The sequence below is a fragment of the Pseudoalteromonas sp. APC 3355 genome (assembly GCF_030407615.1).
GTDB lineage: Bacteria > Pseudomonadota > Gammaproteobacteria > Enterobacterales > Alteromonadaceae > Pseudoalteromonas > Pseudoalteromonas distincta.
Genome location: NZ_JASDDB010000007.1, coordinates 1,486 through 89,863, shown reverse-complemented (window position 1 = coordinate 89,863; position 88,378 = coordinate 1,486). Strand labels below are relative to the sequence as shown.

The 88,378-nt window shown below is 38.9% G+C and carries 67 protein-coding genes, 3 tRNA genes and 1 pseudogene; 26 read left to right on the top strand and 45 right to left on the bottom strand.

Annotated elements, in window-relative coordinates; translation table 11 throughout:
• Nucleotides 1–94: 94 nt before the first annotated feature.
• On the bottom strand, nucleotides 95–793 hold the full coding sequence (locus tag QMA08_RS11355; RefSeq protein ID WP_290174542.1) for a SprT family zinc-dependent metalloprotease: 699 nt from the start codon (nucleotides 791–793) through the stop codon (nucleotides 95–97).
• Between the two features lie 316 nt (nucleotides 794–1,109).
• Here QMA08_RS11355 and QMA08_RS11350 point away from each other — a divergent pair, with 316 nt between their 5' ends.
• Both QMA08_RS11350 and QMA08_RS11345 read left to right on the top strand, forming a co-directional pair.
• Nucleotides 1,110–4,442: an MHYT domain-containing protein gene (locus QMA08_RS11350; RefSeq protein WP_290174541.1), complete on the top strand. Its 3,333-nt coding sequence runs from the start codon at nucleotides 1,110–1,112 to the stop codon at nucleotides 4,440–4,442.
• A 3-nt stretch (nucleotides 4,443–4,445) separates the two neighbouring features.
• Complete coding sequence (locus tag QMA08_RS11345) at nucleotides 4,446–5,438, top strand: two-component system response regulator (protein ID WP_002961438.1); 993 nt, start codon at nucleotides 4,446–4,448, stop codon at nucleotides 5,436–5,438.
• Here the strand turns inward: QMA08_RS11345 and QMA08_RS11340 are convergent.
• The gene (locus QMA08_RS11340; RefSeq protein ID WP_290174539.1) at nucleotides 5,435–5,875 is read right to left on the bottom strand and encodes a VOC family protein; all 441 of its coding nucleotides are present in this window, start codon (nucleotides 5,873–5,875) and stop codon (nucleotides 5,435–5,437) included. The genes QMA08_RS11345 and QMA08_RS11340 overlap by 4 nt on opposite strands.
• Before the next feature lies 1 nt (nucleotide 5,876).
• The gene (locus tag QMA08_RS11335) at nucleotides 5,877–6,533 is read right to left on the bottom strand and encodes an HD domain-containing protein (protein ID WP_039487345.1); all 657 of its coding nucleotides are present in this window, start codon (nucleotides 6,531–6,533) and stop codon (nucleotides 5,877–5,879) included.
• A gap of 140 nt (nucleotides 6,534–6,673) precedes the next feature.
• Between QMA08_RS11335 and QMA08_RS11330 the strand changes: the two genes are divergently transcribed.
• Entirely contained in the window at nucleotides 6,674–7,864 is a 1,191-nt protein-coding gene (locus QMA08_RS11330) for a class I SAM-dependent methyltransferase (RefSeq protein WP_002961441.1), read from the top strand.
• Nucleotides 7,865–7,894: 30 nt separating this feature from the next.
• Here QMA08_RS11330 and QMA08_RS11325 read toward each other — a convergent pair whose 3' ends face one another.
• The 11 genes from QMA08_RS11325 to QMA08_RS11275 all read right to left on the bottom strand — a co-directional run bounded on the left by QMA08_RS11325 (nucleotide 7,895) and on the right by QMA08_RS11275 (nucleotide 23,120).
• Nucleotides 7,895–8,191, bottom strand: a complete 297-nt coding sequence (locus QMA08_RS11325; protein WP_149602406.1) for a PilZ domain-containing protein — start codon at nucleotides 8,189–8,191, stop codon at nucleotides 7,895–7,897.
• A gap of 9 nt (nucleotides 8,192–8,200) precedes the next feature.
• Nucleotides 8,201–8,581: a response regulator gene (locus tag QMA08_RS11320; RefSeq protein ID WP_024597850.1), complete on the bottom strand. Its 381-nt coding sequence runs from the start codon at nucleotides 8,579–8,581 to the stop codon at nucleotides 8,201–8,203.
• Between the two features lie 75 nt (nucleotides 8,582–8,656).
• Entirely contained in the window at nucleotides 8,657–12,544 is a 3,888-nt protein-coding gene (gene hrpA, locus QMA08_RS11315) for an ATP-dependent RNA helicase HrpA (protein ID WP_290174538.1), read from the bottom strand.
• A gap of 194 nt (nucleotides 12,545–12,738) precedes the next feature.
• Nucleotides 12,739–13,770, bottom strand: a complete 1,032-nt coding sequence (locus QMA08_RS11310; RefSeq protein ID WP_290174537.1) for an isoaspartyl peptidase/L-asparaginase — start codon at nucleotides 13,768–13,770, stop codon at nucleotides 12,739–12,741.
• A 127-nt stretch (nucleotides 13,771–13,897) separates the two neighbouring features.
• The gene (locus tag QMA08_RS11305; protein WP_024597622.1) at nucleotides 13,898–14,602 is read right to left on the bottom strand and encodes a SapC family protein; all 705 of its coding nucleotides are present in this window, start codon (nucleotides 14,600–14,602) and stop codon (nucleotides 13,898–13,900) included.
• Between the two features lie 336 nt (nucleotides 14,603–14,938).
• Nucleotides 14,939–15,649: a 6-phosphogluconolactonase gene (gene pgl, locus QMA08_RS11300; protein WP_149602404.1), complete on the bottom strand. Its 711-nt coding sequence runs from the start codon at nucleotides 15,647–15,649 to the stop codon at nucleotides 14,939–14,941.
• A gap of 2 nt (nucleotides 15,650–15,651) precedes the next feature.
• On the bottom strand, nucleotides 15,652–17,124 hold the full coding sequence (zwf, locus tag QMA08_RS11295; protein ID WP_024597624.1) for a glucose-6-phosphate dehydrogenase: 1,473 nt from the start codon (nucleotides 17,122–17,124) through the stop codon (nucleotides 15,652–15,654).
• A 270-nt stretch (nucleotides 17,125–17,394) separates the two neighbouring features.
• Nucleotides 17,395–19,041 (bottom strand): glucose-6-phosphate isomerase, encoded by a 1,647-nt coding sequence (gene pgi, locus QMA08_RS11290; protein ID WP_290174536.1) that lies wholly within the window; start codon nucleotides 19,039–19,041, stop codon nucleotides 17,395–17,397.
• Nucleotides 19,042–19,441: 400 nt separating this feature from the next.
• A complete protein-coding gene (locus QMA08_RS11285) occupies nucleotides 19,442–21,697 on the bottom strand; it encodes an aminotransferase class V-fold PLP-dependent enzyme (protein ID WP_290174535.1) in 2,256 nt (751 codons plus the stop codon).
• Nucleotides 21,698–21,832: 135 nt separating this feature from the next.
• On the bottom strand, nucleotides 21,833–22,909 hold the full coding sequence (locus tag QMA08_RS11280; protein WP_182682122.1) for an AI-2E family transporter: 1,077 nt from the start codon (nucleotides 22,907–22,909) through the stop codon (nucleotides 21,833–21,835).
• A complete protein-coding gene (locus QMA08_RS11275) occupies nucleotides 22,902–23,120 on the bottom strand; it encodes a hypothetical protein (RefSeq protein WP_290174534.1) in 219 nt (72 codons plus the stop codon). The genes QMA08_RS11280 and QMA08_RS11275 overlap by 8 nt, the downstream gene beginning before the upstream one ends.
• A 145-nt stretch (nucleotides 23,121–23,265) precedes the next feature.
• On the opposite strand from QMA08_RS11275, the gene QMA08_RS11270 reads away from it, so the two are divergent.
• From QMA08_RS11270 to QMA08_RS11250, 5 genes are read left to right on the top strand one after another with little or no spacing between them, the layout of a single operon-like run.
• Nucleotides 23,266–23,931, top strand: coding sequence for a hypothetical protein (locus QMA08_RS11270; RefSeq protein WP_024597628.1), 666 nt, complete (start codon nucleotides 23,266–23,268; stop codon nucleotides 23,929–23,931).
• A gap of 1 nt (nucleotide 23,932) precedes the next feature.
• On the top strand, nucleotides 23,933–25,390 hold the full coding sequence (locus QMA08_RS11265) for a M48 family metalloprotease (protein ID WP_290174533.1): 1,458 nt from the start codon (nucleotides 23,933–23,935) through the stop codon (nucleotides 25,388–25,390).
• Between the two features lie 53 nt (nucleotides 25,391–25,443).
• A complete protein-coding gene (arsC, locus tag QMA08_RS11260; RefSeq protein ID WP_024595681.1) occupies nucleotides 25,444–25,791 on the top strand; it encodes an arsenate reductase (glutaredoxin) in 348 nt (115 codons plus the stop codon).
• Nucleotides 25,791–26,345, top strand: a complete 555-nt coding sequence (gene wrbA, locus QMA08_RS11255) for an NAD(P)H:quinone oxidoreductase (protein ID WP_024595680.1) — start codon at nucleotides 25,791–25,793, stop codon at nucleotides 26,343–26,345. The genes arsC and wrbA overlap by 1 nt, the downstream gene beginning before the upstream one ends.
• Nucleotides 26,342–26,785 (top strand): DUF2069 domain-containing protein, encoded by a 444-nt coding sequence (locus QMA08_RS11250; protein ID WP_290174532.1) that lies wholly within the window; start codon nucleotides 26,342–26,344, stop codon nucleotides 26,783–26,785. The genes wrbA and QMA08_RS11250 overlap by 4 nt, the downstream gene beginning before the upstream one ends.
• Nucleotides 26,786–26,869: 84 nt before the next feature.
• Here QMA08_RS11250 and QMA08_RS11245 read toward each other — a convergent pair whose 3' ends face one another.
• Nucleotides 26,870–28,207 (bottom strand): ankyrin repeat domain-containing protein, encoded by a 1,338-nt coding sequence (locus QMA08_RS11245; protein ID WP_182672817.1) that lies wholly within the window; start codon nucleotides 28,205–28,207, stop codon nucleotides 26,870–26,872.
• A 357-nt stretch (nucleotides 28,208–28,564) separates the two neighbouring features.
• Nucleotides 28,565–29,158 carry an ABC transporter substrate-binding protein gene (locus QMA08_RS11240; protein WP_024595677.1) on the bottom strand — a complete coding sequence of 198 codons (594 nt, stop codon included), beginning with the start codon at nucleotides 29,156–29,158 and terminating at the stop codon, nucleotides 28,565–28,567.
• Nucleotides 29,159–29,403: 245 nt separating this feature from the next.
• Between QMA08_RS11240 and QMA08_RS11235 the strand changes: the two genes are divergently transcribed.
• Together QMA08_RS11235 and QMA08_RS11230 are read left to right on the top strand one after the other, a co-directional pair.
• Nucleotides 29,404–29,940: an acyloxyacyl hydrolase gene (locus tag QMA08_RS11235; protein WP_138489347.1), complete on the top strand. Its 537-nt coding sequence runs from the start codon at nucleotides 29,404–29,406 to the stop codon at nucleotides 29,938–29,940.
• A gap of 88 nt (nucleotides 29,941–30,028) precedes the next feature.
• A complete protein-coding gene (locus QMA08_RS11230; protein ID WP_076914920.1) occupies nucleotides 30,029–30,175 on the top strand; it encodes a DUF2897 family protein in 147 nt (48 codons plus the stop codon).
• A gap of 52 nt (nucleotides 30,176–30,227) precedes the next feature.
• Here the strand turns inward: QMA08_RS11230 and QMA08_RS11225 are convergent, their stop codons facing one another.
• Together QMA08_RS11225 and bamC are read right to left on the bottom strand one after the other, a co-directional pair.
• A complete protein-coding gene (locus QMA08_RS11225; RefSeq protein WP_290174531.1) occupies nucleotides 30,228–31,598 on the bottom strand; it encodes a YjiH family protein in 1,371 nt (456 codons plus the stop codon).
• A gap of 66 nt (nucleotides 31,599–31,664) precedes the next feature.
• Nucleotides 31,665–32,726, bottom strand: coding sequence for an outer membrane protein assembly factor BamC (gene bamC / locus QMA08_RS11220; RefSeq protein WP_039487313.1), 1,062 nt, complete (start codon nucleotides 32,724–32,726; stop codon nucleotides 31,665–31,667).
• Between the two features lie 358 nt (nucleotides 32,727–33,084).
• On the opposite strand from bamC, the gene QMA08_RS11215 reads away from it, so the two are divergent.
• Together QMA08_RS11215 and bcp are read left to right on the top strand one after the other, a co-directional pair.
• Nucleotides 33,085–33,618 carry an ACT domain-containing protein gene (locus QMA08_RS11215; protein WP_149591933.1) on the top strand — a complete coding sequence of 178 codons (534 nt, stop codon included), beginning with the start codon at nucleotides 33,085–33,087 and terminating at the stop codon, nucleotides 33,616–33,618.
• Between the two features lie 11 nt (nucleotides 33,619–33,629).
• Nucleotides 33,630–34,109 (top strand): thioredoxin-dependent thiol peroxidase, encoded by a 480-nt coding sequence (gene bcp / locus QMA08_RS11210; protein ID WP_002963124.1) that lies wholly within the window; start codon nucleotides 33,630–33,632, stop codon nucleotides 34,107–34,109.
• A 512-nt stretch (nucleotides 34,110–34,621) separates the two neighbouring features.
• On the opposite strand, the gene QMA08_RS11205 is transcribed toward bcp, so the two are convergent.
• The 5 genes and pseudogenes from QMA08_RS11205 to queE all read right to left on the bottom strand — a co-directional run bounded on the left by QMA08_RS11205 (nucleotide 34,622) and on the right by queE (nucleotide 39,612).
• Entirely contained in the window at nucleotides 34,622–36,202 is a 1,581-nt protein-coding gene (locus tag QMA08_RS11205) for a DUF4041 domain-containing protein (protein ID WP_169045016.1), read from the bottom strand.
• A gap of 249 nt (nucleotides 36,203–36,451) precedes the next feature.
• Nucleotides 36,452–37,195, bottom strand: a complete 744-nt coding sequence (locus QMA08_RS11200) for a class I SAM-dependent methyltransferase (protein ID WP_290174530.1) — start codon at nucleotides 37,193–37,195, stop codon at nucleotides 36,452–36,454.
• Between the two features lie 226 nt (nucleotides 37,196–37,421).
• Nucleotides 37,422–37,763: pseudogene (locus QMA08_RS11195) on the bottom strand (7-carboxy-7-deazaguanine synthase QueE); the annotation flags it as partial.
• 223 nt (nucleotides 37,764–37,986) lie between these two features.
• Nucleotides 37,987–38,730 (bottom strand): class I SAM-dependent methyltransferase, encoded by a 744-nt coding sequence (locus QMA08_RS11190; protein ID WP_290174529.1) that lies wholly within the window; start codon nucleotides 38,728–38,730, stop codon nucleotides 37,987–37,989.
• 216 nt (nucleotides 38,731–38,946) lie between these two features.
• Nucleotides 38,947–39,612 carry a 7-carboxy-7-deazaguanine synthase QueE gene (queE, locus tag QMA08_RS11185; protein ID WP_024591014.1) on the bottom strand — a complete coding sequence of 222 codons (666 nt, stop codon included), beginning with the start codon at nucleotides 39,610–39,612 and terminating at the stop codon, nucleotides 38,947–38,949.
• 145 nt (nucleotides 39,613–39,757) lie between these two features.
• Here queE and queC point away from each other — a divergent pair, with 145 nt between their 5' ends.
• Nucleotides 39,758–40,414 (top strand): 7-cyano-7-deazaguanine synthase QueC, encoded by a 657-nt coding sequence (gene queC / locus QMA08_RS11180; protein ID WP_002960416.1) that lies wholly within the window; start codon nucleotides 39,758–39,760, stop codon nucleotides 40,412–40,414.
• 94 nt (nucleotides 40,415–40,508) lie between these two features.
• Here queC and QMA08_RS11175 read toward each other — a convergent pair whose 3' ends face one another.
• Entirely contained in the window at nucleotides 40,509–40,958 is a 450-nt protein-coding gene (locus QMA08_RS11175) for an isoprenylcysteine carboxylmethyltransferase family protein (protein ID WP_290174528.1), read from the bottom strand.
• Nucleotides 40,959–41,165: 207 nt separating this feature from the next.
• Between QMA08_RS11175 and QMA08_RS11170 the strand changes: the two genes are divergently transcribed.
• Nucleotides 41,166–41,408 (top strand): hypothetical protein, encoded by a 243-nt coding sequence (locus QMA08_RS11170; protein WP_010553668.1) that lies wholly within the window; start codon nucleotides 41,166–41,168, stop codon nucleotides 41,406–41,408.
• A 4-nt stretch (nucleotides 41,409–41,412) separates the two neighbouring features.
• On the opposite strand, the gene QMA08_RS11165 is transcribed toward QMA08_RS11170, so the two are convergent.
• From QMA08_RS11165 to QMA08_RS11145, 5 genes are all read right to left on the bottom strand, one after another.
• Nucleotides 41,413–42,435: a hypothetical protein gene (locus QMA08_RS11165; RefSeq protein ID WP_182752787.1), complete on the bottom strand. Its 1,023-nt coding sequence runs from the start codon at nucleotides 42,433–42,435 to the stop codon at nucleotides 41,413–41,415.
• A 101-nt stretch (nucleotides 42,436–42,536) separates the two neighbouring features.
• Nucleotides 42,537–43,217: a tRNA (adenine(22)-N(1))-methyltransferase TrmK gene (locus tag QMA08_RS11160; RefSeq protein WP_290174527.1), complete on the bottom strand. Its 681-nt coding sequence runs from the start codon at nucleotides 43,215–43,217 to the stop codon at nucleotides 42,537–42,539.
• Complete coding sequence (locus QMA08_RS11155) at nucleotides 43,218–44,156, bottom strand: class I SAM-dependent methyltransferase (protein ID WP_290174526.1); 939 nt, start codon at nucleotides 44,154–44,156, stop codon at nucleotides 43,218–43,220.
• Between the two features lie 2 nt (nucleotides 44,157–44,158).
• The gene (gene uvrB, locus QMA08_RS11150; RefSeq protein WP_039487290.1) at nucleotides 44,159–46,153 is read right to left on the bottom strand and encodes an excinuclease ABC subunit UvrB; all 1,995 of its coding nucleotides are present in this window, start codon (nucleotides 46,151–46,153) and stop codon (nucleotides 44,159–44,161) included.
• Nucleotides 46,150–47,529, bottom strand: coding sequence for an MATE family efflux transporter (locus tag QMA08_RS11145; protein ID WP_290174525.1), 1,380 nt, complete (start codon nucleotides 47,527–47,529; stop codon nucleotides 46,150–46,152). Before QMA08_RS11145 ends, uvrB begins: the two co-directional genes overlap by 4 nt.
• A gap of 1,052 nt (nucleotides 47,530–48,581) precedes the next feature.
• On the opposite strand from QMA08_RS11145, the gene QMA08_RS11140 reads away from it, so the two are divergent.
• The 10 genes from QMA08_RS11140 to nth all read left to right on the top strand — a co-directional run bounded on the left by QMA08_RS11140 (nucleotide 48,582) and on the right by nth (nucleotide 58,470).
• Nucleotides 48,582–48,658 (top strand) — tRNA-Asn (locus tag QMA08_RS11140).
• 148 nt (nucleotides 48,659–48,806) lie between these two features.
• A complete protein-coding gene (locus QMA08_RS11135; protein ID WP_039487283.1) occupies nucleotides 48,807–50,750 on the top strand; it encodes a GGDEF domain-containing protein in 1,944 nt (647 codons plus the stop codon).
• 15 nt (nucleotides 50,751–50,765) lie between these two features.
• Nucleotides 50,766–51,584, top strand: coding sequence for a transporter substrate-binding domain-containing protein (locus tag QMA08_RS11130; RefSeq protein WP_290174524.1), 819 nt, complete (start codon nucleotides 50,766–50,768; stop codon nucleotides 51,582–51,584).
• Between the two features lie 81 nt (nucleotides 51,585–51,665).
• Entirely contained in the window at nucleotides 51,666–52,247 is a 582-nt protein-coding gene (rsxA, locus tag QMA08_RS11125; RefSeq protein WP_008172491.1) for an electron transport complex subunit RsxA, read from the top strand.
• Nucleotide 52,248: 1 nt separating this feature from the next.
• Nucleotides 52,249–52,803, top strand: a complete 555-nt coding sequence (gene rsxB, locus QMA08_RS11120; protein ID WP_007585357.1) for an electron transport complex subunit RsxB — start codon at nucleotides 52,249–52,251, stop codon at nucleotides 52,801–52,803.
• A gap of 8 nt (nucleotides 52,804–52,811) precedes the next feature.
• Nucleotides 52,812–55,397 (top strand): electron transport complex subunit RsxC, encoded by a 2,586-nt coding sequence (rsxC, locus tag QMA08_RS11115; RefSeq protein WP_290174523.1) that lies wholly within the window; start codon nucleotides 52,812–52,814, stop codon nucleotides 55,395–55,397.
• Complete coding sequence (gene rsxD, locus QMA08_RS11110) at nucleotides 55,394–56,452, top strand: electron transport complex subunit RsxD (RefSeq protein WP_182734218.1); 1,059 nt, start codon at nucleotides 55,394–55,396, stop codon at nucleotides 56,450–56,452. The genes rsxC and rsxD overlap by 4 nt, the downstream gene beginning before the upstream one ends.
• Nucleotides 56,449–57,090, top strand: coding sequence for an electron transport complex subunit RsxG (gene rsxG / locus QMA08_RS11105; RefSeq protein ID WP_149602385.1), 642 nt, complete (start codon nucleotides 56,449–56,451; stop codon nucleotides 57,088–57,090). Before rsxD ends, rsxG begins: the two co-directional genes overlap by 4 nt.
• Nucleotides 57,087–57,785, top strand: a complete 699-nt coding sequence (locus tag QMA08_RS11100; protein ID WP_039487268.1) for an electron transport complex subunit E — start codon at nucleotides 57,087–57,089, stop codon at nucleotides 57,783–57,785. Before rsxG ends, QMA08_RS11100 begins: the two co-directional genes overlap by 4 nt.
• A 49-nt stretch (nucleotides 57,786–57,834) precedes the next feature.
• Nucleotides 57,835–58,470, top strand: a complete 636-nt coding sequence (nth, locus tag QMA08_RS11095) for an endonuclease III (RefSeq protein WP_290174522.1) — start codon at nucleotides 57,835–57,837, stop codon at nucleotides 58,468–58,470.
• Between the two features lie 71 nt (nucleotides 58,471–58,541).
• On the opposite strand, the gene QMA08_RS11090 is transcribed toward nth, so the two are convergent.
• The gene (locus tag QMA08_RS11090; RefSeq protein WP_290174521.1) at nucleotides 58,542–62,354 is read right to left on the bottom strand and encodes an SIR2 family protein; all 3,813 of its coding nucleotides are present in this window, start codon (nucleotides 62,352–62,354) and stop codon (nucleotides 58,542–58,544) included.
• A 419-nt stretch (nucleotides 62,355–62,773) separates the two neighbouring features.
• Between QMA08_RS11090 and QMA08_RS11085 the strand changes: the two genes are divergently transcribed.
• Entirely contained in the window at nucleotides 62,774–64,684 is a 1,911-nt protein-coding gene (locus QMA08_RS11085) for an aminotransferase class V-fold PLP-dependent enzyme (protein ID WP_033021837.1), read from the top strand.
• 320 nt (nucleotides 64,685–65,004) lie between these two features.
• On the opposite strand, the gene QMA08_RS11080 is transcribed toward QMA08_RS11085, so the two are convergent.
• The 11 genes from QMA08_RS11080 to QMA08_RS11030 form a co-directional block, all read right to left on the bottom strand.
• Entirely contained in the window at nucleotides 65,005–68,037 is a 3,033-nt protein-coding gene (locus QMA08_RS11080; protein WP_290174520.1) for a TonB-dependent receptor, read from the bottom strand.
• 324 nt (nucleotides 68,038–68,361) lie between these two features.
• Nucleotides 68,362–71,094 carry a poly(beta-D-mannuronate) lyase gene (locus QMA08_RS11075; protein WP_290174519.1) on the bottom strand — a complete coding sequence of 911 codons (2,733 nt, stop codon included), beginning with the start codon at nucleotides 71,092–71,094 and terminating at the stop codon, nucleotides 68,362–68,364.
• Between the two features lie 448 nt (nucleotides 71,095–71,542).
• A complete protein-coding gene (locus tag QMA08_RS11070; protein ID WP_002962277.1) occupies nucleotides 71,543–72,505 on the bottom strand; it encodes a class 1 fructose-bisphosphatase in 963 nt (320 codons plus the stop codon).
• Nucleotides 72,502–73,584: a class II fructose-bisphosphate aldolase gene (fbaA, locus tag QMA08_RS11065; protein WP_290174518.1), complete on the bottom strand. Its 1,083-nt coding sequence runs from the start codon at nucleotides 73,582–73,584 to the stop codon at nucleotides 72,502–72,504. The genes QMA08_RS11070 and fbaA overlap by 4 nt, the downstream gene beginning before the upstream one ends.
• 14 nt (nucleotides 73,585–73,598) lie before the next feature.
• Nucleotides 73,599–74,216 (bottom strand): bifunctional 4-hydroxy-2-oxoglutarate aldolase/2-dehydro-3-deoxy-phosphogluconate aldolase, encoded by a 618-nt coding sequence (gene eda / locus QMA08_RS11060; RefSeq protein WP_182756262.1) that lies wholly within the window; start codon nucleotides 74,214–74,216, stop codon nucleotides 73,599–73,601.
• Between the two features lie 428 nt (nucleotides 74,217–74,644).
• Nucleotides 74,645–75,577, bottom strand: coding sequence for a sugar kinase (locus QMA08_RS11055; RefSeq protein WP_290174517.1), 933 nt, complete (start codon nucleotides 75,575–75,577; stop codon nucleotides 74,645–74,647).
• Between the two features lie 74 nt (nucleotides 75,578–75,651).
• Nucleotides 75,652–76,959, bottom strand: a complete 1,308-nt coding sequence (locus tag QMA08_RS11050) for an MFS transporter (protein ID WP_002962964.1) — start codon at nucleotides 76,957–76,959, stop codon at nucleotides 75,652–75,654.
• Nucleotides 76,960–76,961: 2 nt separating this feature from the next.
• On the bottom strand, nucleotides 76,962–77,306 hold the full coding sequence (locus QMA08_RS11045) for a cupin domain-containing protein (protein ID WP_002962963.1): 345 nt from the start codon (nucleotides 77,304–77,306) through the stop codon (nucleotides 76,962–76,964).
• A gap of 5 nt (nucleotides 77,307–77,311) precedes the next feature.
• On the bottom strand, nucleotides 77,312–79,528 hold the full coding sequence (locus QMA08_RS11040) for a heparinase II/III family protein (protein ID WP_290174516.1): 2,217 nt from the start codon (nucleotides 79,526–79,528) through the stop codon (nucleotides 77,312–77,314).
• A 5-nt stretch (nucleotides 79,529–79,533) separates the two neighbouring features.
• Nucleotides 79,534–81,792: a polysaccharide lyase 6 family protein gene (locus tag QMA08_RS11035; protein WP_290174515.1), complete on the bottom strand. Its 2,259-nt coding sequence runs from the start codon at nucleotides 81,790–81,792 to the stop codon at nucleotides 79,534–79,536.
• Between the two features lie 147 nt (nucleotides 81,793–81,939).
• Complete coding sequence (locus QMA08_RS11030) at nucleotides 81,940–82,818, bottom strand: NAD(P)-dependent oxidoreductase (protein ID WP_290174514.1); 879 nt, start codon at nucleotides 82,816–82,818, stop codon at nucleotides 81,940–81,942.
• Between the two features lie 625 nt (nucleotides 82,819–83,443).
• On the opposite strand from QMA08_RS11030, the gene gloA reads away from it, so the two are divergent.
• Entirely contained in the window at nucleotides 83,444–83,845 is a 402-nt protein-coding gene (gloA, locus tag QMA08_RS11025; protein WP_024594782.1) for a lactoylglutathione lyase, read from the top strand.
• A 285-nt stretch (nucleotides 83,846–84,130) separates the two neighbouring features.
• Here the strand turns inward: gloA and QMA08_RS11020 are convergent, their stop codons facing one another.
• The 4 genes from QMA08_RS11020 to QMA08_RS11005 all read right to left on the bottom strand — a co-directional run bounded on the left by QMA08_RS11020 (nucleotide 84,131) and on the right by QMA08_RS11005 (nucleotide 88,124).
• Nucleotides 84,131–84,397 (bottom strand): DksA/TraR family C4-type zinc finger protein, encoded by a 267-nt coding sequence (locus tag QMA08_RS11020; protein ID WP_024591534.1) that lies wholly within the window; start codon nucleotides 84,395–84,397, stop codon nucleotides 84,131–84,133.
• Between the two features lie 243 nt (nucleotides 84,398–84,640).
• Nucleotides 84,641–87,508 (bottom strand): pitrilysin family protein, encoded by a 2,868-nt coding sequence (locus QMA08_RS11015; RefSeq protein ID WP_290174513.1) that lies wholly within the window; start codon nucleotides 87,506–87,508, stop codon nucleotides 84,641–84,643.
• A gap of 283 nt (nucleotides 87,509–87,791) precedes the next feature.
• A tRNA-Glu gene (locus QMA08_RS11010) sits at nucleotides 87,792–87,867 on the bottom strand.
• Between the two features lie 181 nt (nucleotides 87,868–88,048).
• Nucleotides 88,049–88,124 (bottom strand) — tRNA-Glu (locus tag QMA08_RS11005).
• Between the last annotated feature and the right edge of the window lie 254 nt (nucleotides 88,125–88,378).

Here is an 88,378-nt window from a genome sequence, read left to right as displayed (position 1 = left end):
TATTCCTATATTCCTATATTCCTATATTCCTATATTCCTATATTCCTATATTCCTATATTCCTATATTCCTATATTCCTATATTCAGGTTGACTTCAAAACACCCATTGTAAACTCATACTGTTTTTCTTTAGCCATGTTGATGATGCTTTATAATTAGGAAAAAAATGCTCAACGTGTTGCCAAAAAGCTTTGCTGTGGTTTAAGTGACGTAAATGCGCTAACTCGTGGACAATCACATAATCAATAGCATGATAAGGCGCTCCGATTAAATGCAAATTAAATGTTAGCTCTCGCTTACTATTACAACTTCCCCACTTTCGCTTATAAATAGCTACTTTTAGACTCGTAGGTAATTCTTCACCCATTTGTGCGCAGAAGTACGCTAAACGCATTTCTATATATGCAGTTAGTTGCTCTTTTAAATATTCTTCAAGAAGTTGCTGATATTTTTGCGAAGTATTTTTAACGCGCGAAGAGTGCGTAATAAGCAAGCTGTCGTTACAGTTTAGTACTTCGGACTTAGTACTTTGCTTAAATTCTATGTTTACAATGCTATCAAAGATTAAAATTTGTTTGTCTTTGAGCGGGTTCTGTCTGCTATCAGCAATATTGTGCTGTTTAGTTAATTGAGCATTTACCCACACCTGCTTATCAAAAAGCCATTCTTGGATGTGTTTATTACTAACAAACTGAGGGGCATATACAGTCACCTTCTTGTTATGTACTTTAATGGCAACCGTTTTACGTTTTATACTTTTCTTTAACTGATATTCAAACACTTTCATACTCATTAATGATATTGCTACGAGAAAATTCACCAGCAATTAATAAAACCAAATAAAGTGTAATTTTCGCTTAGTTAAGCCAATTCATTAGTTTTCTTAAGGTTACTCGATAGAAACTTAAATATGACCATATAAATCTAACTTAGTCCTGTGACAGGCAATACATTAGAATAAAAAACACCAACTAAAAAACTAATCCCTGATAAATAAAAGAAAACTAAAAGTAATAAATTCGTTATTTTATTCACTTCATTGAATTAACGGTTTATTTATTAATTAATTAGATTAGACTTGATAAATAAAGATTATATTTTGAGCCATTATGTTATCAGCTTTTTTTATCACAGACCAAGATCCTAGCTTAATCATTAATGGCGTTTACGATCCTCTATTAGTTTCAATGTCATTGCTAATTGCTATTTTTGCAGCCTTTTTCACCATTCGACTTATAGATCTCGCAAAAGAAACTCAATTTCCCAGCTACCAACGTTTAGCAAATGTGACCGCTGCTACTGTTTTTTCGGCTGGTATTTGGAGTATGCACTTTATTGGTATGCTTGCCTTTTCACTGTGTACTAATATTGATTATGATCCAACAATCACTCTCCTTTCTTTTATACCAGCATTTATAGCATGTCAGTACGCTGTATCAATGCTAGTAAATAGTAAAGGGAATCTAAAAGTATTGTCGATTTGCTCTGTGTTACTAGGAGCCGGCATTGGCACTATGCATTATAGCGGCATGGCTGCAATGGACCTTGCTCCTTTACTTAGATATGATCCATTGATTTTTGCGTTATCAATCATTGTTGCTGTAGCCCTCTCCTTTATAGCCCTTTACAGTCGCTTTAATCTTGAGCGTTTTTTACCCTCTTTATCACCTCTTCAAAATAACTCAATTAGCGCTGTTATTTTAGGGTGTGCTGTTGCTGGTATGCACTACATGGGTATGGCCGCTACACGTTTTGTAGCTACATCGCCACTAATCTATGATGATGCTAATGCAACCGCAGGACTAACTTTTATCGCCATTGCAGTCGCCACAGCAACTATCGCGATTACAAGCGTGGTTGGTGTAATAAATGGTATGGTTCGCTATCGCATGCTACTTGAGGAGAAGTCGGCAAAAGAATCCCGTCTAAATGCTATTTTAGGTACCGCTATAGATGGCATTGTTACCATTGACCATGCTGGTATTATTTTAAGTTTTAATGAAGCCGCAAGTAAAATTTTTGGCTGGCAAGAAAACCAAGTTCAAGGCAAAAACGTAAAAATGCTAATGGACGATAACATTGCCAAGCACCACGACGAATACCTCTTAAATGCTCACAATGTTGATCTAGGTAAAATAATAGGCATAAACCGTGATGTATATGCAAAACACATGAACGGACATGTTTTTCCTATTCGCTTAGGTATAGGCGAAGTAAATCAGCCGGGCCATAACCCTTTATATGTTGGCTTTATCACCGACTTGACCGAACAACGCGCTTTGCAGCAAAGTTTAGAAGAGAAAGAACAAAAATACCGCTCTCTTATCGATAACATGCCCGGAGTCGCGTTTAGATGCAAGTTTGATGACAACTGGACTATGTTATTTATTAGTCCAAATATAATTGAGCTTACAGGGTATAACCCAAATGAGTTTACAGAGCATTGTATCGAGTTTAATGACTTGGTCTTGAAATCAGATCAAAAACAAATAGTTGATGAAGTCACTAAAGCTGTTGATGCAAAGTCTCAATATTCTATTGAATACCGAATTAGACATAGAAATGGCAAAATTTTGTGGTTGTTAGATAAAGGGAGTATCGACTTTGATGCTCAAGGCAACCCAAAGTGGATTGATGGTGTTTTAGTCGATATTACTGAACGCAAAGAATATGAAGAAAAACTTGAGCAAGCTAAATTTAAAGCTGAAGAAGCTGCTCATGCAAAGCAATCTTTTATGGCTAATATGAGCCATGAAATACGCACCCCAATGAATTCTATAATAGGTTTTAGCGATCTATTAATGGACACCCCACTTGATCAAGAACAACAAAAGCACTTGGTTACCGTAAATAATGCAGCGCGTTCATTACTAAGATTGTTAAATGAAATTCTTGACTCTGCAAAACTAGAACGCGGTAAGCTCACCATTGAGCCAGTCCACTTTAGCTTAAAACCAGTGATAGACAGTATTATTTCTACTTTTTGGCTAGAAGCTAAAAAGAAAGATTTAGAACTTAAACTCCATATTAAAGAATCAGTAAGTTCTACGTACTACGGCGACCCAGATCGACTCAGACAAGTACTCACTAATCTAATTGGTAACGCGATTAAGTTCACCGAAGAAGGCTCTGTTACGGTCACCGTTGGCATGACACAAAATCAGCATCTGTTTTTTGAAGTGCAAGATACCGGAATTGGTATTGCAAAAGATCGTATTCAAGCTGTATTTCAACCTTTTGAACAAGCCGATGGCACTACTACTCGCCGCTTTGGTGGTACAGGCCTTGGTACAACCATAAGTAAACAACTTGTAGAGCTTATGGGCGGAACAATAAACTTAGTAAGTGAGCTAGGTAAAGGCACCTGTTTTTACTTTTCATTGCCGCTTACTTTAGGTGACGAATCTAAAATAGATTATTTTGATGGTCTACACACCCAACTGCCTGCACTTAGAGTGCTAGTAGTTGATGATATAGAGCAAAATACAGAACTACTGTCTTTGCTTCTATCACGCGATCAGCATTCAGTTACCAAAGCGTCAAACGGACTTGAAGCGATTAAAGTATTTGAAGAGCAAGACTTTGATGTCATATTAATGGATATACATATGCCATTGTGTGATGGCATACAAGCAGCACAAAAAATAAGAGCAATAGAAAACCAAAGGCAGCTTAAGTACACGCCAATTATCGCGCTCACAGCAAGCGTATTACAGCAAGATAAGCTTACGGCTAAAAAAGCAGGCATGAATGGCTTTGCCAATAAACCCGTCGATATAAATCAGCTTAACCAAGAAATAGCGCAAGTGCTGGGGCTTGGTATTGCAAAAGAAATGGTTATATCGCAAAGCGATCCTAAAGCGCAGCATATAGATTTTGAAAAAGGATTAGCACTTTGGGGTTCTAAGTGTAAGCAACTTACAGAGATTACTAAGTTTGTTAGTGATAGTGATAAGCGGTTTGAGAGATTATTTAATGATAAATTATCAAACATAAAAGATGTCGATAGCCTCATTCACACACTCAAAGGTGTTGCTGGTAACTTAGGGCTAACAACGTTAATGAAGTTATTAACCGATTTAGAGCACAAGCAAAGTGATGCTAAAGTTATTAGTCTTTTAGACGATATCAAAAACGAACTACTTATTATAACGCAACTGCTGTCATCAAATACTTGCGATGAGCCAAATAGCAAGCCTGAAGATGATGGCTCAGATACTCTATCAATAGATGAGATTAAGCAATTGTGTGAAACACTTCATCAAGATGCGCAAAACGCAGAATTAAATGATGAACTACTCGCAAAGTTGCAACGCGGCGCACCTTCTACCTTTCAAAATGAAGTTGATGATATAGCCGAAGCCTTTGATGAATTTGATTTTGATAAAGCACACGTAATACTAGAAACCTTACTTGAAAAACTAACAAACAATGAGTATTAATTAATGGATTTTACGACAGATAGGCCACGGGTATTAATTGTTGACGATGAGCCTGCAAATCTAAAAGTAATGCGCGAAGTGTTAGGTAATCAATATCGTATGTCGTTTGCCAAATCGGGTGATGCCGCACTAGCACTACTTGAAAAAGAGCTACCAAAGCTAATTTTGCTCGACATAATGATGCCAGATATGAATGGCTTTGAAGTATGCCAAATAGTTAAGAGAAATCCTAAAACATCACACATCCCAATTATTTTTGTAACTGCGCTTGGCGATGAAAGCGATGAATACAAAGGTTTTGAGTTAGGTGCAGTAGATTATATTACTAAACCAATAAGCCCTGCCATTGTAAGGGCAAGGGTTAATACTCACTTGTCGCTAGTACAAGCAGAGCAATTAAAGCAAGCTCATGTAGATTTAGTAGAACGTCTAGGCCGTGCAGCGGAATATAAAGACACCGACACGGGTGAACATATAGTGCGCATGAGCCAATACAGTAAAGTATTAGCGTTAGCACTAGGTATGGACGAGCAACGAGCAGAACTTTTACGTCAAGCTGCCCCAATGCACGATGTAGGAAAAATAGGTATTCCTGACGCTATCCTACTCAAACCTGGAAAGTTAACCTCTGAAGAGTTTGATCATATGAAAGAGCACGCCACCATTGGCGCGCAAATTTTAGCAAACTCATCATCTCCTTTACTACAACTTGCGCATACACTTGCAATTGAACACCACGAAAAATGGGATGGCTCAGGCTACCCTAACGGGATCAAAGGCGAAGAAATATCAGTTGAAGGTAGAATTGTTGCTATAGCTGACGTATTTGATGCACTTACCTCAAAACGCCCTTACAAAGAGGCTTGGAGCGTAGAGAAAACAGTTTTGCATATGCAAGAGCAAGCAGGAACTCATTTCGATCCCGCTCTAATCGAGCTATTAGTAAAAAACTTAGACGATATTATTGCTATAAAAAATGCAAATCAAGAAAGCTAATTCTTTTTAGCACTGTGAGAGCCAAGCTCAACATTTGGGTAACAAGATTTTATATAAAGATAGTCATGTGAGGTAATTTCATGGCTATTGCCACTTTCATCTTTAAAGTACATAGAAAACGTTAAACCATGATCTGCTAAAACTACTTTTATATTTAAACTCTCAAGATGAATACGCCATTGAATAAATTGATCCCCTGAGGCTAAAAATGCAATCCCTTTACTGCGCCCCTCTCCTTCAAACAATGCTAAACGAGTGGTTGAACAAGCATCTTCAAGCGTTAAAGGGCCTCGCCCATCCTCATCCCAAAAGGCAAGCTCTGGCACTACGCTAAAACCTAAAACCCGCTCATACCACTTAACGGCATTAGCTAAGTTATCAACATTTAAATGGCAATGATCAATGCCTGATAATTTCGGTATGCTTGTATTATTCACGTTACTCACCAATTTCTGACTTTAATTGCTCTAAAAACTCATGCATATACCTTGTTCGTCTATTCGCCTCTGCTTTAGCTGATGGGGTATTCATACTATCGGCAATATGTAATAACTTTATGAAAAAATGATCAAGCGTGTATGTTTTATCATCAGCCTCACGTTCAACACAAAAAGGGTCATTTGGGTTATATAATAACCGAGAAATTGAGCCACCAACCTTCATGCATCGGCTAACGCCAATAGCGCCCAATGCATCCATTCTGTCGGCATCTTGTACTATTTGCGCTTCAACTGTTTTAATTTTTATATTTGCGCTGAAGCTATGTGCTGCAATTGCATGATGAATCTCATCAAAAAGTGACTCGTCATAATTAATCGATTTTAAAAATTCCAATGCCTTATCAGCTGCCATAGTAGAGGCTTTTGCACGATCAGGGTGGTTTTTAGCCACCGCCACACAGTCGTGCATCCACGCTGCAGGTAATACTACTGACATGTTTGCCTGCTCCGCATTACATAACTGTATTGCAACGCGCACCACTCGCTCTATATGAGTAATGTCATGAGCAACATCGGCATGCACTAAAGAGGCGATAAACCCTCTACATTGTGAGTTAAGTATTTCTAAATCAGGGCTTAAAGCGACGTCAGACAAAGTTAGGTTCCAAAAAGCTAATTAATCAATGAATTATCCGTACTTTACCGTGCTTTATGCCCCCCTTGCAAAACATTCATTGTATGTTGCTCCTCGCTTGACTAAAATACAGCGCTTATTTATTACTACTGAGAAGCCTTATGTCATCTGCCGTTTACCTACAAGCTGGTCGCGATAAATCATTAAAAAGAAAACACCCTTGGTTATTTTCAAAAGCCATCAAAAAAATTAAAGGTAAACCTGGATTAGGCGACACAGTAACGATTCACGACAGCGAAGGTAAGTTTTTAGCAACTGCTGCATATAGCCCTCACTCACAAATTCGTGCACGTGTTTGGAGCTTTGACGAAAAAGAAGTCATCGATCAACACTTTTTTGAACGCCGTTTACGTCGCTCATTAGAAGCCCGTAGCCAAGTTATTGAAGAAGGCGGATTAACAGGGTTTCGCTTATGCGCTGCTGAGTCTGATTACTTACCAGGCGTTACAATAGATAAATTTGACAACGTATTAGTGTGCCAGCTATTAAGCGCCGGTGCCGAGCGCCATAAAGGCGAGATTGTAGGCGCCTTGATGTCTATTTTCCCCGGCTCTAGCATATATGAACGTTCTGACGTAGATGTACGTACTAAAGAAGGCTTAGAACCAATTAAAGGCGCACTTTGGGGCAATGAACCAAAAGAGCCTGTGCTTATTGAAGAAAACGGCTTAAAAATCGAAGTTGATATAATTGAAGGTCACAAAACAGGATTTTACTTAGATCAGCGTGACAGCCGTGCTGCACTTGAGCGCTTCTCAAAAGGTAAAACTGTCCTTAACTGCTTTAGTTACACAGGTACATTCTCGTTGTATGCCCTGCGTGGTGGATGTGAGCATGTAACTAACGTAGATGTATCGCAACCCGCTTTAGATACAGCAAAGCGTAATGTTGAGCATAATAACTTAGATTTAAACAAAGTGAGCTTTGTTAAGCAGGATGTATTTAAATTATTACGCCAATACCGCGACGAAGGTAGACAGTTTGATACCATCGTAATGGACCCACCAAAATTTGCTGATAATAAAGCGCAGTTAACGGGAGCGTGTCGTGGCTATAAAGATATCAACATGATTGCCATGCAAATACTAAAACCAGGCGGAACACTATTAACATTCTCATGCTCTGGTTTAATGGAACAAAACTTGTTTCAAAAAGTAGTAGCCGATGCAGCACTTGATGCAGGTAAAGACCTACTGATAATGGAGCGATTAAACCAGGCAGCCGATCACCCAATTGCTGGCAGCTACCCTGAAGGCTTTTACTTAAAAGGCTTAATCTGTAAGGTTTTTTAATATCTACTATTGAGTTTAACTGAATTCGATTTAGTTAAACTCAATGATTTCAAGACCTGCTGTTACCGTGCCATCATCTTCTTTGCTGGCACGTATTACTTTTGCAGTTGCATTTAAAGGCGCAATACTTGGATGAGTCGAATCAATGTTCACCGTCAGTAAGGTATTAGGTTCAAGCAATTCATCTAAATGAATTGATAAACCTGTTGCACTTAAATCCACGCACTCTGCGGCAAAATTTAAACCCGCTATTGGTTCTATCGTTGTTAAATTTGCAGGCGTGTTAATCTGCATGCGTCTAAAATTTCGCTTATCATCAGTAAACATATGTTACCTCTAAACAACCGTGTTAATTTCTTCCAACAAAGCACCCACTGAAAATGGCTTTACAACATACGCGTTACAACCAGCATCAAACCCTGCTTGTTTTTCAGATGGGGACTCTAGGCCCGATACCATAACAACAGGAATATTTTTTGTTTCAGGTGTGTGCTTCAGCATTCGGCATGTATCATAACCATCAAGACCAGGCATACAAACATCAAGCAAAATTATATCTGGCGGACTCGCAATTGCTGATGCAAGGCAGCTTTGCCCTGAATCTGCGTAACTAACATCAAATTTCGACGCTAGTGCGGCTTTGAGCATTTCAAAATTAAAATACTCGTCATCTACCACTAAAAGTCGCTTTGTTTTATGTTCAATCGATGAGGACATAACTATGTCGCTTCCTTTTCAAAACAAAAATAAATCCTTCTATTAAGGTACTAAGCTTAATAGAAAATGCAAGTTTTATTCTATCTCTTTTATCGCATTAAGTACCCGCTTGGCTGAAATTGGGTAAGGCGTTCCTAGTGTTTGAGCAAATAACGACACTCTAAGCTCCTGTTGCATCCAAAAAATAGCGGTTACCTCTTGTGGTATAGGCAACCCTTTAGGCGTTTTATTAACTACTTTTTTATACTCTTGCGCAACTTTATCTAGCTCTAGTACGCATAACCTATCACGATTTGGATCCACAGGCAGCTTTTCTAAACGTTTTTGAATCGCTTTTAAATAACGAATTAAATCCGCTATTTTATCTGCGCCATGCGCGCTCACAAAACCTTTAAATATAAGTGACTCAAGCTGTGACTTAATATCGCCGTGCGCGGTTATCATGGTTAAATCAACGCGCCCTTTCATTTTTTTATGCAGCGCATGAGCAATACTTAATACTTGCTCAACTTGCGTTGCAATCGATACAACGGCATCGCCCAGCTCACCGCGTATTTGCTCTTTTACTGTTTCAAATGCTTTTTCGTCGCGTATATCACCGTGTTTTACTAATAAGCTATCGACACCTGCGGCTATACAGTCATCAATTAAATCAGCTATTTTACCAAATGGATTAAAGTACAAACCCAGCTTTGCTTTATTCGGTAAGTTTTGTTGTAAATACTTAATTGGCGATGGCACATTTAATAACACTAAACGGCGCAAACCTTGTTTATGTGCTTGCTGCGCTTTTGCTTCGTTATCAAACAGCTCCACTGCAGCGGCTGATTTTTTATCCACCAACGCAGGGTATGCTTTTATCTCATATTGACCTTGCTTTTTAACGTATGAAGCGGGTAACTCACCAAAATCCCATTGTGTTAGGTCTGATTTTTCAATGCCTTTATCGGCTACTTTAGAGAGTGTTTCGGTTACTTCACCTTGCAGCTCTGCTTTAAGTTTGGCTAAATCAAGTCCACGAGCAAGTAACTTATCGTGTTCATCACGTACTTCAAACTGCAATCTTAAATGCGGTGCAAGCGCGGTTAAATCCCATGCCTCTGGATCAACTTTTACACCTGTCATTCTCAATAAACGCGTCGTTAATGCATCAATTAAGCTCCCTTGCATTGGCTCAATAGCTGCCAGCACTGCATCAGCATAGTTTGGTGCTGGCACAAAATTACGACGAAGCGATTTAGGCAATGACTTTATAAGTCCACTTATTAGCTCATGCCTAAATGCTGGTATGTGCCAGTCAAAACCACTTTCTTGGACTTGATTCAACAGCGCGACCGGTATTTGTACCGCAACTCCATCAACTGCTTGGCCTGGGTCGAAATGATAAGCAAGCGGCAATATAATATTGTCTTGCTGCCATGTGTCAGGGTAGTCAAACTCAGTGATATTACTTGCACCATGCTGCATTAACTCTTCACGAGTCATGTGTAAGTAATGCTTATTTTGTTGTTTTTGTGTTTTATACCATTTTAAAAATGCAGCGCGGTTATTAATTTCTTTGGGTATTTTTTTATCGTAAAACTCAAATAACGTTTGCTCATTAACTAAAATATCACGACGACGTGACTTATTTTCCAGAACTTGAATATCTTCTATTAGCTCACGGTTAAACGCTAAAAAGCCCTCGTTTAAGCCCAGTTCTTGCTCAACTAATGCAGTGCGCACAAAAAGCTCTCGACTCACTTTAGGGTCTATGTTGCTATAAACACAGCGGCGTTTATTTACAACAAGTAAGCCGTATAAAGTTTGCTGTTCAAACGCGATTACCGCACCTGGCTTTTTCTCCCAATGAGGTTCTGTGTAACTACGTTTAACTAAGTGCTGTGCTAATGGTTCTACCCAGTTAATGTCTATTTTTGCATTTGTGCGGGCATATAATTTACTGGTTTCTACCAGCTCCGCTGACATGATCCATTTAGGGCTCTTTTTAAATAAACCTGAACCCGGAAAAATATGAAACTGACTATTACGTGCGCCTTTGTATATTTGTTTTTCATCTTTAAAGCCAATATGGCTTAGCATCCCGCTTAACAACGCTTTGTGAACAAGTTCGCCATCAGCCGCTTGGCTGGTTGCTTTCATGCCCATTTCGTTACACACAGTACTTATTTGATAAACAATATCTTGCCATTCACGCAGGCGCATATAGGCTAAGAAGTCTTTTTGACACAGCTTTCTAAATTGGCTATTAGTAAGCTCGCTTTGCTGCTCTTCTAAGTAATTCCATAAGTTTAAAAAAGCGATAAAATCAGAATCTGGATCATCAAAACGACCGTGCTTTTCATTGGCAGCCGCACGTTTTTCCTGTGGGCGTTCACGTGGGTCTTGAATGGACAACGCCGCCACAATAATAATCACTTCACGCAATGCGCCAAGTTTATGGGCTGTTAGCACCATTTTTGCTAAACGTGGGTCAACGGGTAATCGACTAAGCTCCCTGCCCGATTGCGTTAGGCTGGTTTTACTATCGCGTTTAGCTGGTTTTACAGCTTGTAGCTCTTCAAGCAATGTTAGGCCATCATTAATATTGCGGCTATCTGGCGCTTGTACAAACGGAAATTGCGCCATATCACCAAGCCCTAGCGCCAACATTTGTAAAATAACAGACGCAAGGTTAGTACGCAGTATTTCAGGGTCGGTAAACTCTGGACGTGATAAAAAATCATCCTCAGAGTACAACCTAATACAAATACCCGCTTCAACACGTCCACAACGCCCCATACGCTGATTAGCGCTTGCTTGCGATATAGGCTCTATTGGTAAGCGCTGTACTTTTGTACGATAGCTGTAACGACTTATACGCGCAGTACCTGGGTCTATTACATAACGAATACCTGGCACGGTTAATGATGTTTCGGCTACGTTAGTCGATAAAATAATATGACGACGAGAATGCGGCGCAAATATACGGTTTTGCTCTGCGTTAGATAAACGCGAGTAAAGTGGCAATACATCGGTGTGTTTTAAATTACGCTTGCTAAGTGCATCTGCGGTATCGCGTATTTCACGCTCACCATTTAAAAATATGAGAATATCGCCAGGGCCTTCAGCGCACAGCTCATCAACGGCATCAAAAATACCTTGTAGCTGATCGCCCTCCGCTTCCATATCATCTTTATTAATATCAGTAATAGGGTTGTAGCGCACATCAACAGGGAAAGTACGACCCGATACTTCTATAATGGGCGCATCATCAAAGTGCTTTGAAAAACGCTCAGGATCGATAGTCGCTGAAGTAATTATTATTTTTAAATCAGGGCGTTTTGGAAGCAGGTTTTTTAAGTAACCTAAAATAAAATCAATATTTAAACTACGCTCATGCGCTTCATCAATAATAATCGTGTCGTATTGATTTAAAAAACGGTCTTGCTGAATTTCAGCCAGCAAAATACCGTCGGTCATTAATTTAATATACGTATTATTAGATACCTGATCGCTAAAACGAATTTTAAAGCCAACTTGCTGACCAAGTTCACACTTCATTTCTTCAGCAATACGATTAGCCACCGTACGCGCTGCTAATCGACGTGGTTGCGTATGACCAATTAAACCATCAACACCGCGACCAAGCTCTAAACACATTTTAGGTATTTGCGTTGTTTTGCCTGAGCCCGTCTCACCGGCAATAATAACCACTTGGTTATTTGCAATGGCGTCTTTAATTAATTCCTTTTTTTGACTTACCGGCAATTGCTCAGGGTAAGTCACTTTAGGGAGGCCAGCTAAGCGTTTATCGCGTAATTCTTGGCTACGGGTTATATCAGCCGCTATTTTTTCAAGCGCGTTGGCATGCTTGTTTTCATCGGTTATTTTTTTTACGCCATGTAAGCGTTTTTTGAAAATGAATTGATCTTTTTTTAAGCACGTTTTTAGCTCGCCAAACAACTGACCTAGGTTTACCACCCGCATACCTTATAAAATTAGTTAAAGAGCCGTAATTGTATCAAATTAAACGGCTGGGGTTAATCCTACAAAATGCATAACGCGGGGTTGTTTGTTATATAAACGCTGCTATTGAACTAAACTGTGAATAATAAATTTATTTTAAACAATTATTTTCAGGGCTAACTACATTGAATAAATTAAATGACGTTGGCTTATTCGTCACTAAAAATGCCCACGTAGGTCGCTTGCGTATTCGATTTACTTGCCCGATACATGCCAGAGGTATTAAACGGTAAGCTAATATTACCCTTTGTATCAATAATAATTACGCCGCCAGTGCCACCAATAGGCTTAAGCACGCCGTGTATAACTTCATCCCCTGCCTCAGCAATGGTTTTACCTTGATACTTAACTCGCGCACATATATCGCTTGCTACGTTATAGCGAATAAAGTATTCACCATGCCCTGTTGCCGATACCGCGCACGATTCATTTTCAGCAAATGTTCCGGCCCCAATTACCGGCGCATCCCCCACACGACCATAACGTTTTGCGGTCATACCACCTGTTGATGTACCTGCCGCTAAATTACCATTTTTATCAAGCGCCACTGCGCCAACCGTGCCCATTTTGTAAGAGTTAGGTAATGCTTTGTGCGCGGCTTGGTACTCTTTACTGGTTGCTTTGGCTTTATCTAATTTTTGTTTTGCTTTTAAAAGCGCTTTGTAGCGAGGCTCGGTATCAAATAAGTTATTTTCGACAAGCTCAACACCTTGCTCTTTAGCAAACTCTTCAGCGCCTTGCCCACTAAGCATTACGTGTACAGAGTTATCCATTACCAAACGCGCTAAGTTAATTGGGCTCTCAATATGCTTTACACCCGCAACTGCGCCTGCTTCACGGTTTCGACCATCCATTATGGATGCATCAAGCTCATGCCCGCCATCGTAGGTGTATACCGCTCCACGCCCTGCATTAAAATAAGGGGATTGCTCTAATACTGCAATTGCTGCAATCACCGCATCTAAGCTTTCGCCGCCTTGGTGTAATACTTCATAACCGGTCTCTACTGCTTGCGTTAATTTTGCCCGATACTCTTTTTCTTGAGCGGGTGTAAATCGTGCTTTTTCAATTGTCCCTGCCCCACCATGAATCGCAATGGCAAAAGGAGTCTCTGCAGCTAATGCACTATTGCTTAAAGCAACAAGGCTGCTCGCAAAAATGGCTAATAATGGTGTTTTCATAATGAGTTCTTTTATGGGGAAGTTATAAACCAATGTGAATGGTTACGGACTTAATTTCAACTAAAGTGAGTTTAATGGCATAAAAAAAGCGCCTTAAGGCGCTTTTTAAAATTTTACGTGTTTGTAATTAAGCTTGTTTAGCTTTTAAACGCGCTAAACGTGCTACTTGGTGAGTAGACGTTAAGAACGAGTAAATTGGTGCTAAGTAACCACGTTTACGAAGCTCTAAGAAATCAGCATCGCTTAACTCGTTTAGTTTTTTCTCATCGATAAGGTAAATACCGTTGATGTCTTTTTTCTCGCCTTTAATGTCTACTGTTAGCGTTTGCGCAATTAGTAGCTCTTTATCAGCAAGGAATTTAGTGAACGCTTCAGTTACTTGAGAAAACTCAATAAATGATACTAGCGCTTCTTTACGACGTTTTAGGTAATCTGTTTCTTCGCCGTTTTCAAATAATGCGTTACCTTCGTCTTCACCAACAAGCGCACTTGCTTCGTCAATTACGATACCGTATTGATCTTGATCTGGGTGTTTAACTAAACCAAGTGGGTAACGAGTAGATGCCATAGGTGCAAATGCTGCAGTCCATTTACCATCTTCTACAAAAAGGTTTTCGCCTGGCTCTAAGCCAAACATAGCAACTGCTTGAAAAGTGCCGGTTTCGTTATTTTTAACGAATGACATTGGAAACTCGTTTGCTACACGTGCAAACTCATGTGCAACTACTGGCACTAAGTGTTGAGTTTTCATGAATTCTACATTGATGCCGTTTTGAATTTTAGTGTTGGCATGTTTTTCGTTGTGTAAAGGCTGTACTTGTTGCTCCGCCATGTTACTGCTCCGTTTATTTTAATTTATATGTTTCATTGTTAATGCCTTTAGGCTAATGCTTTTGAGCTAAAAAAGGAAGGGAAACTTTTATGACAACAACCATGAAAAAATAAAATTTAACTAAATCTGAACGTTGCTAAAAAACATACAGCTCAAACTCACAAATTTTGTTCAAAAACAACACACTTCGTGGTTGATTTTAATACAAACCAAAGTTGTTCATTAACATTGGTTAACAGTTCAAAGCTATTTTTTTGCAGTGTTTAGGCTTAAATTTAAGCAAATAAAAAAGGCCGCTTATATAAGCGGCCTTTAAAAGTTAAATTGGCATCTAAATTAAGGTGCCCAATATACTTCAATATTGATACTTGGATGGTTAAGCACAGCGCGTAGTGGCATGTCATTCACATCGCCGCCCGCTTTTGCTTGCTTATAAACAGCGAGTTTTTCTTCACCGCTAATTAAAAGCTTAACCACTTTAGATTGCGCAATGGCATTTAACGTAAGCGTCATTCTCTCGGTAATACTACCGGTTACTTCACTTTGTATCGCATTAATTGCACATACTGTTTGCTCAGTTGTTAAACCATGCTCTAAACCGTCTGCATTTGGGAATAACGACGCTGTATGGCCATCTGGGCCCATACCTAAAATAGTTACATCATATGGGCTTTTTAGCTCGCTATAAGCCGCTTCACACTCTTGTGCGCCCTGTTGAGCCGTTGCTGCAGCGTTCTTCATAGTAATAAAGTTGGCAGCACTACCATGATTTTGTAATAAAGTGCTTTTAATAAATGCTTCATTACTTTTTTCATGGCTTGGGTCTACCCAACGCTCATCAACCATAGCAACATCAACATGTTGCCAATCTAAATCAAGCGTTGATAAATGCTTATAAGCGGGCGCAGGAGACGAGCCGCCCGACACCATTAATACAGCACGGCCATCGTTTTTAATGCCATCACGTAATGATTGCTCAAGCGTTGCAGAAAGCTCAGCTGTTAACGCGTCTTTATCATCAAAAAACTTCTCAACTAGTGTTGCCATACTTATACCTTATCGCCTGTGTTAAACCATACATGATTGTTTTCTGCCAATAATTCATCAGCATCATCAGGTCCCCAGCTACCAGCACGGTAAAGCGCAGGCTTGCCTTTGTCTTGCCAACGGTCGATGATTGGATCAATCCACTTCCACGCTTGACGAACTTCATCACGGTGAATAAATAACGACGGGTTATCAGCAGCGGCATCAAGCATTAAACGCTTGTACGCATCTGAGTGGAAACCATTGCTGTAAGCTTGTGAAAGCTCAATATTCATTGTTACTGGCTCAAGTTGCATTTGAAGATTATCAAGGCGCTTAGACATAAGCGTTAGTTGAATTGTTTCCTCTGGCTGCAAACGAATAACAAGACGATTTGGCTCGATATTACCCACGTTATCTTCGTAGATATTGTGAGATACTTTTTTGTATTCAACCACAATTTCTGCACAGCGCTTAGCCATACGTTTACCCGTACGAAGGTAAAATGGAACACCTGCCCAGCGCCAGTTATCAATATGCGCGCGAATAGCTACAAACGTTTCTGTTTTACTAGAACCTTCATTTAGCTCTTCTAAGTAACCCGGTACAATTTTACCGTTTAAGTCACCTGGTACGTATTGACCACGAACAATATTTTCATCAACATCACCATCTACAAGCGGGCGAAGTGCTTCTAATACTTTTAGTTTTTCGTTACGAATGCTGTTAGCGTTAAGCTTATTAGGCGACTCCATTGCAACTAAGCAAAGTAGTTGTAATAAGTGGTTTTGAACCATGTCACGAAGTGCACCGGCTTTATCATAAAAACCAGCGCGGCTTTCAAGACCAACCGTTTCTGACAAGCTAATTTGAATATTATCAATAGATTTAGCATCCCACATATTTTCAAACAATGAGTTTGAAAAACGCAGCGCCATTAAGTTTTGTACTGTTTCTTTACCTAAGTAATGGTCAATACGGAAAATTTGTTCTTCATTAAAAAACTCTGCAATTTTTCCATTAATTGCTTCAGCAGAATCACCGCAATAACCAATTGGCTTTTCAACAACAACGCGCGATGTAGGTGTAATTAAACCTTTAGTCGATAATATTTCACAACATGTGCCGTAAACAGCAGGCGGAAGCGATAAATAAAACACGCGAGACTTAGTGCTTTCGTGCTCATCTAAAATGCCTTTTAGCACATCCCAGTTGTCGTCTGCTTCTGTAACATTACTTACCACTGGCACTAAAAAAGTAGAAAACGCTTTCCAATCTTTAGCGTTAAACTCACCTTTGCTTAAAAATTCTTGTAATGCTTTATGCGCTGTTTCTATGTATTCAGCACGTTTCGATTCTTCGCGCACTGTTGGTAGGATACGTGAGCCTTCAGGTAAATTACCTTCTTGATATGCTCTGTACATTGCAGGTAGCAATTTGCGTAACGCAAGATCACCACCGCCCCCAAAAATTATAATATCAAAAGGATTAAGCATAGTTACTCTCTACGTTGTGATACCCACTACATTTTAATAAATGCGCGGGTATGCCTATTTATTGCTAGATTAGATGGCTTTTATAGCTGTATTTAAATAAAAGCCTGCTGAATTGTTCTGTATCGATGATTTATTATTATTGTTTATCATTGCGCTAATTAAATGAGCCTTAGGGGCCCTGTATCTCCTCTCACAAAAATACAGACCCTAAGCACTCCAGCGCTACCCGTTCAAAGGTACTCGGTTTACTTACTTGCGTAAGCGAATTTTTTACTGCGTACGGTTTTGTTTATAGTACGCCATTAAGCCGTTTGTAGAACTATCATGAGCGTGTTTCACGCTATCATCAGTGAGTTCACTCTCAATTTTAGATGCTAAACCTTTACCCAGCTCTACACCCCATTGGTCAAACGAACATATTTCTAAAATAATGCCTTGGCAAAATATCTTATGCTCATACAGTGCAATTAAACGGCCCACTGTTTTAGCATCTACTGTATCTAATAGCATAGACGTTGTAGGACGATTGCCTTGATGAATTTTATGATTTAATAACTCATCAATCTCTGCTTGCGATTTACCCTTAGCGGTTAAATCAGCTGTAACTTGCGCTGCATCTACACCACTCATCATCGCTTCTGTTTGTGCAAAGAAGTTCGATAATAAAATATCGTGATGCTTATCAACATTCACTTGTGGCTTAACTGATGCAATAAAATCTGCAGGTACAATTACATTACCTTGGTGTAAACACTGATAAAATGCGTGCTGGCCATTAATACCCGTCATGCCCCAAATAATTGGAACCGTAGTATAAGGTACCGTTTCGCCTGCAAAGTTAACGTGTTTACCGTTACTTTCCATTTCGCCTTGCTGTAAATACGCAGGCAACATATGCAGTGCTTGATCGTACGGTAATATAGCTTGCGCTTTATAACCTAAAAAGCTCGTATTCCATACACTAAGCAATGCCATAATTAATGGTATATTTTGCTCAAACGGCGCAGATTTAAAGTGCTCGTCTATTTCAAACGCACCTTCTAAAATTGCTTCAAAGGCGTCGTAGCCTAAATATAAAGCAATTGGTAAGCCTATCGCACTCCAAAGTGAAAAGCGACCACCAACCCAATCCCACATAGTGAATACGTTTTCGTCGCTAATACCAAAGGCTGCCGTTTTTTCTAAATTTGTACTTACTGCAACAAAATGCTTTGCAATTGTACTTTCATCTTTTGTTGTTTGTAAAAACCAGTCAACCGCAGTTTTAGCGTTTGTCATGGTTTCTGACGTCGTAAATGTTTTTGACGAAACAACAAATAATGTTGTTTCAGGGTCAATGGCTTTTAATATAGACGAAATTTGTACACCGTCAGCATTAGATACGTAGTGAACATTTAACGTATCATCAGCAAGTGCTTTTAATGCCTCAGTTGCCATTTGTGGACCAAGGTTAGAACCACCAACACCAATACTTACAACATCTTTTACCGCTTTGCCGGTATAGCCTAACCATTTACCGCTACGAACTTTTTCTACAAACACTTTAATTTTAGCTAATTCGTTGTCTACGGCTTGTGTCACGTTTTCGCCATCAACAATTAATGGAGTGTGAGCACGATTACGAAGTGCCGTATGCAAAACTGAGCGGTCCTCAGTGATATTTATTTTTTCACCGCTAAACATTTTATCGCGCCACGATGCAATATCGCATTCTTTAGCAAGCGACATTAAGTTAGCAAAAACATCGTTATCAATAAGTTGCTTAGAATAGTCGAATAATACGCCTGGTACTTGAGTCGAAAACTGAGAAAAGCGCGTGTCATCTTGTGCAAATAACGTTTTTAGATGTGTTTGTTTCATCTTAGCTGCACTTTGTTCTAGTGCTTGCCAACTTGCTAGTTGCGTTCGGTTAGACATGGAAATATCCTCTATTTTTTTCAATCAATTGATTTAAAAATGTTTTTTATAAAAGCAAAGCTCTTAATACTACTTATTCACACTAAATTAAAGCGCAAATAGTATAACTAAAAATGCAAAAAAAGTGCTGTTTTTATAATTTTATGTGCAGATGATAACGCAATTTTTAGCTTTTGACACCGGTATCATAAAAATTTTATAAATTAATTTACCTGTAATTTTAAAGGCAACGGCATAGCTTAATCAATCAAAATGAAATATTAATGAATTTTTATAAGCGCTGCTAATTACTTTTCATAGTTATTCACTAATTACTGTAATTGTTTGCCTTACAAACAATTAAACCTTAAAAACAAAAAATCGGCTCTAAAGCCGATTTTGTATAAATTAAAATCTTTGCTTAATTACTAAGCGCTAGCCCACCACTTAGATTATAAACAGTTTTGTATCCTAGCTGCATTAAATTGCTCGCAGCAATCTTTGAGCGGTTACCACTGCGGCATAATAAAATATAGTTGTTATTTTTACTTAACTGCCCTTCAAATACCGCATTTGCCATTCTGCTAAGCGGTATATTTAATGTTTTTTCATCAAGTGTATTAAATAACTGAGCAACATTATTTGCTCCATGTTCATACGGCTCCCGAGTATCTATTAAATATGCATCGCTGGTGTTTAACATTGCTTTAGCCTCATCAAAATTTAATTGCTGTGTATCAATCTCAGTCAATGCATTTACATAACCACACAATTGCGTGTTATTTACTTGCTTTGAAGCGTCGTGCTGCTGCTTTTGTATAGTAAATTCATCAACTGAAATACTGCCGCTTACTAACGCATTGAGTAATGGCGTTTGGTTTTGTTGTACAGCCCAGTTCATGGCAAAACATTGTTGGTAGTCGTGCCCTGAGCAAATAATGCTGGTGCTATTAAGTTGCTCGCTTATTGCTAAAATAGAGCGTGCCATTGCTTTTGCATCCCCACCTATAAGCGATGTATTGCCAAGCCCTGCAGGCAAAATTAAATCACCACAAAAACAATAACGCATTTCGCCATTACTATTTTTTAATAAATAACTTACGCTATCTTTGCTGTGCCCAGGTGTCGCTACTTTTTCAAGTACGTCATTTGCTAAGCTAATACTTTTTGCATTTAGTGGCCAACCTAAAGCATCAACTTCACCTTTTACAACTCTTGATGCAAGAACACTGGTTAATAAATGAGTCGCTGACTCTCGCTCTTGATGCAGATGAGTATTAAGCACCGCTGATATAGTTAAGTTTTGTGTATTGGCTATTTTTTCAAAGCGCGGAATAAGCTCAACAATCGGGTCTATTATAACTGCGTGCTTATCATCGCTTACATAAAGCCAACTACATGCTCCTTGGTGCCTAAACTGAGTAAGGCCAAGTGCGCACACTTCTTGCTGTGGTGTAGTGCTATCAGATACAATTAAACAGTTAGCCTGTAGTATTGCTTTAAGAGCGCGAATCCGCACACAAGCATCATCAATATCGTGTTGTGTTGCTGCAGGTCCAAACGATAGCCTAATCGCGTTTTCGCTTTGCCACTTACTTGCACCCATTGCATCTAAAACAAAACTTGTAGATGCACCCGTACTACAAGCCGAACCACCACTTACGCGAATGCCCGCAGCATCAAATAAATCAATCACTTCTTTGCTCGTTAAATCGTTTACCGCAAAGTTAAGTGTGGTAGGCACGCTATAAGCAAAATCATGATTAAATGTAATATCGCCAAAGGTGTCTTTTATCGCGCTTTGTAACTGGCTTCGATAAGAGTTAAGTATGCTAATTGGTTTAAATGTATCGTCTGATTTATCAAGCAACATACTAAATAGTTTATTTAACCCTGCAATACCGGGTAGATTTTCGGTGCCTGAGCGCATTCCACTTTCTTGACCGCCACCCGCTATAAAAGGTGTGTACGCACTGCCACTACGAATATATAAAAAGCCAATACCCTTAGGTGCGTAAAGCTTATGCCCCGAAAAAGGAGCGTAATCAATAGTTGTATTACTCAGTGCGAGCGCTTGTTTACCGAGTGCCTGCACGCAATCCACCATCCACGATACATTTTTGTTACGGCTACGAATTACCTGCTCTATAGCGGGTAAATCTTGATATACACCGGTTTCGTTATTAACGGCCATGGTGCAAATCATCAAAGCGTTATTAATATGCTCTGCGATAAAATCTAAATCTAAAATACCGTTACTATCAACCGGAATAGCAAGCACCTGAGCATTAACGTCAAGTACGCTATTCCAGTGCTTGAGTGTATTTGGCACCGCTTTATGCTCAGTAGCGCCATATAATAATACAGGGTTTTTAATAGACTGCTTTTTAGCATTAATTAATGTAGAAACCACCGCAGTTTGAATACCCTCCGTTGCACCAGAGGTAAATAGGATATCGCCATTAGTTGCGCCAATAACCGTGCGTGCCTTTTGACGTGTTTGTTCTAATAAATGCTTGGCTTGAATACCTGTGATGTGCGGGCTTGAAGGGTTACCAAAACATATTTGCATGGTATGAGAAACAACATCAGCAATACAAGGCAACACAGGGGTCGTTGCATTTGCATCAAGGTAAACTTGTTTTACTGGCTCATCGTGCAATAAAAACTCAGACATTAAAAAACGCACCTTATTGCTAAAAAATATATCTTATTACCAATAGTACATAAATTTACAGGTAATGAGTAATAATCAATTAGCACTAGAGGTGCGTTTACTATGCTTTTTTAAACTAAAAGTCTGTTTGCTTAACTATTCAATGAGCTCTTTGCTGATCTCTTCGTGCGTTGACGACCAAGCTGTTATTAGCGCTTTTACTAATGAGGCCAACGGGATGGCAAAAAATACGCCCCAAAACCCCCATAAACCACCAAAAAATAATACCGCGACAATTATAAATACCGGATTTAAATCAACTGCCTCAGAAAACAACAGCGGTACAAGTACATTGCCATCAAGCGCCTGAATAATTCCATAAATAATTAAAATGGTCCAAAACTGCGTTTCTAATCCAAACTGAAACAGTGCAACTGCCGCTACCGGAATAGTGACGAGTGCCGCGCCAATAAATGGAATTAATACCGAAAAGCCAACAAGCACACCAAGTAAAGCTGCATAGCGCAAATCTAAAACAGTAAATGCAATGAAAGACACACCACCAACAATTAAAATCTCGAATACTTTACCGCGAATGTAATTCATAATTTGTTGGTTCATTTCGTTCCACACTTGTAAAATCAAGCGTCGTTGCTGCGGGATCAGTTTAGCTATACTCCCTGTCAGCTCCAGCTTATCTTTAAGCATAAAAAACACCAGTAACGGCACAAGTACCAAATATATAAGCCAAGCTACAACATCTTTTAAAGACGTAAGTGAAAACGATAATACCGCTTGACCAAACTCAATAATTTTAGCTTCTACGGTTGCAACAATTGCTTGTACTTGTTCTATATTAATTAAACTTGGGTATTGTTCAGGTAAAGCCATTAAATAAGACTTCCCCTGCTCTAGCATATGCGGTGTTTCTTGCACTAAGTTACTGGTTTGCTTCCAAAGCACTGGGCCAATAACTAAAATAAGGGTGAGCATAATGCTAATAAATATCAACATTACAATAATTGTTGCAGTAAAACGTTTTAAGCCAACACGCTCTAAATGAACAACCGGCCAATCTAGTAAATAAGCGATAACCAGTGCAACAAGCACAGGAACAATTAACGCGCCAAAAAAGTAAAGTAAGGCAACTGATACCAATAATAAAAATAATAAGGTAGACGAATGAGGATCCGAGAACTTCCTTTCGTACCATGTTTTTACGTATTCAAACATGTAATGGCTCCACTAATAACAACCCACGTTGTTTATCAAAATTGTAACTATAAGCATTTTTTTGCAAAAAACGTTCAATGTCGTTCGCACTTTCACCTCTATTAAGACTAAAAGTGATGCATTGTTTTGATGACTGTGCACTTCGAAGCGCAAGCTTAAACTGCACAAATTGCTGAGGACACTTAAACTCTTTTAAATTGCGCTCTACCATAACTACTTTATCCGTATAGTAAATGAATAATAAGTCGCATATTTACGGTCTACGTATTTATATACTCAAACCGTTGTAACTTTTTGTTAAAACAATTCCTGCAATAGTTTATCCTTATAACATAACTAGCAGTAAGGATAAGTTAATGCCTGGCACGCATAATAAAGCGCAACTACCAAGTAATCCAACACTCAAAGAGATTAATTGGTTTAAAAAGCAGATTAATTGGGGCGAACTACCTCCTTTTTATCACCTTGTTGCCTCATCAATAAGCGAATCAGAAGGAATTTTAGATCATGGGTTCGACAATGCAGTTAAACAACTTTTAGATAAACGCAATTGGAACTTAGATTTATTAGAAGGCTATGAAGATAACTTAGGTGAAATACATACCAAACATAAACCACGTATTGCGCTGCACCAAGTATTTACCGACAGAGGCTTTGAGCTATGGGCACAGCCTTATGCTAAAGATGTTATTGTTGATCAATACATAAAAAACAATCGCTTTATGGAATTTAGAGTGTGGGACCCACATTCAATGAAAAACTTGATCAGAATAAGTCAGTTACATAAGTTTATTGGCTTTTATTTTGAACGAGGCGACAAAGCAGATAAAGCCATTATTTTACATGCACACAAAGTAGTACATAAAATTATTACTTTTTTGCAGCGAGAATTGAACGTTGTAAAGCTTGATGGAGTCACAATAAAAGAACTGTACCAATTGTGCGAAAAAGACAGCCGTGCAAGCAGTGACGAAATAGACATAGCCAAAATTGCAATTGGCGAACAAATTAACAAGGAATAAAATGCAGCTAAAATCAGCATTTATCACTTTATGCAGTGCTGCGCTTACGTTTAGCTTATTAATAAGCGAACCTTTAAAAGCGCAAACCAACTTTACGCTTCCTGATTTAGGAACATCTGCATTACAAGCACTGCCACTCGAAAAAGAACAAGCCATTGGCGAAGTAATGATGATGCAAATACGAGGCTCATCACCAGTAATAAATGACCCAGTGCTTGATGAGTACCTCACAACTATTGGCCGTAAACTCGTTGCTAATGCTAATGACGTGCGCTTTCCGTTTTCGTTTTTTTGGATAAACAACTCAGAAATAAACGCGTTTGCCTTTTATGGCGGACACGTTGGTGTGCACACAGGGTTAATAGCTCAAGCCGATAACGAGAGTCAGTTTGCCTCAGTGCTTGGTCACGAAATTGCTCACGTGACACAGCGCCACTTAGCGCGAAGAATACAACAACAGCAAGATAACAGCGCGCTGACTATTGCCGGTATGATAGCCGGAATATTAGCAACCGTTGTTGCACCAGATGCGGGTATTGCGATTATATCTGCCAGCCAAACACAATCTGCTTTTAGTCAGTTAACGCATAGTCGCTCAGCCGAGCAAGAAGCTGACCGCATAGGCATGCAAACGCTTAACAATGCAGGCTTTGATGCACGTGCATCGAGCGAATTTTTAACTAAACTTGCCGCGCAAATTCGTTATAAATATAAACCACCTGCGTTTTTACTTACTCACCCATTACCAGAGAGCCGAGTATCTGATGTACGTTTGCGTGCAGAGCAATTTCCTGTGCGTCATATGAATGCCAGTCTTGAGTTTAATTTAGCTAAAAGCCGCGTGCTTGCGCGCTACGACAACAAACCAGAAAACGCCGAAGACCTATTTAGAAAACGACTACGCGAAAATAGCTACGATAACACCGCTTTAAAGTACGGTTTAGCTATTAGCTTACTTGATCAAAAAAAGCTTGATGAAGCAGCCCCAATACTAGATGAGCTTTTAAAAAACGATCCTAAAAACCTATTTTATATAGATACCCATACCGATTTACTCATCGCGCAAAAAAAGGCAGATGAAGCCGTAAAGTTTTTAGCTGATTTAAATCAGTATCGCCCTAATAATCAGGTAATTACGCTCAACTATGCCAACGCAGCACTTGAAGCTGAGCAATATGAACTAGCCGAAAATATTTTGAAGAGTTTTTTACTCGAAAAGCCAGATCATAATCTAGGCAAGCAACTTCTTGCTGATGCGTATAAAAAACAAGATAAATTAGCCTCATATCACGAAGCGAACGCCGATGTATTGGCTCAATACGGTGCTTATTTAAAAGCCGCAGACGAAGTACAAAAAGCACTTAACTTCGTAGAGCCAACCGAACTTGTAAAGCAACAACGTTTAAAAGCACTACTTACCCAGTATCGACTTTTACAAAAAGAGCTTGCAAGACTTTAAGTCTGCAAGCGCTTACCCTAAAATAGACGCAATTCACACTTTGGAATCATTTTATGTCTGTTACTATTTACCACAACCCACGTTGTTCTAAATCACGCGAAACACTAGCGCTACTGCAAAGTAAAGCGATAGAGCCAAGTGTTGTAGAGTATTTAAAAACCCCTCTTACTCACGAGCAAATTTCAACGCTTGTAATCCAACTTGGTTTTTCATCCGTACGTGAAATGATGCGCACCAAAGAAGATGACTACAAAGCGCTTAATTTGAAAGATGAAACAAATGAGGACGCACTTATTAACGCTATGGTTAAATACCCAAAATTGATTGAACGCCCTATCGTGGTTAATAACAATAAAGCAGCGATTGGTCGTCCACCAGAAAACGTACTAAGCGTTTTATAATGAGTGCAACCATAGTGGTGCTTTATCACTCAAGCCATGGCTCAGTTGAAGCGATGGCTCACGAGATAGCAGAGTCGATAGAGCAACAAGGTGCTAGTGCACTACTTCGCACCTTTGTGGCTAAAAATGCGCACGATATTGTGATCACCAAAGATGATTTAATAAATTGCGATGGTTTAGCATTTGGTACACCAACCCGATTTGGCATGATGGCCTCTCAAGCAAAAAGCTTTTGGGAAACCACCAGCGACTTGTGGCTAAAAGGCCAATTAATCGATAAGCCAGCGTGTGTATTTTCGTCATCAAGTAGTATGCATGGTGGAAATGAAGCAACCTTACTTAACTTATCTTTGCCACTATTACACCACGGCATGGTGCTTATGGGCGTGCCGTACGATGTACCCGAACTACTTGCAACACAAACCGGTGGAACACCATACGGTGCAACACACGTCGCTGGCAGCGCTAACAGTGCACAGCTAAGCAAAGACGAAATTAAAATATGCCAAAGCGTTGGTAAACGCCTTACTCACATTGCGAGAAAACTTAAATGACTACAGCTGACAGTCCAGCTAAAAAGCCGATTACGGTAAAATTTCAACGTGCAGCACTATTTGGCTATGTTGGTTTACTTGTTCTGATTCCTTTGTGGATGTATTTTGTACCCCCTCTAGACGGTAATACTAGTTGGGTGTCATTGTTTTTTCCTATCATTCCTTTACTGCTGCCGCTAAGAGGCATAATTCAAGACAACACATACACCTATGCGTGGGCTAACTTTATTGTAATGCTTTATTTTATCCACGGTCTTACCATGCTGTGGGCAGCACCAGATGAATTAATTTGGGTGTTGTTAGAACTGGTATTTGCATCATCTATGTTTATTGGCTGTACTTACTACGCAAGACATCGCGGACAAGAACAAGGTTTAAAAATCCGTAAGCTTAAAGAAGAATTAGCTGAAGAAAAAGCAGCAAATGAGCACGGTAAATAAGGCTTAACCATAAACGCTATATACAAAAAAACGCGCTTAAAGTAATTTAAGCGCGTTTTTTATTAACTGTTTAAAACTAGCTAGCTAAACTAAATCGCTCAAGGCTGCTAGCACCACAATACTCGCCAACCCTATTTGAGCAATTAAGCTAATAAACGAAAAGCCCCTAAGCACAAATAAACCCCAAGGGTGTTTAATATGTGGATATAGCGCACAGCGTTTTAAAGTGGTCGCAAAGAAAAAACAAATCACTGCAGTCATAGTTAAACCCAGCGTCAGCTCACTTTTAATTGAGAGGGTTTCATCAAAAAAGAAGAACAACTGTAAAGGCAGCAATATAGTCACAATAGCATGTAGCACATGCACTTTTTTAATGCGATCGAACTGCCCTTCTGGCGAAAGTTCTTTAATACCAAAGTCACGCTCTAAACATTTAACTAAGTTATTAGCTTTAATACTCACCGCTAAACGGTAACAGCTTAAACCTTCTTTATTACGTGCTCTAAAATCGTATCCGGCTTTAATAAGCAGCACCATTAACGACTCATTTTTAGCAAACACAGCATAATGAAGCGCAGTATTACCTAAGTTATCTGTCGCTTTTTTGTCTTGCTTTGCCAGTAGCGTTTCAACCACATTTACAAAGCCTTTTTCGGCGGCCCACATAAAGGCTGTTTTATTGTTTTCATCAGCAAGTACACCAGTAGCGCCTTGTTCAATAAAACGCATAGCCATTGTTTGCTTAGCTGTTTTTTTACGTAAGTGAGTAAGCAAAGCTTTTTCTAAGAGAACAACAGAGTCAACATCAGGAGAAACCTGCGTAAGCAGCGTAAAATAGTCTTTACCCGCAGCTACTTTTTCGCTGGCAAGTTCACAAAGAGTATCCAAGTCAGCAATAGACTCTGGAATAAACGCACTTAGGCGCTCTCTAAAATCAACTTCTTTCCAAAGCGCTAATGTGTCCTTTGCCGAGAGTTTACTTTTATTATTTAACGCATGCTCAATTAAGGTGAAGTAGCGTTTACTAAAAAATAAATCAACTAAAGACAGTGGCGTATCTATGGTATTTTGTGCAGCCACGCTTGCGTATTTTTCAAGGCGCTGGCACAGCATAAGTACTAAGCTTTCAGGGGTGTATTCATTATCGTAGTAATGGCTTTTAACCGCACTAATATACGCTTGTGCGTCTTCGTCATATTCAGAGATATGTTGAAAGTAACATTCTTCAAATGGCTCCAGCGGGGTTAGCCATGCCAAATAATAAATAGGTGGCAGCACGGTGGTGCATACACCATCGTCTTCATTTGTAGAACGACAAGCAGGCCAAGCTTCCAAAGCATCTAAAATAAAGGCACCGTTTTGTTCTACTAGTCCTTTAATAAGTAATGGGTATTCCTTTGGCCAAATCAGTACATTTTCCATTAAAACAACACAACTCCAGTGTGGCTTGGGGGTGGTAAGTTATATCAGTTTTAAGCTGACACCACGCTTAATCAAAGTGCCGATATTCTAGCACACCTTTGTTTTGCTGCTAGCGCAAAATTACGCAATAACAACAATCCTTTAGGATTATAACAATTCGCTTAATTAAGTGATTTATTTTGAGGTAGAAAACCGTGTGATAGCAAGGCAAAAATTTCATTATTTAGTTGTTCTAAATGATTAACTATTACTGTGGATTGGTATTGTACTTAGCAAAAATATAAAAACGGCCAAGTACATAAGTAATTGGCCGTTTTTGAGGTTGGAGTTGGGCTTAATCAGAGCCAGACAAATAGTCTATTTACTTTTTAACTCGCTAATAACTTGCTCTAAACCCACATCAGAAATGCGTTGAATAATCTCTTTTTGTTTAGCACTTAATAGTGAAATGCCTTCAGCAACAATATCGTATACTTTCCACTCATTGTTTTTACCTAAACGAAGCTTAAAGCTTAAGTCGATAGTAGGCGCATTTGGCTCAATAATTTGCGTATTAACTGTTGCGTACTCAGAGTCACTTTTTGCGTTATTACGCTCAAATACTACTTTTTGACCCGTGTACTTCATTAGTGCACCGGCGTATGTGCCTGTTAAGTAATGCTCTACTGCATCTATAAATTGAACAGCTTGCTCGCGCTCAATACCTTTAATGTGTTTACCTAATAATTTAAACGACACAAACTTAACGTCAATATGTGGCATTAAACGTTTTTCAACAATGGCAGCCATCGCGTCTTTGCTGGCTGTACCTTTTGAGTTTACTTGGCCAATATCTGCAAAAAGCTTGTCGGCTACCGATTCAAGTAACTGATCTGGTGATTGCTGAGCTTGTGCAAATAACGAACTGCTAAAAAAAGCAGTGGCTAAAACGAATAGTTTAAAGAGTTTCATAATTGTATATGTCTGTGTGATTAAGATGGCTGTAATTTACGCGAACTATACGCAATAAAAAAGGCACAAATAAGCAACTTATTAATGCCCAATTAGCACCAATCAAATAAATAAAATAAATTCAAGCAGTTAGAAAATTCCATTAACAGCTCATATACAACCGGCATTTTGTCCTCATTGTAATTGTTAACAGGCCGCCCTTATCATTTAGTTATCAACTTAAATCAAACAAACATTTGGCACCTATGAAAACGTCACTTAAAACACTTATTATCTCTTTTGTATTAGTAGTTTCACTTTTTGGCAAGCTTGCTTTTGCTCAATCGGACCACGGTTATGCCGTTGACTTTCTCAAAGGCGAAGGTAACGTAAACGGCGTTAAGCTTGCGTATCAGTATCATGCACCTGGTATGCAAAACATTATTGGTGATGCACGCTTTTACTTTGAAACCAGCGTAAACATGTGGGAATACCGCCACGGCGATGAAACACAATCAAACCTAGTACTTGCTATGTCACCTGTACTACAATTTCCTGCTTTTAGTTTTAACAACACCCCATTTTATGTAGAAGCAGGCATTGGTGTATCACTGATTGATGAAACGCAGTTTGCCGGTAAAAACATAAGTACTCACTACCAGTTTGAAGACCGCATAGGCCTTGTAGCCGATTTTGGTCATACTAACGTTGCCCTTAGAGTTATTCACTATTCAAACGCAGGCTTTAAAGAGCCAAACCCTGGGCTTAACTTTTTAACGCTTTCGGTAGCGAGACGTTTTTAACGTTATTGATTGTATTTTGAGTAATTTAATTGCTGTTATAGCGTAAAACGGTCACACTTAAACGTACTAAATATTAAGTGATACTGCGATGCAAACTTGGCATATTGTAATTATTGTCGCTGTTGTTTTTGCCATTATCATTGGTAATATTGCGCTGATTAGACTCTCTGCAAAACAGGAGTTTATAAAGCCCAACGCCAATATAAAAAATACAACAGACACAAAAAAGCCCTGATCAATCAGGGCTTTTTCAATAATACCAATTCGCTAAATATATTTTTGCTAATTTAGCCTACTAGCCAATGCGCCATTAGCGCAATAACAGGTAAAGTAATTAGCGTTCGCAAAATAAATATAATAAATAGCTCTAAAATATTTACCGGTATTTTACTGCCAAGTAAAAGTGCACCTACCTCAGACATATAAATAAGCTGAGTTACACTCATTGCGGCAATAATAAAGCGCGTTACATCACTTTCGATAGTCCCTGCAGCTAATATTGACGGAATAAACATATCAGCAAAGCCTACCATAATAGTTTGCGACGCAGCGGCTGCTTCGGGTACTTGCAATAGCTCTAAAAATGGCACAAACGGCATACCTAAATACTGAAATATAGGCGTATGCTCAGCAATGATCAGTGCAAATGTGCCTACCGCCATTACTACAGGTAACACACCAAACACCATATCAAGCGCATTATGTACGCCCTCTTTTATAGTGCCTTTAACACCCGTTGAGTTATCAGCTTTTGCTAATGCAACATCTAACGAATGGCCAAATAAAGTTTTATGACCCGGAATTGTTTCAGCGTCTCTATCTGGCTCAGTGCCATCAATGAGTAAGTCTTTTTTAAAGCGCAGTGGCGGTAATCGCGGCACAATAATAGCGGCAACAATACCGGCTAAACATACCGTTGCGTAAAACGGTGCAAATAGGTATTCAAGTTTAACTTGCCCAAGCACCACTAAACTAAATGTAATTGAAACCGCTGAAAACGTAGTACCAATAATAGCCGCTTCGCGTTGTGTATAGTGCTTTTGATCGTACTGCCTTGCAGTCATCAAAATACCCACACTGCCATCACCTAACCACGATGCAGTACAGTCAACCGCGCTTCTACCTGGTACACCAAATACAGGGCGCATTACTTTGGTCATTAACGTACCAGCAAGCTCTAATAGACCAAAGTTAATTAATAGCGGCAGTAATAAGCCCGCTAAAATAAATACCGAAAACAACACAGGCAATAAGTCATTTAATACCAGCGCGCCAGTATTAGCCGAGGTAATTATCTCGCTGCCTAGGCTTAAGTACGTCATTAAACCAAACGCCATACCAAATAAGCGTACCACCAGCCATGTCCAGCTCACATCAAATAAATGCTTTAACAAAGGTGAGTTACATATAGCGGCGGGTTTAAACACTTTAGTAATTACAGAAATAACCCCTGTAATACAAATAATGAGGGTAATAATTGCTTGAGCAGAGCCAAGCATCATTGCTTGAACCGCTTTTGCCATAACGGCAATAGGAATGGTCATCCCTTGCGAAGTACTAATGGGTGTCATAAATAAAAACACACCAATTAACGAAGGAACCAAAAAAGTAAACCAAGTGCGCCACGTATAGTGTGAACGTTCAGGTAGCTGAGACATATTGTTTAACCTATAAAAACCACAAAAAGAGCATAGCGCTCTTTTTGTGGTAAAACTTATTATTATTTAAATTTTAATGCCGCGCTGAATGAGTGCTGCTTCTAATGCTTGTTGTAAACCATTCATAGTACCTGGCTCAAGCGTTTCGCCTTTATCATCCATCCACGTTAAGCTAGTACCGCCTTCTTTAGTTTTACTTACTAAAATTTGGTATTGGCCTTCATCAATAGGTAGTTGAGCTACGTCATCACCCCAAATTGAATCCCAAACGCTTGTTTCTGGTTTAGTATAATCTGCAGTAATTAAGCCCGTATCTGGGTTAATTTCAACAATAGAGAACGACAAGCGCTCTAAAAACCCAGAGAAACGGTCAAACACAGCGTCGTAAGATTGCTCAGTTACAAGTGCTGCATTGCCTTTATTATCAAAGCCCATTTCAAGAGAAATAATACCTTGGCGTTTACGCATATCAACTTCAAGTTGACGGTAACGGTAATCAAACTCGCTCACTACTTGGTTAAGCGCACGTACTTCTAGCTGCTGCTTGAGTAAGTCTGTTAGCGTTTTATCACCTTTAAAATCAATCAGCTCTACACGTAAAGACGCAGTGCGTTGATGTGATTTTTCTTCAATAGTGAATCTAAACTTTTCTAAATCATCGTTAACTTCATCGCCCCACCACCAAAAACCTTCTTCGGTTTTAATGATTGAGTACCAATCAGTTTCAATAATACCAAGTAGCTTATCTTCTTTAGTAGTTCCTGCATTATTATCAGCTAGGACAGATTTAATCGTATCCCAAAGAAACTCATCTAAATCAGCAATGCCATCATTTTTATCAAAATAAATACGCGCTTGTTTATCTGTCTCTTCTACCCAACTGCCTTTCGCAATTGTTAATACTTGTGCCGGTGGGCGGTAATTTGTAGCTTCAGGATTATTGTCGTATTGACCTACATCCATTTTATAAACTGGGTCTTGAGCTGGTTGAGATAACGACGCTGGTGCTTTTACAGGCTCATGCGTACGATAGTTACGTTCGTCATGTGCCTTATTAATAAATACACTACACCCTGATAAACTTACCAATACACTTACTGCAAGTGCTTTTGGGATCCAATACTGCACAGATATTTCTCCTTAGCATACCCTTTAATTGTTTTAACAAATATATGAGTGGGTAATACCGATTTGGTTCAGTGTAAAATCAATATTAACTTTACATTTATTATTTGGCTGCCTAAATGCAATAAAGTTCAGCACTTCAACTTAGTAAGCAACTAAGCGCAAATAAGCAAATTTTAGCTATGGTACTTTCCCGTGCCAGTAAAAACAAGAAACACCGCACTTTAAAAGCGCTTAATTAGCGTGTGCTGTAGTTTAGAGCCCTTTTTGTGTTAAACTTCGCCGCCGTGCAACTTCTCGTGTGTATTTTTGGTGTTGCCAACTCGGTTGATATAATCCAAGTAACAAGGTATTTGAACTCATGACTGCATTTTCAAATCATCAAATTGTTTTAACAGCGATTGGCGAAGACAGACCCGGTATAGTAAGTGAACTAACCCAACTGGTTAGCGATTGCCACTGCAACATTATTGACAGCCGAATTGCTATTTTAGGCTGCGAATTTACCTTCATAATGCTACTGAGCGGCGACATGTCGGCAATAAGCCGCATAGAGCACGTACTGCCCACTAAAGCCATGGAACTTGGCCTGCTAACCATGATGAAGCGTACAGCAAGTCATACTCCTGAGGAGTTTTGTGCAGGTTACACACTAGAATACACAGGCATAGACACCCCTGGTACATTGAGCAAAGTAACGCGCTTTTTTGCCGACAATAATATTAGTATTTGCTCACTTAAGTCAGACACTTATTCCCAAGAAGACAACATAAAGATGCGTTGTGAACTTGAATTCAACATACCTGTTGATGTAGATATAGATCAATTTAAAATTAGTTTTGAGAGCCTTTCTCACACGCTAAACGTAGATTATATTTTTAAACGAATTCGTTAAGGATGCTAAACATGAACACAATTAGTCCATTACAAGCTGGCGATACTGCACCCGCTTTTAGCCTACAAAACCAAAACGACGAAACAGTAACATTAAGCGAGCTGTTAAAAGAGCAACAAGTACTCGTGTACTTTTACCCTAAAGCGTCAACGCCGGGCTGTACTGTACAAGCCGAAAACCTACGCGATGAGCAAGCACAGCTTGCTAAATTTAACACCCGCGTTGTAGGTATTAGCCCAGATCCAATTAAGCGCCTTAAAAACTTTGAAACTAAAAAAGAGCTTAACTTTGATTTATTAGCCGACGAAGATCACGCCATTGCTGAAGCATTTGGTGTATGGGGCTACAAAAAATTTATGGGTAAAGAGTACGATGGTATTCACCGTTTGACGTTTTTAGTAGGCCAAGACGGTAAAATTAAACACCTATTTGATAAGTTTAAAACCAAAGATCACCATCAAGTAGTGTTAGACTATCTCGCAGCAGAATAAGTTAGCTGCAGAATAAGCTAGCGGCACAGTAAGTTAACTACCAGCTATTAGACAAATACAGAAAAGCGTTGCTCAAGGGCAACGCTTTTTTTATGCCTATACATTTGCGCTATATAAAAACTTAATTAGTAATTTAGTAAATAATTTGTTAAAACTGCCAAAGCACTTATTATTAGCACCTTGCCAATTGGATATTTAAACCTTGAATAAAAGCCTAAAATTTAAACTTTATTTAACTGCATTAATCATCTGTATTATTGGTTTTAACTTTTCAGAACCAAGTATGCAATTTTACTCAAACCCGTTTTATATCGGTAGTTTTGTTTTTGCTATTGCGCTTATAATCTCTGTAATTAATTACGTCTGCCCTGCCTGTAAGAAAAACCAAGTAATGCGCTCTATTTCTAGTTGTAAGCTTCCCACTAACGATTGTTATAATTGCGGAAAAGAAATTGATGAAAAAAACTAATTCACCTACTTTGTCTTAATACATGAAACTAAATAAGAAAGAGTTAAGCAACCGCATTACATTGTAAGTTTTTCTCTATTGCTAAACTCTCACGATACTCAGAAGCTTCAGCTTTTAAAGTCCAATGAACATCTTTAATCCCATTGCCCTCTACAGCTTTCTTAACTTCTGATATTGTAGTTTTGAAAAATTCTTTCCTTGAATTTATTTTATTCACTGAGTAAATATCAAAACGGCGATGAAGTTCTTTTTCTAAAGATGGCGCATCTTCACTAAATATCATCGCATGAACATCAAAGGAAAAAGGAACAGATGCATCGCCTAGTTCTTTTACACGATCCATAGGCTCAAGTCTTCGGGTCATACCAATTTTGAATACCTCTTCACCAAAACTGCCTACATTGCTTATTACGTATACATGCCCTCTTCGGGTTTGTTGTGCCATCGACATAGCTCTTTGACCTTTATCTTCTGCTTCTTTTAATTGCTTTTCTAGATCAAGTAATTTCGCTTCATAGTCGGCTCGCTGCTCATCATTTGCAGTAGAAAGTTCTTCTCGTGCTTTTTTCAAAGCTTTCTGAAGTAAGCGTTCTTCTTTTTCGGCTTCTTTCTTTGCTTTCTCAATATCTCTTAAAGCCTTTTCTTCTTCCCTAATTTGAGCCTTAATTTCTGCTTGCTCTTCACGTTCGATTCTTTTTAATTCACTTGTAGCTACAGCCCACTTTAGTTCAATTAAACGTGCATTAAGATATTTTTCATTAATTCTAGCTTTTCTAAAAGGAACGCCATTGTGGTTAACTAATGCGAACGCATCTAATATTTCTTGGTTTATTTTCCCAAAATTATCGTGTTTTACTTTAGATAATGCACTGTCTACTTTACCGTTAAATGCATCAACTACAAAATGGATTGCATATGTTTTTCTATGTTGTTCAACATAGTCACAATCCCCAGCAAATCCTTCTTTTATCATTTGCCTAATATTTTGACGTATTGACTTTAGCTCTGCTCCAGCTTCTTTGTGACCAAAATCCTCAGCTAAGTCATCTAAAACTGAGTGATTAGGAATGATATAGTCGTCCTTATAGCCTTCGATAGTATTTCGCATTGCTTTTATTGCTTGCTCGTAGGTATTAGCTTTTTCTTTTGCTTCATACGCATCACCCGCAATCTCTTTAGCCCTTTGCTCTGCGAATAAAGTAATACGGTCAGCTTCTTGATTAGCATCCAACCTAATTTTTTCAGCTTTCTCCTTCGCTTCTCGAAGTCTTAGGCTCCCCTCTATTCTTTGTTCCTTTAATGACTCACTTACAGTAATAGATTCATTTTTTACTTCATTAGCTAAATTTTCAGCAGTTTGCTTTATAGCATTTGCTTTTAGTTTCGCTTCATCTAATAAAGCTTGAGAGTAAGCTTCGGCTTGAATGATTGGGCTATATTTCTCAGTTAGCTCTTTATTTTTCAATGATTGCTTTTTAGCTTCTTCTCGCGCTAAAGCTAAAGAATCATTTAATGCCTTAATATTTTTTTTAAACTGTATTTTTAAATTTTTTGTATGGTTGTACCAACCAAGACAAATCAATATGGTAATTATTAGGAGGAGAATTGATGCAGAGTGTTCCATTTTAAATTCCTTTTATCATTATTAAATCCACTATTTGAAGGTAGCATATATTTTTGAGTCGATGAAACTGAAATTAATATACAGAATTTTACGCGCCGAAACTCAAATACGGTGCATCGTCGGATGGCGCTTCGCTTATCCGACCTACGTTTTCAAATATATAATGCGGGGTTATAGGGTGTGGGTATTGGCCGTGGATATGGAGGTTCGTTGGGTTTAGCTACGCTCTACCCAACATACGTGTTTGCCTTAAATTTTTACGCAGACGAAAATGGCGTTGCCTGAGCGCTCTGCCCATGGGGTTATTTTGTCGTAGTCATGTTCAAATATGTGGATTTCGAAGTACGGTTTTAAGGCTTCTTTAAGCTCGGTATAACTAAAAGCAACCATTGGGTGCTCGTCGTGCCATACGAGTGTTTTATCTGCGGTGGTTTTTTCTATGCTGAGTTTTAATAACTGTTTACTGCCGCTGCCACTATAGTGCCAGCCAGAACGAAATGTGAAGAAGCTATTTTCGCTTGTTGCTGTGTGCTCTACAAATGAATCGCTGTCGATTTTGTTTTTATCAACAGTGTTAAAACAAAATATTCCACCTACGTTTAATGCGCTGTGTACGCTGGCAAGGCATTCTTTTAACTTATTAATGCCGTCGCAGTAATGGATTGAATACAAAAAGCAGGTAATTAAATCCAAGTGCTCGGTTACCTTAAATTCACTCATGTTTTGCAATGAAAATTGCGCTTCTGGGCAACGCGTTTTTGCTTTATCTAGCATTGGCTGGTTTAAATCAAGCCCACTACTTTTATAGCCGTAATCAATAAAGTGGCGTACATGCGGGCCGGTGCCACATGCTAAATCGAGATGGGTATTTGCGCCATTCCCAAAAATTTGGTGCAGCCTGTGAATAGAATTGCTTTGGGCTTGATAATTAATATCTGCACACATTAAGTCGTAGTAATCAGAAAGGTCGGTGTAAAGCGCATTTGCGGACATATAAGCCTAGTGGTAAGTAGTAGAATATTTTTAAGTCGCGCATAGTAAACTAGTTATGGCTATTAGCGAAGAAGATATGAGCTTTAGGGTTGTCGGGTGGTGCTTCGCTTATCCAATCCACGTATTTAAATATTATAAAACGTTATTAGAAAATGGTGCGGAAGTAGAGGTTTGTTGGGTTTAGCTTCGCTCTACCCAACATACGTAATATAACTTTAAGCTGGCTTTAACTAATTCCTAAATACTTATGTACTTGTATTGATAGGCGCCAGTTTTTGGCAATACAGGTGTCGATTGCGAGTTTAGTTGCTGATACTTTTTGACTAATTGGCTGTAAATAAACAAGCTTAGGGTTAACACCTGTTTTAGCAAATAATTCTTCTAACTCTTCTACATGCTTTTGCATGGCAACGGGGTGTTTAATTTCGTTGGCACGCTTCATTGCACTGGTAAGTACTTCATAGCCGCCGCGCATATTGATTTTTGGTGATACCGTTACCCATGTTTGCTCTGGGGCGAGTATTTCGAACGTGCCGCTGGTTTCTATTTGTGTACTAAAGCCGTGTTCGAAAGCCAGAGGGGTCAAATCTTGACTTCATACATCATAATTAGTTAGCTGTTTATATTCACCGAAACTCAAATAGGTGTCGGATGGCGCTTCGCTTATCCGACCTACGTTTTCAAATATATAATGCGGGGTTATTGGCCGTGAGTATTGGAGGTTCGTTTGAGCTCGTTGGGTTTCGCTGCGCTCTACCCAAACTTTTATCTCTTCTTGATGAATGTTTGCCTTAAATTTTTACGCAGACAAAAATGGCGTTGCCTGAGCGCTCTGCCCATGGGGTTATTTTGTCGTAGTCATGTTCAAATATGTGGATTTCGAAGTACGGCTTCAGGGCTTCTTTAAGCTCGGTATAACTAAAAGCCACCATTGGGTGCTCGTCGTGCCATACGAGTGTTTTGTCTGCGGTGGTTTTTTCTATATTGAGTTTTAATAACTGTTTACTGCCGCTGCCACTGTAGTGCCAACCAGAGCGAAATGTGAAGAAGCTATTTTCGCTTGTTGCTGTGTGCTCTACAAATGAATCGCTGTCGATTTTGTTTTTATCAACCGTGTTAAAACAAAATATTCCACCTACGTTTAATGCGCTGTGTACGCTGGCAAGGCATTCTTTTAACTTATTAATGCCGTCGCAGTAATGGATTGAATACAAAAAGCAGGTAATTAAATCCAAGTGCTCAGTTACCTTAAATTCACTCATATTTTGCAACGAAAACTGCGCTTCTGGGCAGCGCGTTTTTGCTTTATCTAGCATTGGCTGGTTTAAGTCAAGCCCACTACTTTTATAACCGTTATCAATAAAGTGGCGTACATGCGGGCCGGTGCCACATGCTAAATCGAGATGGGTGTTTGCGCCATTACCAAAAATTTGGTGCAGCCTGTGAATAGAATTGCTTTGGGCTTGATAATTAATATCTGCACACATTAAGTCGTAGTAATCAGAAAGGTCGGTGTAAAGCGCGTTTGCGGACATATAAGCCTAGTGGTAAGTAGTAGAATATTTTAAGTCGCGCATAGTAAACTAGTTAGGGCTATTAGCGAAGAAGATATGTGCTTTAGGGTTGTCGGGTGGCGCTTCGCTTATCCGACCTACGTATTTAAATATTATAAAACGTTATTAGAAAATTGTGCGGAAGTGGAGATTTGTTGGGTTTAGCTTCGCTCTACCCAACATACGCAATATAACTCTTTAACTAATTCCTAAATACTTATGTACTTGTATTGATAGGCGCCAGTTTTTGGCAATACAGGTGTCGATTGCGAGTTTAGTTGCTGATACTTTTTGGCTAATTGGCTGCAAATAAACAAGCTTAGGGTTAACACCTGTTTTAGCAAATAATTCTTCTAACTCTTCTACATGCTTTTGCATGGCAACGGGGTGTTTAATTTCGTTGGCACGCTTCATTGCACTGGTAAGTACTTCATAACCGCCGCGCATATTGATTTTTGGCGATACCGTTACCCATGTTTGCTCTGGGGCGAGTATTTCAAACGTGCCGCTAGTTTCTATTTGTGTGCTAAAACCGTGTTCGTGTAATAAGTTACATACTGGATTTAAGTCGAACATACATGGCTCGCCGCCGGTAATTACTACATGTTTTGCGGTATAACCACGTGATTGAAACAGCGCTAAAATTTGCTCTGCACTGGCGTTAGCCCAATGATCTGAGTCGGCTTTTTTTTCTACGGTTTCATCCAGCGATACTTTATATACATTATCAACATCCCACGTTTGCTTGGTGTCGCACCAAGAGCAACCTACTGGGCAGCCTTGCAGACGTAAAAATATTGAGGGTGTGCCAGTAAAGCTAGCTTCACCTTGAATGGTTTCAAACACTTCATTAATTTTGTACAAAAGAGATCTCACTTACTACCTAGCAGCCAAATTGCTACTATTAAAAAACCAAAAAGCGCTGTGCAAAAATTGTTATTTAAGCTGCGGCCGTGTAGTATATCGCGCCCTGATATAAACCTCTATTAAAACTAAGAGCAAAACAGATATGACGCAAAAAGTAGTTGTTATTTATTCCGGCGGTATGGACTCATTTACCGTATTAAATAAAGCCCTGCAACAAGGCCATGATGTATATGCCCTTTCATTTGACTATGGTCAGCGTCATGTAAAAGAGCTTAAAGTAGCGGCAAGTGTGTGTGAAAAATTAAACGTTCCACATAAAATTGTTGATATTTCGGCGATTAACCAACTTATTGGTGGCTCATCACTTACTGATGATATTGATGTGCCTGAAGGCCATTACGAAGAAGAAAGCATGAAAAGTACGATTGTACCTAATCGTAATATGATTTTGCTCTCGCTTGCTGTTGGTTACGCGGTATCACTTAAAGCTAGCCAAGTTTATTACGGCGCTCATTCTGGGGATCATGCTATTTACCCTGACTGCCGTCCTGAATTTGTGCAAAAAATGGATGATGTGTGTCGTATTGCGAACTACGACGCGGTAGAAATTTTTAGCCCGTATTTAAATAATACTAAAATTGGTATTTTAACCGACGGTATTGAAATGGGTTTAGATTACAGCCAAACGTGGACCTGTTATAACGGCCGTGAAAAGGCCTGTGGTAAATGTGGCGCGTGCCAAGAACGCCTTGAAGCATTTGCACTAAATAACATTACAGACCCGTTAGAATACGAATAAGCCGCAATTAATTAGTAATACAATTGCTGCAAACAAAAAAAGGCTATCATCGATAGCCTTTTTTGTTTGTCACGTTTTAAGTCAATGATATTGATTACAGCCAGCGTTTTACGCGCGCTTTATAGGCGGTAAACTCTTCGCCAAATAATTTAGTGAGCGCACGCTCCTCGGGTATTATTTGAAAAAATGTTAAATAGGCAATAAACCCGATAATACATAAAAGCGCCCACAAGGAACTTAACCAAACACCCCACCCTGCTAAAATAAATGCAAAACCCACATACATTGGGTTACGCGAAATTTTATAAATGCCGCTCGTAATAAGTTTTGATGCTTGCTCAGGTACATTTGGGTTTACTGTGGTGTTTGCTATTTTAAAGCTCGCTACCCCTGCAATACAAAAAACACACCCAATAATGACCAAACTTGCTGCTAGGTAGGTAATAAATGCGGTGAAATCAATAACACTGTAATGCGCAATAAGCGCCATTATGCCTGCAAAAAACAGCACAACGATAACCGGTGGAATTTTATTATTTAACATGGCAACTCACTGTATTGACTAAAATATGTTTATTATATGGTGGCTATGCAGCCATTAAACAATATCTGAAGTGTATAAATGATGAACACGCTCAAAGCTGAATTAAATAAAGTATACAAATTAAGTTACAATTGTCAGCTTTATCAAAAGCGCTTAAAGGTTATACTTTAACCATAAACGAATAATAAAATGATAAGGAATGAGGTTATGTCTGGAACTACGATGATTGTACTTATTGTGCTAATTTCGGTTGGCTCAGGAGTAGTTTACGATATGTATAAAAAGCACCTTGAGTTTAAGCATAAAATGCAAAACAACAACAGCGATGCCCATAAACAACTAGCTGAAACAAACGCACAAGTGCTTGCATTAAAAGAGCGTGTACAAACACTTGAGGCTATTGTTACTGATTCAAGCTTTAACGTTAAAGATGAAATTAATAAACTTTAAGTTGTTATAAGTAATTTGGATATAAATGTGCATTTTCTGGCTGCTCAATGCCATGAGCAGCTAAAAAACCACCAATAGCTTGCCCGCAGCCCTGTGGTGCTCGCCCGCTGTCTATCTCAAAATTTAACTGATTTGCATGTTGCTTACCCATAGAGCAAAGCCCTACGGTACTTGGCGAGCGCATAGCGATACTTAGGTTACCTATTTGTTCAACCACTACGTGCTTGCTAAAGCGGGCAAAACCTTTGTATTTAAACTGCTCGTTTACATAGTCATTACTTGTGGCCACCAATGCCGCAATTAAGCCGTGTAAAAAACTATTAGCGGATGAGTCTGCTGTTAAAAACGCAATTGTTTTTTTATTAAACTCGCTAAGCTGGCAATCCTCACACAACAGCTCAACAGTATATAAATGTTGCTCGGCTACTTGCTGCTGGCTTTTAAGCTCAATACTTTTTCCTGCAAATACAATGCGTTTAAGCACTTCGTCAACGTTACTTGTAACCGCTTCGCTTTTAACAAGTTCAGGATTTTGCGCCATTACCGGTAAGTCGTGATGGTTATTAAATGGCGTACTTGTTGCGCCGCTTTGCATTAACTGAAAAAGCTCTCTTACTTCATGTTCTCGCGCTACTTTTAACGCTAAAAATGCGGTTTGAATAAGCTCTGAGGTAGGTAAGTTTTCCTCTACTATCCAGCGTCTGCCAAATAATAGTTTTTTAGCTTTGGCTTCATTAGTAGATGCGCTTTTTTGGTAGTTATCAGGGCTCAGCACTGCTACTTGCAGGTAAATTTCTTCACCTTTTTGTGCAGCAAGCACTCTAAAGTGAGCCGAAAACTCAATACTCTCAAGTACTTCGTTTACGCTTTGAAGCGTGTGCTTGTAACGTAAAAAATGCTGTGGCACCACCCAGTTACTATTAGCCAATTGCACAAGGGGTGCATAAGAAATAGGTTGCTCGTAACTGTGTTGCCATTTTTGCTCATTGCTAAGCAAATGATTAATGTGACTCTTGTTATCTGACATAAATAAACCAAATAAACTCGCGTTGTGCGATATAAACTATGAACACATTACGTCGTCAATGTCGTAATTAGATCACATGTACGCCCTACTTTTGGGCTTTTTTAACTATCGGTGAGTTCTTGATAGTCTGTTATAACTTTTTGATAGTATGGCTTATCTTTATTGAGCATTTTATTATAATGATTTATGAGTTGCCGTTGGTACATAGCGTGCTCTGTACTAGCAAAGTCCCACATTTTGTTGCCGGTATGGCTAATCTCAATATTGGTACTAAAGCTCACTTCAATCACTTCATAAAAACGTTTGTTGTCGTAAACTATTTGCTCACTTATAAGCCCTAAACCAAGTTGTTTTAAACCCACTCGCAACTTATAAGTGTGATGCACGGGGCATAAAATAAACCGAACATTATTTAAATGCTCCACTGCGTTATTAGCAATAATTTGTTGTACTAAACTTAACAACAGCTCACCGCCAACACCTGCTATTACAACTACTTGACTTTTACTTTGAGCAATTTCTATTTTGCCTACATCCTGACATAAGACCTGCCACTTCGGATCTTTATTACAGGTTTTTTGTAATTTATTAATAGATGATAATTGCGCTTCTAAATCGTTCATTAAAGTGGCGACTATATCTACAAAAATAACGTGGTTTGCAGCTGCGCGTTTTAATAGCGCCATGCCTAAATAACCATGGTCGCAGCAACAATCCCAAATAATATCGTGATGCTGCGAAATTAATTTATCAATGGCAGTTAGGCGTTTACTGAGCTTCATTTAAGCAGATGTTTGTGACGTTTTATAGACAAGCGCTTTTAAACTTTTGTCGCTGTCTACTTCAATAAAACGCTCGGTGGGGGCTAGGCGCTCAACAAATTCAATTGCGCCTTGGGTGTTCTCGTTTATTAATGCTTTAAACGCATCTTCGCTAAGCTCTGGGCTATTCGCACACAATAGCAATTGTGTGGTATCGCAAAGTAGCTCTGGCAACCTGCGCAGCACTTTTTGATAGTCTTTAGTTAATATAAAGCTGCCTTTTTGAAAGCTTGGCGGATCAACTATTATTAAATCAAACGGGGCTGCTTTTTTTAGTTTTCCAAACGATTTTAAAATATCGTGAGGTAAAAAACTTACGCCGCGCTCAAAACCATTTAGTTGATGGTTTTGCTTGCCAACTTTAAGCACGCCTTTGCTCATATCCATGTTCATCACATGATCTGCCCCGCCTTGCATTGCGGCAAGCGAAAACCCACACGTATACGAAAACAAATTAAGCACTTTGCCATGCTTGCTGTTAGCCATTACAAATTCACGGCCGCTGCGCATATCGGGAAATATTCCGGTATTTTGGCGGCTCTGTAAATCAACCAAAAAGCGAATGCCATTTTCGGTTACAACATGTGGATTAGGTAATTGCCCATAAACCACGGTGTTTTGGCTTTGTACGCCAGCACGCTGCTGGTACACAAGTGACGTAATAAGCTCAGGCTGGTTTTTTTGTGCCCACTGCCACACAACATTGGTGAGCTCGCTTAGTGTTTGCTCATCAATTTCATCGTACGAAACCAAAAATAAACTTGGCGGGTAAAAGTCTAAATTAATATGGCTTAATGCTTCGACGCTGTGGCCTCGGCCATGAAAAACACGACACAGTTCATTTTTTAAAATTGGCGCGTCTTCAAGCGCAGTAATAAGAGGTGTAAAGTTTGCTGTCATTTTTAATTAATCAACTGTTGTTGTAGTTCATGTATTTCATCGCGTACAGAGCCCGCTTTTTCAAATTCTAGGTCGCTTGCGTATGCATGCATTTTGGTTTCAAGCTGCTTAATTTGCACGGCAATTTCTTTCGCACTAAGAACCTTTTTAGACTCTTTACGAATAAGTTTAAGGTTGTCTTTAGGAGCCGCTTCTTCGCCTACATCCATTACATCAAGTATTTTTTTAGCCAGAGCATGAGGCTCTATACCGTGCTCAACGTTGTATGCATGCTGAATTTCGCGTCTGCGTGCTGTTTCGTCCATGGCTTTTGCCATTGATTTTGTAATTCTGTCGCCATATAAAATAGCGCGGCCATCTAAGTGACGCGCAGCACGGCCAATGGTTTGTATCAGCGAGCGAGCCGAGCGTAAAAAGCCCTCTTTGTCAGCATCAAGTATGGCAACAAGTGCCACTTCTGGCATATCAAGGCCTTCTCGCAGTAAGTTAATGCCCACTAACACATCAAACACGCCTGCTCGTAAATCACGAATTATTTCTACGCGCTCAACGGTATCAATGTCTGAATGTAAGTAACGTACTTTTACATTATGCTCGCTTAGGTAGTCTGTTAAATCCTCAGACATACGTTTAGTAAGTGTAGTTACCAGTACGCGTTCGCCCTTCTCCACACTTTTGTATATTTCTGAGAGTAAATCATCAACCTGATCGCCCACAGGACGTACTTCTATAAGTGGGTCGAGCAGCCCTGTTGGGCGAATTACTTGCTCTGCTATTTCGCCCGCGCAGCGCTCTAACTCAAAGTCGCCAGGCGTTGCCGATACATAAATAGTTTGTGGTGCTATGGCTTCAAATTCTTCAAAGCGCAGTGGCCTATTATCCATTGCTGAGGGCATTCTAAAACCATACTCAACAAGGTTTTCTTTACGGCTTCTGTCGCCTTTATACATTGCGCCAATTTGCGATACGGTTACATGCGATTCATCAATAATCATTAATGCGTCATCAGGTAGGTAATCAAGCAATGTTGGCGGTGGATCGCCTGGCGTACGCCCCGATAAATAACGGCTGTAGTTTTCTATACCCGAGCAATAACCTAGCTCGGTCATCATTTCTATATCGTATTGCGTTCGCTGTGCTACACGTTGCTCTTCTACTAATTTGTTTGCACTGAGTAACTGGGCGCGTCGCTCTTTTAGTTCTTCTTTTATTTTTTCGATAGCGCCAAGTATTTTTTCACGCGGGGTAACATAGTGCGTTTTAGGATAAATAGTAGCGCGCACTATGTGCTTTTCAATTGCACCGGTAAGCGGGTCAAAAATACTTAAGCGTTCTATTTCATCATCAAACATTTCTACTCGTACAGCAAATGTGTCTGACTCAGCTGGGAATATATCAACTACTTCGCCACGTACACGGTATGTACCTCGGCTAAAATCTATATCATTGCGGGTATATTGTATTTCAGCAAGGCGGCGTAGCATGTCGCGTTGATCGACTTTTTCGCCCACTTTTAAAAGTAGCATCATTTTCATGTACGATTTAGGGTCACCCAAACCATAAATAGCCGATACCGATGCCACAATAATGGTGTCGCGACGCTCAAGCAATGCTTTGGTCGCACTTAAACGCATTTGCTCTATGTGCTCGTTTATCGAAGCATCTTTTTCAATAAATGTGTCGCTAGATACAACATAGGCTTCTGGCTGGTAGTAATCGTAATACGATACAAAGTATTCAACCGCGTTTTTAGGAAAAAACTCTTTCATCTCGCCGTATAGCTGCGCAGCCAATGTTTTATTGTGCGCCATTATTATTGTTGGACGATTTAAATCGCTAATAATATTGGCCATAGTAAAGGTTTTACCTGTACCGGTGGCACCTAATAACGTTTGGTGTGCAAGCCCCGCTTCTAACCCTTCGCATAGCTGTTTAATGGCGGTAGGCTGATCGCCTGCTGGTTTGAAATGTGATTTTAACTGAAAATGGTCGCTCAATTATTGCACTCCTGTAACGATTCGCCGCTCAGCGCTTCTAGTTTTTTCATAAACCATTTATATGCCACTATTGCTGTAAATAAATTACCTATGGCAGCGCCTATAAATAATCCTAATAATCCAGCTATTTCGTTGCCGATATAAGCAAATGGTACATAAAATATGAATAAACGAATAACGCTTAGTACCAATGCGTTCATTGGTTTGTGTAAAGCATTAAACGATGAGTTTGATAATATGATCACCCCTTGTAAGCCATAGCTTAGTGGGATGGTATAAATAAAGAGCTTAATTACATCTATTACGGCTTGTTCTTTACCAAATAATTGGCTTATAACACCTGAAAATGCAATTAGTAATACGTAAATGGCAAATTGCCATACCATCACAAATTTTAGTGTGCCGGTATACGCTTCTTTAACACGGCATAATTTGCCAGCCCCAAAGTTTTGACTCACAAATGGCGGTAATGTCATCGATAGCGCAAGCACTAATATACTTGCAATAGATTCTATCCGGCTTCCCACTCCAAATGCGGCCACGGCTTCTGGCCCATGATGCGCTACTAAGGCGGTCATTACAGCCATTGCAACGGGTGTAAGCATGTTTGCACCTGCAGCAGGTAAACCAATTTTTAATATTTTACGAATAGCGCCAGTTACAGTTTGCTTGCCCGCTTTTAGACTCAACAAACGTTTTTTAACCGCTAATATATATAAAATAATAACCACAGCGACCGACCATGCAACAACACTTGCTATGGCAGCGCCTTGAATTCCTAACGCGGGTACCGGCCCAAAGCCAAATATAAGTATTGGGTCAAGTACGGCGTTTATCAGCCCGGCTCCGCCCATTACTATACTTGGCGTTTTGGTATCACCGCTGGCACGCAGTACCGAATTACCAATCATTGGGGTTATTAAAAATACGCTACCGATAAACCATACATTCATGTATTCGTGTATTAACGGCAATACTTGCGCGCCCGCTCCTAGCAAAGTAAATATGGGGTCAATCAGTAAATATCCAACAGATGACAACAAAATAACCAAAACCACACCAACCATTAAAGAAATACTGGCATCAAAACGTGCTTCATCAATTTTATTACTGCCGAGCGCTTTCGCTATTACTGCTGATGTACCGATCCCCAGCCCTATTGCTAAGCTGATAACGGTAAAAGTAACCGGAAATGTAAAGCTCACGGCAGCTAGTGGTTCGGTGCCAAGTAAGCTTATAAAAAAGGTGTCTACAATATTGAACATCATTAGTGTGATCATCCCGAATATCATCGGTATGGTCATCGTCTTTAATGTAGGCAAGATAGGATCGTTTAGTAAATCTGGGCGAGTCTGAGATTTTGAAATTGCGCGCATGAAATAAATAGGCCTCTTTTACTGAACGAATCATTTTAAAGCATCAAGGCAGTTCAAGCCACGGATTTATCACTACAATTGATGTAATTACGGAAGTAAATATTCTAAAAAATAGTAAAACTTGGTTTTTACATCTTTTTGTTAAAATAGAGCCTAAACACGCCAAAAAACAATTAAAACACATTTTTATAACTTTTATTACAAACACCCTGTGTTATCTGATGCTTTTTTACACAAAGCAACTACTTGGTTTATCGTTACGAAAAAATTCATTCATGGAGTTACATCTATTAGCCACCAAAACATAACCTACTGTTTTACAATGAATAAAAAATAGTGATTTAAAAGCTTGAAATCGTTGTAGCACCCTAAAACATTGGTGCCGATGATGTTCTTAAAGTTTCATAAACAGAGTTATCCACAGAAACCGTGGATAACTCATTCAAAGCCGCATTTATAAAGGCCTTGAGAGACTCGCAATTTTCGCTGAGGTCCAACCAATTATTGATTTGCTAATTGTGGCATTTTTATAAACTCACACTGAAAACGCAAGCTTGCCGATTTTTCTTCTTAACATAGTTATACGTTAGTAAATAAAAAACGTTTAATACAAAGTTAAGTTATTGATTGTTCTATTTTTGAGCGAAGATAATAAATGCTCAATTTATAGATCAAAATTGGATCACTATTAAGAGGGAAAAATACTTTTATGACTATTCGTGCAGGTATATTTTTAGAAAATTAAAATAAAAAAGTAAATAAATACGAAGAATACCCCAAAGTAAAAAATGAAATTTTATGTTTTTGAGTTGTTTTTTAATTACAAGTGGCTTTAATGGCGTGTTTAATTTAACCAATTTAAAGACTCAACAATAATAAAACTCGCATTAGTATTCTTAAATTCTTAAAAAAACAGCTTTAATAGAGCTATAAATCACGCAGATCGAACACAAAAACAACGAATAAACCTCTTTTTTCAATTTATGACTTTTATATGTTGACACTTTGCGGCTCCATCATTAATATTTCGCCCCGTTGAAAGGCAAGACGCTTCCCCCTTAGCTCAGTTGGTTAGAGCGACGGACTGTTAATCCGCAGGTCCCCCGTTCGAGTCGGGGAGGGGGAGCCAATTCTAAGAATTTCATAGACATTCCAAGCTATTTCCACTACTCTTCCTTATATAACTAAAGCATTAGTTTAATTCTTTAATGCGCTGTACTTAGTTTATTAATCAAGGACTTGATTCCTTCCCTTTTGATCATTAAAAGACTGAAAACATGGCTGGATTTAAAAAACTTATTTTTATACAAATTATCTCTTGGTTATTGTGTGTTGCAGCAGGAAGCTACTTCATATCTATAAGCTTTGATACTGCGGTAAGTGATGCACAAAAAAATGCACAAACAACTGTTACTAAGTATATTAATGACCTTTCTTTAGACGATATTTCTGCTCAAAATTTAAAACAATCAATTGCAGATGGTAATACGTTTTCAAGCTTTACTCTAAGAGATTACCAAGGTGCTGAAGTATTTAGCATTAACCCCCCTACTCAATTACCAATGTTTGCTGATTTTGTACTCTCTAACTTTAACTCTGTACGCCCACAGTTTGCTGTAAACGATGCCGCAGATATAAAAGTTGAATTTGTACTTAACATTGAGCATTTAGCGTCGCAGCTACAAACGTCCCTTTTTATTGTTATTTTGATTTCTGCCATTTTAGTTATTATTCCAATAATTCTAATGAAATCTATTTTTTATCATTTAAATAAAAATATAAGTACAACAGTTGCTGACATTATCGATATTTATATCAATCAAAACCAACTTGATAATGATTTAGAAACAGCATTAGATGGCACTCGATTGAAAAAAATGGGAAAAGATTTAGTACCTAGTTTTAATCGGTTATCACATTTTTTAAAAAACAAAAACGAAGACATACAAAGCGCTGCTATGACTATCAAGCATGAAGCGTACAAAGATGTAATTACCTCGCTTGGTAATCGTAATATGTTTGTTGAGTACTACGAAAAAAATATTGAAAACACTGAGCAAAGTACATTTGGCTCTTTAGCTATGGTTCGTTGTAGCGAACTACAAGCTATAAACCAAAGCCGTGGTTATCAAAAAGGTGACGAGTACGTTAAAGGCGTTGCTGATATTATTAAGCACATAAGCGGCACTTACACGGGTAGCCAAGTATTTAGATTAAACAGCTCTGATTTTGCGGTAGTACTCCCCCACATTCCTTTAAAAGAAGCTGAGCGCTTTGGTGAAAACCTGCAATCGCGCTTCACGCAGTACCAACAAAACCAAGAGTTAAGCTCGGTAGCTAATACGGGTATTGTGGGTTACGAAAAAGGTAAACCGTTAGGCGAACTGCTTTCTGTTGTTGATAACGCGATGAGCATGGCGCAGTCAAAGCAAGTTAATGCATGGCACGTACAACGCGAAACCGATTTAGTTAATAACGTAAGTGCGGGGTTTGGTAATCAAAACTGGCGTAAGGTTATTAAGGAAGTTATTGAATCTAAGCGTGTGCATTTAGTGATGCAAAACATTATGCCGCTTGGTAAAAGCATAAAAGCCTACGCTGAAGTACAAGTTCGATTTAAAACAGAAGACAATCAAGTACTGCCTACCGCTTCTTTTTTAGCAATGGCCGAAAAACTTGATATGGCAATAGAAATTGATCGCTTAATCATCGACTCTTCTCTTGAAAAAGTTAAAAGCCGTAATTTATCTGAAAAGTTTTTTGGTTTAAACGTAACAGCCTCAAGTGCACACAACGATCAGTTTGTAATTTGGCTAGAGCGCCGATTATTGAAAGATACGCATATTGCATCTAAACTAGTATTTGAGGTTAGCGAGTTTGGTTTACAGCAAAACATCAAAGCTAGTAAACGCTTTATCGACATGGTTCACCGTGTTGGCGCACGCGTAACTGTTGAACGTTTTGGTGTTGGCTTAACTTCATTTAAGTTTTTCCGCGATTTAAAACCTGACTTTATTAAAATGGATGCAAGTTACACTCGCGGCCTTGAAGATGATAAAAATAATCAGTATTTTATGCGCTTAATGGTTGATTTAGCCCACCGTATTGGTGTTAGCGTATTTGCCGAAGGCGTTGAGAGCCAAGAAGAAAAGCACATTATAGAAACTTTGTGTTTAGATGGCGTTCAGGGTTATTACATAGAAAAACCTAAAGACATATAGTCTATTGGAGGCATCATGAAAAGAGTAGTTACCTTTATTATACTTTTTATTATGCCTTTGAGTTTGTACGCAAGCACCCCGCAAAAAGAATTAGTTTTTAGCACTCACAACTATCCTCCATTTTCATTTGTTGATGAAAGCAATAATGCCACTGGCCCCTTTGTTGATATACTTACCTTAGCGTGTAAACGCCTCAATTATAAATGTGAGTTTATTAGCGTACCAAATCGTCGCTCTAAGCTGATGTTAAAAAACCTGCAAGCTCAAGGAAACTTTCCTATGGGCTGGAATATTGACCGCAACGAATGGCTTTACTTTTCGATTCCGCTTATGAAAATGCAATATGGTTTTTTTCAACCTGAAGGTGCTAAAAAAACCATTAAAAGCCTCAATGATCTACAAAAAATGCAAATTGCTGTTTTTGGCCCTTCAAATGCATCTTTTCAACTAATCAAAATACAGCAACAAATGATCAAAGACGGATTGAGAGAATTTGATATCGTTTTACTCACTGATGCCAATGGTACGGGTGTAAAAATGATAGAAAACAACCGTATAGATGGATATTTTGCCAATACTTTACAAGCGCGCGCTAGGCTAAAACAATTTAACTTACATCATGTTAATTTGGCTTTTTTACAAAGCGAATCCCCCTATTTTATTGGGTTTAATAAAATTCAATTATCTACTGAACAAATTGCCCTATTTAATAAAGCACTATTAGATTTATACCAAGAACACGATCAATTTAAAGATATTTTAAAGCCGTATAATATTGATCCTATTCTAATTACACCTGAAATCTTAAGTCGCTTTAATATCATTACTGATTGAGTCGTTTATTTGCTTCTCATGTGTTGTTAATCGATAAAGAAAAAAGGATAATACCCACGTTTATTATAGCGTGAGGCACACATGACAGAATATGTCTTGTTATTGATTGGAACCGTTCTGGTTAATAACTTTGTATTAGTACAATTTTTAGGCTTATGTCCGTTTATGGGCGTATCAGGTAAGCTTGATACGGCGATTGGTATGTCTTTGGCAACCACGTTTGTGCTTACCCTTGCCTCTGTAACTAGCTATTTAGTTAATCAATATATTTTAATCCCTCTGGATATCGCCTTTTTACGCACCATGAGCTTTATTTTAGTGATTGCCGTTGTAGTGCAATTTACCGAAATGGTTGTGCGTAAAACCAGCCCTACCCTATATCGTTTATTAGGCATATTTTTACCGCTGATCACCACTAACTGTGCGGTATTAGGTGTGGCTTTATTAAATATCAAAGAAGATCATTCGTTTTTACAATCTGCGGTATATGGTTTTGGTGCTGCGGTTGGTTTTTCTTTAGTGCTTGTATTGTTTGCAGCACTACGAGAGCGTTTAGCAGCTGCTGACGTTCCTACGCCTTTTAAAGGCGCCTCTATTGCAATGATCACTGCAGGCTTAATGTCGATGGCGTTTATGGGTTTTACTGGATTAGTGAAGTTTTAATATGACCTTGTTTTATGCCTTGATAGCGATTGGTTCGCTAGCACTCATTTTTGGACTTATTTTAGGGTTTGCAGCAATTCGCTTTCGCGTTGAAGGTAACCCTATTGTTGAGCAAATTGATACTATTTTGCCGCAAACTCAATGCGGACAATGTGGCTACCCGGGCTGCCGCCCTTACGCCGAAGCCATAGCTAATGGCGATGAAATAAATAAATGCCCACCAGGCGGCGAATCAACCATGAAAAAGCTTGCCGGCTTAATGGGGGTTGATGAAAAACCACTTGCCGGTGGCGAGCAAGCAGAACCTATAAAAACAGTGGCTTATATTCGCGAAGATGAATGTATTGGCTGTACCAAATGTATTCAAGCCTGCCCAGTTGACGCTATTTTAGGCGCAACTCGTCAAATGCATACCGTGTTAATTGATGAATGTACTGGCTGTGATTTATGTGTTGAGCCTTGCCCTGTAGATTGCATTGATATGCTACCTGTAGCCGAAACTAAACAAAACTGGAAATGGCAGCTAGACGCTATTCCTGTTACACAAATAGATTAGAGGTTTGAGTGGACAAGTTACTTGAACAAATAAAAAAAGGCACCGTGTGGGCATTTCCTGGCGGCATACACCCACCACAACAAAAATCACTCTCTAATAGTGCGAGTATCACTCGCCTACCTTTGCCCGATAAACTCATTATTGCGCTTAAGCAACACATAGGCGCAAACGGTAAGTTACTTGTAGAAAAAGGCCAACACGTCTTAAAAGGCCAACCACTAACAGAGCCTGCTGCTAACTGGTCGGTACCTGTGCATGCGCCAAGCTCTGGTGTGGTTACTGATATTGCACCTATGCCATCAGCACATCCATCGGCCCTGCCTGAACTAAGTGTTATTATTGAACCAGACGGCAAAGACGAATGGGTAGCTCTAAATAAAAATAAAAATCCTGCTGAGCTTAGCCATGATGAGCTTATAAATATTATTCACCAAGCCGGTATTAGCGGTATGGGTGGTGCTGGTTTTCCTACTTATGTAAAAGCAGATACCAAGCAACCTATCGAATTTTTGATTGTAAATGCTGTTGAGTGCGAGCCTTATATTACTGCCGATGACGTTTTAATGCGCGAACACGCTAAAGAAGTTATCCAAGGTATTGAAATAATGCAGCAACTTTTAAACCCAACACTGTGTATTGTGGGTATAGAAGATAACAAGCCTGAAGCTATTGCAGCAATGAAGCAAGCAGCTGAGCATAACTCAAAAATTATTATTCAAACGGTGCCAACTATTTATCCATCTGGCGGTGAAAAGCAATTAATTAAATTACTTACTAACCGTGAAGTTCCTAGCATTGGTATTCCAGCCGATATTGGTATTTTAGTGCATAACACGGGTACTTTGTTTGCCGTACAACAAGCCGTTTATGAAGGCAAACCGCTAATTGAACGTATAGTTACAGTAACAGGCAACACTATTCATAAACCTGGAAATGTATGGGCACTACTTGGTACTGAAATAAAACACTTACTTGATTGCCAAGGGTTCTCGCCTGTGCCGCAGCAAAGTGTTGTGATGGGCGGCCCAATGATGGGCTTTACGCTACCCACAGTACGTATTGGCATAGTTAAAACAACCAACTGTATTTTAGCGCCTGATCATAAAGAGCTAGCGGAACCCGGCCCTGAAAAAGCCTGTATACGTTGTAGCGCCTGTGCCGATGCCTGCCCTGCTTCTTTATTGCCACAACAATTGCAGTGGTTTGCTAAATCAAAAGAGTACGACAAACTACAAGAGCACAATTTATTTGATTGTATTGAATGTGGTGCTTGTGCATACGTGTGCCCAAGCGAAATCCCTCTTGTACAGTACTACCGTATAGCCAAAGTTGAAATTAAAGAACAACAAGCTGACAAAATTAAAGCCGACAGAGCAAAAGAGCGTTTTGATGCCCGAAAAGAACGTTTAGAGCGTGAGCAAGAAGAACGCCAAAACCGCCATAAACGCAAACCTGCTGCTAAGTCTGCTGACGAAAAGCAAAAAGTAGCTGAGGCACTAGCCCGTGTTAAAAATAAATCAGATAACGGCGATGAAAAATCAGCTGTTGCTGCCGCTATTGCACGCGCTAAAGCTAAAAAGCAACAAGGCGAAGAACTAGAGCCAGACAACAGCGAAGTAGCAAAAGAACGCGCACTACGTAAAGAACAAGCGCGTAAATATAAAGAGCAAAAATCTCAAACAGATGAATCGGCCGAGACTACACCCGTTGATGATAAAAAATCAGCAGTCGCTGCAGCCATTGCTCGCGCTAAAGCCAAAAAGGCAGCACAAGCATTAGATAACGCTGAACAAACAACAAGTGAAGAGCCACAAAGCGCGGCACCCGTTGATGATAAAAAAGCAGCGGTAGCTGCAGCCATTGCGCGTGCTAAAGCCAAAAAGGCAGCACAAGCATTAGATAACGCTGAACAAACAACAAGTGAAGAGCCACAAAGTGATGCCCCTGTTGATGACAAAAAGGCAGCAGTAGCGGCGGCCATAGCTCGCGCAAAAGCTAAAAAAGCGGCTAAAGCATTAGAAGAAGCTGAGCAAACCGTGAGTGAAGCGCCACAAAGCGATACGCCTGCTGATGATAAAAAAGTAGCTGTAGCGGCGGCCATAGCTCGTGCAAAAGCTAAAAAAGCGGCTAAAGCATTAGAAGAAGCTGAGCAAACCGTGAGTGAAGAGCCACAAAGTGATGCCCCTGTTGATGATAAAAAAGCAGCGGTAGCGGCGGCCATTGCTCGTGCTAAAGCTAAAAAAGCGGCTAAATCATTAGAAGACGCTGAGCAAACCGTGAGTGAAGCGCCACAAAGCGATACGCCTGCTGATGCTAAAAAAGCAGCCGTAGCGGCGGCCATTGCACGTGCAAAAGCTAAAAAAGCAGCTAAAGCAGCTAAAGCACTAGAAGATACCGAACAAACTCAGCCCCAAGAGCTACAAGTTGATAGCGCAGCACCTAAGAGTGCAGAAAGTAACACCGATGACTCATCAGATCTTATTAACGCAGATAAACCTAAATCAGCCGAAGATAAGAAAAAAGCCGCCGTGGCTGCTGCAATTGCGAGAGCAAAAGCTAAAAAGTTACAAAAAGAAGGAAATAATCAGTCATGAAATTAACCATGGCCAGTTCGCCGCATAATCACAGCCATAAATCGTTAACGCGATTGATGCTTAGCGTTATTGCTGCGTGTATTCCTGGGCTAATTGCTCAAGTTTTCTTTTTTGGTACAGGTGTGCTTATTCAACTGGTACTCGCGCTTGTTGCTGTAAGCGTATTTGAAGCTGCAATAATGCTAATACGAAAGCGCCCTGTTTGGCCTGCATTAAGTGATGGCAGTGCGTGGCTTACTGCCGTGTTATTGGCATTAAGTATCCCTCCACTTGCCCCTTGGTGGATAATCGTGATTGGCTGTTTATTTTCTATTGTTATAGTTAAACAGCTTTATGGCGGCCTTGGGTTTAACTTATTCAATCCAGCAATGGCGGCTTATGTACTGCTGTTAGTTTCGTTTCCGGTGCAAATGACCGCATGGTTGCCTGTTACTGATTTAATAAATACACCAATAGGCTTTGCAGATCAGCTAAGGCTAATATTCACCGATTTTACGGCCTCTGGGTTTAGTCTAGATCAAGTACGTGCAGGGGTTGATGGCCTAACAATGGCAACACCGCTGGATACTGTTAAAACAGACATAGCCCACGGTTTAACCGTTACCGAAAGCATGCAAAAGCCAATATTTAACGAATGGGCTGGCCTTGGTTGGGCCTGGGTTAACTTAGGCTTTTTAGCCGGTGGTTTATACTTATTAAAAGCAAAAATAATTAACTGGCATATTCCTGTTAGTTTTATCGCAAGTTTAGCAGTATGCAGTGCTATTGGTTATATCGCATCACCTGGTACAGAGCCGGGCACCCTATTTCACTTATTAAGTGGTGCCACTATGATGGGAGCCTTTTTCATAGCAACCGATCCGGTATCTGCAGCAACAACTAACAAAGGGCGCTTAATTTATGGCGCGCTAATTGGCTTACTAATTTATTTAATTCGTACCTTTGGTGGTTTTCCTGATGCTATCGCTTTTAGCGTATTACTGATTAATATTGCAGTGCCGCTAATAGACTACTACACACAGCCGCGTACTTATGGCCACGGAGCAGTAAAATGATCATTTCGTCAATGGCTAAAAATGGTGCTATTTTAACTGCGTTTGCATTAGCAACAACAGGCTTAGTTGCCTCTATCAACGCGCTTACTGCCGATAAAATTGCAGAGCAAGAACAACTGCAACTTACTGCGCAACTACAAGAAGTGCTCGACCCAAAATCGTACGACAATCAATTATCACAAGATTGCGTAGTTATTACTGACGAAAAACTAGGCCCATACGCAAATCAAGTAATTTACCGTGCTCGTAAAAACAATAAACCAGTCGCTGTTGTTATTAGGCATGTTACGCCAAACGGCTACAGTGGCGATATTAACTTATTAACAGCGGTATTGAGCGATGGCACTATTGCTGGAGTGCGTACAACTAAACACGAAGAAACTCCTGGTTTAGGCGACAAAGTAGAAGTTAAAAAATCACTTTGGATCACAACATTTAAAAGCTTAACGGTTGAAGGCGAAGAAGACGCTCGCTGGGCTGTTAAAAAAGATGGCGGCCAGTTTGATCAATTTACAGGCGCAACCATAACGCCACGTGCTGTTGTGGGCTCTGTTAAAAATGCCGTATTGTTCGCACAAACTAATTTTGATGATATTTTTGCAGCACCTAATGCCGAATGTATGGAGGTAGCTAAATGAGTGAGTTAAAAACATTATACAAAGAAGGTGTTTGGGTAAATAACCCTGCCCTTGTACAGCTTTTAGGTTTATGTCCACTGCTTGCCGTTACCTCAACGGTAACAAATGCATTAGGTTTGGGCTTAGCAACTTTACTCGTACTAATAGGCTCAAATGTTACCGTATCAATTGTGCGTAACTGGGTGCCAAAAGATATCCGTATACCTGTATTTGTAATGATCATCGCGGGCTTTGTAACAATAGTTCAATTACTTATGAACGCTTATACCTTTGGTTTATATCAATCATTGGGAATTTTTATCCCGTTGATTGTAACTAACTGCGCCATTATTGGCCGCGCCGAAGCATACGCCTCTAAAAATCCTGTTCATTTATCAGCATTTGACGGCTTAATGATGGGCTTAGGCTTTATGGCTGTATTGTTAGTGTTAGGAGCTATGCGCGAATTAATTGGCCAAGGTACACTGTTTGACGGAGCCGATTTATTACTTGGCCCATGGGCACAGAGCTTGCGTATAGAAGTATTTAACTTTGATAACCAATTTTTACTGGCAATTTTACCACCGGGTGCCTTTTTAGGGCTTGGGCTACTTATTGCTGCAAAAAACGTAATTGACGCACAAATAAAATCAAAACAAGTTGCACCGCCAGAGGCTGAAAAAGGCCCTCGAGCACGTGTTACTAGCTTAACTTAAGGGGAAAACGTATTAGAGCTACAATTAGCACTAATACGTTTTAAGTTGCATGAATAAAGAAAAACGTCACCAAATACTGTCGCGCCTGCGCGACGATAACCCGCACCCAGTTACAGAGCTTGAATATTCAAGCCCATTTGAGTTACTAGTAGCAGTAACTCTTTCAGCACAAGCAACTGATGTAGGCGTTAATAAAGCCACTCGAAAGTTGTTCCCTGTTGCTAATACACCACAAGCCATTTTAGATTTAGGTCACGATACACTGCGTGATTATATAAAAACCATCGGCTTATTTAACTCTAAAGCTGCCAACGTGTACAAAATGTGCCAAATATTGGTAGATGAACATAACAGCATCGTGCCAGAAAATCGTGAAGCCCTAGAAGCCCTACCAGGCGTTGGCCGTAAAACCGCTAATGTTGTACTCAACACAGCCTTTGGCTGGCCTGTAATAGCCGTAGATACACATATATTTCGTGTATCTAATCGTACCAAGCTTGCCATGGGTAAAGATGTTGTAGCTGTAGAACAAAAGCTTGAAAAAGTTGTACCAAAAGAATTTAAAGTAGACGTACATCACTGGTTGATTCTTCACGGACGTTACACCTGCGTAGCGCGTAAACCAAAGTGTGGCAGCTGTATTATTGAAGACTTGTGTGAGTTTAAAGAAAAAACCTCAGATTAACTTCCCTGATATATTTTATTAGATGTATGCGAGTGCACAGCACCCGCATTTCGATGTAATTTTAAAAAATATCAACTAGGAAGTAACTTTAAGCCAGCTCTTTCTTGGTTAAAAGGATTTAAGCTTGTACCATATCTTTTCTTAATCCATTTAAATTGCTTTTCAATTAATGTTGAAATATCAGGATTCCCAGGTAGTGGATAGTCCTCAGGCTTATAGCAGCCTAATGCTGGACGCTTCAATGTTAAAAAACAATGCTGCCAATAACGATAATGATGTCTTTTTGTTAATTCTAACCCTTTTTCATAGACTATTTCAAAATCTTGACTATCTATTTTCTGTAGAAAGCGAGCATAAAAATAAAGGGCTTGTGCATAATAAAATTTAATGTGGCTCAGGTCGGGTAATGCTGACTGATAGTATCTAATAATTTTATCATCCTGTTCAATGTTATGACTTTCTCCCTCTAGCGAATTGTGCTCGCATGAAAAGGCGAACATAAGACTTTTTAAACCTCTTGTGAAAGGGTTTACACTTACTAATTTGTCAATGTGGTCATAGTCTACATAAACATTTCGAGACTTTATGTAAGTTAAAGTAGTTCTTTCTAAATGCTGATTATCAAGAAGTTCATCAATTGTTTTACCTATTTGATGAAGATCTACGTTAGCTAAGTAACTTTGTGCCTCAAAATAATATGATTCTTGCCTAACTACAGTTAATATAGGCTCAACATTAGCAGCTATTTGCACAAAAGCGCCTACCAAAGCAGGATAATAATAGATGTCATACTTTATATCATGGAGAACTCTATCATATGCTTCGCCTTCCATTGTATATAAATGGCGCGCATTCGCATAAATAACACTGTCCAGTATTGAGCCTTGCTCTGCATTACCTTCAATATCCATCAATGAGTTATTCGTGATTAACAACTTTAACTGCTCATAAGCCCTATCAAACTCTCCAGTGAAATAAATTGAAGAAATCTTAATTAGCTTCCAGGCTAAGGTGACTTTCTCCTCATTGCTTTCTGTTTTAAAGTGTTCAATTTCAAGATTATCCAAAGTAACTAAAAAGTCTGGTGTAAAATTTAAAAAGCATGAAAACATACCTATATTTTCTACCATAAAAATATAATCTTCTATATCTTCATCACTTCTTACGATACCTTTCTTTGCACCATAAGAAAGAGCCGCCAATAAGTTGTTGAATAATGAAACAAAGATAAGTAAAGCTTTTTTGTTAACTTTATGAAGGTCGTAAATATAATTCATAAGAGATTGATTATATAAAAACGCTTGTCTAAACAACTCAAGCTGGTCTCTCTCTAAAGTATGCTGCTCAAATTGAAAGCGGGAAAAGCGTTGAATAACAGACTGCAATGTATAAAATCCATTATGATCTTCAACTAAAGATTTATGAGCAAGTACAGCAATATCTTTATCACTCAATGGTTTTTTGTAATTACCTACTTGTTTACTCCTATCACCTTTTTTGCTTTCAGCAACTAAGCGTTTAAACGTGTCTAAGTCAATACCATCTGGAAATAAAGAAAACGATTCAAAAGTACGCCTTTGACCCTCACTAAGAGTCTGGTAAGAATAAAGAATAGAAATATAGAGTGATTCTTGCCGGTTAATGTTTGCGTCCACTTCGTCATCAAACATTAAAGTTAAATCTTCTTCTTTAACCTTACCAAAAAAATCTTCTTCTAATTCTTGCTTCAATTCTTTTAAGTTTTTACCTTTAGGCATACCATCACAAATTAGTTTAATTGCTAACGGGTTATTATTGAGTAATGGCTCTAAAACTTTCCTACGTGCAAAATCCTGATTTTCATGACTAATGTAGCTATTTTTAGTTAAGTGATTAAATAAAGATAACGCTTCTTCTGATTCCATTTGCCTAAAAGGAAGAATATCTTCCCAATCTGTATTGATACTTTCTCTGGAGGTCACTAAAACCTTTGCATAAATTAACGTTCGTGATAACAACTCTTTGACTTGCTCAATGGCTTGTTTGTCCGTGCTTTGAGTTACGTGTTTTAAATATAATAAGCTTTCCAAGTTATCAAAAATTATCAACCTATTTCGCTGATCGTGATGCTTTGCCAAATAACCAAATAAATCTTCTGCAGTTCGTAAGTTAAAGGCTTCGCCTATATGCATTTCAAGCTGGTTAGGACTGATTATATTTTCACAATCAATAAAATAGACTCCAGCATTAAAATGCCCGCGTATGGCTAACTCAAACGCCACTTTTTTTGCTATTGTCGTTTTCCCTAGACCTCCGCTACCTTTTATGGTTAATAACCTTTGACCACTAGCTGCTTTAGCGAGCTTTTGGCTAATATCCGCTAAATCGGATAATCGCCCGGTAAAACCCTGTAACTCACTCGAATTGATTTCCCTCGGCAATACAGGTTGAAAACGTGACCAGTACTGTTTATTTTCTGGGTTTAGAGACTCTAATAAGGTTTTGCTAACCTTTACCAACTGAATATCTTGTTTATCAATAAAGTGTTTAGTATCAGGGTTCTTAAATAACTGATGAGTTAATTTATCTAAAACTTTTAGCTCCCTTCCTTGCTTGTTCAACAGTGATAAAACAAGAAGAGGAAAGTCAACTCGTTCTAACTCTTGCTCGCTAAGTAGCTTATCAGTGATTAATACTGTCAACTTGGCTTTTAAAGGTAGGTTCTCTTGCAACTCATCAATAGCTATATACTCACTACAAGCATTATCATCTTCAATTAACAATCCATTGCTTGTTTTCTTCGCAAGTAAAAACAAAATTGAGTAATTGTCAGCCTCTCTTAGATTACATTCCGTAAGAGCTTGATGATAAATAGGATATTTAAATTTTTTAAGCTTTGCGATGATATCTGAATCATCTATCGGTTTATCTAGAGGGGAGGCTGTGAATAAACTAATTTTATCGTATGGTAGCGGACTAGCTTCATCGTTTTCGGATGACTTTTCGACTATTTGCTCAACTAACTGCTGGTCTTTTATAATTTTACATTCAGCTAATTGATGTACAGCATCAATTAATGGCTGACCAAACTCGCTAAATGTAAGTAATTCAACTTGGTTACCTTGTAACTTTTGTTCAATTGTTTTTCTGTCTGCTTCTAATACTAATGCATAGTGAGGTCCTGTATTGCCTTCAAAAAGTTTGTTCTCGCTTATAAGTTTATCTAGTAGTTCTGCATCATCAAGAGAGCAACCAATAAAGAGCAGCGTGTTGTTAGATATTAACTCTTTGAACTTTTGTAGTGCTGCAACATAGTGCTTTTCAGCATCCTCCTCATATAACCTGTGATATGAGTTAGGTGTGAGAACTATGTGTTTAGGATCTTCAATTCTGCCATGCAAGTGCCACAACATATCTTGGCTTCTATCATTTCTTGTGAACTCAGCAAGCTTGCTACCATTTGCATTATCAAACGCGCACACATTTACCGGCTGAGTATGGCCCCATGATAAAACTTTGTCATAGTTCAATGTTATGACTCGATTACTCAATTGCCATATAGTATGGGGCAATGATTTACTGGTTTCGTTGAGTTCATCGAAATTTATATTAAACTTTGAGTCTAAGAATTTATGCCACTCTCTCCCTTGAAGCCCTTCAATTGCTCCCTTTGCAGCATCATGAAATTTTTTAGTTTTAACTTGCAGTTTAACGATAGTGGATTCATCATCCTTGAGTTCATCTGCAAGTTTTTCAGCCGCTGCATTTAACAGCTCTTCCCAAGAGGGAAAAGCTCTTATACCCATATTAGTAATTACTGACATTGAAACACCAGCACCAATTAATGGGATGACCTCTCCATTTGCAATACGTTTTTGTAAAGATGTTGGAATTTGAATACTCATAATTTAGTCTTCCTTGGCGTACAAACTTAACGACAATATGCATTTTAAATATATATAAATCAATTTTTTATGTTTATTTCACCGATTCATAAAGGCGCTTTATTAAATATTAAAATCTATCGCCCACACGCTCATTTTGGACGACTGTAAGTTATCAATTCAACTATTGGGTACACAACATGAGCTAGTATCTAAAGATGAATTAGTAACCCGTGCTTTAGGCTTATTCAACCTAGGGTATCAGATTTCACTTTTTTATTGTTCAATATCTTGTAGATCAATCTCGATAAATCTTTATATATTAGGCCGTGAAAGTGAACCAGAACAATTATTAGAACATTATCAAAGTATTAATTTCACAACGCTCACTCCTTTGGTTATGCTAGTGGGCATTATAAAATTATATTGCGAAACCCTCTATGCTACCTCTACTTCGTATCTTGATAATTGAGCAAGACCCAGCCACTTTACAAGGGCTTTCAACTAATCTGTCAAAGACCATTCCTAACTTTGAGCGAGATGATATTCATATCGATATTATTGAATGCCTCGAGCTTAAACACGCGCTGGAATGTGTAGAGGAAGATGGTGATATTCAAGCCGTGGTTCTAAGCTGGGATATGCACAACAAAGTGGGTGAGCGGATGTATAGCCGCTTTATCGAGGATTTAAAGGCAATTCGTCTTGAGTTACCGGTTTATGTTATTGGCGACGACACTAAAGGGCTGGAAATCGTTAACGAATCAGAAGAAATCGAATCATTCTTTTTTAAAGATGAAGTGATTTCTGACCCAGAAGCTATTTTAGGTTATATGATTAACGATTTTGACGACCGCTCTGAAACCCCATTTTGGACGGCGTATCGTCGTTACGTTGGTGAAGCAAACGACTCTTGGCATACACCGGGTCATAGTGGGGGTTCTAGCTTTAGAAACTCACCTTACATCAAAGATTTTTATCAGTTTTACGGCCGCAATGTATTTGTTGGCGATCTGTCGGTTTCGGTAGACTCGCTAGGTTCATTATCAGACAGCACTAATACTATTGGTCGCGCCCAAGAATCAGCAGCGGCGACGTTTGAAGTTAAACACACCTACTTTGTTACAAATGGTTCATCCACCTCAAATAAAATCATCTTGCAGACACTCCTGCGCAAGGGAGATAAAGTAATTGTCGACCGTAATTGCCATAAGTCGGTACACTATGGCATCTTGCAATCAGCCAGTTACCCCATTTATTTGGCGAGTATCTTAAATCCAAAATATGGCATTTTCGCGCCACCGTCGTTGGCCGACATCAAATTAGCAATTGAAAACAATACTGATGCTAAATTACTAGTGCTTACCGGGTGTACTTACGATGGCCTACTTAGCGACCTGAAACAAGTCGTAGATTATGCTCATCAATATGGTATTAAGGTGTTTATAGATGAAGCCTGGTTTGCATACTCTTTGTTTCATCCTAGCTTTCGTCATTATTCTGCAATACATGCTGGGGCTGACTACATTACGCATTCGGCGCATAAAGTAGTATCGGCGTTTTCTCAAGCGTCTTATATTCATATTAACGATCCCGATTTTGATGCTGATTTCTTTCGAGAGATTTATAGTATCTACGCCAGCACATCGCCTAAATATCAGCTTATTGCATCGCTTGACGTGTGCCAAAAGCAATTAGAGATGGAAGGCTATAAGCTGCTCAATGCGCTGCTAAATCATGTTGAAGAGTTTAAACAACAGATGGCCTCGCTTAAGCAAATTAAAGTACTAGCTAAGCAAGACTTTATGGAAATATTCCCGCATTTTAGTGGTGATAACATGGGTCACGACCCATTAAAAATCCTTATTGATATTAGTGAGCTACCTTACTCATTAAAAGATATTCATAAATATCTACTGGATGAAATTGGGCTAGAGATAGAAAAATACACACACAGCACCATTTTGGTTTTACTGACGCTTGGCGGCACGCGCTCAAAAATAATTCGTTTGTACAATGCATTGAAAAAGCTAGACAGCGGTAAAGTAAAATTATCGAAATCGACGCGTAGAGCTCGCTTACCTGAAAATTTACCAGCCATAGACTTGGCGTGTATTCCAAGCGATGCTTTTTATGGCGACCGCGAATCTGTGCCTATTAGCAAAAGTAACAACCGCATTTGTGCAGGTTTAGTTACTCCATACCCACCGGGCATTCCGCTTTTAGTCCCAGGCCAGCATATTACTGATGATCATGTTGAATATTTGCAAGAGTTGGCAAGCCAAGGACTGACTATTCAAGGCAGTTTCGATGGTGAAATTTATGTTCTTAAGGGTAAGGTTAAAAAATAAAGGTATTGGTTTAATACTATCTCGAGCATTATTACTGGCGGTAGTATCGTAAGATATTGCCGCTGTAACATTGAAGGTTTGTGTGAGTTTGAAGATCAAACGGGCTAGATTTTTTGTTTCCTTTGGGCTGTGAGTTCAGCCACTCGACAACATAAAATGTTGATGATAATTGGCAAGGTATTTTACTGTGTCGGATGCCGCTTCGCTTATCCGTCCTACACTGGCACATACCAGTCTACATAACTAATCTAACTTGAATTATAAACATGAAAAAAGGCGGTAAAACCGCCTTTTTAATGTTTATAATATTTTAACTATTATTACAGCTTGTAGCTTAAACCTAAGAATAAGCGTGGGCCGTAGTCATTCACTTCACCTAAGTTTCCTTCAACAAAGAAATCTTGTGATTTAGGTGCGCTGAACAAGTTAATTGCTTCTGCTTTAACTCTAAAGTGCTCATCAATTTTGTATGATGCGCGCATTTCCCATACGCCTACAGAATCAACATAACGAAGTCGAGTACCATTTGTAGTATATGGTTGGAAATACTCACTACGATATTTGTAAATAACGGCAGTATCAAACCCACCAATTTGGTAGTACAGCTGGCTGCTAAATACATGCTTTGAGAAGCCAGGTACTGAAGCCGACTCAACAATACCGTCAGTTAATTGTGTAGTATTACCTTCTACATCAGTAACAAACGTATCGCCGTATAAGCTATCTTGGAACTCAAAGTCAGTGTCTGCATAGTTGTAACCAAATTTCATACCGATGCCATTATCCCAGCGGTAAGAAAATGAAGCTTCTAGGCCTAGTATTTCACTGTCCTCGTCTGACGTAACAGAGTTGGTGATTGGTAGTGAAACTGTTTCACCACCAACAGTAAATTCTTCAATTACGGTTTGTTGTTGAAAACCGCCATTGAACTGTTTGTAGTATAGGCTTAACGCTAAGATTGAATCTTCGTTAGGGTACCATTCAAACGCAGCGTCGTAGTTCCAAGACATAAGTGGTTGAGTGTCTGGATTACCAGAACCATTTACACCCACTAATAAATCGCTGATTGATGTTGCTGTACCTTCTGTATCTTCTTGGAATGTACGGCTATAGCCTAAATCAGATGGATCTGCGCGTGACATACCACGGTATATACCTGCACGGAATAAAATATCTTCACTGTAATCAATAACTAGGTTAAAGCTTGGTAAATACTTAGTGTAATCGCCACCACTTTTTATTTTATCCAGTGAACCGTTATCAGACTCAACTAGAGACAGTATACCTGTGTCACTTGTTACTACGTCAAAGCTATTTCTAAAGCCAATCGAAGTTACTTCTGTGTCTACAATACGAAGACCAAAGTTACCGCGAATGAATTTGCCAAACATTTCAGTATCGTAGTTAGCCATTAAGTACACTGATGTTGTTTTCTCTGTTACATCAATTGTACCTGCATTTTCATATTCAACTTCTGGGTAAGCAAACACACCATCAGCGTTAGAACCAGCTACAGCTTGTGAGAAACATACGTTATCGTATGTAGCCCATGATGAACCTGTACCGCTAGCTACAACGTTACCGTCGCTATCAATATTTGTTACGATATCGCCATCAGATACACTCGATAAAAAGCCTGATTCAGGAAAATCGATTTGACAACCTTGTAATACGTCAAGCGCTTCAGTACCAGAGTCTAGTGTAAATTCGTTTCTTGAACCGTTACCTTGGCTACCACCATACTGTAGGAAGGTCATTTCAGATGTTCTAATACCACCTTGAATACTTGTAATAACGTTGCCATCTAGCGCATAGTCAAAATCTAGTCGCGCTGAGATAACTTCGTTTTCACGAACATTTTCACGGTCAAGTCGTGTTCTTAGGCTATCTGTAAAGTTTGAAATATCTGTTACGTCAAAATCTGTCAATGTGAAATGAGGAATTTCATCGCCCATATCCCAAGAAAAGAAATTGCGACCTGATGTTCTACCACGATTAGATATTTGAAGTTCTTCACGTTCAGTTTTTGAATACGCTAAATCTAAGTCAACAGTTAATCTATCGGTAACTGTATGTTCTATATTTATGCCGTAACCTTGGTAGTTTTCTTCACGAGAAAATTGCTCACCCGCTGATTCAATACGCTCTTCACCTTCCCAATGTAAAATACCGCCTACATCGTTAGTTACAAGAGTTGGACCGGTTACACCTGGTGTTGCACGTTTTTGTAAAAAGATTAAATCGTGGCGTGCTTCTTGTTGTGTTCTATCTGAAATTTGTGCATCAAAGTTAATATCCCAATCAGCTGACGGTTGGTATTGCAGTGCAAAAAATACTGCATCACGTTCATCAGATGTCTCGTTTTGACGAAAGCTTCGGCTACTGCCAGTCCAAGCATAAGGAGTCCCATCACTTACTGCTTTACCTGTTTCTGGATCGATTTCTGTATCGTAACCTTGGTTGCTACTGCCATTAACTTGGTCTTCACAGTCGCCTGCGCTGCTTCGGTAAAAACCTTCATTGGTATTAGTCGGATCGTTTAAACACGCCCATAATGAAGAACCTGATGGGCTAGAGCTTCTGTATTCAGCCTCTGGTTGACTAATTTCTTGGCGCTGCACACCAAAAGACACACCAACGGCTTGGCCGTTATCAAATTCAAACTGATCAACATAACTAAACGTGCCACGGTAACCCGCGTCACTTTGCAGCGAGTTATCTACATTACCTTCATCAGGGTTGTAATTTAATTTAACCTCAGCTGATACGCGCTGTTTGCCAAAATCAAGTGGAGTTATAGTTTCAAGTGCAATAACACCTGCAACACCACCTTCAATCATTGACGCATCTTGCGTTTTATATATCGCTACTTTTTTTACAAGTTCAGAAGGAAACTGCGAAAAGTTAACTGAGCGGTCACCACTACCATTTGTCGCTTCACGACCATTAATGTGTGTTGCACTTAAAAATGGACCAAGACCACGGATAGTGATTTCTGTAGCACCACCGTTTTCACGGTGAGATGCAGCACCTGTAATTGATTCTAGTGCTTCACCGATAGACAGTGCTGGTAAATCACCAATATCTTCAGATGACAGGCCATCAACTACTGTTGTTGCTTCACGTTTAATTGCTATTTGATCTTGTATCGTTCTACGTGTACCTGTAACACTAATTATTTCAACGTCTTCTTCAACTTCTGTCGCTTTTCCCTGATCTTCCTGTGCGCTTGCTGTAAATACGCAAGAACTTGCCATACCTGCGATGACCGCTGTTCTTACCCATTTTGCAACTGGGCGCATTGCAAACTGCCCTGTTGTAGAATTATTGTTATCTCGTGACTTCAACGACATTTGAATTCTCCGCTGGTTGTTGTTGTGTGATTTTAGTGTGTTAGCTTGTTATGCTGATGTATATTTTATGTGACCTTTGACATTAATATACTTAAACCCAGCACGATGATCAACCAATTTGACGCTTTAATATTACCATAAGGTATACCAATTTTAACTTAACGGCATTACCAGTAGGTCAGGCAGGTTTTTTTACTAGAATATAAATAGATCTTAACTAGTCCATAAATGAGTTATGGAGGCTAAAAAAGCGTTGTGAAAAGTATAAATAATAAAAAAGCCCCAAATTTGGGGCTTTTAAAAGTTAACTGATTAATTGGTTACTTAATCGTTTTGTATTTTCCATGTAGATCCAACACCTACTTCAGATGATTGAATATAATGAAGACCTTTAGCACCCGCCTCTGCCTGAAGGCCTGCAGGGTCAGTTTCTAATAACGTACTTGCTGCTGTAACGTACTCAAGCACTTCTTTACCATTAGTTGCTGGGTCTTGATCAATTGCACCATCAGTATCGAATGCACCGTTACCATTTATTTTTCTAATTTCAACCCAGTCACCGCTTGCATCGCCTGATACTCGACTATCCATATAACCAAAGTTATTACTTAGCACCGAACTATCATGATTAATTAAGTCACAGTCATATTCAAAAGCATGGTCACTTTCAAGTGTATTTGGGTAAAATAGGCCTTGAGTTGTGGCACTGCTGTTTATTGTATCTGCGTCTGTTTGATCGCCTAAACCGTTTGCAATTAAATTTCCATTAAAGTTTATAACAAACGCATTTTTGGTCAGCCCGTATAGTACCGGTGCATTCGCTGCGGTTAACTCATCACAATCACTTGTCGGTGCTTTAGGGCCTATTTCCGTACTAAATACAATAGGTTGCTGTGAGTTCAAAACCGTATTGTTTGTTACATTTAGTGTAAAGTCGCCAGCGCTATCAAGTACAGCTTGGTTACCTGAGTTTGGCACACCGCCATCAGCTTGTGAAAATGGGTTAGCTGTAAATACAATACCGCCCGCTTCTTTATTACCAGAACGAATACCTGCAATGTAGTTGTTACTCACGGTGTGACCAAGTGGTGTGATCAATACCCCAGCAGGTCTGTCGCTTGAGCTTGCAATATCTGTAGTACGAATAATAATGTTGTCTGTAACACTATTAAATCCACCATCTTCTAATGAAATACCACCATTAGGATTTACGATTGTATTGCCTTTGATGGTTGCGCCAGAAGTTTGTACACGCATTAAACGACGACCCGTTACAAAGTTTTCTACGCGGTTATACTGAATAGTAAAGTTTGCGTTATCAGCTGCACCACTACCCGTTGTACTACCTGCATTGATTAAGTATAAACTTGATTGATCAAAGTTTGGATTATCACTGTCACTAAATAAATTATATTGAATAATGTGATCAGAGCTTGATGATGATATTTTTATCACAGACCCTTTTTCTGCTACATTTCGATTAGAGAATGTATTTCGCTCAACCAACGCACCTTGACCTTTTATCATCAGCCAATGGTATTCAGAGTTATTGAGTGTAGCTTCTTCTCCATCCATCGTGTTTTGCGAAAAAGTAAAGTTATCCCCTTCTGAGTAAATAACAGCACCTTCTTCGGTTTCACAAAATCCACCCGCTTTAGTATCTATATTCTTAAAGGTAAGCCCTGTTAACCCAGCGCCATCTACTCCAGCAGCTACATGCACACATACTTCACCACTAAGTACAGGAGTTTGACCTTCTACAGCGCGAAGCGTTACTGCACTGGTTAATAAAATTGCGTCCATATCAGCATAAACACCCGTGTTTAAGCCGATAACATCACCGTCAGCTAAACCGCTACTTATAGCACCAAGAAGTGCTTCAGGGTTACTAACTAATTGTGTGTAAACCAATGTATCAACTGAGTTTGTAACCTCACTCGCAAAGCCATCATTATCTGTATACGTGGCTTTTACTGACATTATTGAGCCAGCGTAATCAGAAGGCGTAAATGTTTTACTATTGCTCCCAGCTATTTCAACGCCATCAGCAGACCAAGTATAAGTAACGTTAGCCTCTTCAACGCCGTTGTTATCAGTTATCTCAGCGGTTAACTCGTCATTTGTTAAATAAGGCACTACACCCATAATGGCTACGCTACCGGCTTCGTCAACCGCAACAGCAGAAACAGCAATTGTTTCCTCTGATGTATTATCCTCGATAAACCCATTATCATCTGTATAAGCAACCTGAACACTTACCTTTTGACCTAAAAGTGATGCATCAACTGTAAAGGTGCTCTCTATTGCGCCATCTATCTCTTGTGCGTCAGCAAGCCATTGATAAGTGATATCTCCTGTCGCCCCATCGGTATCATTAATTTCTGCTGTTAAAGTATTTCCAACAGTTGGCGTGCCGCTAATTGTAACTTCGCCTTCTGAGTTTGTTCGTGCGACAACCTCTGTACCGGCTGAAGTTACAGACTCGTTAAACCCACGGCTATCTTCAAAAGATGCACTAACTGTAATAACTGTACCAAACTGTGCGTCTGTTAACGTGAGCGTAGAAAGTGCTTCATCAGCAATTTCTACGTCATCTGCAAACCATTTATAAGTTACTGTATCGCCATCAAAGCCATTGTCGTCAGCTACATTAGCAGTTAGTTGCGAACCAACTAGTGCGTCACCTGTAATAGTTAAACTTGCAGGAAATGCGATTGCGGCAACATCTGCGGTTGGTTCTGTAATATGCGATTCATTAATACCGCCATCATCGGTATAAAGCCCTTGAACTGTAATTGGTAACCCTATCTGATCGTCAGTCAATGTAAATGAAGCGCTATTTGCACCAGCAATTGCCTCACCATCTGCATACCAGTAGTAAGTCACGTCACCTGAGATACCATCAGGGTCACTAACTTCAGCTGTTAATGTTTGTCCGCTTGTAACAGTTCCACTAAGAGCAATAGAGCCCAAGTTGTTGTCATTGTTGTTTGAGTTTGTGTCACAACCAACGATTGCTGCTGCAATAGCGCATAGCGCAAAATGTTTGAATTTCATGGTGGCTCTATTCTCCAAATTTATAGTTTTAATATTTGGTCATCTATTGTGTGTGTTACCAAATAAATCACGTGCTTATTACCAAATTTATTTGAATTTCAAATAAATTGTTAACCAACCTGGTAATATAACCACAATAAAATAAGTTTTTCCACTATCCCCATCTAATTAAATAACAATAAATAAACACCAAGTTAACCTCGGGCTTTTATTGTTGGTTAAGAGTTGAATTCAATTGTGAAAAATAACGTTGAAGATACATAGCGTTATAGTAAAAACTTAGTTTTATATAGGGTTTAGTAAGTAATATTATTTAATATATGTGAAGTATTCTTATTTGAAGACAATAAGAAAAGAAGTGAGTTTGTATAAAGAGGATATTTACAAAGAAAATTAAAATTAAGGGTAAAAAGGGGCAATTTTCTTACCCCTTTTTTTGAGTGCTGTTTTATAACATGGCGTTATTATAAAACTCTACAGGCTCATTTGAACCCAAAGCAACAGGCACACGCTGGTGCAAGCTAGTTGGCGCAATATCTAAAATTCGCGTTCCTCTAGAGGTTGCTTTACCACCTGCGTTTTCAACTAAAAGTGCTAACGGGTTTGCTTCATAAAGCAGTCTTATTTTTCCGTTATCGTTACCACTGCGTTTATCTTGTGGATACAAAAATAACCCGCCTCGGCATAAAATACGATGAACGTCGCCTACCATCGCTGCATTCCAACGCATTGAGCTTTTTTCAAAGCTTTCACAGGTGTATAGCAATTTATCAAAATACACTTGTGTTGGTTCGTCCCAGTAACGGTAGTTAGCCATATTAACGGCAAATTCACGACTTTGTTCTGGCACACTTAACTGCTTATTTGTCAGTAAGTAACCGCCATGTGTTGAGTCTAACGTATAACAACGCGTAGGACCGCCAGTACTCATTACAAGTAATGATGAAGGGCCGTATAACACATAGCCTGCACATACTTGATTTACACCGGGCTGACTAAATTGCTCGTCGCTATCAAAAGGAACATCATCACGGGCTAAGTAAATAGTAAATATAGTGCCTATTTGCCCATTAACATCAATATTAGAAGAGCCATCTAACGGGTCAAAAGCAACAATAAACTTACCTTCAGGGTGGCCACCTACCGCATGATCTTCTTCCTCTGATGCAACAGATCGTACACTGCTGTCGTCAAGTAGGATGTCTTTAAGTAGTTGGTTTGCGATTACATCAAGCTTTTTTTGAACTTCACCTTGAACGTTTTCATTCAAAGTTGAGCCTAAAACACCGGCTAATTCACCTTGGCTTACTCGAAAAGCAATTTCTTTACTGGTCGCTAAAATTGTGCGAATAAGTAAAATAAGATCGGTATCTACACCGTCTTCTTTCAATACTGTATTTAATCTTTTCATGCGCTATACCTGTTTACACAATTTAGATCGTCAAAGCATTGCTCTAGCCTTGCAACCATACTTTGCTCTGAATGACGCAACCATACACGAGGGTCATAGTATTTCTTGTTTGGCTTATCATCCCCTTCAGGGTTACTAATTTGCCCCTGTAGGTATGCTTGCTTGTCTTTGTAGTAATCTAAAATACCTGTCCAACACGCCCACTGCGTATCGGTATCAATATTCATCTTCACTACGCCATACGTTAAAGACTCTGCAATTTTACTGTACTCAGAACCACTACCACCATGAAAAACAAAGTTAATTGAGTTGCTTGGTAGATTAAATTTTTCTGATACGTAAGCTTGTGAATCTTTTAAAATAGTTGGCGTAAGAACAACGTTACCCGGTTTATATACACCATGAACATTGCCAAAAGAGGCTGCAATTATAAAGTTAGGGCTAATACGACTTAAGCGTTCGTAAGCAAATGCAACATCTTCAGGTTGAGTGTATAAAGCAGAACTATCTAAGTGTGAGTTATCAACACCGTCTTCTTCACCACCCGTGCAACCAAGCTCAATTTCAAGCGTCATACCTATTTTTGCCATACGCGTTAAGTAACGTTCACAAATTTCGATATTTTCTTCTAAAGGCTCTTCTGACAGATCAATCATATGTGAGCTAAACAATGGTTTGCCAGTCAGTTCAAAGTGTCTTTCACCTTCATCAAGCAAACCATCAATCCAAGGTAGTAGCTTTTTAGCTGCGTGATCAGTGTGAAGCATCACTGCTACTTCATAATGTGCTGCCACTGAATGTACATATCTTGCAGCACTTACCGCCCCAAGCACAGCTGATTGTTGCTCTGGTAAAGATAAGCTTTTACCACAAAAAAATTGTGCTCCACCATTAGAAAGCTGAATAATAACGGGCGAGTTTTTCTTTTTAGCAGCTTCTAGCGTCGCATTTATAGATGTTGTACTAACAACATTTACCGCTGGCAACGCATATTGATGTGTACGTGCATGCTCGTACACAGCACTTACCTCGTCGCCAACGATTACGCCTGGTAGTATTGTTGGGGCTAAATAATTCATTTATGAAATCCTTTCTATTTTAAAGCCTGGATACAAGAATCAGTAATTGCTTGCCAATTTTCTTGTTCAACCCATTCTTTTTTCGCTATCCAAGTACCGCCAACGGCGAATACATTATTTAAAGAAAGATAGTCCATTTTGTTACTTTCGCTAACGCCACCTGTAGGACAAAAGCTGACTGCTCTAAATACTGACGACACAGCTGACACAAAAGGAGCGCCACCAGCAAGCGATGCTGGGAATAATTTTTGCTCTTCAAAGCCATATTCAAGCGCCATTAAAATATCACCGGTGTTTGATACACCAGGAAGTACCGGCACATTACATTTAGCAAGTGCTTCAAGTAACGTAGGAGACACCGCTGGGGTTACAATAAAATCAGAACCCGCTTCAAGTGCTTGCTCCAAAATATCAGTATTGATGACTGTCCCTGCACCTACTTTTAGTTCTGGCACCTGTGCTTTAATAGCTTTTAATGCCTCTATTGATGCCTCTGTTCTTAGCACTACTTCAACTAAAGTAAGCCCAGCATTGGCCATAGCTTTCGCTATTTGAACACCTTGCTCTGGTGTATCTGCTTGAATTATAGGTAGCAGTGTTTGTCCTGACATAAGTTCAGAAAAGCGAGTCATAACGTTGTTCCTTTATAAAAAGTAATGCGGCCGAGGTATGGCGGCCTTTAATGTTTGTTTAACCTGAACTCTAGATAATAAATCTATCTCAAGCAGCTATTTTCAGCGCTAACTGTGTTGAATTTACTTGCAATAGGCCCGCTATTGACGCGTAAATCCGCCTTGTTTTCACTGAAAATCTCTAGCTAGAGAAAATAATTTTAAATATCACCATGATTCAATATGTTAGTAAATCTCTTAACCAGAGTTCAGGTTAATTATTTTGTTATACCAATTGCATTAAATTAATGAGCTATTATAGCGACAAGAAAATAGCTCAATAACAAGGCTAAAATTATGATACATAGTTGCTCTATATAAATAATTTTTAACGTAGTTAGTGAGTTATTTAATACGCTAAGGTGATCATGTTTTTAATAAAATTGGTATCACATGCCAGCTTCAGCCATTGCTAGCTGAAATATATCTTTTTGAGCAATAGCACCTGGTTGCTGTATAACAGTCCCTGCCGCTTTTGCAGCAAGTTGCACGGCACTTGAAATTGATTTATCAGATAAACGTGCACCTAAGTAAACACCGTTAAAGGCATCGCCTGCTGATGTTGTATCTACAACGTTTTTGACCGGTACAATAGTGTGGCTTTGAAGCGTATCGCCCTCTTTTGTCACTACCGATTCAGGGCCATTTTTAACAATAATTTCTCCAATTTGGTAAGGCTTTAAATATTCAACAACTGCTTCTACGCTATGAACGCCATAAAGTGTTGTTAAATCTTCAACGCCTGGTAGGGTAATATCTGCAAACGTAAAGGCTAAATGATATTGCTCTTTTGTTTCCTCTACACTATTCCACAAACGTGCTCTATAGTTAGGATCAAAAACGATTTTAACCCCAGCATCTTTAAGCTGCTTTACAACTTTCCAAAAGTCTTCACGTGCACTTTCTTCAATTATTGCTAATGAAATTCCTGAAAAGAAAAACATATCACCTTGGCTAAGCTGCTCGAGTGCATCAGCATCTAAAAAATCAACAACCTTTTTAGCTGCAGAATCATTGCGCCAATAAATAAAGCTACGCTCACCATGCTCATCAGTTTCTATGTAGTACATACCAGGTACTTTGGTGTCGTGAGCAAATACAAGTTGCGTATTTATTTGTTCACTCTCAAAGCGTTCTAGCATTTTTTTACTTAAATTATCTTGACCTAAAGCCGTAACAACCGAAGTAGTAACCTGCGGGAAGCAACGTTTTAAATACACTGCAGAATTATAAACATCGCCTGCAAATGATTGGTGCAGTGTTGCCGCGCTCATAGCTCTAAGCTCGACCATGCATTCACCGATAAAGTAAATATTTTTCATCTTGGAAGTTACCCTATGTAGTTAACTGCTATGCACATATACAAAATATGTTGGCATAGCAGTTATTATCTAGATTATTGAGGCTTTTTAAGAGGTTCTATTTTTGGAATTAAAATCCAAACAGCTGCCATTGCAATGATGGCTAAAGAAGCACCAATTACAAATGCTGGTGTGTAGTTACCATCAGCAGTAAGAAAAGGTACTAGCGATGTAAGACCTACAGCACCAAGCTTTGCCGCCATACCAGAAAAACCTGATAATGTACCCACTGCTTTTTTACCTAACAAATCACTTGGTAGTGTTTGCACGTTACCAATTGCAGTTTGAAAACCAAATAAGATAACAGCCATAATTAGTACCGCTGTTGTTGGTCCGCCTGGATTTGCCATTGCAAGTAGCGCTGGTAACATAATTAAACAACCCAGCGTAATAGTAAGCTTACGTGTTTTATCTGTATTCCAACCTGCTTTGAGTCGGTTTTGAGCCAATAAGCCACCAAACCAAGCACCAAACATAGCGCCTACATAAGGTACCCAACCGTATATACCAATAGATTTAACATCCATACCGTATACTTCATTTAGGTAAATAGGGATCCAAAAAACAAATAACCACCAAATTGGGTCAATTGCGGCAGAGGCAATGATTACACCCCAGCTTTGCTTACGAGAAAGTAACTCAGCAGTTGTAGGGTTATATTCCTCTTCGTCTTCACCAGTTACATCACCGTTGTCATCAACACGTCTTTGACCCGTTAAGATATATTCACGTTCTTCGGCAGTCAGCCAAGGATGTGAGCTAGGCGGTGCTTTAACTAAAATTAACCATGGAACTAACCAAAGGAAACCTAATGCACCAACAAAAACAAACACCATTTGCCAGCTAAAATAGATAGTTAAATAAGCAATTAAAGGAATAGCAATAATGCCGCCAATTGCGGCGCCAGAGTTAAAAATACCCTGTGCTAAAGCACGTTCTTTAGTAGGGAACCATTCTGCGTTACCTTTAGCTGCACCAGGCCAGTTACCGGCTTCTGCTACACCTAAGATTGCGCGAAAAATGCTAAGACTAAGTACACCTTGTGCAAATGCATGCGCAACGGTCGCAATAGACCAAACACCTATTGATAGTACAAAACCAAAGCGTGTGCCCACCCAGTCAAATATTTTACCAAAGATTGCCTGACCAAATGCATAAGCAAATACAAACACAATAGAAATATTAGCGTATATTTGTTTGCGTTCTAGCGCTGATTCATCAGGAAATAAATCTTCAACAATGTCCGGCCAAAGCACACTAAGTGCTTGGCGGTCGATATAGTTAATAATGGTAGCTAGCGCTATTAGCGCTATAACCCACCAACGTAAGCCTTTAAGTTGCATAATTAATCCTCAAGAAAGTCTTCACGCGCTGGGCTAAAAGTATCAATCAGGATTCCGCCTGTTGGGCAGGTAGCTCCATGATCAGCAAATGGTGGGATTAAGCAGCTATCACCCGGTTTTAAGATTTTAGTTACGCCATCAATGTTAAAGTGAAACTCACCTTCAACAACATACGTTACTTGAGAATGTCTGTGAGCATGGTTATAACCAATAGCCCCTTTCTCAAACCAAATTTTAACAGCCATTAGCTCTTCGTTATAACCTAGCATTTGACGTTTTAGACCATTTCCTAAGTCTTCTATTTCGGTCTCGTTACCAAATGAAAAGTTTGCGCTTTGCTTTTGCATCCTATTTACTCCTGATTATTGTTCATCATATAAACGCCTAATCGGCCATTTAAAGTGAACTCTTTATTTTGATAATTGAATGTGTTTTTAGCTGATGTTTGTGCTTTATTAATTGCCACTAAATATGAGTTGCCTTTAATATCAAGTTCAACAAGTGTTAAATCGCCCTGCTGACTATATTCAAGCTTTGTAACTCGACTAACAGCTTCTAGGGTATATTCTTTACTTGGGTTGTACTCACCATGTGGCTCTAATACAGATATAAACTTATGTTGCTTTTGACCCTCAACACGACGAATAAAACCATTTTCGTTGCGTAAATTAAAGTGAGGGTCATTTGCGCCTATTTGAGTAAACAAGAAAGACTCATCACCTTTAACCAAGCTCGTTTGCGTATAAAAACGACCATTTTCGTTTAGCCACGTTACTTTAGCTAAACCACTTTGAGGTTGCGCTTGAGCTTTAAGCCATAGATGCTGGTAGCCATTTTTAGTACCTAGCGCAGACAGCTGCGTTGCATTCGCTTTTAGCTCAAAGCTGGTATCTATAAGCTGACCTTTATAATGCAAAGGCAAATCAAGCTGATGTGCTTTATTTGCTGCAACATCAAATATATCAAGTGCAACTGTGCTTTGTAGTTCAGGTAAGTTAATAAGTGCAAGCGTACGCTCAAGATCAACGCCTTTATAAGCTGTGCTTATTTCGCCGCTTGAAACCGTGCCGTATTCATTCGTTTCGAAAAAGTTAAGTGCAGGGTAATTACTATTTCCTACTTCAACATTTGCATTAAAATGCGTTGTTTCGTCAACCACTACCGTATTGTGCGCAACAGTGTGTTTAGCGTAAGTTTCGTTTTCAGGTAAATAACGACCGCCGTATTTAGCTTCTACATTTAAAAAACGTGCTGCGCCATAATCAGATACAATTTCATTTCCGTGGTCGTAAAACTGCCATGTTAATTTATCAAAATGACCATGGCCCAAACCTTGTGCAGCAGGTTTAAACAGTAGCGCTTGATCGCCACCTACCTGCGTTCTCATTACAACTAAAGCACCTTGTTTACCGCCATTACCATCACCGAAGGCAACAGATTTAAACGAATAAGGTTTTGCCATGTTGTTATCAAGTGCTTGAGCTACTTTTAGCCCATCACCAGAGAGAATTATTTGGTCTTGTTGCTTAGCAATATCTAAATAACCTGCATCGTTGGTTAAGCCATACGCTGCCGTTACACCATTTACTAACTCAATGGTATCGATGCCTTTACTTTTTATTGCATCGTTAATTGGGAAGAACAAACCGTTGTAGCTAAGTTGAATTGTCGTATCAATCGCTTTTAATAATATGCCATCGCGATATTCAAATATTTTTCGTTGTGGTTCGTTGTTTTCAATCGCTTTAGCAAACGTAACAAAGGGTAATAGTGCAAAGCGTTGATAGTAAGGACCTTCGTTATAGTAACCTTGTGGTGAAAACAGCATCTCTAGCTGCTTAATAAAGCCACCCTTACCCGACTTTTCTAAATCGTATAATGATTTTTCTACCCACTCAGGTTCGCCTAATACATACCCTGCCATGCCAACACCCGCTGTTGCCCATGTTCCATGGTTATGTACTTTATTAAATGTAGACGGTTGGCCTACAGATGTGAACAACGAAACAGGACGGAGTAAGTCATTCTCGATTGTTTTAATATTATCGGCATTTAACGAGTCATGAATTAGATCATAAGCTTGTATTGTGTACACAAGCCACATTGCTTCATTTAGGCTTTGCCAAAAAAACTTACCTGGATTTTGCGAGTCCATTTTACGTTTTGGATGCAGACCAAGCGTTGGGTATAATTTTGCATACTCAAGCAACATATCACGTACATAGTTTGCGTATTTATCATCTTGGCTTAATTGATAAATAATGCCCGCGTTGTACATAAGTTGATAATTTTTCTTATGGCGCTCATGTGTATAACCACCACCGCCATCTTTTGGAACTGGTACAGTGATAGGCTGTGCAATTTGTTCATCTACTTGCGCTTTTAGCGATTCAAACGCAGTAGCAAACTTTGTGCTACCGTTGCTACTAATTGCTTGGCGCATTTGCTTAACATCATCAGTAGTAATCACTAAGTTTGGGTGCGCTGCATGCGCCCCCAATGATGTAAGTAATGTAATTGCAGCTACAGCAGCTATTTTAAAACGTGTTTGGCATTTTAATAAGTACATAGTATTTACCCTGCCTTATTTAAAATGTTGTTATTTTTTAATACTGCCGTGTGTGGGCCTTTAACTCTTAACTCTTTAACGCTTGGTGCTTTAGTTGCATCAAATGTATTGCCTGAGATTTCAGTTTTAGGCTCGCCTACTGTGTGCTCTACAATAATAGGAGCAGATTTAACAAATTTATTATCTTTGATATTAGTAACTTGAACACCGTGAACATAAATGCTCGCTTGCTCTTTGTTACGCTTACCAAGGCCAACGTTATTAAGCGTGTTATTTGTCATTTCAAAATGAGGACCAAATGTACTTTCATCAGTACCACCACGGTAAAGCTTAAGTACACCGCCTTCCACATTATTAAATGTATTATCATTTACAATAACGTATTCCGCGTTATAAACACCTAAGTCTTCAATTTCAGTATTTAGACGTAAAATGTCACCTGTTACTGTATTAAAGGTATTACCTGTAACTATAATTTCGTCAGCCATTGCACCTTTACCAGTGATAAAGAAATGGAATGAATGATTAATATCTAAAGCATTTAACTCTGAGTTGGTCATTACAAAGCGGTAATTATCAACCATACCCCATTTTTGCGTACGAACAATGCTGTTACCTATTGCATCTGGCGCGTTTTCACCTGAAATTGATAAACCATCTAGTTTTAAGCTGCCGCCATCATGTATTTCAAACAAGGTAGAGCGTTGAAAAGTAAGTTTAGACTTTGTGTTCTGCTTTGCTTTAATTGTCAACGTTTTATCAATTTTAACCAGTTTAGACACATCATAATGGCCAGGCGCTAGTTCTAGAACATCGCCCGACTCTGCATTATCAATAGCATCTAGTAATGCACTTACATCAGCTTTAACAGAATGTGTCTTACCAGAATCAAAATCAACTAAAGCAGGTACTTTTGCATACCAACTAACACCGGTATCTTCTTTTTTAAGTACTTTTAAATCGCGCTTTGCACCTACATTTAAACTTTTAGATGTTGGGTAAAGTAGACCATTACTTGCTTTTTCCAGCGTGATTTTATCTTTTTTTACACCGTACGTTAGCTCAGAAAGCACTTTTGTATCTGCAATGTTGTTACTTAATACTAACCCACTTACATCGTCGAATGTTGTAAATGGCTGCTCACCATCTTGGTTTATGATTAAGTTGTTTTTCATTACGCTATTTTTTGGGGCTGCGCTACGCTCAGCATCGCTACCTGCAGCAAGTTGAATATGACGCACATTTATAAATGTGTTGTTTTCAATCGTCGCATTTTCTACTTGGTGATAACGATTAATAGATGAATTTGGTACGCCGTTCATCACAGTAAAACCACTGCCAAAACGATAGCCTGTTAGGCCTTGTAGGTAGTTATTTCTTACAATTTGATCTTTATTGATAACGCGGATACCACCTGTGTGATCAACACCATTACCAATAAAAATATTTTCTTCTATAAGATTACCGTTACCATGGCGCAGCGTTAATGTACCGCGCGCTTCATAAAATACGTTATTACGAAGGATGTTTTTACCTGATTTAACCGAAACAATTTCTACTTCACCATTGGTACGTTCAAAGTAATTATTTTCAACCAATGTATGCGAATCAGTTAGTGAGTAATGGCTTGTGCCAATACGCAGGGTTTCACCACCGTTAGAACCAAAAGTAGGACGGTAGCCAAAATAGTTGTTATCTATACGATGATAGTTTTCCTGGCTTGCTTTAGTGTTTAAACGAACAGCAACTGTCACACCTTTATTTCGTTTGCCAACTAAATGACTATGATCAAAGCGGTTATGTTGTCCATATAAGGCAACCCAATAATCAGACTCTCGTTTGTCTGGATTACTGTAATTATCGATTACTGTTTGAGTAACTCGTGAATTGTAGGCTAATTCATTTTTATTTTTACGAAATTCTATTACAGCTGAGCTCGGTGTGTAGCCGTCTTTAAATACTAAACCAGAAGCTTCAAGGTATTTACCTGCAAGTCTTAGGTTAGATTGACCTGATAGAATTACTTTTCCGTTAGTTTCAGCGGTTAATATAATAGGAGAGTTTTTTGTACCTTGGCCTTCAAGTAAAATTTCGAAGTCAGACCAAGTACCATTTTTAAGTACTACTTTGTCGCCAGCAACTAGATTAGCTGCGATATCATTAAAAGCTTGTTTATTTTCTATAAAATAATCTTTGGCCGCTACTTGTGTGGATATGCAACCGATGAGAACTAGACTAAGCTTTATTGTATTAATCAAACGCATAGTTAACTCTTTTTCGTTGTGACTGAAAGTAGTGCTTCATCAGAATTAAAAAAAGCTGACATTGCACAAAGACTTTAGTCAATTGGTGTCATGTGTGTTAAAGCGCCTTAAGTTAAAGCTCAAAGCGCTCAATAAGGTCGAGAAGTATTACTTTTCTAACTTTTTGAAGTAATCAAAAATTTCAGGAACGTTACCTTGACCCATACCAGCGTCAAACGCTGCTTGTAGGTTAGCTGATGAACCTTCAGCGATTTTTGATTCAGTACCTAGGTCTTCTACCATTTGTAGGAAGTAGCCTAAATCTTTCTTTGCATTAGCAATCGAGAAACCAAGGTCGCTAACATTATCAACTGCATAATTTTTACAAAATTGCATAAACGGTGAGTTAGATGGACCAGTCGACATAATGTCGAAAAGTTGTTGACGGTCAACACCAGCAAGCTCTGCCACTGCAAATGCTTGTGACATAGCACATACTGTCGTCATGCCCATGAAGTTGTTGATAAGCTTAGTTGTATGACCTGCACCTAGCTCGCCAAGATGGAAAACGTTTTCACCTTGATCTTCCAGTACTGGTTTAACTTTATTGAATGTATCAATATCGCCTGCAGCCATAATGTTTAAAAGACCGTCTTTAGCATGTGCTGGTGTACGACCTAGTGGCGCGTCGATCATGCCTGCGCCTTTAGCTGCTAAATCAGCACCAATTTTTTTAGTAGATGATGGGATAGAAGTACCAAAATCAACTAATACTGCACCTTCTTTAATACCCGCTAGGATACCGTCTTCTGCGTAAACAATTTTTTCTACAACGGCAGACGTTGTAAGACAAAACATAACAATATCTGAACCTTCAGCTAGCTCTTTTGCAGTGCTTGCTGTTTTTGCGCCTCTAGCAACACATGCTGCAACCGCATCTTTGCTAAGGTCCATAACAATTAGCTCATAGCCTTTGTTTTGTAAATTTTCGGCCATGTTGCCGCCCATTAAGCCTAAGCCGATGAAACCGATGACTGGTTTTGACATGAATAACTCCTAAATATGTGGCGCATACTTTTATAAGAACAAGTAAAATTTACTCTATAAATACGCTGTGTCTTTTGTTTCAATTTGTAGAGTAACTTTAAGCTTGAGTTATTTATAAATTAACCTGTGCAAAACGTAACTCTGATTAATTACCAATACATTGTATTCACTCAAACCAAGTAACTTACCAATTGGTATGCAAAAACTGTATTACCATACGACTTTTTTGTCAACCAATAAGTTAACCAAGCAAACGCCATATTTTTACAAATTACACAATAATAAATTTAATAATCTATAAAAACAGATGGTTACATAGCAATGGCACAATTAAGCAAAGGTTAACTTTTGTTGAACAATCAGTAACTTTTTTATACTAATAGGTTGACCAATAATTGAGTGCTGGTTATTTAAATATCCAAAATTTATTAAAATGATTCATTAATTGGTAATTTATAAAGGTCGAACTCAAACTGTTTTAAGCCCACTCTCATATTAAGGTTGTGATTTATATATAATGCCTACATATATGGCTAATACATATAACCCCCCCTAAAACGCGCTTAATAATAGCGCTTAGTTAAAAATACCCTTAACATTGAATAAATAACTAAAGGAACTAAAAATGCGTTTATTACATACTATGCTTCGTGTAGCCGATTTGGATAAATCAATTGCTTTTTATACTGAAATATTAGGTATGAAAGAATTACGCAGAGCTGATAACAGTGAATACAGATACACTCTTGCCTTTGTTGGATATGGCGACGAAGCAGATAACACAGTATTAGAGCTAACTTATAACTGGGACGAGGATAGCTACGACCTAGGTAATGGATATGGTCATATTGCTATTGAATTTGATGATATTTACAAAGCATGTGCAGATATTAAAGCTGCTGGTGGCAATGTAAGCCGTGAACCAGGGCCTGTAAAAGGCGGTACTACTGAAATTGCTTTTGTAAAAGACCCAGATGGCTATGCAATTGAGTTAATTCAGAAAAAAGAAGACATGAGTAAATTTTAAATTACTTAACAACCAATTCAAGTAATAACAATTTGCTTAATGCCAATCTGCTTATATATGGGGTCTATTTAACGTTAAGAAAATTACGCTAGAACTAGGCAAAAATTTTTGTATCTAGTTGTTCTAAATAAAAAATTTTTAACTACGTTATAGTGCAATTTAATTCGTTAGATTGATCAAAGATTTATGCTGGTTGGTATAACTATGGAGGGGTTTAATTTTATATATTGTTCAAATGGTTATGCAGATTGGTATTAAATAAAAGGTGCTTTGCAGCACCTTTTTTTAACGCAACTGACTATCTTTACTACCACGCCTATTAAACGATTTAGCGCTAGCATCATTACCTTCTATTGCAGCTTGGCATGCAACACAGTAGCGAACTCCTGGTAGCGCGAGCCTTCGTGCTTGTGGGATTTTTTCATCGCACTCGTCACATAGCTCAGCACTTGCACCAGATATTAAATTGCTTCTTGCATACTGTACGGCGTCGTTAACACTTGCATCAATTTGATCTTGAATTGCACCGTCTCGTGCCCACCCACTTGCCATAAATCCTCCTAATAAAGTTGGATGTCTAAATTTATGCTACCAAATTGAATCTTTATAAGTACTGAATAATAAAGCTAGGAATGGGGTGTTATTTGAAGGTTTAAACTACAAAATTATATTTTATATCTAAAAAAAGACGCTGTAGTTGTTCCTTGTAATCTACTTTCGAAAAGATCAACACTCTAAAATCAGGCAAAAAAAAGCAGCTAAAAAAGCTGCTTTGTAATTCTAATTATTTAAATGTTAAAGACTGTAGTCAACAACCTTCATACCTAATTTTTCAAGCTCTGGGCGAAGTGTTTTAGCATCACCCACTACTAAATAAATCATATCTTTAGTGTTTAAGTGTTTTTTAGCTAAGGCGTTAACTTCTTCTTTGCTAATATTGCTAACAATCTCATTTCTTTCTTTTACAAAGCTAGGTTTTAAATCGAACTCTAATATTTGTGCTAAAAAGCCAAGTTTTGCATTAGGCGTTTCGTATTTAAGCGCATCTTTTTGATTGATAGCTTTACGCATAAACATAAGCTCTTCATCAGTGACACCGTTTTGAGCATAGTTATTAAGCTCATTAGTAAACTCTGTAATAGACGCTGCAGTAGAGTCGGCTCTCACCGCTGCAGAAGCTGTAAAGCCACCTGATGTTTTATCCCCCCAAAAACGAGAGCGAGCACCGTAAGTGTAGCCTTTATCTTCTCGTAAATTTAGATTGATACGGCTGTTAAACGTGCCACCAAATGCAAAGTTCATTAAGTTAGCTTTAAAAAACTCACCTGTAATGTCTTCAACCATATCGCGTTTACCAATACGAATTTCTGATTGAGGGGCATCTGGTTTATCAACCAAATAAATTACATTAGTTTCTACTTTAGGTTCACTGAAATCAACCGCTACCGGGCTCGATTTACCTTGCCAGTTTGCAAATGTAGCTTTAACCTTTGGCTCAATTTTTGACTCTTTTAAATCAGAAACAATAATGACTTGCGCGCCCTGTGACTTAAAGTTTGCGTTATAAAAAGCTTTAACGTCATCTAATGTAATAGCCTCAATACTATTAAGCGTTCCGGTACTTGGAAGTGCAGCTATATTGTCGCCATATAGTAATTTGCTGTATGTATTAGATGCTAAATACCCTGCATCCTTCATTGAATGTTGAATATTTTGAATGATTTGCTTTTTATTACGCTCAAAGTCATCGGCATTAAATGCTGGTTTAAATAATTTCTCTTCAACAAGCTTTAGCGTTGCATCTACATTTTTGGTTAAGCTAGAAACATACACATTTGTATGTGTTTTATCTGAGTAGATACTTACCTGGCTACCCAGTTTTTCAAGCGCGTTACTCATTTGCTCTGTAGTGTAGTTTTGCGTTGACTCGCTCATTAACGATGCAGTCATTGACGATAAACCCACTTTACTAGCTTGCTCATTATACAAGCCACCCGGAACTTTAATGAAAATAGCGGTGGTTGGCGTTTCTGTACTTTGCGTACCTAATATTTTAATACCGTTTTCGGTCTTAGTTTGCCAAAGAGAAGGAACATCAACAGCAGGATTTGCGCCGGCTACAGGGTGAACACTTCGATCAAATGTATCAACAGCTCTTCGTGCCACTAAATCATCAGCTGAAGTTGTAGATGGACCTCCAAAATCATGCGCTTTAGGCGTAAAGTTGTCTGGGGCAGCTATAAGTTGAGTTTGACCTTCTGGCACAACACTCATAATAACGGCAGATTTACCTTTGATATATTGATTAAAAACACGCATAACATCAGCTTTTGTAACTTTGTTATAACGTGAAATCTCATCTTTAGCTGAGTTTGGGTTACCTGTAAACGTTTCAGATGCGGCTAGTTGAGAGACTTTTCCTGATACGCTTTGCAGACCAAAAATTGCACCCGACTCTATTTTAGCTTTTACTTTATCTAAATCATCTTGTGTAACGCCACGCTCTTCAAATTCAACAAATGAATCACGAATGATTTTTTCCATATCAGCTAACGTTTTCCCTGCTGTAGGATTTGGTAAAGCATAAAGACTAATTGAACACGCTAACTCTTGGCATGGATGATTTGCACTTGCTTGAACAGCAAGTTGAGTTTTAACTAGGTTTTTGTATAGTAGTGAATTATTACCTCCACCTAATATTTCAGCAAGTATATCAAGAGGCGCTTCATCTTCAGAGCGAGCGTAAGTCGTTGGGAAACTCATACTTAATAAAGGTAAGTGAACCTTATCTTCCATTGAAATATATCTATCGGCATTTAGTGTTACCGCTGTTTTTTCAACTTTAGGTATTTCAGGACCTTTTGGGATTGGTGCAAAGTATTTAGTAACTAATGGCAGTATTTCATTAGCGCTGATGTCACCACCAATGGTAAGCGTTGCATTATTTGGTCCGTACCATTTTAAAAAGAATGCTTTTAAATCATTTACATTTACGCGATTTAAATCGTCCATAAAACCAATTACAGGCCATGAATATGGGTGGCCGTCTGGATACATCGCTTGAGCAACACGTTCACCTAAACGACCATAAGGGCGATTATCAACACGTTGGCCGCGCTCGTTTTTTACTGTTTCGCGTTGTACTTCAAATTTTTCTTGGGTTACAGCATCGAGTAAAAAGCCCATTCGATCAGCTTCTAGCCACAACATTTTTTCTAATTGATTTACAGGTACTGTTTCAAAATAGTTTGTTCTATCTGAGTTAGTTGTACCATTTAAAGTACCGCCTGCTTCAGATATTATTTTAAAATGTTCCTCATCAGCAACATTTTCTGAACCTTGAAACATCATATGCTCAAAAAAGTGAGCAAAGCCTGACTTACCCAACTCTTCGCGAGCAGAACCAACGTGGTATGTTACATCAACGTGTACTAAGGGATCTGAATGATCCTCATGCACAATTACAGTTAAACCGTTATCTAGTTTATATTTTTTATACGGTATGTTGATTTCACCTGCATTAGATTTCACTGATTCAATAAGTGTAACGCCAGGAATTGATGTTTCTGTAACAATATTTTTATCAACAGCTTGAGTTGAGCTATTACATGCAGCCAACCCTGATGCAAGTAAAACAGCAAGTGCAATTTTTGTGAGTTTCATTTTTTAGTCCATATTTAAATTAACTCAATGAGTTTAAAGACTAATTAAAAGTACAACAAGGAATATGGAGCGATTATGGGTTTGGTTTTGTAACAAAGTGTAAATAGATTGATATAAAAATGAAGTATAAAATGAGGGTATTAATTTGTGGTTTTATTCTAATAACACTGCACTTTCCTATCTAAGTAGTAAATGACATATCTAAGAGATTGGTACTCTTGATAACGTCGTGCATAGAGAGTGCGGTGTCACACTGCTTTACACAATACTTAAAATAAGTAAGTGGCGTCCCCAAGGGGATTCGAACCCCTGTTACCGCCGTGAAAGGGCGGTGTCCTAGGCCTCTAGACGATGGGGACACATAAATGTGTCACTAGGACAACTGAATTTTTAGACTCGTTTCAGGCGAGCTTTCTTAATAACACTACACTTCCCTATTAAAATAAGTAAGTGGCGTCCCCAAGAGATTAGTACTCTTGATAACGTCGTGCATAGAGAGTGCGGTGTCACACTGCTTTATACAATACTTAAAATAGTAAGTGGCGTCCCCAAGGGGATTCGAACCCCTGTTACCGCCGTGAAAGGGCGGTGTCCTAGGCCTCTAGACGATGGGGACACATAAATGTGTCACTAGGACAACTGAATTTTTAGACTCGTTTCAGGCGAGCTTTCTTAATAACACTACACTTCCCTATTAAAATAAGTAAGTGGCGTCCCCAAGAGATTAGTACTCTTGATAACGTCGTGCATAGAGAGTGCGGTGTCACACTGCTTTATACAATACTTAAAATAGTAAGTGGCGTCCCCAAGGGGATTCGAACCCCTGTTACCGCCGTGAAAGGGCGGTGTCCTAGGCCTCTAGACGATGGG

Coding starts and splice junctions, on each gene's coding strand:
- QMA08_RS11355 (WP_290174542.1), bottom strand. CDS start 793: ATGAGTATGAAAGTGTTTGAATATCAGTTAAAGAAAAGTATAAAACGT.
- QMA08_RS11350 (WP_290174541.1), top strand. CDS start 1,110: ATGTTATCAGCTTTTTTTATCACAGACCAAGATCCTAGCTTAATCATT.
- QMA08_RS11345 (WP_002961438.1), top strand. CDS start 4,446: ATGGATTTTACGACAGATAGGCCACGGGTATTAATTGTTGACGATGAG.
- QMA08_RS11330 (WP_002961441.1), top strand. CDS start 6,674: ATGTCATCTGCCGTTTACCTACAAGCTGGTCGCGATAAATCATTAAAA.
- QMA08_RS11325 (WP_149602406.1), bottom strand. CDS start 8,191: ATGTTTACTGATGATAAGCGAAATTTTAGACGCATGCAGATTAACACG.
- QMA08_RS11320 (WP_024597850.1), bottom strand. CDS start 8,581: ATGTCCTCATCGATTGAACATAAAACAAAGCGACTTTTAGTGGTAGAT.
- QMA08_RS11310 (WP_290174537.1), bottom strand. CDS start 13,770: ATGAAAACACCATTATTAGCCATTTTTGCGAGCAGCCTTGTTGCTTTA.
- QMA08_RS11305 (WP_024597622.1), bottom strand. CDS start 14,602: ATGGCGGAGCAACAAGTACAGCCTTTACACAACGAAAAACATGCCAAC.
- pgl (WP_149602404.1), bottom strand. CDS start 15,649: ATGGCAACACTAGTTGAGAAGTTTTTTGATGATAAAGACGCGTTAACA.
- zwf (WP_024597624.1), bottom strand. CDS start 17,124: ATGCTTAATCCTTTTGATATTATAATTTTTGGGGGCGGTGGTGATCTT.
- pgi (WP_290174536.1), bottom strand. CDS start 19,041: ATGTCTAACCGAACGCAACTAGCAAGTTGGCAAGCACTAGAACAAAGT.
- QMA08_RS11285 (WP_290174535.1), bottom strand. CDS start 21,697: ATGTCTGAGTTTTTATTGCACGATGAGCCAGTAAAACAAGTTTACCTT.
- QMA08_RS11280 (WP_182682122.1), bottom strand. CDS start 22,909: ATGTTTGAATACGTAAAAACATGGTACGAAAGGAAGTTCTCGGATCCT.
- QMA08_RS11275 (WP_290174534.1), bottom strand. CDS start 23,120: ATGGTAGAGCGCAATTTAAAAGAGTTTAAGTGTCCTCAGCAATTTGTG.
- QMA08_RS11270 (WP_024597628.1), top strand. CDS start 23,266: ATGCCTGGCACGCATAATAAAGCGCAACTACCAAGTAATCCAACACTC.
- QMA08_RS11265 (WP_290174533.1), top strand. CDS start 23,933: ATGCAGCTAAAATCAGCATTTATCACTTTATGCAGTGCTGCGCTTACG.
- arsC (WP_024595681.1), top strand. CDS start 25,444: ATGTCTGTTACTATTTACCACAACCCACGTTGTTCTAAATCACGCGAA.
- wrbA (WP_024595680.1), top strand. CDS start 25,791: ATGAGTGCAACCATAGTGGTGCTTTATCACTCAAGCCATGGCTCAGTT.
- QMA08_RS11250 (WP_290174532.1), top strand. CDS start 26,342: ATGACTACAGCTGACAGTCCAGCTAAAAAGCCGATTACGGTAAAATTT.
- QMA08_RS11245 (WP_182672817.1), bottom strand. CDS start 28,207: ATGGAAAATGTACTGATTTGGCCAAAGGAATACCCATTACTTATTAAA.
- QMA08_RS11240 (WP_024595677.1), bottom strand. CDS start 29,158: ATGAAACTCTTTAAACTATTCGTTTTAGCCACTGCTTTTTTTAGCAGT.
- QMA08_RS11235 (WP_138489347.1), top strand. CDS start 29,404: ATGAAAACGTCACTTAAAACACTTATTATCTCTTTTGTATTAGTAGTT.
- QMA08_RS11230 (WP_076914920.1), top strand. CDS start 30,029: ATGCAAACTTGGCATATTGTAATTATTGTCGCTGTTGTTTTTGCCATT.
- QMA08_RS11225 (WP_290174531.1), bottom strand. CDS start 31,598: ATGTCTCAGCTACCTGAACGTTCACACTATACGTGGCGCACTTGGTTT.
- QMA08_RS11215 (WP_149591933.1), top strand. CDS start 33,085: ATGACTGCATTTTCAAATCATCAAATTGTTTTAACAGCGATTGGCGAA.
- bcp (WP_002963124.1), top strand. CDS start 33,630: ATGAACACAATTAGTCCATTACAAGCTGGCGATACTGCACCCGCTTTT.
- QMA08_RS11205 (WP_169045016.1), bottom strand. CDS start 36,202: ATGGAACACTCTGCATCAATTCTCCTCCTAATAATTACCATATTGATT.
- QMA08_RS11200 (WP_290174530.1), bottom strand. CDS start 37,195: ATGTCCGCAAATGCGCTTTACACCGACCTTTCTGATTACTACGACTTA.
- QMA08_RS11190 (WP_290174529.1), bottom strand. CDS start 38,730: ATGTCCGCAAACGCGCTTTACACCGACCTTTCTGATTACTACGACTTA.
- queC (WP_002960416.1), top strand. CDS start 39,758: ATGACGCAAAAAGTAGTTGTTATTTATTCCGGCGGTATGGACTCATTT.
- QMA08_RS11175 (WP_290174528.1), bottom strand. CDS start 40,958: ATGTTAAATAATAAAATTCCACCGGTTATCGTTGTGCTGTTTTTTGCA.
- QMA08_RS11170 (WP_010553668.1), top strand. CDS start 41,166: ATGTCTGGAACTACGATGATTGTACTTATTGTGCTAATTTCGGTTGGC.
- QMA08_RS11165 (WP_182752787.1), bottom strand. CDS start 42,435: ATGTCAGATAACAAGAGTCACATTAATCATTTGCTTAGCAATGAGCAA.
- QMA08_RS11160 (WP_290174527.1), bottom strand. CDS start 43,217: ATGAAGCTCAGTAAACGCCTAACTGCCATTGATAAATTAATTTCGCAG.
- QMA08_RS11155 (WP_290174526.1), bottom strand. CDS start 44,156: ATGACAGCAAACTTTACACCTCTTATTACTGCGCTTGAAGACGCGCCA.
- QMA08_RS11145 (WP_290174525.1), bottom strand. CDS start 47,529: ATGCGCGCAATTTCAAAATCTCAGACTCGCCCAGATTTACTAAACGAT.
- QMA08_RS11135 (WP_039487283.1), top strand. CDS start 48,807: ATGGCTGGATTTAAAAAACTTATTTTTATACAAATTATCTCTTGGTTA.
- QMA08_RS11130 (WP_290174524.1), top strand. CDS start 50,766: ATGAAAAGAGTAGTTACCTTTATTATACTTTTTATTATGCCTTTGAGT.
- rsxA (WP_008172491.1), top strand. CDS start 51,666: ATGACAGAATATGTCTTGTTATTGATTGGAACCGTTCTGGTTAATAAC.
- rsxB (WP_007585357.1), top strand. CDS start 52,249: ATGACCTTGTTTTATGCCTTGATAGCGATTGGTTCGCTAGCACTCATT.
- rsxD (WP_182734218.1), top strand. CDS start 55,394: ATGAAATTAACCATGGCCAGTTCGCCGCATAATCACAGCCATAAATCG.
- rsxG (WP_149602385.1), top strand. CDS start 56,449: ATGATCATTTCGTCAATGGCTAAAAATGGTGCTATTTTAACTGCGTTT.
- QMA08_RS11100 (WP_039487268.1), top strand. CDS start 57,087: ATGAGTGAGTTAAAAACATTATACAAAGAAGGTGTTTGGGTAAATAAC.
- nth (WP_290174522.1), top strand. CDS start 57,835: ATGAATAAAGAAAAACGTCACCAAATACTGTCGCGCCTGCGCGACGAT.
- QMA08_RS11090 (WP_290174521.1), bottom strand. CDS start 62,354: ATGAGTATTCAAATTCCAACATCTTTACAAAAACGTATTGCAAATGGA.
- QMA08_RS11085 (WP_033021837.1), top strand. CDS start 62,774: ATGCTACCTCTACTTCGTATCTTGATAATTGAGCAAGACCCAGCCACT.
- QMA08_RS11080 (WP_290174520.1), bottom strand. CDS start 68,037: ATGTCGTTGAAGTCACGAGATAACAATAATTCTACAACAGGGCAGTTT.
- QMA08_RS11075 (WP_290174519.1), bottom strand. CDS start 71,094: ATGAAATTCAAACATTTTGCGCTATGCGCTATTGCAGCAGCAATCGTT.
- QMA08_RS11070 (WP_002962277.1), bottom strand. CDS start 72,505: ATGAAAAGATTAAATACAGTATTGAAAGAAGACGGTGTAGATACCGAT.
- fbaA (WP_290174518.1), bottom strand. CDS start 73,584: ATGAATTATTTAGCCCCAACAATACTACCAGGCGTAATCGTTGGCGAC.
- eda (WP_182756262.1), bottom strand. CDS start 74,216: ATGACTCGCTTTTCTGAACTTATGTCAGGACAAACACTGCTACCTATA.
- QMA08_RS11055 (WP_290174517.1), bottom strand. CDS start 75,577: ATGAAAAATATTTACTTTATCGGTGAATGCATGGTCGAGCTTAGAGCT.
- QMA08_RS11050 (WP_002962964.1), bottom strand. CDS start 76,959: ATGCAACTTAAAGGCTTACGTTGGTGGGTTATAGCGCTAATAGCGCTA.
- QMA08_RS11045 (WP_002962963.1), bottom strand. CDS start 77,306: ATGCAAAAGCAAAGCGCAAACTTTTCATTTGGTAACGAGACCGAAATA.
- QMA08_RS11040 (WP_290174516.1), bottom strand. CDS start 79,528: ATGTACTTATTAAAATGCCAAACACGTTTTAAAATAGCTGCTGTAGCT.
- QMA08_RS11035 (WP_290174515.1), bottom strand. CDS start 81,792: ATGCGTTTGATTAATACAATAAAGCTTAGTCTAGTTCTCATCGGTTGC.
- QMA08_RS11030 (WP_290174514.1), bottom strand. CDS start 82,818: ATGTCAAAACCAGTCATCGGTTTCATCGGCTTAGGCTTAATGGGCGGC.
- gloA (WP_024594782.1), top strand. CDS start 83,444: ATGCGTTTATTACATACTATGCTTCGTGTAGCCGATTTGGATAAATCA.
- QMA08_RS11020 (WP_024591534.1), bottom strand. CDS start 84,397: ATGGCAAGTGGGTGGGCACGAGACGGTGCAATTCAAGATCAAATTGAT.
- QMA08_RS11015 (WP_290174513.1), bottom strand. CDS start 87,508: ATGAAACTCACAAAAATTGCACTTGCTGTTTTACTTGCATCAGGGTTG.